Source organism: Methylobacterium sp. 13MFTsu3.1M2, assembly GCF_900112625.1.
Lineage (GTDB): Bacteria > Pseudomonadota > Alphaproteobacteria > Rhizobiales > Beijerinckiaceae > Methylobacterium.
Map to the genome: position 1 here is coordinate 166274 of NZ_FOMM01000007.1, position 87080 is coordinate 253353.

Annotated in this window: 83 protein-coding genes, 1 tRNA gene and 1 other RNA gene (1 of these 85 cut by a window edge); 40 read left to right on the forward strand and 45 right to left on the reverse strand. The window is 72.4% G+C overall.

Annotation, left to right across the window (positions count from 1 at the left end; genetic code table 11):
- Positions 1 to 275, forward strand: the 3' portion of a protein-coding gene (locus BM314_RS07885) for a hypothetical protein (protein WP_020090673.1). 115 nt of this gene lie to the left of the window's left edge; the window shows 275 of its 390 coding nt (coding positions 116-390); its start codon lies off the left edge, out of view; the stop codon is at positions 273 to 275.
- Between the two features lie 30 nt (positions 276 to 305).
- Here the strand turns inward: BM314_RS07885 and BM314_RS07890 are convergent, their stop codons facing one another.
- Positions 306 to 509: a hypothetical protein gene (locus BM314_RS07890; protein WP_012322267.1), complete on the reverse strand. Its 204-nt coding sequence runs from the start codon at positions 507 to 509 to the stop codon at positions 306 to 308.
- Positions 510 to 676: 167 nt separating this feature from the next.
- On the opposite strand from BM314_RS07890, the gene BM314_RS07895 reads away from it, so the two are divergent.
- Positions 677 to 1255, forward strand: coding sequence for a type 1 glutamine amidotransferase domain-containing protein (locus BM314_RS07895; protein WP_091977762.1), 579 nt, complete (start codon positions 677 to 679; stop codon positions 1253 to 1255).
- A gap of 33 nt (positions 1256 to 1288) precedes the next feature.
- Here the strand turns inward: BM314_RS07895 and BM314_RS07900 are convergent, their stop codons facing one another.
- Both BM314_RS07900 and BM314_RS07905 read right to left on the reverse strand, forming a co-directional pair.
- Positions 1289 to 2962 (reverse strand): calcineurin-like phosphoesterase C-terminal domain-containing protein, encoded by a 1674-nt coding sequence (locus tag BM314_RS07900; protein ID WP_091977763.1) that lies wholly within the window; start codon positions 2960 to 2962, stop codon positions 1289 to 1291.
- Positions 2963 to 3177: 215 nt separating this feature from the next.
- The gene (locus BM314_RS07905) at positions 3178 to 4476 is read right to left on the reverse strand and encodes a L,D-transpeptidase family protein (RefSeq protein WP_020090677.1); all 1299 of its coding nucleotides are present in this window, start codon (positions 4474 to 4476) and stop codon (positions 3178 to 3180) included.
- A 229-nt stretch (positions 4477 to 4705) separates the two neighbouring features.
- On the opposite strand from BM314_RS07905, the gene BM314_RS07910 reads away from it, so the two are divergent.
- The 5 genes from BM314_RS07910 (at position 4706) to BM314_RS07930 (ending at position 9471) form a co-directional block, all read left to right on the forward strand.
- Positions 4706 to 5083 (forward strand): hypothetical protein, encoded by a 378-nt coding sequence (locus tag BM314_RS07910; RefSeq protein WP_091977764.1) that lies wholly within the window; start codon positions 4706 to 4708, stop codon positions 5081 to 5083.
- Positions 5084 to 5125: 42 nt separating this feature from the next.
- A complete protein-coding gene (locus BM314_RS07915; protein ID WP_091977765.1) occupies positions 5126 to 6100 on the forward strand; it encodes a copper chaperone PCu(A)C domain-containing protein in 975 nt (324 codons plus the stop codon).
- 145 nt (positions 6101 to 6245) lie between these two features.
- Positions 6246 to 6581 carry a hypothetical protein gene (locus BM314_RS07920; RefSeq protein WP_244539884.1) on the forward strand — a complete coding sequence of 112 codons (336 nt, stop codon included), beginning with the start codon at positions 6246 to 6248 and terminating at the stop codon, positions 6579 to 6581.
- A gap of 44 nt (positions 6582 to 6625) precedes the next feature.
- Entirely contained in the window at positions 6626 to 8761 is a 2136-nt protein-coding gene (locus tag BM314_RS07925) for a TonB-dependent receptor family protein (RefSeq protein WP_091977766.1), read from the forward strand.
- Positions 8762 to 8940: 179 nt separating this feature from the next.
- On the forward strand, positions 8941 to 9471 hold the full coding sequence (locus BM314_RS07930; protein WP_020090682.1) for a protease adaptor protein RcdA: 531 nt from the start codon (positions 8941 to 8943) through the stop codon (positions 9469 to 9471).
- A gap of 63 nt (positions 9472 to 9534) precedes the next feature.
- Here BM314_RS07930 and BM314_RS07935 read toward each other — a convergent pair whose 3' ends face one another.
- Together BM314_RS07935 and rpmE are read right to left on the reverse strand one after the other, a co-directional pair.
- Complete coding sequence (locus BM314_RS07935) at positions 9535 to 10317, reverse strand: MetQ/NlpA family ABC transporter substrate-binding protein (RefSeq protein WP_091977767.1); 783 nt, start codon at positions 10315 to 10317, stop codon at positions 9535 to 9537.
- Positions 10318 to 10672: 355 nt separating this feature from the next.
- Positions 10673 to 10921, reverse strand: a complete 249-nt coding sequence (gene rpmE / locus BM314_RS07940; protein ID WP_012322259.1) for a 50S ribosomal protein L31 — start codon at positions 10919 to 10921, stop codon at positions 10673 to 10675.
- 240 nt (positions 10922 to 11161) lie between these two features.
- On the opposite strand from rpmE, the gene BM314_RS07945 reads away from it, so the two are divergent.
- Positions 11162 to 13006 (forward strand): ABC transporter transmembrane domain-containing protein, encoded by a 1845-nt coding sequence (locus tag BM314_RS07945; protein ID WP_020090684.1) that lies wholly within the window; start codon positions 11162 to 11164, stop codon positions 13004 to 13006.
- Positions 13007 to 13078: 72 nt separating this feature from the next.
- On the opposite strand, the gene BM314_RS31255 is transcribed toward BM314_RS07945, so the two are convergent.
- From BM314_RS31255 to BM314_RS07980, 7 genes are all read right to left on the reverse strand, one after another.
- Complete coding sequence (locus tag BM314_RS31255; protein WP_091977768.1) at positions 13079 to 13525, reverse strand: methyl-accepting chemotaxis protein; 447 nt, start codon at positions 13523 to 13525, stop codon at positions 13079 to 13081.
- Between the two features lie 279 nt (positions 13526 to 13804).
- Complete coding sequence (locus BM314_RS07955; RefSeq protein WP_020090686.1) at positions 13805 to 14818, reverse strand: peptidoglycan -binding protein; 1014 nt, start codon at positions 14816 to 14818, stop codon at positions 13805 to 13807.
- The gene (locus BM314_RS07960) at positions 14818 to 15807 is read right to left on the reverse strand and encodes a MotA/TolQ/ExbB proton channel family protein (protein ID WP_020090687.1); all 990 of its coding nucleotides are present in this window, start codon (positions 15805 to 15807) and stop codon (positions 14818 to 14820) included. Before BM314_RS07960 ends, BM314_RS07955 begins: the two co-directional genes overlap by 1 nt.
- A 207-nt stretch (positions 15808 to 16014) precedes the next feature.
- Positions 16015 to 16833 (reverse strand): TIGR00282 family metallophosphoesterase, encoded by an 819-nt coding sequence (locus BM314_RS07965; protein ID WP_012322254.1) that lies wholly within the window; start codon positions 16831 to 16833, stop codon positions 16015 to 16017.
- Between the two features lie 3 nt (positions 16834 to 16836).
- The gene (locus BM314_RS07970; protein ID WP_091977769.1) at positions 16837 to 17454 is read right to left on the reverse strand and encodes a 5-formyltetrahydrofolate cyclo-ligase; all 618 of its coding nucleotides are present in this window, start codon (positions 17452 to 17454) and stop codon (positions 16837 to 16839) included.
- A non-coding RNA gene (gene ssrS / locus BM314_RS07975) (6S RNA) lies at positions 17444 to 17600 on the reverse strand. The genes BM314_RS07970 and ssrS overlap by 11 nt, the downstream gene beginning before the upstream one ends.
- 69 nt (positions 17601 to 17669) lie before the next feature.
- Positions 17670 to 17924, reverse strand: a complete 255-nt coding sequence (locus tag BM314_RS07980; RefSeq protein ID WP_091977770.1) for a hypothetical protein — start codon at positions 17922 to 17924, stop codon at positions 17670 to 17672.
- 434 nt (positions 17925 to 18358) lie between these two features.
- Between BM314_RS07980 and BM314_RS07985 the strand changes: the two genes are divergently transcribed.
- Positions 18359 to 20464 (forward strand): GumC family protein, encoded by a 2106-nt coding sequence (locus BM314_RS07985; protein WP_091977771.1) that lies wholly within the window; start codon positions 18359 to 18361, stop codon positions 20462 to 20464.
- Positions 20461 to 21759 carry a VpsF family polysaccharide biosynthesis protein gene (locus BM314_RS07990; RefSeq protein ID WP_056531666.1) on the forward strand — a complete coding sequence of 433 codons (1299 nt, stop codon included), beginning with the start codon at positions 20461 to 20463 and terminating at the stop codon, positions 21757 to 21759. Before BM314_RS07985 ends, BM314_RS07990 begins: the two co-directional genes overlap by 4 nt.
- A gap of 34 nt (positions 21760 to 21793) precedes the next feature.
- On the opposite strand, the gene BM314_RS07995 is transcribed toward BM314_RS07990, so the two are convergent.
- Together BM314_RS07995 and BM314_RS08000 are read right to left on the reverse strand one after the other, a co-directional pair.
- Entirely contained in the window at positions 21794 to 23038 is a 1245-nt protein-coding gene (locus tag BM314_RS07995; RefSeq protein ID WP_091977772.1) for a glycoside hydrolase family 5 protein, read from the reverse strand.
- The gene (locus BM314_RS08000) at positions 23032 to 24216 is read right to left on the reverse strand and encodes a DUF1972 domain-containing protein (RefSeq protein WP_091977773.1); all 1185 of its coding nucleotides are present in this window, start codon (positions 24214 to 24216) and stop codon (positions 23032 to 23034) included. The genes BM314_RS07995 and BM314_RS08000 overlap by 7 nt, the downstream gene beginning before the upstream one ends.
- Positions 24217 to 24322: 106 nt before the next feature.
- On the opposite strand from BM314_RS08000, the gene BM314_RS08005 reads away from it, so the two are divergent.
- On the forward strand, positions 24323 to 25582 hold the full coding sequence (locus BM314_RS08005) for a glycosyltransferase family 4 protein (RefSeq protein WP_091977774.1): 1260 nt from the start codon (positions 24323 to 24325) through the stop codon (positions 25580 to 25582).
- 359 nt (positions 25583 to 25941) lie between these two features.
- Positions 25942 to 26940 (forward strand): lipid II:glycine glycyltransferase FemX, encoded by a 999-nt coding sequence (locus BM314_RS08010; protein WP_091977775.1) that lies wholly within the window; start codon positions 25942 to 25944, stop codon positions 26938 to 26940.
- Between the two features lie 12 nt (positions 26941 to 26952).
- On the opposite strand, the gene BM314_RS08015 is transcribed toward BM314_RS08010, so the two are convergent.
- Both BM314_RS08015 and BM314_RS08020 read right to left on the reverse strand, forming a co-directional pair.
- Positions 26953 to 28290, reverse strand: a complete 1338-nt coding sequence (locus BM314_RS08015) for an MATE family efflux transporter (protein ID WP_244539885.1) — start codon at positions 28288 to 28290, stop codon at positions 26953 to 26955.
- 132 nt (positions 28291 to 28422) lie between these two features.
- Entirely contained in the window at positions 28423 to 29565 is a 1143-nt protein-coding gene (locus BM314_RS08020; RefSeq protein WP_091977776.1) for an aminotransferase class V-fold PLP-dependent enzyme, read from the reverse strand.
- 345 nt (positions 29566 to 29910) lie between these two features.
- On the opposite strand from BM314_RS08020, the gene BM314_RS08025 reads away from it, so the two are divergent.
- Positions 29911 to 30783 carry a 4-(cytidine 5'-diphospho)-2-C-methyl-D-erythritol kinase gene (locus BM314_RS08025; RefSeq protein WP_091977777.1) on the forward strand — a complete coding sequence of 291 codons (873 nt, stop codon included), beginning with the start codon at positions 29911 to 29913 and terminating at the stop codon, positions 30781 to 30783.
- Between the two features lie 19 nt (positions 30784 to 30802).
- Here the strand turns inward: BM314_RS08025 and BM314_RS08030 are convergent, their stop codons facing one another.
- On the reverse strand, positions 30803 to 31282 hold the full coding sequence (locus BM314_RS08030; RefSeq protein ID WP_091977778.1) for a hypothetical protein: 480 nt from the start codon (positions 31280 to 31282) through the stop codon (positions 30803 to 30805).
- A complete protein-coding gene (locus BM314_RS08035) occupies positions 31279 to 33096 on the reverse strand; it encodes a chloride channel protein (protein WP_091977779.1) in 1818 nt (605 codons plus the stop codon). The genes BM314_RS08030 and BM314_RS08035 overlap by 4 nt, the downstream gene beginning before the upstream one ends.
- 136 nt (positions 33097 to 33232) lie before the next feature.
- Here BM314_RS08035 and BM314_RS08040 point away from each other — a divergent pair, with 136 nt between their 5' ends.
- Positions 33233 to 33661, forward strand: a complete 429-nt coding sequence (locus tag BM314_RS08040) for a MarR family winged helix-turn-helix transcriptional regulator (protein ID WP_091977780.1) — start codon at positions 33233 to 33235, stop codon at positions 33659 to 33661.
- Positions 33662 to 33729: 68 nt separating this feature from the next.
- Here the strand turns inward: BM314_RS08040 and BM314_RS08045 are convergent, their stop codons facing one another.
- Positions 33730 to 34749: a polyprenyl synthetase family protein gene (locus tag BM314_RS08045; RefSeq protein ID WP_091679233.1), complete on the reverse strand. Its 1020-nt coding sequence runs from the start codon at positions 34747 to 34749 to the stop codon at positions 33730 to 33732.
- A gap of 168 nt (positions 34750 to 34917) precedes the next feature.
- Here BM314_RS08045 and BM314_RS08050 point away from each other — a divergent pair, with 168 nt between their 5' ends.
- Together BM314_RS08050 and BM314_RS08055 are read left to right on the forward strand one after the other, a co-directional pair.
- Positions 34918 to 35142, forward strand: coding sequence for a putative signal transducing protein (locus BM314_RS08050; RefSeq protein ID WP_026604550.1), 225 nt, complete (start codon positions 34918 to 34920; stop codon positions 35140 to 35142).
- On the forward strand, positions 35139 to 35897 hold the full coding sequence (locus BM314_RS08055) for a tRNA1(Val) (adenine(37)-N6)-methyltransferase (RefSeq protein WP_056531640.1): 759 nt from the start codon (positions 35139 to 35141) through the stop codon (positions 35895 to 35897). The genes BM314_RS08050 and BM314_RS08055 overlap by 4 nt, the downstream gene beginning before the upstream one ends.
- A 9-nt stretch (positions 35898 to 35906) precedes the next feature.
- On the opposite strand, the gene BM314_RS08060 is transcribed toward BM314_RS08055, so the two are convergent.
- Both BM314_RS08060 and BM314_RS08065 read right to left on the reverse strand, forming a co-directional pair.
- On the reverse strand, positions 35907 to 36218 hold the full coding sequence (locus BM314_RS08060; protein ID WP_020090705.1) for a hypothetical protein: 312 nt from the start codon (positions 36216 to 36218) through the stop codon (positions 35907 to 35909).
- A gap of 32 nt (positions 36219 to 36250) precedes the next feature.
- Positions 36251 to 36925, reverse strand: a complete 675-nt coding sequence (locus BM314_RS08065) for a trna delta -isopentenylpyrophosphate transferase (RefSeq protein ID WP_091977781.1) — start codon at positions 36923 to 36925, stop codon at positions 36251 to 36253.
- A 405-nt stretch (positions 36926 to 37330) separates the two neighbouring features.
- Between BM314_RS08065 and BM314_RS08070 the strand changes: the two genes are divergently transcribed.
- Genes BM314_RS08070 through BM314_RS08080 form a run of 3 tightly spaced genes read left to right on the forward strand, consistent with a single transcriptional unit; the run spans position 37331 to position 38893 of the window.
- Entirely contained in the window at positions 37331 to 38128 is a 798-nt protein-coding gene (locus BM314_RS08070) for a heme ABC transporter permease (RefSeq protein WP_026604551.1), read from the forward strand.
- A gap of 10 nt (positions 38129 to 38138) precedes the next feature.
- Positions 38139 to 38282 carry a heme exporter protein CcmD gene (ccmD, locus tag BM314_RS08075; protein WP_020090708.1) on the forward strand — a complete coding sequence of 48 codons (144 nt, stop codon included), beginning with the start codon at positions 38139 to 38141 and terminating at the stop codon, positions 38280 to 38282.
- Positions 38279 to 38893: a DsbE family thiol:disulfide interchange protein gene (locus BM314_RS08080; protein WP_042674898.1), complete on the forward strand. Its 615-nt coding sequence runs from the start codon at positions 38279 to 38281 to the stop codon at positions 38891 to 38893. The genes ccmD and BM314_RS08080 overlap by 4 nt, the downstream gene beginning before the upstream one ends.
- A gap of 3 nt (positions 38894 to 38896) precedes the next feature.
- Here the strand turns inward: BM314_RS08080 and BM314_RS08085 are convergent, their stop codons facing one another.
- Both BM314_RS08085 and ftsY read right to left on the reverse strand, forming a co-directional pair.
- Entirely contained in the window at positions 38897 to 39511 is a 615-nt protein-coding gene (locus tag BM314_RS08085; RefSeq protein WP_091679240.1) for a septation protein A, read from the reverse strand.
- Positions 39512 to 39642: 131 nt separating this feature from the next.
- Complete coding sequence (gene ftsY, locus BM314_RS08090; protein WP_091977782.1) at positions 39643 to 41043, reverse strand: signal recognition particle-docking protein FtsY; 1401 nt, start codon at positions 41041 to 41043, stop codon at positions 39643 to 39645.
- A gap of 57 nt (positions 41044 to 41100) precedes the next feature.
- On the opposite strand from ftsY, the gene BM314_RS08095 reads away from it, so the two are divergent.
- Complete coding sequence (locus BM314_RS08095) at positions 41101 to 41775, forward strand: RluA family pseudouridine synthase (RefSeq protein ID WP_091977783.1); 675 nt, start codon at positions 41101 to 41103, stop codon at positions 41773 to 41775.
- A 182-nt stretch (positions 41776 to 41957) separates the two neighbouring features.
- Here the strand turns inward: BM314_RS08095 and mtaB are convergent, their stop codons facing one another.
- Both mtaB and dapF read right to left on the reverse strand, forming a co-directional pair.
- Complete coding sequence (gene mtaB, locus BM314_RS08100; protein ID WP_091977784.1) at positions 41958 to 43184, reverse strand: tRNA (N(6)-L-threonylcarbamoyladenosine(37)-C(2))-methylthiotransferase MtaB; 1227 nt, start codon at positions 43182 to 43184, stop codon at positions 41958 to 41960.
- Positions 43184 to 44071: a diaminopimelate epimerase gene (gene dapF / locus BM314_RS08105; protein ID WP_091977785.1), complete on the reverse strand. Its 888-nt coding sequence runs from the start codon at positions 44069 to 44071 to the stop codon at positions 43184 to 43186. The genes mtaB and dapF overlap by 1 nt, the downstream gene beginning before the upstream one ends.
- A 195-nt stretch (positions 44072 to 44266) precedes the next feature.
- On the opposite strand from dapF, the gene BM314_RS08110 reads away from it, so the two are divergent.
- From BM314_RS08110 to tam, 5 genes are all read left to right on the forward strand, one after another.
- Entirely contained in the window at positions 44267 to 45034 is a 768-nt protein-coding gene (locus BM314_RS08110; protein ID WP_091977786.1) for a GyrI-like domain-containing protein, read from the forward strand.
- Between the two features lie 161 nt (positions 45035 to 45195).
- The gene (locus BM314_RS08115; protein WP_091925525.1) at positions 45196 to 45957 is read left to right on the forward strand and encodes an endonuclease III domain-containing protein; all 762 of its coding nucleotides are present in this window, start codon (positions 45196 to 45198) and stop codon (positions 45955 to 45957) included.
- Between the two features lie 93 nt (positions 45958 to 46050).
- Positions 46051 to 47115 carry a tryptophan--tRNA ligase gene (trpS, locus tag BM314_RS08120; RefSeq protein WP_091977787.1) on the forward strand — a complete coding sequence of 355 codons (1065 nt, stop codon included), beginning with the start codon at positions 46051 to 46053 and terminating at the stop codon, positions 47113 to 47115.
- On the forward strand, positions 47112 to 47813 hold the full coding sequence (locus BM314_RS08125) for a haloacid dehalogenase type II (RefSeq protein WP_091925528.1): 702 nt from the start codon (positions 47112 to 47114) through the stop codon (positions 47811 to 47813). The genes trpS and BM314_RS08125 overlap by 4 nt, the downstream gene beginning before the upstream one ends.
- 22 nt (positions 47814 to 47835) lie before the next feature.
- On the forward strand, positions 47836 to 48618 hold the full coding sequence (gene tam, locus BM314_RS08130) for a trans-aconitate 2-methyltransferase (RefSeq protein ID WP_091977788.1): 783 nt from the start codon (positions 47836 to 47838) through the stop codon (positions 48616 to 48618).
- Between the two features lie 21 nt (positions 48619 to 48639).
- On the opposite strand, the gene BM314_RS08135 is transcribed toward tam, so the two are convergent.
- The 11 genes from BM314_RS08135 to aroQ all read right to left on the reverse strand — a co-directional run bounded on the left by BM314_RS08135 (position 48640) and on the right by aroQ (position 61169).
- On the reverse strand, positions 48640 to 50715 hold the full coding sequence (locus BM314_RS08135; protein ID WP_091977789.1) for a methyl-accepting chemotaxis protein: 2076 nt from the start codon (positions 50713 to 50715) through the stop codon (positions 48640 to 48642).
- 223 nt (positions 50716 to 50938) lie between these two features.
- Entirely contained in the window at positions 50939 to 51592 is a 654-nt protein-coding gene (locus tag BM314_RS08140) for a pyridoxamine 5'-phosphate oxidase family protein (protein WP_091977790.1), read from the reverse strand.
- 166 nt (positions 51593 to 51758) lie between these two features.
- Complete coding sequence (gene ilvC / locus BM314_RS08145) at positions 51759 to 52778, reverse strand: ketol-acid reductoisomerase (protein WP_012322218.1); 1020 nt, start codon at positions 52776 to 52778, stop codon at positions 51759 to 51761.
- 12 nt (positions 52779 to 52790) lie between these two features.
- The gene (locus BM314_RS08150; protein WP_091977791.1) at positions 52791 to 53447 is read right to left on the reverse strand and encodes a TetR/AcrR family transcriptional regulator C-terminal domain-containing protein; all 657 of its coding nucleotides are present in this window, start codon (positions 53445 to 53447) and stop codon (positions 52791 to 52793) included.
- 82 nt (positions 53448 to 53529) lie between these two features.
- Positions 53530 to 54174, reverse strand: coding sequence for a glutathione S-transferase family protein (locus BM314_RS08155; protein WP_091977792.1), 645 nt, complete (start codon positions 54172 to 54174; stop codon positions 53530 to 53532).
- A gap of 124 nt (positions 54175 to 54298) precedes the next feature.
- Positions 54299 to 54841 (reverse strand): acetolactate synthase small subunit, encoded by a 543-nt coding sequence (gene ilvN, locus BM314_RS08160; protein WP_020090724.1) that lies wholly within the window; start codon positions 54839 to 54841, stop codon positions 54299 to 54301.
- A gap of 82 nt (positions 54842 to 54923) precedes the next feature.
- The gene (locus tag BM314_RS08165) at positions 54924 to 56699 is read right to left on the reverse strand and encodes an acetolactate synthase 3 large subunit (protein WP_091977793.1); all 1776 of its coding nucleotides are present in this window, start codon (positions 56697 to 56699) and stop codon (positions 54924 to 54926) included.
- Between the two features lie 435 nt (positions 56700 to 57134).
- On the reverse strand, positions 57135 to 58580 hold the full coding sequence (locus BM314_RS08170; RefSeq protein WP_091977794.1) for an amidase: 1446 nt from the start codon (positions 58578 to 58580) through the stop codon (positions 57135 to 57137).
- A 203-nt stretch (positions 58581 to 58783) separates the two neighbouring features.
- The gene (pyrC, locus tag BM314_RS08175; RefSeq protein WP_091977795.1) at positions 58784 to 59863 is read right to left on the reverse strand and encodes a dihydroorotase; all 1080 of its coding nucleotides are present in this window, start codon (positions 59861 to 59863) and stop codon (positions 58784 to 58786) included.
- An 11-nt stretch (positions 59864 to 59874) separates the two neighbouring features.
- On the reverse strand, positions 59875 to 60576 hold the full coding sequence (locus tag BM314_RS08180; RefSeq protein ID WP_091977796.1) for an orotate phosphoribosyltransferase: 702 nt from the start codon (positions 60574 to 60576) through the stop codon (positions 59875 to 59877).
- A gap of 143 nt (positions 60577 to 60719) precedes the next feature.
- Positions 60720 to 61169 carry a type II 3-dehydroquinate dehydratase gene (gene aroQ / locus BM314_RS08185; RefSeq protein ID WP_091977797.1) on the reverse strand — a complete coding sequence of 150 codons (450 nt, stop codon included), beginning with the start codon at positions 61167 to 61169 and terminating at the stop codon, positions 60720 to 60722.
- Between the two features lie 175 nt (positions 61170 to 61344).
- Here aroQ and BM314_RS08190 point away from each other — a divergent pair, with 175 nt between their 5' ends.
- The 3 genes from BM314_RS08190 to BM314_RS08200 all read left to right on the forward strand — a co-directional run bounded on the left by BM314_RS08190 (position 61345) and on the right by BM314_RS08200 (position 62930).
- Positions 61345 to 62187: a 3-oxoadipate:acetyl-CoA acetyltransferase gene (locus BM314_RS08190; RefSeq protein ID WP_091977798.1), complete on the forward strand. Its 843-nt coding sequence runs from the start codon at positions 61345 to 61347 to the stop codon at positions 62185 to 62187.
- A gap of 49 nt (positions 62188 to 62236) precedes the next feature.
- A complete protein-coding gene (locus tag BM314_RS08195) occupies positions 62237 to 62758 on the forward strand; it encodes a hypothetical protein (RefSeq protein ID WP_091977799.1) in 522 nt (173 codons plus the stop codon).
- 98 nt (positions 62759 to 62856) lie between these two features.
- A tRNA-Gly gene (locus BM314_RS08200) sits at positions 62857 to 62930 on the forward strand.
- A gap of 45 nt (positions 62931 to 62975) precedes the next feature.
- Here the strand turns inward: BM314_RS08200 and BM314_RS08205 are convergent.
- The 3 genes from BM314_RS08205 to BM314_RS08215 form a co-directional block, all read right to left on the reverse strand.
- On the reverse strand, positions 62976 to 63728 hold the full coding sequence (locus BM314_RS08205; protein WP_091679297.1) for a helix-turn-helix domain-containing protein: 753 nt from the start codon (positions 63726 to 63728) through the stop codon (positions 62976 to 62978).
- 92 nt (positions 63729 to 63820) lie between these two features.
- Positions 63821 to 64411, reverse strand: a complete 591-nt coding sequence (locus BM314_RS08210; RefSeq protein WP_091977800.1) for a class GN sortase — start codon at positions 64409 to 64411, stop codon at positions 63821 to 63823.
- Positions 64408 to 66597, reverse strand: a complete 2190-nt coding sequence (locus tag BM314_RS08215) for a marine proteobacterial sortase target protein (RefSeq protein ID WP_091977821.1) — start codon at positions 66595 to 66597, stop codon at positions 64408 to 64410. Before BM314_RS08215 ends, BM314_RS08210 begins: the two co-directional genes overlap by 4 nt.
- A gap of 250 nt (positions 66598 to 66847) precedes the next feature.
- On the opposite strand from BM314_RS08215, the gene BM314_RS08220 reads away from it, so the two are divergent.
- From BM314_RS08220 to BM314_RS08250, 7 genes are all read left to right on the forward strand, one after another.
- Positions 66848 to 67579 carry an NUDIX hydrolase gene (locus BM314_RS08220; protein WP_091977801.1) on the forward strand — a complete coding sequence of 244 codons (732 nt, stop codon included), beginning with the start codon at positions 66848 to 66850 and terminating at the stop codon, positions 67577 to 67579.
- A 73-nt stretch (positions 67580 to 67652) separates the two neighbouring features.
- Positions 67653 to 68639 carry an SPFH domain-containing protein gene (locus BM314_RS08225; RefSeq protein WP_091977802.1) on the forward strand — a complete coding sequence of 329 codons (987 nt, stop codon included), beginning with the start codon at positions 67653 to 67655 and terminating at the stop codon, positions 68637 to 68639.
- Between the two features lie 11 nt (positions 68640 to 68650).
- Positions 68651 to 69544 (forward strand): NAD(+)/NADH kinase, encoded by an 894-nt coding sequence (locus BM314_RS08230; RefSeq protein ID WP_091977803.1) that lies wholly within the window; start codon positions 68651 to 68653, stop codon positions 69542 to 69544.
- A gap of 535 nt (positions 69545 to 70079) precedes the next feature.
- Entirely contained in the window at positions 70080 to 71132 is a 1053-nt protein-coding gene (locus BM314_RS08235) for an ABC transporter substrate-binding protein (protein ID WP_091977804.1), read from the forward strand.
- 4 nt (positions 71133 to 71136) lie between these two features.
- The gene (locus BM314_RS08240; protein ID WP_091977805.1) at positions 71137 to 72066 is read left to right on the forward strand and encodes an ABC transporter permease; all 930 of its coding nucleotides are present in this window, start codon (positions 71137 to 71139) and stop codon (positions 72064 to 72066) included.
- Entirely contained in the window at positions 72056 to 72862 is an 807-nt protein-coding gene (locus tag BM314_RS08245; protein ID WP_091977806.1) for an ABC transporter ATP-binding protein, read from the forward strand. The genes BM314_RS08240 and BM314_RS08245 overlap by 11 nt, the downstream gene beginning before the upstream one ends.
- Before the next feature lie 26 nt (positions 72863 to 72888).
- Positions 72889 to 74430 carry an amidohydrolase family protein gene (locus BM314_RS08250; protein WP_091977807.1) on the forward strand — a complete coding sequence of 514 codons (1542 nt, stop codon included), beginning with the start codon at positions 72889 to 72891 and terminating at the stop codon, positions 74428 to 74430.
- Between the two features lie 22 nt (positions 74431 to 74452).
- Here the strand turns inward: BM314_RS08250 and gudD are convergent, their stop codons facing one another.
- The 3 genes from gudD to kdgD form a co-directional block, all read right to left on the reverse strand.
- Positions 74453 to 75802, reverse strand: a complete 1350-nt coding sequence (gudD, locus tag BM314_RS08255; protein WP_091977808.1) for a glucarate dehydratase — start codon at positions 75800 to 75802, stop codon at positions 74453 to 74455.
- Between the two features lie 94 nt (positions 75803 to 75896).
- On the reverse strand, positions 75897 to 77252 hold the full coding sequence (locus BM314_RS08260; protein WP_091977809.1) for an MFS transporter: 1356 nt from the start codon (positions 77250 to 77252) through the stop codon (positions 75897 to 75899).
- Positions 77253 to 77350: 98 nt separating this feature from the next.
- Positions 77351 to 78265: a 5-dehydro-4-deoxyglucarate dehydratase gene (gene kdgD, locus BM314_RS08265; protein ID WP_091977810.1), complete on the reverse strand. Its 915-nt coding sequence runs from the start codon at positions 78263 to 78265 to the stop codon at positions 77351 to 77353.
- Positions 78266 to 78372: 107 nt separating this feature from the next.
- On the opposite strand from kdgD, the gene BM314_RS08270 reads away from it, so the two are divergent.
- Positions 78373 to 79275: a LysR family transcriptional regulator gene (locus tag BM314_RS08270; RefSeq protein WP_091977811.1), complete on the forward strand. Its 903-nt coding sequence runs from the start codon at positions 78373 to 78375 to the stop codon at positions 79273 to 79275.
- A 110-nt stretch (positions 79276 to 79385) separates the two neighbouring features.
- Positions 79386 to 79673 (forward strand): MTH1187 family thiamine-binding protein, encoded by a 288-nt coding sequence (locus tag BM314_RS08275; protein WP_012322049.1) that lies wholly within the window; start codon positions 79386 to 79388, stop codon positions 79671 to 79673.
- Between the two features lie 153 nt (positions 79674 to 79826).
- Here BM314_RS08275 and BM314_RS08280 read toward each other — a convergent pair whose 3' ends face one another.
- Positions 79827 to 80000: a metallothionein gene (locus tag BM314_RS08280; protein ID WP_020090747.1), complete on the reverse strand. Its 174-nt coding sequence runs from the start codon at positions 79998 to 80000 to the stop codon at positions 79827 to 79829.
- Positions 80001 to 80156: 156 nt separating this feature from the next.
- Between BM314_RS08280 and BM314_RS08285 the strand changes: the two genes are divergently transcribed.
- Both BM314_RS08285 and BM314_RS08290 read left to right on the forward strand, forming a co-directional pair.
- Complete coding sequence (locus tag BM314_RS08285) at positions 80157 to 82475, forward strand: FdhF/YdeP family oxidoreductase (protein WP_091977812.1); 2319 nt, start codon at positions 80157 to 80159, stop codon at positions 82473 to 82475.
- A 45-nt stretch (positions 82476 to 82520) separates the two neighbouring features.
- A complete protein-coding gene (locus tag BM314_RS08290) occupies positions 82521 to 83891 on the forward strand; it encodes a pentapeptide repeat-containing protein (protein ID WP_091977813.1) in 1371 nt (456 codons plus the stop codon).
- 21 nt (positions 83892 to 83912) lie between these two features.
- Here the strand turns inward: BM314_RS08290 and BM314_RS08295 are convergent, their stop codons facing one another.
- Positions 83913 to 84383 (reverse strand): MarR family winged helix-turn-helix transcriptional regulator, encoded by a 471-nt coding sequence (locus BM314_RS08295; RefSeq protein WP_020090750.1) that lies wholly within the window; start codon positions 84381 to 84383, stop codon positions 83913 to 83915.
- 123 nt (positions 84384 to 84506) lie between these two features.
- The gene (selA, locus tag BM314_RS08300; RefSeq protein WP_091977814.1) at positions 84507 to 85961 is read right to left on the reverse strand and encodes an L-seryl-tRNA(Sec) selenium transferase; all 1455 of its coding nucleotides are present in this window, start codon (positions 85959 to 85961) and stop codon (positions 84507 to 84509) included.
- Positions 85962 to 86151: 190 nt separating this feature from the next.
- Between selA and BM314_RS08305 the strand changes: the two genes are divergently transcribed.
- Positions 86152 to 87080, forward strand: a 929-nt coding sequence (locus tag BM314_RS08305; RefSeq protein ID WP_244539886.1) for a mannose-1-phosphate guanylyltransferase, incomplete at its 3' end; no start/stop codon positions are given.

An 87080-nucleotide genomic window follows, 5' to 3' on the forward strand; every position in this document is an offset into this window, starting at 1 on the left:
CCGTCGGGCAACTCCTTACGGCGATCGACGATACGGACGAGCCCGACATGGCCGACGAGATGGGCGACGAGGAGGTCGCCATGCTCGACGTGACGTCGTCGGCCATCGAGGTCGGTACCGACGACGAGGGCCAGGCGGTGGTCGCCCTGCAGGCCGGCGCCCTGCCGCCGTTCCAGCTCCGCCTGACGGACGAAGAGGCCCGCCACGTCGTGACGAGCCTCTCCGAGATCCTCAATGCCCCGCGCGACGTGCGGACCTCGCACGGCGGTCACTGACGGCCGGGCGCTCGGCCGTCGCGGGCGCCGTCACATGCGCGTCCCGGGATCCGTCGGCGTGCCGGGGAAGATGTCCGGCTCGGAGCCCGGACCGCCGGGTTCGCCGATCCCCGGATCGTTCACCGGATAGGGCGTGCGCGGGCCGGTCGGGCCGATATCGGGCTCCTCTTCGGGCGTCGGCGGGGGCGGCGGCAGGTCGCCGGGCGTGGGCTCGGGAAGGCCGGGATTGGCCATGACGCGACTCCTGATGGTTGGGATGGGGACCAACGGGCCGCCTTCCCCGGGGGTTCCGATCACCGGTCCGGGGTCCGCTCCCGGACGCGGCCGGGCGGCGGAGGGCCGCGGGAACGGGCCGGACGACCCTCGGTTAGCCGGGCAGATCCCCGAACCGGAGACCCGCCATGCCCGACATCCGCCACGCCAAGATCCTGATCCTCGCCACCGACGGTTTCGAGGAGAGCGAGCTGACCGTCCCGCAGGCCAAGCTGGCCGAGGCCGGCGCCGCGGTGACCGTCGCCGCCCCGCAATCGCGCCAGAGCAAGGGCACGATCCGCGGCTGGGACAAGACCGACTGGGGCCGGGAGGTCGCGGTCGACACCGACCTGGAGCAGGTCGACCCGGCATCCTACGACGCCCTCGTCCTCCCGGGCGGCCAGATCAACCCGGACAAGCTCCGGCTCGAGCCCCAGGCCCTCGCCCTGATCAGGAGCTTCCTGACGTCCGGCAAGGTCGTGGCCGCGATCTGCCACGCCCCGTGGCTGCTGATCGAGACCGGCGCGGCCAAGGGCCGCGACCTGACCTCGTTCAGCTCGATCCGGACCGACGTGATCAATGCCGGCGGCCGCTGGCACGACAAGGACGTCGTGACCGACCACGGCATCGTCACGAGCCGCAACCCGGGCGACCTCGACGCCTTCTGCGCGAAGATCGTCGAGGAGATCCAAGAGGGCGGCCACGGCGCCCGCCAGCTGGCGGCGTGACCCGCGCGGGCGCCGGACGACCGGCGCCCGTGCTCAGCCGCGGCCGCGCTCGCCGGTGACTTCCAGCACCGTGCAGCCGCGGATCGGGCGGCCGTACTCGTCCGCGCCCTCCACGGTCACCCGGTGGGCGCCGGGGGCGAGGTCGTCCGGGAGCCGCGCCGTCCAGATATGGGTCGAGGGCACCGCCTTTACCCAGCTCTTCTTCGTCTCCGGGTAGCGCTCGTAGAGCTCGGTGACGAACGGGTCGGGGCGGCGGGTGCGCGCCATCGGCCGGGGCGGTGCGTCCCCGACCCGGAACGCGAGGCGCGTGCGCGGGCCGCCGTCGAACACGTTCACCACCAGAGTCGTGTCGGCGAGCGCGTCCTGCGGCACCGGCGGCCGCAGCCCCTGTACCGGCCGGGTCAAGCGCACCACCTCGGGCGCGCCGGCCCGCAGCTCGCTCTCGAACAGGATCCGCATGGTCTCGTCCGGCTGCCCCTGCGCGGCGACGTAGCGCGTCGTGTAGTCGGCGCCGCGGATCGACAGGACGTGGAACCCGTTCGGCGTGCCGTCGCGGCTGTCGGCCGAGGGGATGCCCGTGCGGGTGTCGGGACCGCTCCACCACGAGCCCGAGACGGCGGTGAGCACGTGATGGTGGTGCCCGTCGGCGAGGTAGTGGTGCTCGGTCGTGTGGGTGTGGCCGGCGAGGCTCAGCACCTTGCGGCCGGCGAGCAGGTCGAGGAGCGCGGCGCGGTCCGTGGTGTGGGTGCGGGGCTCTTCGGGGCCGGTCTCGGTGTGCAGGGGGATATGCATAGCCAGCACGATCAGGTCGTCCCGCGGGATCTCGGCCAGGAGGTTGCGCAGGAAGGCCAGGCCGCGGTCGCCGATTCGGCCCCGGTAGGTGTTGGCGCCCACCGGCACCGGCGGCCCGAGCCACTCGACGTTGTCGAGCATCACGAACCACGCCCGGCCGTGCCGGAACGCGCAGGTCGGCGCGCCGAACACCCGCTTCCAGGTCTCGCGGCTGTAGCGCGCGTCCGGCGCCTGCATGTTGAGGTCGTGGTTGCCCGGCAGGCTGTACCAGGGCAGGCCGATCCGCCCGACGATCCGGTTGGACCGGCCGTAGAGCGAGAGATCGTCGAACAGCACGTCGCCTGTGGTCAGGCCGAAGGCGGCCGGGATCGCCATGGCGCGGGTGACCGCGGTGTCGCGCACGTGGTCGAGTTCGAACCGGCTCTCGGGCTGGGGATCGGTGAACAGCACGACGTCGAAGTCGTCCGGCTCGTCCGCCCGGGTCAGGGTGAAGTCGATCGAGGCCGGGAGCGGCCCGGTGGGCGCGAGGCCGCGATAGCGCAGGCCCAGCTCGGCGGGCGTGCCCCCGGGCTGGTGGATGTAGGAGTGGCGCGGCACGTTGTCGGCGTCGCGCGGCAGGGCGTAGCCCGGCGGCTTGATGACGAAGACCGCGCCGTCGCCCGGCATCGGCAGGCGGTATCGGCCCCGCTCGTCGGTCCGCGCGATCTCGCGACCGTTGGACACCAGCACGCCCGGCAGCGGGACCGGCTCCCCGCCGGCCGCGTCGCGCGCGGAGACGATCCCGGTGGCCTCGGCGGCCTCGGTGGCCTCGGCGGCTTCCTGCGCGCCGGCCCGGCCCGCGACGAGGCCGAGGGCGGCGGCGCCCGCCATGGTGCTCCGGCGGGTCAGGCCTCCGGGCTGGGTGTCGCGCGACATCGATGGCTCCTGCACGGCTTCGCGGCGCGGCGTCCCGCGGGAGGCCGGCAACCGGCATCCGGGACGCTGCCTGCGCGGCCAATCAGACGCGTTTGACCTCCGGATGACAGGCGCGGCCCCGAACGCGCGAGGCCCGCGCCTCGGCAGAGGTGCGGGCCTCGGATCGGGTTCGACGGGCGGGCGTCGCCGGGAGCGGCCGGCGCCCGCGGGTCCGACTACTCCTCGTCGCCGGGCTCGAAGGTCTGCGGCATCGGCTCGGCGCTGGCGACCGGGGTCGGCGCGCCGATGGTCGAGGGCACGTTCACGCCGTCACGCTTGTAGATGTCGTCGCGGAACTGGACGATGCCGTCCGGGGTCGACCAGGCGGTGATGTAGGTCCAGTAGACCGGCACCGGCTGGGAGATGTTGGCGTCGATGCGCTTGCCGCTCTCGATCGCCTCCTCGACCTTCTGTCGGTCCCAGCCGGGCGTGTCCTTCAGCAGCCACGTGATGTACTCGCGCACGTTCTGCACGCGCACGCAGCCCGAGGAGATGAAGCGGAAATCGTCGCCGAACACGCCCTTGGTGTTCGTGTCGTGCATGAACACGCCGTAGGGATTCGGGATGTTGATGCGGACGATGCCCATCGAGTTGAAGTCGGCGCCCGAATCCTGCCGGTAGGTGTAGCGGGTGCCCTCGTCCGAGAACCAGTTCACCGACTTCGGCGAGACCTCAGAGCCGTTCGACAGGATCCGGATCTTGTTGTCCGTGAGGTAGTTCGGATCCTTCTGCATCTTCGGGATCAGGTCCTTCTTCACGATGGAAGCCGGGACCGTCCAGGTCGGGTTGAAATTGATCTGCGTCGCCTTGGTATTCATGATCGGCGACTGGCGGTCGATCTTGCCCACGCCGGCGGCGTGGAGCGTGACGACCTGACCGTTCTCGACCGTCTCGACGAGCGCGGCCGGGATGTTGGTGATCACGAAGCGCCGGCCGAGATCGCCCGAGTAGGAGCGCAGGCGCACGACGTTGATCTCGAGCTGGCGCAGGCGCACGTCGGCGGGCACGTTCATGGCCTGCTGGGTGGCCATCGTCATCGCGCCGGTCTGGCTGAGGCCGTGCCGGGCCTGGAACCGCTTCACGCCCGCGGCGACGTACGAATCGTACACGCCCGAGCCGCCCGCGGCCGGATCGAGGTCGCCGGTGACGATCAGGCGCTGGCGGATGGCCGCCACGGCCGGGCCGCGCGAGCCGATCCGCAGGTGGTCGGCGCCGGAAACCTGCCGCCAGCCACCGCGGGCGACGATGTCCTTGTAGCGCTCCACCATCTGCTCGGTGGACGTCACGGTCTGGGGCGAGAGGATCGGCACCGTCTCGCGCTGCACCTGCATGCCGGCGGGTGAGGCGTAGTCCTGCGCCCACTCGGCCTGGGCATAGTTGCCCTGATCGCGGGCTTGGGCGCCGCCGATGCCGAGCGCGCCGAGGGCGGCGACGCCGAGGATCGCGGGGAACCGGTTTTGTGCCTTCTTGCGCATCGGTCGCTGGCTCTGGTCCGGGGTTCGTCAGGTCGTGACGGGAGCGGATTGTCTCGGGCGCCACGGTGTCGGGATGGCGTTAAGACTCCCTATCGAAGGGGCCGGAATGTGGCATCGCCGTGCGCCAGCGCACGCGGCGTCCCTCTGCGGCACCCTGGCAACAGCCATCGCCGCGCCGGTGTGGCAGGGATGCCATAGCGGTCCGGTTCGGACGGCGCGCGGGAGCAGCATGGATTCGGGCGAGGCCCTTTCGGATCGACGTGTCGGGCCGGCCCTGCGGGCCGTCGTCGCCCTGCTGGCGCTCTACGCCCTGCTGCTCCAGGCCTTTCTCGGCGGCCTGATGCCGGTGCCGGCGGCGACCGACGGCCTCTGCGCGCAGCATGCCGACGCGTCCGCTCCACCGGGCGCGCCCGTCCCCCACGACCACGGCGATTGCTGCACGGCGGCCCAGTCCACCGGCCCGGCGCTCCCGCCGCGCCCCTCATCCGTCGGTCTCCGATGGGTCGCGACCGCGGACCTGCGGCCGGCCTGGCCCCTCAACCGGAGCGTCGGCGCCCGCGCGCCGCCCGGCACCATCGCGTCCCCGAGGGGGCCGCCGACCGCCTGAGCGATCACCACCTCTCGGATCCCTCAGGACGGATGTATTCCCATGAAGACCCTTGTCTCGGCCGCCCTCGGCCTCGCACTGCTCGCCTCCGCGGCGCAGGCCCACGCGGTGCTGGAACGCAAGCAGGCAGCCCCCGGCGCCTCGTATCGCGGCGTCGTCCAGATCATGCACGGCTGCAACGGCAAGCCGACGACCCGCGTGAGCGTCACCATCCCGGAGGGCCTGATCGGCGCCAAGCCGATGCCGAAACCCGGCTGGACCCTCGCGACGACGCGCGGCCCCTACGCCAAGACCTACGCGACCCATCACGGCACGGCCGCAGAGGGCGTGACATCGATCACGTGGAGCGGCGGCTCCCTTCCGGACGATCAGGTCGACGAGTTCACCTTCCTGGCGCAGGTCGCCGGCACCTTCGAGCCCGGCGCGACCGTCTACGTCCCGGTCCAGCAGGATTGCGCGGAGGGCAGCTATTCCTGGTCGGAGATCCCCAAGGCCGGTCAGGACGCCCACGACCTGAAGGCGGTCGCGCCGTCCTTCCGGATCGTCCAGGTCGCTCAGGCGGGCGGCGCGCCGGCCGCGGGGACGGCCGCGGCCGCGACGACCGTGAAGGCCGGTGACCTGACGATCGAGACGCCGTGGCTGCGCGCCACGCCGAACGGCGCCAAGGTCGCCGGCGGGTACGTGCGCATCACCAACACGGGGAGCGCGCCGGACACGCTCACGGGCGCCACGGTGCCGTTCGCCAAGAGCAGCGACATCCACTCCATGTCGATGGAGGGCGGCGTCATGAAGATGGCGCCGGTCACGAACGGCCTGACCATCAAGCCCGGCGAGACCGTGGAGCTGAAGCCCGGCGGCTATCACCTCATGTTCGAGGACCTGACCGGCGCGCCGAAGGCGGGCGAGACCGTCGCGGGGACGCTCACCTTCCAGCGCGCCGGCGCCGTGCCGGTGACCTTCACGGTGGCGCCGATCGGCGCGGGCGCACCGGGCGGCCAGCACCAGCACCAGCACTAGCCGCCCGGGACCGAGCTTCGGCCGCCGGGCGACAGCCGTGACGCGAGCAGATCCACGAGGCCGGGCCGCCGCGGCGCCCGGCCGTCGCGGCCGCGCGGACCCTCGGGTCGCCCTTGCGCGGCCGGCGCGCGCGCTCGCCCGGATCGTGGCGCTCCTCGCCCTCTACGCCCTGGCGCTCCAGGGCGTCCTCGGCGGCCTGGCCTCCGCCGCCGCCGCGGGGCCGGACCACGTCCTCTGCCTCGCCGACGGCGGCCCGACCGATCCGGCACCGGCCGGCAAACAGCTGCCGGCCCCTCATCGCGGGGATTGCTGCGTCGCCTGCCACGCGGCCGGCCCCGCCACCCTGCCCGCGCCGTCGACCGTCGCCGCCGTCCCGGTCGCCCGACCCGTCGCGGCCGCCGCCCCCCGGCCGCGGCGCGTCGCCCTCCCGCGGGCGCCCCCGCGTCCCGGCCTCGGAGCCCGCGCCCCGCCCGTCGTCTGACCGATCGCCCCGCCTTCCCGATCGCCAGACACGGATCCCGCCCCATGCCCCGCCAGTTCCGGGCCGGCCGCCGCGCCGCGCTCCTGCTGTTCACCTGCGCGACGCCAGCCGCGGCCCAGGCACCGTCCGCCGCCTCGGTCACCCTGTCCGAACTCAGCGTCGTCGGCGCCGCCGCGACGGACGCGCCGTCGGACGAGACCCGCGGCTCGCTCTCGGTGCCGAGCGTCGACCGCCAGAGGGCCGCCCTCGCGGGGACCGTCGGCTCCGTGGCCTTCGTCGACGCCGCGGCGCTCCAGGACCGCTACACCAACACGCTCCGCGACGTGCTCAAGGACGTGCCCGGCGTCTACGTGCAGGAGCGCTACGGGCAGGAGCTGCGCCTGTCGGTCCGCGGCTCCGGCATCGCCCGCGCCTTCCACCTGCGCGGGCTCGAGCTGCTGCAGGACGGGATCCCGCTCAACCTCGCGGACGGGAGCGGCGACTTCTATCAGGTCGACCCGCTCGCCCTGCGCTCGGTGGCGGTCTACAAGGGCGGCAACGCCCTGACCTTCGGGGCGACGACGCTCGGCGGCGCCGTCAACGCCGTCACGCCCACGGCCTACACCGCGCTGGCGCCCAACATCCTGCGGGTCGACGGCGGCAGCTTCGGCACGATCCGCGAGCAGGCGCAGATGTCCCGCATCGACGGGCCGCTCGACGGGCTGGTCAACGCGACGCTGACCAATTCCGACGGGTTCCGCGCCCACGAGGCCCAGGCCACGAAGAACTTCAACGCCAATATCGGCTACCGGATCGCGCCCGACATCGAGACCCGCTTCTATCTCGGCACCTACCTCACCGATCAGAAGCTGCCGGGCACCCTGACTCTCGGCCAGAGCCTCTCGACCCCGACGCTGGCCAACCCCACGGCGATCACCGGCAACCAGTCCCGCAAGGTCGAGACGGAGCGGATCGCGAACCGCACCTCGTTCCTGCTCGACGTGGGCAAGCTCGACGTCGACACCTGGGCGATCCACAAGAGCCTGTACCACCCGATCTTCCAGGCGATCGACCAGGACGGCTGGACCTACGGGATCAGCCCGCACTGGGCCGGGACCTTCGATCTCGGCGGCTTCCGCGACGACGTGGTGCTGGGCCTGCGCGCCTTCGCGGGCCAGAACTCCGCGCTGCAATTCGTCAACGTCCGCGGGCAGCGGGGGGCGCAGACGCTCAACGCCCTCCAGAGCGCCTCGAGCCTCGAGGCCTACGGCGAGAACCGCTTCTGGTTCCTGCCGGACGTGGCGCTGATGACCGGCGCGAAGGCGTTCTCGTCGAACCGGACCTTCAGCGACAAGGGCGGGCTGCCGGGCAACCCGAACCCGCGCTTCGCCGACGTGACCTACGCGGGCGTCAACCCGAAGGTCGGCCTGCTGTGGCAGCCGCGGCCCGACATCCAGATCTTCGGCGACGTCGTCCGGTCCCGGGACGTGCCGGACTTCTCCGACCTCGTGCAGCAGAACCTGCTGAGCACCACCTTCGTGCCCCTGCGGGCGCAGCGCGCCTGGACCTACGAGGCCGGCGCCCGCGGCCGCGTCGACCGCCTCGCCTTCGACGTGACGCTCTACCGGTCGGACCTGCGCGACGAGCTGATCAACTTCGCGACCAATCCCGGCCTCAACATCCCGGCCGCCACCTTCAACACCCCCCGCTCCGTCCACCAGGGCGTCGAGGCGGCGCTCACCCTGGACCTCGCCCGCGACCTCGCGGCGGCGGGCGACGGGCTTAGCGTGACCCAGATCTGGACCCACAACGACTTCCGGTTCGTCGGCGACCCGGTCTTCGGCAACAACCGCATCGCCGGGATCCCGGCCGACGTGCTGCGCACCGTCCTGAGCTACCGGCACCCGCGCGGCTTCCACGTCGCGCCGTCGCTCGACTGGGTGCCACAGGGCGCCTTCGCCGATCACGCCAACACCCTGCGGGTGCCCGGCTACGCCCTGCTCGGCGTCGAGGCCGGCCTCGATCTCGCCGACGGCGTCGCCCTGTTCGTGGATGCCCGCAACCTCACGAACGCCCGCTACGTCTCGGACATCGCCGTGGTGGCGAACGCCGCCGCGACGGCGGGCGGCCCGGCCACGCTGGCCGCCTTCTATCCCGGGAGCGGCCGCAGCGTCTTCGGCGGTATCCGCGCCTCGTTCTGAGCGCGGGTGCCGCCATCCGCGGCACTTCTCCAGATCCCGGGCGGCGGGTTAAGGTTAAAAAAACATGAACCCTGCTGTCCGGGCCAATCGGCGCTAGGATTGCGGCGTCGTCCGAAAGCCACGGACGGAGCGTCCCGGATCGGAACGAGCCGGGCCGTCGGACGGCACAGGAGAGGCAGATGAACGGCTTCGATGTCACGTTCCGGGACGATCAGGACTGGGTCGATTTCGGCAGGTCCTACGTCAACTCGGAAGCCTTCAAGGCGCTGTTCCGCGACGGGATGACACTGGTCGAGGAGACGGCCGCCTATCTCGACGGCGAGGGCCGCGACGAGTCGCGCCTCGTGTCCCGGGACGCGACGCTCAGCTACGCGGCCGAGAGCATGCGCCTGACCACGCTGCTGATGCAGATCGCCTCGTGGCTCCTGGTGCAGCGCGCCGTCGCCGAGGGCGAGATGACCCCGGCCGAGGCCCTCCTAGAGAAGCACCGGGTCAAGCTCGGCACCGCCGAGCCGCCGAAGCAGCAGGATTTCAACCTGCTGCCGATGCGCCTGCAGCAGCTGATCCTCCGGGCCCGGCGCCTGCACAGCCGCATCCTGCACCTCGACGCGCTGATCGCCGAGGACCGGCCGACGCCCCAGCCGGTGGAGAGCCCCGTCGCCGCGCAGCAGGGCCTGCTGCGGATGGCCTTCCGCATGAGCGAGGGCTGAGCGGGGGCCGGGCGACGCTCCGGAGAGCGCCGCCGCGCGAGGCCGGCGTTCCGGCCCCGACGCTCAGAACGCCGGGAACTGGCCCGGGAACTGCTCCTTCAGGATCTGGCGGATCGCGTCGTTCTGGAACGCGTGGACCAGCTTCGGCACCCAGGGCTTCCCCGTGTCCGCCTCGCGGACCACGATGACGTTGTTGTAGGGGTTGTCGACCTTGGACTCGATCGCGATGGAGTCCTTGCCGGGGATCAGGCCGGCATCGACGGCGTAGTTGGTGTTGATCACCGCGGCGTCGAGATCCTCGAGGCTGCGGGGCAGCTGCGCGGCGTCGACCTCCTGGAACTTCAGGCGCTTGGGATTGTCGACGACGTCGAAGACCGTCGGCAGCAGGCCGACCCCGTCCTTCAGGCGGATCAGCTTCTCGGCCTGCAGCAGCAGGAGCGCCCGACCGCCGTTCGACGGGTCGTTCGGGATGCCGATCTGCGCGCCGTCCTTCAGGTCGCCGACAGCCTTGATTCGCTTCGAATACAGGCCGATCGGCGTCACGATCGTCTCGCCGACGGGGACGATCTTGTAGCCGCGCGCCTTGACCTGGTTGGCGAGAAACGGCTTGTGCTGGAAGGCGTTGGCGTCGAGGTCGCCGGACTGGAGCGCCTCGTTCGGCAGCAGGTAGTCGGAGAACACCACCAGGTTGATGTCGAGCCCGTCGCGGGCCGCGATCTCCTTGGCCTTCGCCCAGAGGACTTCGGCATCCCCGCCCATGATGCCGACCTTGATCTTGTCCGCGGCCATGGCCGGCGCGACGGCCAGACCGACCAGGGCGAGGAACAGCAGCAGAAGACGTCTCATCGGATCTCGATCCTAGCAGTGCGTCCGGAGAGCCTCGGCCCCCGGACAGGCGGGCCGCCCGCGCGGCGGCGTTCCGGCGAACCGCGGGTGACCGGGGAAGGATACGACGGCCCGGCCGCGCTTTGAATGCGCCGGCGGCGGCCGGACCCGGCCGCGGAGGCCGCGGGTGCGCCCCGACCGAGAAGAAGCGTTTCCGTCCCCGCATCCGGACGCGCGGTTCGCGCCAAGGTCCGAGCGATCTTCGCAAACCCGTCCTGTGGATAACGCGCGCGGCCGCGCGACGCCGCGCACGAAAACGGGCGGCCCCGCCAGGGACCGCCCGTCTCGAACAGCGTCGCCGTGACGGCTGCGGCGCTCAGCGCTTGCCGAGGTTGCCGAAGCGCGAGTTGAAGCGCGACACGCGGCCGCCGCGGTCGAGCATCTTCTGCTCACCGCCGGTCCAGGCCGGATGGGTCAGCGGATCGATGTCGAGATTGAGGGTGTCGCCCTCCTTCCCGTAGGTCGAACGGGTCTGGTACTCGGTACCGTCCGTCATCACGACCTTGATGAAGTGGTAATCGGGGTGCTCGGTCCCCTTGGCCTTCGCGGCCGCGTCCTTCGCCATGACCTTGGTCCCTGTCTGGCACGCCGGCGGGAAGCGCAGGAGGCGCCGCCCGGCCCGGAATGCGGAAGATGTCACCGGTTGCACCGAACCATGGGTTCGTGGCAACGGCACGTCCAAGCCGACCGTGGTGGCGGCCCGCGGCCATTGAACACACGCAATCGGATGAGCGGCGGCCTATACCGCAGCCGCTCCCCGGTCACAAGCGCCGCGGACCGGGAGAACGACAACACGTGAGGCGTGATGGCCCGTAAGACCAAGGCGGCCGCGGCCGGCCGACCCAGAGCCCCGCTGAGCGCCCTCCGGCCGCTCCTCCCCTTCGCGCTGCGCTACCGCGCGCGGATCGCCGCGGGGCTCGTCGCCCTCATCTGCGCGTCGGCCTCGACGCTGGTCGTCCCGATCGCCATGCGCCGGGTCATCGACCACGGCTTCACCGCCGACGGCTCGAACGTGATCGACGCCTATTTCCTCGCCCTGCTCGGGGTCGTCGCGGCCTTCGCGCTGTCGAGCGCGGCCCGCGTCTACACGGTGGTGACGCTGGGCGAGCGGGTCGTCGCCGACCTCCGCAGCGCCGTCTTCGCGCGGCTGACCCAGCTCGATCCGGCGTTCTTCGACCGGGCGCAGTCCGGCGAGATCGTCTCGCGGCTCACCGCGGACGCGACGCAGATCAAGTCGGCCTTCGGCGTCTCGGTCTCGATCCTGCTGCGCAACCTGTTCCTGTTCGTGGGCGCCACCGCCATGATGGTGGTGACGAGCCCGCGCCTGTCGGTGATGGTGCTGGCCGCGATCCCGATCATCGTCTTCCCGCTGATCGTGTCGGGCCGCGGCGTGCGCCGGCGCTCCCGGGCGGCCCAGGACCGGCTCGCCGAGGCCTCGGCCTACGCCGCCGAGGCGGTCGGGGCGGTGCGGACGATGCAGGCCTTCGGCCGCTCCGACTCGACGGCGGCCCGGTTCGCGGCGGCCTCCGAGGAGGCCTACGGCGCCGCCCAGGCCTCGATCCGGGCCCGCGCGCTGCTCACCGGCGTCGCGATCTTCCTGATCTCGGCCTCGGTGGTCGGGGTGATGTGGTACGGCGCCCAGGGCGTCCTGAACCACACGATGACGGGCGGCGAGCTCTCGCAGTTCGTGCTCTACGCCGTGTTCGGCGCCGGCGCCCTCGGGCAGCTCTCCGAGGTCTACGGCGACCTCGCCATGTCGGCCGGCGCGGCCGAGCGGCTCACCGAGATCCTCGCCGCGGAGCCGGCGATCCGCGCGCCGTCCCCGGCCCTCCCGCTGCCCGAGCCGGCGCGGGGCGCGGTGGCCTTCGAGGACGTGCGCTTCGCCTACCCCACCCGCCCGGAACACGCCGCCCTCGGCGGGCTGAGCTTCGCGGCCGCGCCCGGCGAGCGCATCGCCATCGTGGGGCCCTCCGGGGCTGGGAAGTCGACGGTGTTCCAGCTGCTGCTGCGCTTCTACGACCCGCAGGGCGGCCGGATCCTGGTCGACGGCGCCGACATCGCCCAGGTCGATCCCGAGCGCCTGCGCGCCCGCATCGCCCTGGTGCCCCAGGACCCCGTCGTGTTCTCCGGCACCGTCACCGAGAACATCCGCTACGGCCGCCCGGAGGCCGGCGAGGCGGAGGTCCGGCGCGCGGCCGAACTCGCCAACGCGCACGGCTTCGTCTCGGCCCTGCCGCAGGGCTACGCGACCCAGGTGGGCGAGCGCGGCGTGACCCTCTCGGGCGGCCAGCGGCAGCGCATCGCCATCGCCCGGGCGATCCTCAAGGACGCGCCGATCCTGCTCCTCGACGAGGCCACCTCGGCCCTGGACGCCGAGTCCGAGCGCGCCGTCCAGGCCGCCCTCGCCACGCTGATGCAGGGCCGGACCACGCTGGTGATCGCCCACCGGCTCGCCACGATCCGCGCCGCGGACCGCATCCTGGTCCTCGACGACGGCCGCATCGTCGAGACCGGAACCCACGAGAGCCTGCTGGCTCAGGGCGCGCTCTACGCCCAGCTCGCGAACCTGCAGTTCACCGACGCGCTGGACGAGACGGCGCGGGGCAAGGAGCCCCGCAGCCGGGGCGAGCGCCTGCCGGTCGCCGAGTAGCCGGGCCGCGCCCGGAGCCGCCCGGGGCGGCGCCCGTCCGCGCGACGGATCGCCGGTGCGGGGTGCGCGGCCTCAGTGCGCGGACGCGGCCTGGCGCTGCCCCCGGGTCGCGGTATCCTGTGCCCGCTCCGCCGCGGCCTGGATCTGGCCGACCTGGGCCACGATCGTGTCGGTCGCTCGCACCATCTGCCCGGCCAGGTCCCTGACCTCCGCGGCCGCGGCCGCGAAGCCCCGGCCCTCTCCGCCGTCGCGGGCCGCCTCGATCGCGGCCCGGAGCGCCATCAGGCTGGTCTGACCGGCGATGCCGGCCAGGAGGCCGGTCGCCGCGTCGGCCGCCGCCGCGGCGGACGCGGCGTCGTCCGCGGCCGGCACGCCCGCGCGCAGGTCCGTCAGCCCGTCCTCGAAGACCCGCACGGCCGCGGCGATCGCGCTGGCCTCGTCCCGCAGGGCGACGTGCGGCCGGGGGTGATTGTCGGCTCCGGGCCGAACCGCGTTCAGGGACAGGCTGAGCTTCGACATCGATACGGTCTCCCTGGATCGGCCGCACCATGGGATGTCAAGGATAACGATGCGTTAATCCAGCAGAGCTGCGGCGCGCACAGGAGAAATCGGCGCCCGCCGGAACAACTACCGCCTATCTCTTCCGGCTTCTGGTGTTCGAAGCTCTCGTAAGACGATCGGATGCTGGCTTGATCGGCACATGCACCTCGGAACGCGGAGCGAGATCGCCGCGAAACTGGTCACCGGACGCGGGCCGCGCGCCGACATCCCCTGCGGCGCCGCGGCGGTCCGACAGCGCTAGCGCTCGGTGAGCTTCATCTCGATCCGGCGGTTGCGGGCGTAGGCTTCCTCGGTCGCCCCGGCTTCGAGGGGCTGGAACTCGCCGAAGGCGCCCGCCAGGAGGTGCTGCGGCGGGATCCCCTTGCCGGCGAGGAACTGCACCACCGCGATGGCGCGCGCCGCCGAGAGCGACCAGTTCGACGGGAACTGCGACGTGCTGATCGGGCGCGCGTCGGTGTGCCCGTCGACGCGGAGCACCCAGGGCAGGTCCGCCGGGATCTGCTTGGCGAGTTCCGAGACCGCGCCGGCGATGCGGTCGAGCTCCGGCCCGGCCTCGGGCTTGAGGGTCGCGGAGCCGGCTGGGAACAGCACCTCGGATTGCAGCACGAAGCGGTCGCCGACCACGCGGATGTCGGGCCGGTTGCCGAGGATCTGCCGGAGGCGGCCGAAGAAGTCGGACCGGTAGCGGGCCAGCTCCTGGACCTTCTGCGCGAGGGCGACGTTCAGCCGGCTGCCCAGCTCGGCGATCCGGGCCTGGGATTCCTTGTCGCGGCTCTCGGAGGCCGCGAGGGCGTCCTCCAGGGCTGCGAGCTGGCGGCGCATGGCGCTGATCTGCTCGTTGAGCAGGTCGATCTGGGACTGCGCCCGCCGGGTCGCGCCGCGCTCGGTCTCCAGCTGCTTGTCGAGGGTGCCCGCCGCGCCCTGGCTGACCGTCGCGGCCTCGGCCTGCACCTTGGCCCGGTCGCGCTCGGCCTCGACGCCGGCGAGCGTCGTGCGGAGATTGCGGGCCTCCTCCTCCTGGTTGCGGCGGTTCGTCCGCTCCAGGGCGAGGAGGTCGGTGAGGTCGGCGATCTGGCGGTTGAGCCTGGCCAGGGTCTCGTCCCGTCCGGTCAGCTCCTGCGACAGGAAGAACTGCCCGACCACGAAGACCGTGAGCAGGAAGACCACCGACAGCAGCAGCGTGGCCAGCGCGTCGACGTAGCCGGGCCAGACGTTGAGCGTCCGCCGGGTCCGGGTCGCCGTGGAGGCCACTAGACGCGCTCCCGGCCCAGCCGGTCCAGCACCTGCTTCAGCTCGCGCTCGCGGCTCGCCTGCGCCTCGACCCAGTCGCGGATCATCTGCTGCTCCGCGCGCATGTGCTGGACGAGCCCCTGGATGCCCTCGGCGAGGTTGGTCATCGCCTGGGTCGCCGCGCGGCTGCCGCCGCCCTCGGCCACCAGGGCGCTCAGGCGGTCGACCGCCTCCTTCAGCTCCTGCGTGCCGGCGGCCGGCCGCGCCGCGGTCGCCGCCGCCGCGACCGGCGCCGTCTCCGGGGCTGCCGCGCCGGACATCAGCCAGTCCTGCAACTCGTTGTGGAACCGGGCATGGGCCTGGCCCGCCTGCAGTTCCAGGAAGCCGGTGATCAGCGACGAGGCGAGGCCGAACAGCGAGGCCGAGAAGGCCAGACCGATGCCGGAGAGGGGCACCGCGAGGCCCGATTTCAGCTCGTCGAACATCACGCCGGCATCGCCGCCGCCGCGCATGCCCTTGATGACGCCGCCGACCGCCGACAGCGTGTCGATGAGGCCCCAGAAGGTGCCGAGGAGGCCGAGCAGGATCAGGATGCCGGAGATGTAGCGCAGGATCTCGCGGCCCTCGTCGAGGCGCACCGCGATCGTGTCGAGGTAGCCGGTCGTCCCCGGCAGGGTGGCTCCGCCGGCCCGCGCGGCGATCATCGGCGCCATCGGCGCCAGCAGGGCGGGCGGCTTCTTGACCTGCGCGCCGCCCGCGACGGCGTTGACGTAGGCGGTCTCGCGGAACAGCCGGACGACCTGCCCGAAGGCGATCAGGACGGCGATCAGCAGCACACCGAGGATGAGCCCGTTGAGCCCGGGATTGGCCAGGAAGGCCGGCGTGATCTGCCGGAACAGAATGAAGGCCAGGAAGCCTACAAGGATCAGGAAGATGACCATCCGCCCGAGATAGATCCCGGGCTGTGCCAGCGGCCCATTCTTGTCGTCGCCGGTTTCTCGGGCGGCCATCGATCGTTCTAGCCTGATCTCACCACGCGGCAGCCGGCCATCGGCGCCCCTCGGGGGGCACTGTGGGGGTAGGCCCGCACGCGATCAAGTCTCGGGAAGGTCATCGCGGAGCTATGCCCAGGCCGATCGAGACCAGTCCCGCACAAAAGGCTTAGCGGCCCGCGACCGCCTTACGCCAAACCGGCATCCACCGGGCCGGACAGGGCGCTAATCCCAGAAATGCGGCGCGGTCTCCTCGAGATTCGGCCCAAGGCGGAGGGCCGCGACCCGCGTGGCGAGGCCGCGCGCGTCCGTCTCCACCGCGATGCCGCACAGCGTGCCCTCGCCGACGGCGACCTCCCAGCGGGAGCCGGGCGTCTTCTGGATCATGCGGCGGATCGGCTCGTCCTTCTGCATGCCGATCACCGAATCGTAATCGCCGCACATGCCCGCATCCGACATGTAGGCCGTGCCGCCGGGCAGGATCCGGTGATCCGCCGTGGGCGTGTGCGTGTGCGTCCCGACGACGAGGCTCGCCCGGCCGTCGAGGTAGTGACCGAAGGCCTGCTTCTCGCTCGTCGCCTCGGCGTGGACGTCGACGATCACCGCGTCCGCCGCCGCGCCGAGGGGGCAGGCGGTGAGCTCGCGCTCCACCGCCGCGAAGGGGTCGTCCATCGCGTCGAGGAAGACCCGGCCCATCACGTTGACCACGAGGACGCGGGCGCCGCCCTGGGTCTCCACGACCGTGGCGCCGCGGCCCGGGGTGCCGGGCGGATAGTTCGCCGGCCGCACCAGGCGCGGCTGGCGGGCGATGAACACCATCGCCTCGCGCTGGTCGAAACTGTGGTTGCCGAGGGTGACCGCGTCGGCGCCCGCCTGGATCAGCTCGTCGCAGATCGTCTCGGAGATGCCGAAGCCGCCGGCCGCGTTCTCGCCGTTGACCACCACGCAGTCGAGGCGCCAGCGCTCCCGGAGCCGCGGCAGGTGCTCGCACACCACGGTGCGGCCCGAACGCCCGACGACGTCGCCGAGGAAGAGCAGGCGCATGGGTCAGGCGGTCCTGTCGCAGCGGATCACGCCGACTTCGGTGATCACGAACTGGAGGGGGCGGTCGTGAGGCTCGGCCGGCACCCGCGCCACCTCCTGGGCGGCGAAGCCGATGCCGACGGTCAGGACGGGGTTCGTCCGGGACAGGCGCGCGATCGCGCCGTCGTAGTAGCCGCGGCCGTACCCGATGCGCTGCCCGGTCCGGTCGAAGGCCGCGAGCGGCACGATCAGCGCGTCGGGCTCCACCGGCGGCAGCGATGGGTCGGGCTCGCTGAGGCCGAACCGGCCGGCGACGAGGGCGTCGCCGGCGCGCCATTCCCGGAACACCAGGCCGTCCGGCGTGACGTGCGGCAGGGCCACGGCCTGCCCGCGGGCGCGCAGGCCCTCGGCGGCGGGCCGGGGATCGACCTCGCTGCGGATCGGCCAGAAGGCGCCCACGAGACGGGCCTGGGCGAGCTCGGGCAGCGCGAGGAGCGCGTTCCTGATCGCCGCCGAGGCCGCCTGCCGGGTCGCGGGATCGAGGGCGTCGCGGGCGGCGAGGGCCGCGGCGCGGAGTTCCGCCTTGCGGGCGGCGTCCGGAGCCTCGGTGCCGGTTCTGGGAGAGGTCGGGTGCGGAGCCACGTGAGCCGTTGGAGGATCGATCCCGGGAAACCTACAGCGTAGGTGGGCGCCGTGTTGGCCAAGTCCAGGGACGAGGCCAGGGACAGCTCCCGAGGGAGTCGATAAGGCCCCGGGGATAGTGCTCCTGACGAACTCTGCAGCCCCGCTCCCATCATGTAGCGGTCCCGGCGCGTTCCCGCCAGGGCCGGGCGCCGCAAAATCCGCGGGCCGATCCGTCAGGCCGGCCCGCCCGCCCCGTCCTTCGTCCCGGCGGCCCGCGCCCGGGCCACCGCCAGGATCGCGTTGCGGCCCTCTTGGTCGGCGATCGACTGCCACAGGCCGATCAGCTCGCTGAGCTCGGCCAGCGGGCGCGGCGCCGGCGCCCCGAAGAAGGCGGCGATCGGGACGCCGGTGGCGGCCGCGATCCGACGCAGGCGGGCGCTGGCGTCGCGCCGGCCGCCGCCCCGGTCCTCGACGCCGATCGCTTCCATGGCAGAGCACCTGAATTAGAGTACAGACCGCAGCTTGAAGCGATTGTTGCGTCTCGGAAGAGCCAATACAATTTATCCGATCGGGGAATAGAGCAGCCCGAAGGCGTTATCCACGCCGATGTCTGAACGCATGGGTCTGGGTCGGCGGGCGCTGCGGCACCGCGGCGTGCGGGATATCCGGACGGTCCCTCGGCGGCCCGCCGCGATGCGACGCCGCGTCCGCGCTGCCGACACGCTGCAGCAACACCGGGACCGCGATGAACGAGGCGGGCGCGGGAGCGCGCCGCGCGGATTTGATTTACCACGCTCCCAGTCATCCGGGCCGCTCCGGCGCGGATCGCGGTCCCGATCCATTGTCAGGAGGCTGCGCGACTCTTGCAGTGGGGAAGGCACCCGCGAGGGACCGACCAGGTTTGAGACGACGGTGACCGATCGTGGCACAGATCGACCATAACATCGCTGTCGCGACGTGGCTCACCCCCGTGCAGCCGGCCCATCCCGAGCGTCCGGGCCCGAACCGCCCCGACACCACCGCCGAGCTGGGCGACCTGTGGCGGATCCTGTGGCGGCGCAAGCGGCTGGTCTTCGGGACGGCGCTGCTGCTCGGCCTGCTCGCCCTCGCCTACGCGCTGATCACGCCCTCCCTCTACACCGCCACCGCGCAGATCCTGATCGATCCCCGCGACCGCCAGGTCGTCTCGAACGACGTCAACCCCGCCGGGCTGTCGCCGGACGGCGGCATCGCCCAGGTCGAGAGCCAGGTGAAGGTGATCGAGTCGGACGCCGTGCTGGGCCGGGCGGTCGATCAGGTCGGGCTCGCGACCGCGCCGGGCTTCGGCGCGCCGCAGGACGGCGTCGTCACGCGGGTCCTCGGCGAGCTCCGCGCGCTGGTGGCCGGGCCGAGGGCGGAGCGGCCGGTCGACGCCCGCGGCCGGGCGCTGGACCAGCTGCGGCGGCGGCTCGCGGTCAAGCGCGCCGACAAGGTCTTCGTCATCGATCTCGTGGTCACCACGACGGACCCCGACCTCTCGGCGCGGATCGTCAACGCCATCGCGAGCGCCTACCTGACGGACCAGACCGACGCCCGCTCGGACGCCGCCAAGCGCGCCGCGGGCGAGCTGCGCGGCCGCCTCGACGAGCTGCGCAACGCGGTCAACGTCGCCGACAAGAAGCTCGAGGATTACAAGGCGCGCAACGGCCTGATCGCGTCGAGCGGCCGGCTCGTCAACGAGCAGCAGCTCACCGACCTGAACGCGCGGCTGGTCGCCGCGCGCGCGCGGACCGCCGACGCCAAAGCGCGGCTCCAGGGGATCCGGGAGGCGCGCGGGCAGGCGATCGGGTCCGGGGCGATGCCGGAGGCGGTCCAGTCCTCGGTGATCGAGCGCCTGCGCGGGCAGTACGCGGAGCTCGCCGCCAAGGAGGCGGACCTGCGCACCAATCTCGGCGAGCGCCACCCGTTCATCGCCGCGGTGCGCGCCCAGATGCAGGACGTCCGCCGGCTGATCGACGCCGAGCTGAACCGCATCGCGGGCGCGGCGGAGACCGAGGCCCAGCGCGCCCAGGCCAACGAGCGGACCCTCGCGGCGGAGCTGGAGCGCCTGCAGCGGCAGTCGGCAGTGAACGCCCAGTCGTCGGTGCAGCAGCGCGAGCTCGAGCGCGAGGTCGACGCGGCGCGCTCGGTCTACAACGCCTTCCTGGTGCGCGCCCGGGAGATCAAGGAGCAGACCAGCATCGACAGCTCGAACGCCCGGATCATCACCGCGGCGCGACCGCCGCAGGATCCGAGCTGGCCGCCGCGGCTGATCCTGGTCGCCGCCGCCCTCGCGGGCGGCCTCGGCCTCGGCGCGGGCCTCGCGCTGACGCGGGAATATCTGGCGCCGACCGTGCTCTCGCCGCGGCAGCTGGAGCGGCTGTCGAACGCCCCGGTGGTGGCCGTGCTGCCCGGCCTGCGGCCGCGGGGCGCGAGCGCGAGCGCCGCGAGCCTCACCCTCGACCACCTGGCCGCAACCTCCGGCAAGAGCGGCCACGCGCTGGCTCTGCTCGTCACCTCGGGCGAATCCGACGAGGCCGAGCGCCAGGCGGTGATCGGGCTGCTCGCCGCGGTGGCCGTCGCGCGCGGCGACCGCGTCCTGCGCATCGACGCCGATCTGCGGGCGGACGGCTCCGGCACCGGCGGCCTCCTCGACGTGCTCCGCGGCGAGCAGAGCCTCAACGCCGTGACCCGGACGGACCCGGCCTCCGGCGCCCGCCGGGTCGGGCTCGGCGACACCGAGAAGCCCCTGCGCGATGCCCTGACCCCCGCCAATGTCGAGCGCTTCATCGCGGGCGTGAAGGGACGCTTCGACCTCGTGCTCGTCGACGGCGGCGTGCTGACCGAGAACCTGCGGCTCGGTCCCCTGGCGGCCGCCGCCGACCGGCTGCTCCTCGTCGCCTGCAACGGCGCGACGCGCCAGCGCGACCTGATCGACCTCGTCGACACGTCGGAGGCGCTGGGCCGGCCGATCTCGGGCTCCCTGCTCCTGACCCGGCGCAAGGCGTGAGGACCCTCCGGCAGACCGGCTTCGCGCGCCGCCACGATCCGGCGGCGCGCACGGGCCCGGTTTTGCGCGCCCTCCTGCGGGCGGAATCGGTGGCCCTGTCGGTCTGGGCCCTGCTCCTCGTCGGGGTCTCGGGCGGCCTCCTGTGGGTGCTCGGCCTCAATTACGAGGGGATCACCGGCTCGGCCGCCTCGAAGATCCACCCCGCCACCTACCTGGCGGTCGTCCTGATCGGCTGGACCCTGATGCGCGCGGGCAATCCTGTGATCCCGGTGGCCGGGGCTCTGAACCGGCGGCCGGCCAGCGTGCTCCTGGCCGCCTGCGGCGTGCTGCTCCTCGCGCTGATCGCGGCCCGGGGCGGCGCGGGCCTCGCCGGCTCCATCGACACCTTCGTGCTCGCCGGCCTCGTCCCGATCCTCCTGATGGACCGGGACGCCGAAACGCTCGGGCGGCTGGAGACGATCTTCCACCTCGTGATGCTCGCCAACGCCCTGCTCGGCCTGTTCGAGCTCGCGAGCGGCCAGCGCTTCTTCCCCTACCGGTTCGACGGCGTGGCGTTCGAGTCCGACACCCGCTCGGCGGCCCTCCAGGGCCACCCGCTGGCCAACGCGACCATGACGGCGTGCTACATCCTGGCGCTGGCGAAGGGCGGCGGCCGCCTGGCGCCGATGCCGCGCGCCGCCATGATCGTCCTCCAGCTCGTCGCCCTGGTCACGTTCGGGGGCCGCTCGGCCACCGTCACGACGCTGATCCTCGGCGGCGCTGTCGGGCTCGTGTCCCTGAACCGCACCCTGCGCACCGGCCGCGTCCCGCTGGCGGCGGCGGCCTGCGCGTGCTTCGCCCTGACGCTGCTGCCCGTGCTGGTCGCGGTCCTCGCCTCGGCCGGGTTCTTCGACACCCTGCTGGACCGGTTCGTCTCGGACGGCGGCAGCGCGCAGGCCCGGGTCGACATGCTCACGGTGTTCGACGCGATCCCGTTCCGGCAGCTCCTGCTCGCCCCCGACTTCCTGCAGGTGAACACGCTGCGCCGGATCTACGGCCTGGAATGGGGCATCGAGAACTCGATCATCTCGGCCGTGCTCTACCACGGCATCCTGGTCACGGGGGTGCTGGTGATCGCGGTGGGTCTCTACCTCGCGGAGATCGCGCGGGATTGCCGGCGCGGCGTCTGGCTGCCGATCCTGGCCTTCGTGATCCTCGTCAACACGTTCGAGGGCCTGGCCGGCAAGACGACCCTGCTCGCCAAGTTCGCCCTGATGCTCATCGTCCTGTTCCCGCCCCTTCCGCGCCGCGGCTGAGAGGGCCCGAGCCGCGGATCGGTTGGGGACCGCTTCAGGGCCGGGTCCGCAGCCCGAGCGCCGCGATCAGGGCGGGATCGGCGACGTGCGCGTCGTCCATGAGGCCGAGGCCGTCGAACAGGTTCCAGAACGACCACGCGAACCCGTTCGCCTCCGCCGCCAGCCGCACGTCCCGGATGTAGGCGGCCCGGTCCGGCGCCCGGGACGCCGTGAAACGGGCGTCGGTGCGCAGGGCGCCGAACTCGCCCATCAGCACCTGCCCGCGCGGGATCCCGTAGAGGTCCGCCCAGGTCGCGACCGGCGCCATCGCGTCGGCGATGTAGGCCGGGCCGGGCGCGGCCTCGAAATACGCGTGCAGTTTCGCCTCGATCACCGCGCGGTCGCGCGCCTTCTCGGCCTGCGGCACCGTGCGGTCCGTCTCCATGCGCGCCTGCACCGCCGCGAGCGTCCCGCGCAGCGTGCCGCGGCTCCCGGGCCAGGGAACGGCGGTGAGCCAGCGGTAGAACGGCTCCTCGGTGAGCCAGGTCGCCCCCTGGTGGGAGAACAGGTACGGCTCGTAGAAGTGGAAGGTGTAGAGGAGCGGCGCGAACCGCGCGAGCGCGGCCGGATCCAGACCCGTCAGGCCGGCGACGAGGCTGCCGCAGGAGCCGGTCGCCACCAGGGTGAGCGCCGGCGCGGCCGCGCGGGCCGCGGCCAGGAGTTCGTCCTGCACCCGGTTCCAGGCGCCGGCGCCGCAGGGCTGCGGCGGCTCGTTCACCGGCTCCAGGGCCACGCGGTCCGTGCCCTTCCGTGCGCACAGGCGCGCGAGGTCTCCGACGAGGTCGCGATAGGCCGCGAAGAGCGGCGCCCGGTCCGAGCCGTAGAACGCGTCGGGCGTGTAGTGGTGGGTCGCGGCGTTCGCCTGGACATTGACCAGGACGCGCAGCCCGGCCGCCAGCGCCGCGTCGACGGCCTCCGACAAGGTGCCGAGGAGTTCGGCGCGCCGCGGCCCCGTGAAGGCCACGAACGGCCCGGGATCGAGGGGCAGGCGCACGAAGTCGAAGCCGAACCCGGCGATCCGGGCGAGGTCGTCGCGGGTCGGCACCGGCCGCCCGGCCTGGAAGGGCGGCCACGCGTAGTCGGTCCGCGGGGGCGGGTACTCGGCGGTCAGCGAGAACCAGGGCCAGAGGGCGATGCCGCGGCGCAGGGTGACCGGCGCGGGACTACCCTGGACAGGCCGGACACCCGCACCCGCCGCGAGGGCGCCGGCGAGCACCGACCGCCGGCTGGGGCCTACCATCTCGGACCGGCCGGAGCGGCGACGGGCTCGGCCGCGGTGGCGCGCGCCGCGCGGTCCGGGGCCGGCGGGTAGCCGCCGACACGGCGCAGCGCGTCCTCGTAGGCGGCCAGCACGGCGTCCCAGCGGAACTGCTCGGCGCGCGCCCGCGCGGCCGCGCGGGGCGCCGCGACCGCGGCCCCGTCGGAGAGCACGCGCTCGATGGCCGCGGCGCAGCTGTCCGGATCCGAGAAATAGAATTGCGCGTCCCCGGCCGTGCCCCGGTTGAACGGATTGTCGTGGGCGACCACGGCGTTGCCCGCCCAGAGCGCCTCGACCAGCGACGGGTTGGTGCCGCCCACCGTGTGTCCGTGGAGATAGGCCCGCGCGTGGACCCGCAGGGCCTGGACCTGCTCGGGCTCGTAGATGGCGCCGGGAAACAGCACCTCCGGCGAAGCGGCTGCCTCCACAGCGCGATGGTACGGGTTGCCGACCCTCAGCGTGCCGAGCACCACCAGCCGCACGCCGCGGGCACGGCGCGAGAAGGCCTCGACGAGCGTCAGGATGTTGTTGTCCGGTTCGATGCGGGCGATCGAGACGAGGTAGCGGTCGGGCTCGAGGCCGAGGGGCGGCGGTCCGACATTGGCCGCCGGGGGATCGCCGCCGTACGGGATGGTCGCGATGGCGCCGCGCGGCCTGCGACGGGCGAGGTGGTCGGCGATGACGGGATGGTCCGCCACCAGCCGCTGCGAGGACCACGCGGCGATCCACTCGCTGACGTAGAAGAAGGCGCGCACGGGCAGCGACCATTTCGGACGGCGCCACTCGATCCCGTCCATGTTGGTCAGGATACGCCCGCCCCGCGCCCGCAGGTAGGGCAGGAACGCGGCGCCGTTGTAGCCGAGCACGAGGCAGACGCCCCCGCGGGTCGCGGCATCGTGGGCGCAGATCGCGTCGAAGACGAGTGTCGCCGCGGGGCCGCGCAGGCCGATCTCCACGGTGATCAGCTCGACGCCGTTCCAGGTGCTGCACGCGATGCGCTCCCGCACCGTCTCGACATCCCTCTGGCAGTACACGCCGACCTGCCAGCCGCGTTCGACCAAGTAGAGCGCGAGACGTTCCGCGAAAGTCTCGAAACCACCGTGGGCGGCCGGGATACCGCGCGTGCCGAGAATAAGTAGTTTCGGTGCGCGGTCAGGCATGAAACTTCCTTTCCAATGTGTCGGCCCTATTGTAGATCCGAAGGATACAATCCCGACGACCGGCTTCTACAACTGCTAGTTGTTTATTCAATACAGAAATCATCTTATGGTAGATAACTTCGGACTGAGAGCGGCGCGCGACAGCGATCGTGCTGCCGCCCCCGCGCTGCGGGCCGTCGGCAACGCCGCTGCGGAGCTTCGGATCACGTGCGTCCACCAGGGATTCGAGCTGTACGGCTCGGATCGCTGCTTCATCGAGACCGTCCGCACGATCCGGGCCGCCCATCCGGGTGCGCGGATCGACGTGGTGCTGCCGCGACGCGGGCCGATCGTGGCCGCGCTGGAGCCCTTCGCCAGCGAGATCGTGATCGCCCCGCTCTGGATCCTGCGGCGCAAGAACTTGGCGCGCCTCGTAACCCTGGGTCTGATGGCTCTGCCCATCGCGATGATCCGTGCGTGGCGCCGCATCCGCGCGAGCGACCTCGTCTACATCAACACCACCGTGGTGGCCGACTACCTGCTGGCCGCCCGGCTGGTCCCCGGCCGGAGCGTCGTCCACGTCCACGAGATCCCCGAAGGCGCCGTGCTGAAGGTCCTACGCGGGCTGATCCGCTGGAGCGGCGCCAACGTGGTGTTCAACTCGCGCGCCACCGAGCGGGCCTACGCCCTGCCCCGCGGGGCGACCGCCCGGGTCGTCTACAACGGGATCGCGGGTCCCGCCGAGCCGAATCGGAGCGCCTACGACGGCGCCCGCCCGCTCCGCGTGCTGATGCTCGGCCGGATCAGCCGGATCAAGGGCCAGGACGTCCTCGTGGAGGCGCTGGCCTCCCTGCCGGAGCCCGTGCGTCGGCGGATCGCGCTGCGCATCGTCGGCAGCGCCTTCGAGGACGAGGCCCGCGAGCGGGCCCTGGTCGGGCGGATCGCCGAGGCGGGGCTCGCCGCGCAGGTCACGCTCGAGCCGTTCGTGGCCGATCCCGCCGCCCTCTACCGCTGGGCCGACGTGGTCACGATGCCGTCGCAGCGGCCCGAATCCCTCGGCCGCGTGGCGATCGAGGCGATGTCCTACGGCGTGCCGCCGCTCGTCACGGCGATCGGCGGCCTGCCCGAGGTGGTGGAGGACGGGAAGACCGGCTGGATCGTCCCGCCGGGCGGCCCGGAGCCGATCGCCGCCGTGCTGGCGGATCTGGTCGCCGACCCGGCGCGCTGGCGCGACTTCGGCCGGGCGGCCCAGGCGCGCTACCTGAGCCTGTTCTCGGAGGCCTCGGCGGCGGAGGGCATCGAGGCCATGGTCCGGACGACGCTGCGCCGCCCGACGGCGACGGATCCGTCCCGCGCCGCGGACGCGCCGGCGCGACCGGCCGCCTAGGATCCCCGCGCGTCCCCGCAGGACCGGCTTCGGTCCGGAACAGGCGTCCGCCCTGAGCGCGGGCGCCCTCGGCGTTACCGGGACGACCTCCTGCTCGCCCCCGGTCCGTGGCCAAGCGCCGCGGCCGGCCCTGCTGCCGGCGCCGCGCAACGACCGGCCCGGGCGCGTCCCCTCACCGGCCCCGGCCGCCCGGGCACCGGAGGCCCGCTCGCGACGCAGCGGAAACCGACCCGCGCGGCCGCCGTCACCCTGTGGACGATCGGCCGCGCGAGGATGCAATGCGGTGGCGCCTGACCGATGAGGCGTGCGGCGCGGGAACCCCTGCCCGGCCGCGACGGGGCGCGAGGACGAGGAGCGACATGGCGGCCAAGCTCGCGGTTCAGGAGATTGCGGATGCCCTGGACTGGGACCGGCGGGTCTGGGCCTGCCCGGGCGCCAACATCTATTGCGGCAGCCCCTGGGGCACCTACAAGGCGCGGCGCGGCCTGGAGGTGCGGCGGGCGGTCGTGTCCGGCGACGGCGCGGACCTCGCCTTCGTCCAGTGGCAGACGCGCCGGAAGGGGCCGGCGCGGTTCATCCACGTCCAGGGCGGCCCGCTGCTGACCGCCGCGGGCGCGCACCGCGCGGAGGCGGTGTTCGCCGCGTTCATCGACCACCTCGCGCTCGGCCGGCTCGACGTCCTCGCCGTCGACTACGAGCAGTTCGAGACCCGCGACGCGACGCTGGCGCTGCTGATGCACGGCTTCGCCCCGGTGATCGGCGCGCCCGACCACACCCTCGAGCTCGACCTGACCCAGGACCTCGACGCCATCCAGGCCGGCATGGAGCCGCGCTGGCGCAAGGCCCTGCGCAAGGCCGAGCGGAACGCCGAGGTGACGACGCACTTCCTCGAGGACAGGGCCGAGCGCCTCGAAGCCTTCGACGATTTCACCGCGATGTTCGCGGCCCTGCGCGAGCGCAAGGGCTTCGCCACGACGCTGCAGCCGCAGGCCTACCGCGACATCGCGGCCGAGGACGCGCACCTGCTGTTCCTCGACGTCCGCGAGAACGGACGGCGCGTCCTCGTGCGGATCGCGCACCTGTCGGACAGCCGCTGCACGGATTTCTACACGGCCTCGAACGAGCGGGCCCGCGCGACGGGCGCCGCGACCCTCGCGGTCTGGCGCTTCGTAGAGCGGGCGAAGGCGGAGGGCTGCCGGGTCTTCGATTTCGGCGGCATCGATCCGGCGGCGAATCGCCCCGTCTTCGAGTTCAAGCGCGGCCTGTGCACCGACGTGGTCCAGCACAACCCGCTCTGGGTCTACAGCCGGACGTCGGCGCTGCGGAGACTGGCGCCGGCCCTGCTCGCGCTGCGCTGAGCGGCGGGCCGGTCACGCGGCGCCGAGGGGTCGCGCCGGTCCCGGGCGCCGCGCCAGGGTCCGGAAGGCCGAGACCGACCAGACCAGCGTCGCAACCTCGGAGGCCAGCAGGCCGGCGAGCGCGGTGGCGGGCGGCAGCAGCAGCAGCGCCGGCACCATCACGGCCATCCCGAGGGCGGCGCTCGCCACCGCGCCCGCCGTGATGGTCCGGAACGCCGCCGAGGCCTCGAGATAGGCCCGCGGGATCGCGTAGAGCAGCGACACGGTCACCACCGCCCAGACACCGAGCCCGATCCAGCCCATCGGCTGCGCGGCGAACCGGCCCTTGAACAGGATGTCCTCGACCAGCGGCAGGGCGGCCGCCATCACCGCCCCGTAGGCGAGACAGGCGCTGCCGAGCAGGATTCCGTTGCGGACGACGAGCCGGCGGGCGGCGTCGACCTGCCCGGCCGCGAGCAACCGGCTGATCTCGGGCAGGATCATGTTCAGCAGCGCGCTCGCGGGGATGCGCAGCGGCGCGTAGAGCACGATCGTGGCGGCGATCGGCGCGTAGGCGGCGGGTCCGGCCAGGAGCGCCAGCAGCAGGGTCAGCCCCTGACCCTGGACCGTCAGGCTGGTGACGCCGGCGAGCGACCACGCCAGGGTCCGCCAGATGGCCCGGTAGCGGGCGCGCGCCCGCGCGTGCAGCGAGAAGCGGATCCGCTCGCGCAGCGCCGCGTAGGCCACCGCGATCGCGACCGCGTGCGCGAGCGCGATCGCCGTGAAGGCCCGATCGAGAAGGGCCGTGCCCTCCCCGTTCAGCCAGCGCGCGACGAGGAGACCGCCGCAGACCGCGTAGACCAGGTCGCTCAGGCCGGCGATCCGGGGCCGGCCGCGGGCGAGGAGCACGATCCGCAGGTAGCTGCGGAAGGCGTAGAGGCCCACGAAGGCCCCGGCCGCCAGGGCACCGAGGCCGATCACCGGGATCAGCACGAGGCCGACGGCGGCCGCCATGAGGCCGGAGACCAGCACCGCGCCCGAGCCGAACATCACGTCGTAGCCGAGCGCCGCCGGACGCCCCAGGCTCCGGGCGACGTGGATCGTCGCCGGGACCGCCACCAGGGCCCGGATGTAGGTGATGCCGACCGCCCCGACCGCGAAGACGATGGCGAACAGGCCGTAATCGTGCGCGCCGAGCGCGCGCACCAGCAGGATGTTGAGGAGGAAGTGGAACAGGCTCTGGGTCAGCTCGCCCGACAGGATCACGGCGAACCGCCCCGACAGGACGGCACGCATCGGTCCGGGCAGGCGGAGGCGGCCGGCGACCGGGAGCCGGAGCCGATCACCGGGACGCGGCATCGAATCGGTCATGTGGGGGTGGACGGTCTCCGTGTGGGCGCGCGGGCCGGGCGCCGGCGCCGGGAAGCGGTCGGCGGCGCGCAATCGTCTCGCGACTCTCTCCCGGCCCGGCGCTCATGCCGGAGCGTCCGTTTCCGGACCGTCTCAGGTGATCCCCCGGAAGGCCCCGGACAGTGCGGCAAGGCAGCGCGCGAGGTCGTCCTCGTCCGCCCAGACGTGCGGGCTGATGCGCAGCGCGCCGGAGCGCTCGCTCACGTAGACCCGGTCCCGCTGCAGGCGATCGACGAGGCCCGTCGGCAGACCCGCGGGCGGCCGCAGACCGAGGATGTGCGGCGCCCGCAGGGAAGCCGGCAACGGCGCCAGGCCGAGGCCGGCGGCCCCGTCCGCCAAGCGGTCCGTCAGCCGGCGCAGCCGGGCGGCGACGGCCGGCACGCCCCATTCGGCGATCTGCTCCAGCCCGGTCACGGCCATGAACAGCGCGACCGGATCGTTGAGCTCGCCCCGGTCGTAGCGGCGGGCACCGGCGGCCGGCGGGCGGTTCCCGATATTCTCCTCGATGGCCGCCCCGTCCTGCCGGTGCGGCGCTGCGTACAGGAAGGTGAGACCGTACGGTCCGAGAGCCCACTTGTAGGTGGGGAAGGCCAGGAAGTCCGGGCGCCACCGGGCGACGTCGACCGGCACGGCGCCCACGGCCTGCGTGGCGTCGATCACCAGGGCCGCGCCGGCGGCGTGGACCGAGGGAGCGAGCCGGTCGAGGTCGATCAGGCTGCCGTCGGTCCAGTGCAGCGGGGTCAGGGTGGCGAGGACGAGCGGCGGGGCGCCCGGCCGGTCGATCGCGGCCGCGACCGCCGCGGTCCAGTCGCCGTCCGGGGGGCGCGGCACCTCCTCCACCACCAGACCCTGCCGGTCGGCCAGCCGATCGAAGGCGAAGCGCAGGGACGGGAACTCGTCGGCTACGCGGAGCAGGCGCCCGCCCGGCCTCAGGGTCAGGTTGCGGGCGACCACCGCCATGGCGTGACTGACCGCGCCGACGATCGCGATCTCGTCCGCGCCGGCGCCGATCAGCCGGGCGGCCGCAGCGCGCGCCCGCTCGGCCCATGGCGGGACCGCCGTGCGGGGATGGTCCCAGGGACGGCTCTTGACCAGGATCCCCGCCTCGCCCGCCGCGCGCACGGCCCGCGGCAGCGGCGACCAGGCGGCGGCGTCGAGGTAGCTGACGTCGGCGGGCATCTCGAAGAGATGGCGCTGGCACGGGAGCGCCGCGGCGACGGATTCGGTGAACGCCATGATGCGCGACAGCCTAGAGGATCGGATCCGCCGGCACCACGGCCCGGACTCCATCGCGCGGCGCCCAGGCCGCAGGCCGGCGCGTCCCGGTCCGCGCGGATCGGCGGCGGCGTGCCCCCTGGCGAACCACCGCATCCTGGGGCTCCGACGCTCCGGCGCCCTGTCGAGCCTCGCGGGACGCGACGGGCTGGTGGACTCGCCGAGGATCTGACCGTGATCCGCCCGAACGACGCCCGGCCCGACCGGCCGCGCCGGGTGTTCGGCGGGGGCGGCAGCTGAGCTGTTGTTCCGGGCCGCGAGCCTGTAGAGCCTCGGGACACATCGCCACGACCCGACCGAGACCCCGTGACCCTGCTCGCCGATCGCGCCCCCGCCAAGGTCAACCTGACGCTCCTCGTCCTCGGCCGCCGCGTCGGTGACGGCTACCACGTGCTCGAGAGCCTCGTCGCCTTCGCGGGCACGGCCGACCGCCTGACGCTGGATCCCGCGGCACCGCTCAGCCTGACCGTCAGCGGCCCCACCGCCGGCCCCGCCGGCCCGACGGACGACAACCTCGTCCTGCGGGCCGCCCGGGGGCTCGCCGCCCGGGTGCCGAACCTGCGCCTGGGCGCCTTCCACTTGGTGAAGCGCCTGCCGGTCGCGGCGGGGATCGGCGGCGGCTCCTCCGACGCCGCCGCGGCCCTGCGCCTGCTGGCGCGCCTCAACGGGCTGCCCCTCGACCACGAGGCCGTCGGCGCGGTGGCACGGGAGACCGGCGCCGACGTGCCGGTCTGCCTCGACCCGCGGGCCCGGATGATGCGCGGTGCGGGCGAGGCGATCGGGCCGGTCCTCGGCCTCGCACCGCTGCCCGCGGTGCTGATCAATCCCGGCGTTCCGGTGCCCACCGCCCCGGTCTTCAAGGCGCTGGGCCTGAGCGTCGGCCAGGATCTCGCGGGCGCGCCGCACCCGACGATCCCGCGGGCCATGGCGAGCGAGCCGCTGCTCCGGGCCCTGGCCGGGGCCCGCAACGATCTGGAGGCGCCGGCCCTGACTGTGGCGCCGGTGATCGGCGACGCGCTGGCGGCCCTCCGCGCCCAGGGCTGCCGCCTCGCGCGGATGTCGGGCTCCGGCGCGACCGTTTTCGCGCTGTTCGCCGACCGGCGCGCGGCCGTCCGGGCCGCCGCCGCCCTGCGCGCCGCCCATCCGGGATGGTGGGTGGCGCCGACCTTCCTGCGCTGACCCGGCCCGCGGGCGGCGTTCAGCCGGGCTCCGCCTCGTACACCGTCACGACGCCGCGGCCCTCGGGCACCATCACGCGCCAGCCGCGCGCCCACGGCAGGTCGCCGGGATCGATCGCGCTGGCCCGACCGGTCCCGACATCGTAGGTCGCGAGCCGGCCGTCCGAGATGCGTCCGCGCAGATACGCCCGGCCGTCGCCGAGGTGGAGCGCGGCCGGAGCGGCGGTGACGCCGTGGGCGACGTCCGCGAGGGCGCCGCTCGGCGCCAGGACGGCCCCCGGCAGCGCCAGCACGTCGGCCTCGGGAGCGATCTCGGACGCGACCCGCAGGTGGCCATCGACCGCGTGACGGCGGTTCAGCAGCAGGGCCTCCCGACGTCCCTCACGCTGCACGACGAGGGCGAGATCCGGCCCGTCCCGGCCGGCGATCAGGTAGACGCTGCCCGGCGCGAGCCGATCGAGGCGGGTGGTCCGGCCGGGACGGTGCAGGTCCAGGATCATGCTTCTATCCGCGCGCGCCGCTCACCCCGCCCCTTCCGGTAGAACGCGCGACGCTCGGCTTCGGCCCGAACCACGGTGGCGCGCACCTGGAGCAGGTCCTTTCGGGTCAGGAGCCCGACGAGGCCGCCGGTGCGCGGATCGGTGACCGGCAGGCGCCCCTGCCCGGCCGACAGCATCACGTCGAGGGCGTGCGAGACCACGTCGCCCGGATGGACGACGGCGAGATCGGCGTCCGAGACGCGCTCGCCGAGGGTGCCCGCCTCGTCCCCGCCGTCGCGCTCCTCCAGGGTCCAGCGCAGGGCGTCGCTGCGCGAGACGAGACCCACGGGCCGGCCCGCGCCGTCGACCACCGGATAGGCGTGGTGGGCACCGATCTCGATCGCCGCGAGGGCGTCGGCCAGGGGCAGGTTCGCGTCGAGGGTCTCGACCGTGCGGGTCATCACCGCCTCGACCCGGGCGAGTTCGTAGGGATCGATCCCGTATTCCCGGGTCACGTGCTGCCCGCGCCGGGCGATCTTCTCGGTCAGGATCGAGCGCTTGAGGAGGAGGACGGTCACCGCGTAGGCCGCCATGGTGGCGGCGAGCAGCGGCGCCAGGGCGGCGACGTCGCCGGTCACCTCGACGGCGAAGACGACGCCGGTCAGCGGCGCCGGCAGGGTGCCGCCGAGCATCGCCGCCATGCCGATGAGCGCCCAGAAGCCGTGGGCGCCCGGCAAGAGGATGCCGATCAGCCAGCCGACGGCGCCACCGAGGATCAGCAGCGGCGCGAGCACGCCTCCGGACGTGCCCGACGACAGGGCGGCGAGCCAGATCACCGCCTTCACCACGAGGATCAGCACGACGGCGTTCGCCAGCATGTGGCCGGAGAGCAGGTCGTGGATGACGTCGTAGCCGACGCCGAGCGCCCGGGGCTCCACGAGGCCGCCCAGCCCGACCACGACGGCGCCGAGGGCGGGCCACCACATCCAGTGGAGGGGAAGCCGCCCGAAACCGTCCTCCAGCGCGTAGAGCGCCCGGGTCAGCGCCCCCGAGATCAGGCCGCAGGCGACCCCGAGCAGCGCGCAGGCGGGCAGCCCCCACCAGGGCAGGGCCGGATTGTCGGCGAAGGGGAAGAGCGGGCCGGCGCCGAACAGGGCCGGCCGCCAGCAGGCCGCGGTGACCGCCCCGACGGTCACCGGGACGAGGCTGCGCGGCCGCCACTCGAACAGCAGGACCTCCACGGCGAGCAGCACGGCCGCCACGGGCGTCCCGAAGATGGCGGTCATGCCGGCCGCCGCGCCCGCCACCAGCAGGGTCTTCCGCTCGGCGGCGCTGAGATGGAAGAACTGGGCGAAGAGCGAGCCGACCGCGCCGCCCGTCACGATGATCGGCCCCTCGGCGCCGAACGGGCCGCCGGTGCCGATCGCCACCGCCGAGGAGAGCGGCTTGAGCACGGCGACCTTGGGCGACATCCGGCTGCCGCCGATCAGGATCGCCTCCATCGCCTCCGGGATCCCGTGGCCGCGGATCTTCTCCGAGCCGTAGCGCGCCATGGCGCCGACGATCAGCGCCCCGATCACCGGGATCGCCACCATCCAGGGCCCCGGCGCCGCGCCGGCCAGGGAGGTCAGGTCGGCGTCGAGCCGGCCGTACCAAGCGAGGTTGGTCACGAGGCCGATCAGCGTGAGCAGGATCCAGGCGGTGCCGCTGGCGGCGGTCCCGGTGACGACCGCCATGCCGGCCAGCGTCAGGACCCGCCAGTCCGCGCTGAAATCTCCCAGCGCCCGCCGCGACGGCCTACCGTCCCCGCTCCCGCTCCCAGTCCCGCCGATCATCAGGGCCTCCCTTCCTCGCGGCGGCACTTATGTCGTGATCCGATATATTCGACAATGGCTCGACCGTTGCAGCCGGGACAGGACTGCCGATACGACGCAGCATCGGCGGCTCGGACGATTCACCACGGAGGCGATCATGGAGGCCGATGCCCCCGGAACGGCGGCACTGTCGCGGGAGCAGTACGCGGCGCTGGCGGATTTCCGATTCCGTCTCCGCCGCTTCCTGGCGTTCAGCGAGGCCGCGGCGGCCCGGGCGGGGCTGCCGCCGCAGCAGCATCAGGCGCTGCTGACGCTCGCGGGCCACGTCGGGCGCGCGCCCGCCACGGTCGGCCTGCTGGCCGAGCAGCTGCTCATCGCCCCCCACAGCGCGGCCGAGCTGGTGTCCCGCATGGTCGAGGCCGGCCTGCTGACCAAGACCCGCGCCGTCGAGGACAGGCGGCGCAGCGAGCTGTCGCTGACGCCGCGCGCCGAGGCCCTGCTGCGCACCTTGACGGACGCGCATCTCGCGGAGCTGCGGGACCTCGCCCCCGCCCTCGCCGAGGCCCTCGGGCCCGCGACGCGGTGAGGCCGACGTGCGCCGTCAAGCTAGCGGAGGTCGGTGGCCGTCGACGCGGGAGCCGAGGGCGCCCGCCCTCAGCGCGCCCGCGCCACGCAGAACTCGACGGCCCCGAGGAGCGCCGCCTTGACGGGCCCGTCCGGGAAAATGTCGAGGGCGGCCCGGGCCTCGGCGCCGTAATGGTGGGCGCGGGCCACGGTCTCCTCCAGGGCACCGTGGCGCTGCAGGAGGTCGAGGGCGGTCTCCAGGTCGGTCTCGCCGATCTCGCCCTGCTGCAGGGTGCGCCGCCAGAAGCCGCGCTCGCCCTCGCTGGCCCGGCGATAGGCCAGCACGATCGGCAGGGTGATCTTGCCCTCGCGGAAATCGTCGCCGACGTTCTTGCCGAGCTCCGCGGAGGTGCCGCCGTAGTCGAGCACGTCGTCGATCAGCTGGAAGGCGATGCCGAGATTCATCCCGTAGGACCGGGCGGCCGCCTGCTCGGCCTCGGGCCGGCCGGCGAGCACCGGCCCGACCTCGCAGGCGGCGGCGAAGAGCTCGGCGGTCTTGCCGCGGATCACCGCGAGGTAGGCGGCCTCGTCGGTCTCCAGGTTCTTGGCGTTGGTGAGCTGCATCACCTCGCCCTCGGCGATCACCGTGGCGGCGGCCGAGAGGATGTCGAGCGCCTTGAGCGAGCCGACCTCGACCATCATCCGGAAGGCCTGGCCGAGCAGGAAGTCGCCGACCAGCACGGAGGCCTCGTTGCCCCACTTGATCCGGGCCGCGACGCGGCCGCGCCGCATGTCGCTCTCGTCGACCACGTCGTCGTGGAGGAGCGTGGCGGTGTGCATGAATTCGACGCTGGCGGCGAGCTTCACGTCGCCGTCGGCGGCGCCCGCGTAGCCGCAGAGCCGGGCGCAGGCCAGCGTCAGGATCGGGCGCAGGCGCTTGCCGCCGGAGGCGATCAGGTGATTGGCGACCTCGGGGATCATCGCCACGTCCGACCCCGTCCGCGACAGGATCGTGGTGTTGACCCGCGCCATGCCGTCGGCCACCAGCGCGACGAGGTCGTTGAGCCCCGCCTCCGCCTCGGGCTTCGGATTCTCGATGGAGAGGGCCATACCCAAGATCCGTGACCTCCAGACCGGTCGCCCCGCAGGGGGCGGGCGATCCCTTCGCACGCGCCCCGCGGCGCCGCAACATCGTCGCCGGCCGGATATGGGGTGTCGCCAGCGCGGATCTCACGCGACGAAACCGCCGATCCCCGCCCGTTCCGGAGCCGCGCCGCGATGATCGAGCTGATCCGGGCCAATGACGTCGTGCTGATCGGGTTCGCCCGCTCGGTCCTCGAGGCGGCCGAGATCCCGGTCCTCGTGGCCGACAGTCACATGAGCCTGATGGAGGGGTCGATCGGCGTCTTCGGTCAGCGCCTCCTCGTGCCGCGCGACCACGAGGCCCAGGCCCGCCGCCTGCTGACCGATGCCGGCATCGCCCACGAGCTGCGCCAGCCGTGACCGCCGAGGCCGACAGCGGCGCCGATCCCTTCCTCGGCGGCCGCCTGCGGCTGCACCAGCCGCCGCGGGGCGCGCACCGCGCCGGGACCGACGCGGTGCTGCTCGCCCGGCTGCTCGCGCCGCGGGCCGGGGACCGGCTCTGCGACGTCGGCGCCGGGACCGGCGCCGTCGGCCTCGCCTGCGCGGCCCTGGCGCCGGGGCTCCGGCCGACCCTGGTCGAGCGCGACCCGGCACTCGCCGATCTGGCCCGCGCCAACGCGGCCCTCAACGGCATCGACGCGCGGATCGTGGTCGCCGACGTGCTGGCACCCGCGGCGGAACGCCGCGCCGCCGGTCTGCTGCCGGACAGTTTCGACGTCGTGCTCACCAACCCGCCGTTCTTCGCGGCTGGCGATCACCGCGCCTCGCCGCATCCGGGCCGCGCCGCCGCCCACACCTTCGCGGGCGGCGATCTCGACGCCTGGATCCGCGCCTGCACGGCGATCCTGCGGCCCGGCGGGCGCCTGGGCTTGATCCACCGGGCGGACGCCCTCCCGGCCTGCCTCGACGCGCTCCGGGGCCGCTACGGCGGGCTGGCGATCCGCCCGGTCCATCCCCGCGGCGACGTGCCCGCGATCCGCGTGCTGATCGCGGCGACCCGCGGCAGCCGCGCCTTGCTGAGCCTGCTGCCGCCCCTCGTCCTGCACAGCCCCGACGGCACCTTCACCGACGAGGCCGAGGCGCTCCATCGCGGCGCGCCGTGGCCGGCGCCCTGATCGCCCGCGTCACGCCGCGAGGGCGGCGGGCTCGGCGTCGCGGATGCCGAGGAACCGCTCGACCTCCGGAAGGTCCGGGAAGGCGAGGAATTCCGGGCGCAGCGGCTCGGGCAGCCCCTCGAAGTTGAGCCCCGGGAACGTGTCGGGATGCGGGTAGAGCTGCCAGGCCGCGCCGGGCTCGACCGGGGGGAACAGGATCGCGACCTTCTCGGCGCCGAGGCGGACGATCCGCGTCGGGCTGTACGACAGCGTCTCGATGCTCCAGCCGTGGTGGGAATCCCGGCGGGCCTTCATGGTGCGGCGGCTCGTCGCGCGATGCATGGCGGTCTCCTTCGGTGGGGGTGGAAGCGGGATCAGGCGGCGCTGCGGCGTCCGGCGCGCTTCGGCCAGCCCAGCGCCACGAGGCGGGCCTTGGCGTAGTCGCGCACCTCGTCGCGGGTGCCGGGCGGCATCGTCGCCAGGACGGCCTGGGTGGCGCCGTCCAGCATCAGGTCGGTGACGGCGTTGATGGTCTCGGCCTCGTCGATGCGGCGCTTGAGGTCGCCCTCGGCCTCGGTCACCTCGTCGAAGGCGGGCGCCTCCTCGAAATCCTCGTCGACGGCCCGGACCGGGACCTGATGGGCCCGGAACTCGTCGGCCTCCTCCTCGGAGTAGACGAGGCCGTGCAGCTCGATGAGCTTGAGGATGACGCGGTCCTTCCCGCGCTTCTCGGCCATGGCGTAGACGTAGGCCGCCTGCTTGCCCGAGACGCGGTAGTTCACGTTGACCAGCGCCTCGCCCATGGACCACTCGACCCGCTCGCTGCCGGGCTTCGCGCCGGGCAGCCGGCCGGTCACCAGAATCACGGCCTCGTCGCGCTCGGCCCGGATGACGGTCGGCGGCTCGAACACGATGCCGGCCTGGGCGGCGATGCGCTCCAGGGTCTTGTGGTAGATGACGGCGGTCCCCTGGACGCGCCAGACGTTGCCCCCGAAGGGCTCGCCGTAGCGGACGAGGATGTCGGCGATCTGCTTGTCGGCGGTTCGCATGGGGCGCTCGGTCCGTCAGGGTGAGGTCGCGTCGTCCACAGCTTTTATCGGGGACGCTCTTTCGTTCTCTTTTTGTTCACATCTATATGCGCAATCCGCCCGCGATGCGCAAGGCTCGGACGCGAAAACCTGCGGCCGCGGACGTGCGTCATCGTCGGACACGCGCGGGCTTGGCGCGGGTCCCAACTCCCGTGCGGGAGAGCGGGCGCGTCGCGGATGTCTCAGGAAGACGGCTGGTCGTCGGCGCAGTCGTACAGCAGCTTTTCGGATCCGAAGGCCCGACGGGGTCCGGCCCGGCGCACGATGCCATTGCGGCACCCCCGCCGCCTGCGCCGCCGACCCGCATTGTTGCTGCACCGCACCCTAGGCTAGACCGCTTCCACGATGTCCGAGACAGCTGCCGCGATGACGCCTTCCCTCTGGACCCGCCTGTCGAACCCCAGCCACTTCATGCGGTGGTCGGGGGCGCTCGTGCCGTGGCTGACGGCCCTGTCCCTCGGCGTGCTGGCCCTGGGCCTGTACCAGACCTTCTTCGTGGTGCCGCCCGACTACCAGCAGGGCGAGACGGTGCGGATCATGTACATCCACGTCCCGGCGGCGTGGCTCGGCGTGTTCTTCTACGGCGCGATGAGCGTGTCGGCGATCGGAACCCTGGTCTGGCGCCACCCGCTGGCCGACGTCGCCCAGCGGGCGGCCGCGCCGATCGGGGCCGCCTTCACGCTGATCTGCCTCGTGACCGGCTCGCTGTGGGGCAAGCCCATGTGGGGTACCTACTGGGTCTGGGACGCGCGCCTGACCTCCATGCTGATCCTGCTGCTGATCTACTGCGGCATCATCGCCCTGTGGCGGACCCTGGAGGATCCGAACCGCGCCGCCCGCGCGGTCGCGATCCTGACGCTGGTCGGTGCCGTGAACCTGCCGATCATCAAGTTCTCGGTGAACTGGTGGTCGACCCTTCACCAGCCGGCCTCGATCCTGCGCATGGGTGGCTCCACCATCGATCCCTCGATGCTCCACCCGCTGCTGGTCATGATCGCCGCCGCGACCCTCGGCGGGACGACCCTGCACCTCTACGCGATGCGCACCGAGATCATGCGCCGCCGGGTGCGGACGCTGACGATCCGCGAGGCCGAGCGCCTCGACCGCGCCCAGCCGCGCCTCACCCCGACACCGGCCGCGATGCCGGTCGGGCAGCCGGTCTAGGAGGACCGCGATGGATCTCGGGTCTCACGGCGGCTTCATCCTGGCCGCCTACGCGTTCACGGCGGTGGTGATGGTCGCCCTCGTGGGCAACGCCCTGCGCGACCGACGGGCGCAGCGGCGCGCCCTCAGGGGCTTCGGCGAGGACCGGCGATGAGCGTGCCCCTCGACGACACCGCCGGCCGGACACCGCCGGTCCGCCGCTCGCTGCTGCTGATCCTGCCGGCGCTCGTCTTCGCGGCGCTCGCCGCCGTGCTGTTCCTGCGCCTGCGCTCCGGCGCCGACCCGGCCGCCCTCCCCTCCGCGATGATCGGCAAGCCGGTCCCGCGCTTCGACCTGCCCGCCGTGCCGGGGCTGACCGCCAACGGCGCACCCGTGCCCGGCCTGTCGAGCGCGGACCTCAAGGGCCAGATCACCGTGCTCAACGTCTTCGCCTCGTGGTGCGCGCCCTGCCAGGTGGAGCACCCGATGCTGATGCGGCTGGCGAAGGAGCCCGGCATCCGGCTCGTGGGGATCGACTACAAGGAGCCGAACCCCGAGGCCGGCCAGCGCTTCCTGACCCGGCACGGCGTGCCGTTCAGTGCGGTGGGAGCCGATGCCGGCGGCCGCGCGGCGATCGATTTCGGCGTCTACGGCGTGCCCGAGACCTTCATCATCGGGCCCGACGGCGTGATCCGCGACAAGCTGGTCGGCATCCTCACGCCGGAGAATTTTTCCAGCGTGCTCGCCCGCATCCGCGCGGCCGGCAAGGTCGCGGCGGCGCAGTAGGCGTCACGCCTCCGGCTGCGCCTTCTTGCGCTCGTAGCGGGTGAGCAGCGGCGTCTGCGCGAGGGCGAACAGCACGGTGATCGGCATGATGCCGAACACCTTGAAGTTGACCCAGAAATCCTCCGTCTGGGTCCGCCAGACCAGCTCGTTGAGCGCCGCCAGCACGAAGAAGAACACGCCCCAGCGGAAGGTGAGCTTCCGCCAGCCCTCGTCGGTCAGGCTGAACATCGAGTCGAGCACCACCGACAGCAGCGAGCGCCCGAACACGAGGCCGCCGAGCAGCACGGTGCCGAACAGGGCGTTCACGATGGTCGGCTTGACCATGATGAAGGTCTTGTCCTGCAGCGCCAGGGTCAGGCCGCCGAACACCACCACCACCACGCCGGACACGAGCGGCATGATCGGCAGGCGGCGCACCATCACGTAGTGGATCGCCAGAGCCACCACGGTCGCCGCGATGAACACGCCCGTGGCCACGAACAGCTTCTGGTCCGGGGCGACGCCGAACTTCTCGGAATAGGCGTTGCCGAGGAAGAACAGCACCAGCGGCCCGAGTTCCAGCGCCAGCTTCACGAGCGGCGGCAGATGGCGGTGCGGGGGGACGGATTCGATCTGCATACGCTCGGTTGGCTCGGCTGCGGCGCTCACGGTCGGCTGAGAGCGTCGGACGGGATTCGCCGGGGTGTGTGGAACGCGAAGCGCGCGATGTCCATGACATCGCGCACCTGAGACCTTCGAGCGGCCGCCGCCTAATCCTTCTCCAGCCCGGCGATCGCCCGGGCGAAGTCGCGGGCCGCGAAGGGCTCCAGATCCTCCACGCCCTCGCCGACGCCGATGAAGTGCACCGGCAGGCCGAACTTCGCCGCCAGTGCCACCAGGATGCCGCCCCGGGCGGTGCCGTCGAGCTTGGTCATCACCAGGCCCGAGACCGGCGCGGCCTGCGAGAACAGCTCCACTTGGCTGAGCGCGTTCTGGCCGACCGTGGCGTCGAGGACGAGGAGCGTGGCGTGCGGCGCCTCCGGGTCCTGCTTGCGCAGGACGCGGACGACCTTCTCCAGCTCGGCCATCAGGCCGGCCTTGTTCTGGAGCCGGCCGGCGGTGTCGATCAGCAGCACGTCGGTGCCGGCGGCGCCCGCCTGCTTCAGGGCGTCGAAGGCGAGGCCCGCCGCGTCCGCCCCCTGCGCGCCGCTCACCACCGGCGTGCCGGTGCGCGCACCCCAGACCTTGAGCTGGTCGATCGCCGCCGCGCGGAAGGTGTCGCCGGCCGCGAGCATCACGGTGCGCCCCTCCGCCCGGAGCTTCGAGGCGAGCTTGCCGAGCGTCGTGGTCTTGCCGGCGCCGTTCACGCCGACCGTCAGGATCACGAAGGGCCTCCGGGCGGCGTCGATCGTCAGCGGCACCGCCACGGGCTCCAGCGCCCGCTCCACCTCCGCGGCCAGGATCGCCCGGACCTCGTCGGGCGAGATGCCCTTCTCGTAGCGGCCCTTGCCGACGGCCTCCGAGACCCGCATCGCGGTCTCCAGGCCGAAATCGGCCTGGATCAGGGCGTCCTCCAAGTCCTCAAGGGTCGTGGCGTCGAGCTTGCGCTTGGTGAACAGGCCCGTGACCCGGTCGGACAGCGCCGACGAGGTCCGCTTCATCCCGGAGGTGAGGCGGCTCCACCAGCCCTTGGCCTCCGGCTCGCGGTCCGGTCCGGCGCCGGCGTCGTGCGCGAGGGCCGCGGCGCTGTCGACCGGCTGGATGTCGGGTTGGGAATCGGGTTGAATCTCGGGCTGCACGTCGGCAGCCGGCTCCACCACCGGCTCGCGGTTCATATCACCCGTATCGACCGGGTCGGCGCCGTGCGCGGGATCGTCACCGGCGGTGCCGGCCGGCGGACGCTCCGGCTCGCCCTCCACGGGCAGCAGGTCCGCACCCTCGACCGCGTCCGGGACCGGCTCCCCGGTCTCCTCGGGCGGCAGCGGGACGTGGGTGACATCTTCCGCGGCGGTGGCGAAGTCCGGCTCCCCCTCGGAGGGCGAGGCCGCCCCGGCCGGAAGCTCGGCCTCGGGCTTGTCCTCGGCCTGATCCTCGGCTCTGTCCTCGGGCGCGGGCTGGCCTTTGCGCCCGAACAGGCGTCCGAACCAGCCGGGCTTCTCCTCGCTCGCCATGAAATCGCGTCCTCGCCCCACCTTGCCCCGCCGACACCGACCCTCTAGCCGATCCGGATGTCCAACGCCTTCGACATAGGCGCGCGCCTCCTCTACCGCGATGCCCTGCTGCTCGTCATCGACAAGCCGGCGGGTTTGCCGGTCCATCCGGGCCCCCGCGGCGGCGAGACGCTCACCGACCACCTCGACGCGCTCCGGTTCGGCCTGCCCCGCCGGCCGGAGGCCGCGCACCGGCTCGACCGCGACACCTCCGGCTGCCTCGCGCTGGGCCGCCACGCCAAGGCTCTGGCGCGGCTCGGGAAGCTCTTCTCCGGCAGCGCCGTCGACAAGACCTACTGGGCGATCGTGGCGGGCGGTCCCGCCGAGGAGGAAGGCAGCATCGACCTGGCGCTGGCCCGCCGCTCGGACGATCCGCGCTCGTGGTGGATGAAGGCCGACCCCGCGGGGGACCCGTCGCTGACGCACTGGCGGGTGCTCGGCCGCGCCGGGGGGCGGACGTGGCTGGAGCTGAAGCCGGTCACCGGGCGGACCCACCAGCTCCGGGTCCACTGCGCCGCCTCCGGCTGGCCGATCCTGGGCGACGCGGTCTACGGCGGCGCCCCCCGCGGGAGCGCGCTGCACCTCCACGCGCGGGCGCTGTCGATCCCGCTCTACCCGAAGCGCGACGCCATCGCGGTGACGGCGCCGCCGCCGCCGCACGTCGCCGAGGCCGTGGCGACGATGGGCGCGTGAGCCTCGCATCATCGCGAGCGCAGCGAAGCGACCCAGGGCAGCGCGACATCGGGAGACTTGGCGCCGCTGGATTGCTTCGCTCCGCTCGCAAAGACGGCGGCGGGCACGATTGAACATGCGCCTGGACCGCATCCGTCCTTTCGGGGCCGGCACGGAGCGTCACAGGCCAGGAAGACCGGGCGCTAGGCGCCGATCAGCCGCGCCCCGTCGTGCCCCGCGATGGCGATGCTGTGGAACGTCCCGGGCGCCTCATCGGCCGCCAGCCGCACGGCCGTGAAATCCACACTCCGCCCGACGCCGCCGCGCTCCGCCAGCACCGTGAGGCGGCGGCCGACCTGGGCGTCGAGGTGCCGCCGCAGGGCACCCGCACCCGCCTCGCGCAGCCGCGCCGCCCGCGCACGGATCACGTCTGGCGCAACCGGCGGCATGCGCGCGGCCGGCGTGCCGGGACGTGGGGAATAGGGGAAGACGTGGAGGTGCGTCAGGCCGCACTCCGCCACGAGATCGAGCGAGCGGGCGAACTGCGCCTCCGTCTCGGTCGGGAAGCCCGCGATGAGATCGGCGCCGAGCACGATGTCGGGCCGCAGCCGCCGCACCGTCTCGCAGAAGCGGATCGCGTCGGCGCGCAGGTGCCGGCGCTTCATGCGCTTGAGGATCAGGTCGTCGCCGGCCTGCAGCGACAGGTGCAGGTGCGGCATGAGCCGCTCCTCCTCGGCGATCGCCGCCAGCAGGGCGTCGTCGGCCTCGACGGAATCGATCGAGGAGAGGCGCAGGCGCGCGAGGTCGGGCACCGCCCGGAGGATCGCCCGCACGAGGCCGCCGAGGGACGGGGCCGGGCCGGCGAGGTCGCGGCCGTAGGCGGTGAGGTCGACGCCGGTCAGCACCACCTCGCGCCCACCCCGGGCCACGAGGGTCTCGACCTGCGCGATCACGTCCGCCTCCGGCACCGAGCGGGAGACGCCCCGCCCGAACGGGATCACGCAGAAGGTGCAGCGGTGGTCGCAGCCGTTCTGCACGGGCACGAAGGCGCGGGTGTGCCCGGCCACGGCCTCGACCCGCGTCGGCTCGGCCGTTCGCGCCGCCATGACGGCGCCCGGACCGGTCGCGGCCGCAGACCAGCCCTCCGGCCGCAGCTTCTCGGCGTTGCCGACGAGGCGCGCGACCTCCGGCATGGCCGCGTAGGCCTCCGTCTCGACCTCGGCGCCGCAGCCGGTGACGACGATCTCGGCGCCGGGCCGCTCCCGGGCGATGCGCCGGATCGCCTTGCGGGCCTGCCGCCCGGCCTCGGCGGTCACCGCGCAGGTGTTCACCACCACCCGGTCGCGCCCGTCCGCGGCCGCGTGGGCCCGCAGGGCCTCGGACTCGACGGTGTTGAGGCGGCAGCCGAAGGTGAGGGTCTCGACCGCCATCAGGCCGCGCTGTCGAACAGCTCCGGCGCCAGGGTCCCCTCGGCGACGAGCGCGACCGGACCGGTCATCAGGACGTGGTCGTCGGCACGCCACTCGACGAACAGCTCGCCGCCCGGCAGCGCGACGCTGGCCTGCCGGCCGATCATCCGCAGGCGCGAGGCGGCCACCACGGTGGCGCAGGCGGCGGTGCCGCAGGCGAGCGTCAGCCCGGCCCCCCGCTCCCAGACGCGGAGCTTGATCGCCTCGCGGCCCGTCACCTGCGCCACCGAGATGTTGGCGCGCTCCGGGAACAGCGGGTGGTTCTCCAGCATCGGGCCGATCCGGGCGAGGTCGAAGCTGTCCGGATCCTGCTCCACGAAGAACACCGCGTGCGGGTTGCCCATGTTCACGGCGCCCGGCGAGTGCAGGATCGGGTCGTCGATCGGGCCGATCTGCAGCTCGACCCGCCGGGTGTCGGGGAACGGCTCGGACAGGGGGATCTCGTCCCAGGCGAGCCGCGGCCGGCCCATATCGACCGTGAAGGCGCGTTCCGAGACGCGGCGCACTCCGAGCAGACCGGCCTTGGTCTCCAGGGTGAGCCGGCCGCCCTCGGCCGGCCGCGCCATGGCCGGGTCGTCGAGCATCGCGTAGGCGACGCAGCGCGTACCGTTGCCGCAGGCGCCCGATTCCGAACCGTCGGTGTTGTAGATGCGCATGAACGCGTCGGTGCCCGGACTCACGGGATCGTGCAGGACCATCAGCTGATCGAAGGTCGAGCCGGGATCCTGGGCGATCGCCCGCGCCTCCTCGGGCCGGACTTTCGCCGCGGAGCCGCGCAGATCCAGCACCACGATCGCGTTGCCGGCGCCGTGCATCTTCAGGAAGCGTCTGTGGGCGAGTGCGCTCATGCGGTCCCGCGGTTGGAGGAAAGCGCGGGCTATATCGCAAAAGCCGCTGCCCGGCGCGAGGGGTGCCACGGCGTGGCAGATGCGCCGCACCCGCGGCTCTCGTCCGCGGCGCCCTCGCGGGCCGTCCCGTTCGCCACTAGGTTACGCCGCGGGAGCCCGCGCGATCATCCGCGGGCCTCGACCGGAGCGCCCTACGTGATCCGCCTTCGTCCGCTCGTCGCCCTCTCGACCGCCCTCCTGCTCGCGTCGGCCGGCCCGATCGCCGCCCAGCAGCAGCCCGCGCCGCCGCCCTCCACGGCGCCCGCGCCGGCCCAGACGAACCCGCTGCCGACCACGACCGCGCCGAACCCGGTCGCCGATCCCGACAAGAGTGCGGCCCCGGCCCCGCAGCAATCGGTGGCGCCCCCGCCCGCGGGCCAGTCTGCGGCGGGAACGCCCCCGGCCACGAGCACGGGGACACCCGGCCGGCCCACGCTCATCGAGAAGGCCGGGGAGCCCGGCGACGTCGACGAGGTCACCCTCCCGACCAAGCCCGCCGCGATCCTGTCCGGCAAGACCAAGTGGGAGGAGGCCGTGCCGAACCTGAAGCAGGCCTTCGCGCGGATCGAGGCCGACCTCGCCAAGCTCGGCGTCGCGCAGGCCGGCCGGCCGCTCGCGGTCTTCACCCGCACGGACGACGACGGCTTCGAGTTCGAGGCGATGGTCCCGGTGGCGGCCGCGCCGAGCCCGGCACCGGCCGAGACCGACGGCCTGCGCTTCGGCACGACGCCCTCCGGCAAGGCGCTGCGCTTCGCTCACAAGGGCTCCTACGAGTCGATCGACAGCACCTACGAGACGCTGACCGCCTACCTCGATGCCAAGGACATCGTCGTGCAGGACCGGTTCGTGGAGGAGTACGCCACCGACCTCAAGGACAGCACCGACGACAGTCTCGACGTGAACATCTACGCGCTGGTGAAGTAGGCGAGCGCGGGCCGGCGGCGGCGCCCTTCGGTCGCGACGACCGCCTCGGAATCGAGCGCGCCCTGCTCTCCGCTGGAAGCGCGCGGACCCGACGATGCGGACAGATCGCCGCTGCCCCGTACCGGCAGGAACAGGGGCGGCGGCTGGCGGATTCGCCCGACATGCCCGCCGCCGACCTCAGATCCGCGACCGTCCCGCGTTCACGCCGCAAGGCGGTCCCCGCCGTCGCGGATCCGGCGCTGGCCGAGAAGGCGCTCGCCGTCCACGCGCGGCTCTGCCCGGTCTACGGCTGCCCGATCCCGTACTTCCACAGCCTCGATCCGGTCAGCGAGCTCGTCTCGTCGCTCCTGTCGCACCGGACCCGCAATGCCGAATCCGGCCGGGCCTTCAAGGCGCTGCGGGCGCGCTTCCCCGACTGGGACGCGATGCTCGACGCGGACGTGCCGGAGATCGAGGCCGCCATCGCGGGCGTGACTTGGCCGGAGCTGAAGGCGCCGCGTATCCGCGACGTGCTCCGCGCCCTGCGCGACCGGCACGGCAGCCTCGACCTCGCCTTCCTGGCCGACATGGAGGTCGAGGCGGCGCGGGAATGGCTGCAGGCGATCCCGGGCGTCGGGCCGAAGACCAGCGCGGCGGTCCTGTCCTTCTCCACCCTGCGGATGCCGGCGCTGCCGGTCGACAGCCACCATCATCGGGTCGCCCAGCGCCTCGGGCTGATCGGCAGGCGGGTCGATGTCGGCCCGTCGCACCCGATCCTGCGGGCGCAGCTCCCCGCGGACTGGAGCGCGCAGGATCTCTACGACAATCACGAGATCCTGATGCTGCACGGGCAGAAGGTCTGCCATCATCATCGCCCGGCCTGCGGGCGCTGCGTCCTGGTCGACCTCTGCCCCAGCGCGAAGCTGCCCACGCGGGAGCCGTGAGCGCGTCCTTGACCATTCCGGCCTACGGGTGCGAGTAACCGCGCGCCCGGACGGCGCGGAGCCCCGGTCTTCCCTCGCTCAGGATCGGCGCCGATGGCCGCGTTTACCGAATTGGTCTTCTCGGGCGTCCAGCCCACCGGCAACCTGCACCTCGGCAACTATCTCGGGGCGGTGAAGCGCTTCGTGGAGATGCAGGACCGCGACGCGCAGTGCCTGTACTGCGTGGTCGACCTGCACGCGATCACCGTCTGGCAGGATCCCGAGGCCCTGCGCGGCCAGATCCGCGAGGTCACGGCCGCCTTCCTCGCCGCCGGCATCGATCCGAAGCGCTCGATCGTGTTCAACCAGAGCCAGGTGCCGCAGCACGCCGAGCTCGCCTGGGTGTTCAACTGCGTCGCCCGTCTCGGCTGGCTGAACCGCATGACCCAGTTCAAGGAGAAGGCCGGCAAGGACCGGGAGAACGCCTCGATCGGCCTCTACGACTACCCGGTGCTGATGGCGGCCGACATCCTGGCCTACCGGGCGACCCATGTGCCGGTCGGCGAGGACCAGAAGCAGCACCTGGAGCTGACCCGGGACATCGCCCAGAAGTTCAACACCGACTTCTCGAAGTCGATCACGGCGCACGGCCACGGCGACGCGTTCTTCCCGATCACCGAGCCGCTGATCGGCGGCCCGGCCGCCCGGGTCATGTCGCTGCGCGACGGCACCAAGAAGATGTCGAAGTCGGACCCGTCCGACAACGCCCGCATCAACCTCACGGACGACGCGGACGCCATCGCTCAGAAGATCCGCCGGGCCAAGACCGATCCCGAGCCCCTGCCCTCCGAGGTGGCGGGCCTGAAGGAGCGGCCGGAGGCCGACAACCTCGTGGGGATCTACGCGGCGCTCGCCGGGATCACCCGCGAGGACGTGCTGCGCGATTTCGGCGGGGCGCAGTTCTCGACCTTCAAGCCGGCGCTCGCCGACCTCGCGGTGACGAGTCTCGCGCCGATCGCCGAGGAGATGCGCCGCCTCACCGCCGATCCGGGCCATATCGACGCCGTGCTGGCCGACGGCGGCGCCCGGGCCGAGACCATCGCGGCGCAGACCCTCGACGCGGTCAAGGACATCGTCGGCTTCGTCCGGCGCGGTCCCAGCCTGCAGGCGGTGCGGTGACCGTCCGGGCGCTGGTCTTCGACGTCTTCGGGACGCTGGTCGACTGGCGCTCCGGCGTCGCCCGCGAGGCGGCGCGGCTGCTCGCGCCCGTCGCGCCGGACCTCGATGCCGGCGCCTTCGCGGACGCGTGGCGGGCCCGCTACAACCCGTCGATGGAGACGGTGCGCTCCGGCGCCCGACCCTACGTCGACCTCGACACGCTCCAGGCCGAGTCGCTGCCCGGCGTGCTGGCGCAGTTCGGCATCGCGGGCGTCTCCGAGGCCGTGCGGGGCGAGCTTGTCCAGGCATGGCACCGGCTCGACGCGTGGCCCGAGGTGCCGGACGCGCTGCGACGCCTGCGCGAGAAGCACCTCCTGGCACCGAACTCAAACGGGCATGTCCGGCTGATGGCCGACCTCGCCCGCCGCAACGGCCTGATCTTCGACGCGGTGCTCGGCGCCGGCTATTCCCGCGACTACAAGCCGAAGCCGGCGCTCTACCGCGACGCGGTCGCGGCCTTCGGCTTCGCGGCCGGCGAGACCATGATGGTCGCCGCCCACTCGAACGATCTCGCGGCGGCCGCCAGCCACGGGCTCGCCACCGCCCACATCGCCCGCCCGCACGAGCACGGCCCGGCCGGCGGCGAGACCGCGCCGACGGTGCCGGTCACCCACGCGGCGCGGGATCTCGCGGATCTCGCCGACCGGCTCGGCTGCTGACGGATCGATACGGGAGGGTGTGATGGCCGACTGGAACCCCGCCCTCTACACCCGCTTCGAGGACGAGCGGACCCGCCCCGCCGCCGAGCTCCTCGCCCGCGTCCCCCTTGACGCACCGCGGCTTGCCGTCGATCTCGGCTGCGGGCCGGGCAATTCCACCGCGCTGATCGCGGCGCGCTTCCCCGACGCGGAGGTGATCGGCCTCGACACCTCCCCGGCGATGCTGGAGAGCGCCCGCGCCCGCCTGCCGGGCCTGTCCTTCGCGCTGGCCGACGCCGCCACCTGGGTACCCGAGCGGGCCCCGGACCTGATCTACGCCAACGCCGTGCTGCAATGGCTGCCGGACCACGCGACCCTGCTGCCGCGGCTGTTCGGTCTCCTCGCCCCGGGCGGCATGCTCGCCGTGCAGATGCCCGACAACCTCGCGGAGCACACCCATCGCCTGATGCGCGCGGTCGCGGCGGACGGCCCCTGGGCGGCCGCGATCGGCGATCCCGCCGTGGCCGGCCGCCTCGGGCGGATGCTGGAACCCGCCGCCTACTACGACCTGCTGGCGCCGCGCGCCGCCGAGGTCGATGTCTGGCGCACCGCCTACCACCACCGCATGGCGGACGCGGCCGCCATCGTGGACTGGGTCAGCGCGACCGGGCTCCGGCCGTTCCTCGGCCCGCTGGATCCGGAGGAGCGGGCCGGCTTCCTGGCGGCCTACACCCGCGCGATCGACGCCGCCTACCCGCCGCGCAGCGACGGGCGGCGCCTGCTCGCCTTCCCGCGCGTGTTCATCGTCGCCCGCAAGGCGCCGTAGCGCGGGCCGGCACGGCGACCATCAGGCCGCGCGCACCGTTCCGAGGAAGCGGCCGACCTCCGCCCGGAGATGCGCGGATTGCCGCGACAGGTCCGCGGACGATTCCAGCACCTGACCGGCGGCAGAGCCGGTCATGTCGGCGGCTTCGGCCACGCGGGCGATGTTCGTCGTCACCTCGCCCGTGCCGGCGGCGGCCTGGGTCACATTGCGGACGATTTCCTGGGTTGCCGTGCCCTGCTGCTCGACCGCGGCCGCGATCGTCGTGGCCGCCCCGCTGATCTCGTCGACGCGCGTCGTGATGCTGCCGATCGCCGAGGCCGCCTGCTCGGTCGAGGCCTGGACGCGGGCGATCTGGCCCGCGATCTCCTCGGTGGCCCGTGCGGTCTGCTCGGCCAGCGCCTTCACCTCGGCGGCCACGACCGCGAAGCCCCGGCCGGCCTCGCCGGCGCGGGCCGCCTCGATGGTGGCGTTCAGGGCCAGCAGGTTGGTCTGGCCGGCGATGCCGCTGATCAGCGCCACAACATCACCGATCTTCATCACCGCAGCGCTCAGATCCTCCACCAGCCGCACCGTGCGCCCGGCCTCGTCGGCCGCGGCCCGCGCGAGTTGCGCGGATCCCTGGACCTGACGCCCGATCTCCTGCACCGAGCTGCCGAGCTCCTCGGCCGCCGAGGCCGCGGCCCGGACGTTGGCGGCGGCCTCCTCGGCCCCGGCCGCGACGGTGGTCGACTGGCCGGCGGTCTCCGACGCCGTGGCGGCCAGCGCCCCGGCCGTGGCCTGCAGCGCGGTGGCCGCGTCCGTGACCGTCGCGACGATGCCGCCGATGGCCTGCTCGAAGCTGTTCGCCAGGTCCGCGGTCACCCGCTTGCGGTCCCGGTCGGCCGCCGCCTGAGCCTCCGCCCGCGCCCGCGCGTCGGCCTCCGCCTGCGCCCGCAGGCCGTCGCGCAGCTTCAGCACGGCACGCCCGACCAGTCCGACCTCGTCGCGGCGCCGCGCCTCGCGCACATCCGCCCCGTAATCGCCCGCGGCCATGTCGCCGATGGTCCGGCCGAGGCCGCGGATCGGCGCCCCGACGAGACGGTGCAGCGCGCCGAAGACGGCCGCGCACCCGATCAGCACGCAGAGGACCGAGATGCCGATCAGCGTCGCGCGCGCCCGATCGGCGGCGGCCGTGAGCGTCGCCACCGGCACCGCGACGACGATCGCCCAGCGGTCGGGCGTCTCGCCCGCCTGGATATGCTGCGCCATGTAGCGCCACGGCGCCCCGTCCGGACCCGGCGCGTCGGTCACCACCACGGCTCCCGCCGCGATCGCCTGCCGGGCCGCGTCGGCCGCCGACGCGTCGAAGCCGTGCATCGGCTTCCCGGCCGCCGCGCCGGTCGGATGCGCGACGGTCGTTCCGTTCGCCGAGACCACGGCGAGGTAGCCGGTCCCGAACGGCCTCACCGCTCCGAGGGCGGCATTCAGGGACCCGAGATCGATGTCGACGCCGGCGGTGCCGCGATACGTGCCGTCCACGCTGATCGGCGCACCGAAGGACATCATGACGACGTCCTTTCCGGCCACCGGGTAGATGTAGGGTTCGATGGCGACCAAGCGGTTCAGCCGCTTCGGCCGGAGGTAATAGGCGCCATCCGGCTCGGCCTCGTAGCCCGTGAGGACCTCGCGCTTGATCGTGCCGCTCCCGCGGTTCCAGTAAGGCATGAAGCGGCCGCTCGCATCCGAGGAGGCCGTGCCGGCGAACGCGCGGTCGCGCCCGTCCAGGGCGTCCGGCTCCCAGCCCGTCCAGGTCGCGATCAGCTCGGGGTTGGCGCGCAGAAGCTCGCGCAGCAGCGCGTCGTAGATGTCCCGGTCCTGGATGCGGCCGGCGCGCAGGGCCGACGCGGAGGCCGCGATGCTCTCGGCAGTCTTGGCCGCTACCGCGAGGCGGAAGCGGACCTCGCGCGCCTCGTTCGACAGCGTCTCCGACTGTATCTCTGCGGCCTGCTCATCGAAGGAAGCGTCGATTCGGCGGGCGAGAAAAGTCGTCCCACCCGCGAACACCGCAGCGATCAGGATGCTGCAGATCAATGCGACGCGCAGCGGGAGCGAAACCATGGTCTTAACGGTCCGAGCAAAGATGCGATCGGCAAAATCTGCACGAAATTTATGGCTCGGCCCTCACATCGTCAAGAATTTTTTAGACCATCAAACTATAGAACACAAAAATTTTGCTTTATTAATATTTGGTGCGGCAGATTTATACTCGGAAAAATCTAATTTGACGTAATTTGAGTTCCGCACCGGCCGCCCGGGACTGCGGGGCGGCCGGAATGGACGATCAGGCCTCGCCGCGGGCCATCAGCGCCTCGTACTCCGCGACTTCCAGCCGGCCCTCCTGGGCGACGCGGGCCTTGTCGGCATCGCTGATCACGTCGCCCGCGAGGTCGAGGCGCTTCCAGGCGGCGAGCGGGGTCTTGCGGCCGGGACGCGGCACGTACTTGTTCTGCTCGAGCTTCTGGTACTTGTGGATGTAGCGCGGGCAGTTGATCCAGATCTTCGTCACCGCGATCTTCACCAGGTACTTGGCCTCGGTGTACGCGGCCAAGAGGGCGTCGTCGCGCAGCAGCGTCGCGTGGCCCTGGACGCGGATCCGGTGGGGCGTCTCGAAGTCGATGAACAGCAGGCCGACCTTGGCCTGCCCCTCGATGTTGCCCATCGAGTAGAACATGCCGTTGCCGTCGAAGCCCGGGAAGACGAGCGTCTTGTCGTCGAGCACCTTCACGAAGCCCGTGGGACCGCCCTTGTAGGAGACCGTCGGCATCCCGTCCGGGTCGACGGTCGAGAGGAAGAACATGTCGCGGGAGCCGATGAAGGCGGCCTCGTCCGGCTGGACGGTCTCGTGGACCCAGTCCTCGTCGAGACGCACGGCGAGCTTGGTGGTGCCGAACTCCTCCTGCAGCGCCCGGTGCGCGTCGGAATAGAGCGATGCCATGCGTGTCCTCTCCGCTTGCCGGTCCTCGTACGCGCGGGACCGCTGGCGGGCTTATGGCCGGGACACCCTGTGTCGGGCAACCCGGAACGCCAAGGGCCGGCCACGCCTCCGCGTGACCGGCCCCGCGCGTGCGCGGCCGGGCCGGGCCCGACCGCGCGGATGCGGATCAGTTGCGGGTCTTGTCGACCAGCGCCTTCTCGGAGATCCACGGCATCATGCCGCGGAGCTTGGCGCCGACCTCCTCGATCGGGTGGGCGGCGAGCTTGGCGCGGGTCGCCTTGAACGAGGTCTGGTTGACCTTGTTCTCCAGCATCCAGTTGCGGGTGAAGGTGCCCGACTGGATGTCGTTGAGCACGCGCTTCATCTCGGCCTTGGTCTCGGGCGTCACGATGCGCGGGCCGGTGACGTACTCGCCGTACTCGGCCGTGTTGGAGATCGAGTAGTTCATGTTGGCGATGCCGCCCTCGTAGATGAGGTCGACGATCAGCTTCACCTCGTGGAGGCACTCGAAATAGGCCATCTCGGGGGCGTAGCCCGCCTCGACCAGCGTCTCGAAGCCGGCCTTGATCAGCTCGACGAGGCCGCCGCAGAGCACGGCCTGCTCGCCGAACAGGTCGGTCTCGCACTCCTCCTTGAAGGTCGTCTCGATGATGCCGGCGCGGCCGCCGCCGTTCGCCGAGGCGTACGACAGGCCGAGGTCGTGGGCGTTGCCGGACGCGTCCTGCGCGATGGCGATCAGGGTCGGCACGCCGCCGCCGCGGAGGTACTCGGAGCGCACGGTGTGGCCGGGGCCCTTCGGGGCGACCATCAGGACGTCGAGGTCCTTGCGCGGCTCGATCAGGTTGAAGTGGACGTTGAGGCCGTGGGCGAACAGGAGCGCGGCGCCCTGCTTCATGTTGCCCTCGAGGGACTCGCGGTAGATGTCGCCCTGCAGCTCGTCGGGGGTCAGCATCATCACCACGTCGGCCCACTTGGCGGCCTCGGCGACCGACAGGACCTTGAAGCCCTCGTGCTCGGCCTTCTTGGCGGTGGCGGAGCCCTCGCGCAGCGCGATGACGATGTCCTTCACGCCGGAATCGCGCAGGTTGAGCGCGTGGGCGTGGCCCTGGCTGCCGTAGCCGACGATGGCGACCTTCTTGCCCTTGATCAGGTTCAGGTCGGCGTCGCGATCGTAATACACCCGCATGTCTGTCTCCTCTTAGACTTGGTGTTTCGGGTCGGGTTTGGCCCGGCCGTACAGGGCCAGGAACTGCTCGACGGCGCGGCCCGCGTCGCGCCGGATCTCGGCCCCGTCGAGGTCGAGGGTCTCGCCGAGCAGAAGGCGGATCTGGATATCCCGGCCGACGAGGCCGAAGAAGGTGCGGAAGGCGGCCTCGCTGTCGGCGAAGCTCAGCAGGCCGGCGGCGCGGCCGGCCTCCAGCACGGGCTTCACCCGCTCGCCGATCGCGAAGCGCCCGTTCGCCAGGACGATGCCGCCGAGATTGCTCTTGCGCGAGCCCGCATGCGCGATGGCGATGCGGTTCAGCGCCACCGAGGTCGGGCCGGTGATGACCTCCAGCCACGTCACGGCGAAGTCCTGCAGGCGCTCCCGCAGGGTCGCGCCGTCGAGCACCTGAGCGCTGTCGTTCCCGGCATGGACCCGGGAGGCCTGCCAGCGCACCGTCGCGGTCAGCAAGCCGTCCCGGTCGCCGAACCACTTGTAGAGCGTCTCCTTCGAGCAGCTCGCCCGGCGCGCGACGGCGTCCATGGTGAGCTGCTCGCCGTCCTCGACCATGAGGCCGAGCACGGCGTTCAGCACCGCTTGCTGGCGTGCCGACGGCTCTTCCCGCTCTGCTGTCGCGCTGGCCTGCATCATCTCGAATGGCGTACCGTACCGTACGGTACGCGCTTTAGGCCGATTCGTAGGGCGCGGCAAGGGGGTGCCGTGCCCGCACCTGCTAGCGGGGGAGCGGCAGCCCTTCGCGGGCGAAGACGGCCTGGACAGCCGGGCGCTCGGCGACCCGGCGCGCATGGGCGGTCCAGGCCGGGAAGCGCCCGGCCATGTCGAACCGGAGCACCGGGCCGTTGGCCCAGAACCAGAAGACCGTCAGGTAGGCGTCGACGACGCTGAACCGGTCGCCCACCGCCCATCCGCCGTGCGACAGGCGCACCTCGGTCATGGTGGCGAGGTCCGCGTAGGTGTTGGCCGCCTTCGCCTTGATGCCCTCGAAGGCGCTCTCGTCCTCGGTGTAGCGCTCGGGCCGGCGGACATGGGCGTAGGTCACGTGGTGGTTGCAGGCGAGCCAGCCGAGCCACTCGTCGGCGGCGGCCTGCTCGCGGAGATCCGTGGGCCAGAGCCCCTTCTCCGGCACCTGACGGGCGACGTGGCGCATGATGGCCGCGCACTCGGTGAGCACCCAGCCGTCCTCGGTCAGCGCCGGGACACGGCCGCGATCGTTGATCGCGAGGTATTCCGGCCGGCGCTGGTCGCCCGCGGCGAGATCGAGCTTGAGGCCCTCGTAGGGCAGCCCGGATTCCTCCAGGATGATGTGGGCGGCGAGCGAGCAGGCGCCGGGGGCGTAGTAGAGGGTGCGGGCGGTCATGGGGGGTCCTTGATCGACGAACACGGGCGCGGCGTTTTCAGCGACAACGGCCAGCCGGCTGTCGCCTTCAGAGCCGGTAACGTCTTCCGGCTCCCCGAGCACCGACTGGCCGCGCGCCAGAAGCTCAGAGCGGCTCCGCCCCGCGCCCCATGGCGGAGATGCCCGTCCGGCAGATCTCCACCAGCCCGATCACGCTCATCAGGCGCACGAACCGGTCGACATCCTCGGTAGCGCCGGTCAGCTCGAACACGAAGGAGTTGAGCGTGGCGTCCAGCGTCTTGGCGCCGAAGGCGGCGGCCAGCCGCAGGGCCTCGCTGCGGTGCTCGCCCTCGCCCTTCACCTTCACGAGGCAGATCTCGCGCTCGATGGCGTTGCCCTGGAGCGTGAGGTCCACGACCCGATGCACCGGCACCAGCCGGTCAAGCTGCGCCTTGATCTGCTCGATCACGGCGTTCGTCCCGGTGGTCACGATGGTGATGCGCGAGATGTGGCGCGCCTCCTCGGTCTCGGAGACGGTCAGGCTCTCGATGTTGTAGCCGCGGCCGGAGAACAGGCCCGAGATGCGGGCGAGCACGCCGGGCTCGTTGTCGACGATCACCGCCAGCGTGTGCCGGTTCACCGGCTCGACGCGGACGGCATCGGGGTAGTGGGTGTTCATCGCGTTCATCGCCGGCCTCGTCCTCGTCGTTCGACCCATCGCCGCCGCAGCGGCGGATCGCGGCCCGGCGGTGACGCCGGGCCGCCCGCCCTCACACCAGCATCTTGCCTTCCTCGGAGATCACGTCGCCGAGCTCGACGCCGGTCTCGCCGAGGTAATCGGACAGGAGCATCTCGTTGTGCGCCTTGCCCGACGGGATCATCGGGAAGCAGTTCTCGGTCTTGTCGACGATGCAGTCGAAGATCACCGGGCCGTCATGGGCGAGCATCTCCGCGATGGCGCCGTCGAGGTCGCCCGGCTTCTCGCAGCGCATACCCTTGGCCCCGTATGCCTCCGCGAGCTTCACGAAGTCCGGCAGGCTCTCCGAGTAGCTCTGCGAGTAGCGCGAGCCGTGCAGCAGCTCCTGCCACTGGCGGACCATGCCCATGTACTCGTTGTTCAGGATGAACACCTTGATCGGCAGGCGGTACTGCACCGCCGTCGACATCTCCTGCATGTTCATCAGGATCGAGGCCTCGCCCGCGATGTCGATCACGAGCCCGTTCGGGTGCGCGAGCTGGGTGCCGATCGCCGCCGGCAGGCCGTAGCCCATCGTGCCGAGGCCGCCCGACGTCATCCAGCGGTTCGGCTCGTCGTACTTGAAGTACTGGGCGGCCCACATCTGGTGCTGACCGACCTCGGTGGTGATGTAGGTCTCGCGGTCCTTGCAGGCCTCGTAGAGGCGCTGCACGGCGTATTGCGGCTTGATGATCGTGCCCGACGGCCAGTAGGCGAGGCAGTCCCGCGCCTTCCAGGCGCTGATCTTCTGGAACCACGGATCGAGGTTCAACTTGTCGGGCCGCGACGGCAGGGCGCGCCACGCCTCCAGCATGTCGCCGAGCACCGAGGCGCAGTCGCCGACGATCCCGACATCGACCTTCACGACCTTGTTGATCGAGGAGGCGTCGACGTCGATGTGGATCTTCTTGGAGAAGGGCGAGAACGCGTCGAGCCGGCCGGTGATCCGGTCGTCGAACCGCGCGCCGACGCAGATCATCACGTCGCACTCGTGCATCGCGAGATTGGCCTCGTAGGTCCCGTGCATGCCGAGCATGCCCAGGAACTTCTCGTCCGTGCCCGGATAGGCGCCGAGCCCCATCAGGGTCGAGGTGATCGGGAAGCCGGTCTCGCGGACGAGCTCGCGCAGCAGCCGCGAGGCCTCCGGGCCCGAGTTGATCACGCCGCCGCCGGTGTAGAAGACCGGCCGCCGTGCGGTCGCCATCAGCTCGACGGCCGCGCGGATCCGGTCGGCGTCGCCCTTCACGGCCGGGCGGTACGTCTTGTGGCTCGCGATCTCCGGACGCTCGTAGAGGCCGGAGGCGAACTGGATGTCCTTGGGCAGGTCGACGACGACCGGGCCCGGCCGGCCGTTCGCCGCGACGTAGAACGCCTCGTGCAGGATGCGCGGCAGGTCGTCGATCGATTTGACCAGGTAATTGTGCTTCGTGCAGTGGCGCGTGATGCCGACCGTGTCGCATTCCTGGAACGCGTCGGTGCCGATCAGGTGCGTCGGAACCTGGCCGGTGATGCAGACCAGCGGGATCGAATCCAGCATCGCGTCGGTGAGCCCGGTGACGATGTTGGTCGCGCCGGGGCCCGAGGTGACGAGGACGCAGCCGACCTTGCCGGAGGAGCGGGCATAGCCCTCCGCGGCGTGGACGGCGCCCTGCTCGTGGCGGACGAGGATGTGCTTCACGGCGTTCTGATGGAACAGCGCGTCGTAGATCGGAAGTACGGCGCCGCCCGGATACCCGAACAGCGTATCGACACCCTGATCCTGGAAGGCCCGGATGACCATCTCGGCCCCGGTCATGACCTCGCCGCCCATGCTCGTCTCCTCGCGCTCTCCGAGGCCACCGCGATCCCATGATCGCCGCCCTGCCCCGTCCTCTCTCCCGGCACCCCCGTCACGCGGGGCGGTCTCCGCCTCGCCCGAAGGTGCCTCTCGCCTCGGTCACCCGTCTGCGCCGATCCCATGCCGCCCTGAAGCGGGCAACAAAAAAGGGCCCCGAGGGACCCTGCATGCGCCACCGCTCGGATCGCGACCCTCGTTCAGGGCCGCCCCGTCGGTGACGCTACCGCTACAATAAGGACCGTCGTCATCGGAAACCCGAAACTGCCCCGCGGCGGCCCCATGATCCGGAACTGGCTCATAGTCGGCGCGCGAAGTGTCGGGCCTCTTAGCGGAGAGCGCGGAGCCGGTCAACGCGTCCGTGCGTGCAATCGCGCTGGTTCCGCGCCGGTTGAGTGCCGGAGCCGCGGCTCACTGCAGCGGCGGCGGGTAGCGGCGCACCCAGCCGCTCGCAGCGTCGTAGGCGGCGCCGAGCTGCAGGCAGGCGAGCTCGCCGTGGTTCGGACCGACGATCTGGATGCCAGTGGGCAGACCGGCCTCGCCGAAGCCCGCCGGCACGGCGAGCGACGGGAGGCCCGACATCGTCGCGGGGATCGTGATCTGCATCCAGCGGTGGTAGGTGTCCATCGCCCGTCCGCCCACCGTCTCGGGCCAGCGCAGGCCCTTGTCGAACGGGAAGACCTGGGCGCTGGGCATGACCACGTAGTCGTAGGTCTCCATGAAGCGGCGCAGGGTCTCGTACCAGCGGGTGCGCCCCTCCAGCGCCGCGATGATCCGGTCGGCGCCGAGCGCCAGCCCCCGCTCGACCTCCCAGGCCGCCTCCGGCTTCAGCAGGGCCCGGTGGCGGGGCTCGTCGTAGAACGGGCGGAGGTTCGCCGCGACGGTGAAGGCCCGCAGCACCAGCCAGTCCTGCCAGAGGGTCTCCATGTCGTAGCGCGGCATCGCCTCCTCGACGGTGCAGCCGATCTCCGCGAAGGTGGCGAGCGCCGAACGCCCGACGTCGAGCACGCCGGGATCGAACGGGATCTGGCCGCCGCAATCCCCGAGCCACGCGATCCGGGTCCCGCGGAAGTCGCGGGCGAGCGGGCTCGCGAAGGCGGACGGGTCCTGCCGAATGGCGTTCGGGCAGCGCGGGTCGTAGCCCGCCAGCACCGAGAGCATCAGGCCGATATCGCCGGGCGTGCGCCCGATCGCCCCGAGCACGCCGAGGTTCGGGCTGAACACGTCCTTGGCCTCGGCGGGGATCCGGCCCCAGCTCGGGCGCAGGCCGTAGCAGTTGTTGAAGGCCGGCGGGTTGCGCAGGGAGCCGGCATGGTCGCTGCCGTCGGCGACCGGCTGCATCCGCAAGGCGACTGCGACCGCGGCGCCGCCGCTCGAGCCGCCCCCGGTCTTGGCCGGATCGTAGGCGTTGCCGGTGGCGCCGTAGACCGGGTTGAAGCTGTGCGAGCCCAGGCCGAACTCGGGGATGTTGGTCTTGCCGATGAAGATCGCCCCGGCGGCGCGCAGGCGCGTCACCATGATCGAGTCGGTGTCGGCGACCCGGTCGGCGAAGATCGGGGAGCCCTGCGTGAACCGCAGGCCGCGGACCGGATCGAGATCCTTCACGGCCAGCGGGAAGCCGTGCAGCGGCCCGACGGCGTCCCCCCGCGCCAGCGCGGCGTCGGCGGCCTCGGCCTCCCGCAGGAGCGCGGCATCGTCGGCGAGGCCCACGAGGGCGTTCACCTGCGGGTTGATCCGATGGATCCGCTCCAGATAGGCGCGCATCACCTCCGCGCAGGAGACGACCCGACCGCGAATGGCGGCCGCGAGGTCCACCGCGCCCATGGCGGTGATGCCGTCCTGTCGCGCGTCCTGCATCTTGCCCTCCTCCGGATCGACGGAAGATCGGTAACCGGAGGTTGGATCCAGGCAAAGATGGCTTCAGCGGAAAGGATGGGTTGCCGAGGTCCGTCTTTGCGAGCGCAGCGAAGCAATCCAGTGTCGCCCGACGATCACCGATGTCGCGCTGCCCTGGGTCGCTTCGCTGCGCTCGCGATGACGGCTTGCAGCCACGGAGGCCGTCACGCCACCGACCAGGGCAGCGTCTCCTCGCCCCGGAACACCACCACCGCGGTGTCGTCGACCGCGACCGCCTCTGCGACCCGGCCCGGCCGCCGCTCCAGGGTCACGGTCCCGGCATTCGGCTCCAGCCCGTGGAAGCGGGCGCCGTTGAGCGACGCGAAGGCCTCGAACCGGTCGAGCGCGCCCTCCTCGTCGAAGACCTGCACGTAGGTCTGGAGCGCGGAAGGCCCGCAGAACACGCCGGCGCAGCCGCAGGACGCCTCCTTGGCGCCGCGGACATGCGGGGCCGTGTCGGTGCCGAGGTAGAAGCAGGCCTCGCCCGAGGTCGCGGCCTCGCGCAGGGCGAGCCGGTGCCGCTCGCGCTTGGCCACCGGCAGGCAGTACAGGTGCGGGCGCAGGCCCCCCTGGAAGATGTGCGTCCGGTTGATCACGAGGTGGTGCGGCGTGATCGTCGCCGCGCACCGGCCGCGATGCTCCCGGACCACGTCGAGGATCTCGGCCGTGGTGGCGTGCTCCACGGTGACCTTCAGCCCCTGGTGCCGGCCGAGCAGTGGGATCAGGCTGCCCTCCATGAAGGCGGCCTCCCGGTCGAAGATGTCGATCTCCGGGTCGGTCGCCTCGCCGTGGATCAGCAGCGGCATGCCGATCCGCTCCATCCGCTCCAGCACGGGCGCGACCCCGTTGAGGTCGGTGACGCCCGCGTGCGAGTTCGTGGTCGCACCCGCCGGATAGAGCTTGGCGGCGACCCAGACCTTCTCCCGGAAGCCCCGCTCGATCTCGTCCGGATCGGTGTCGTCCCGGAGGTAGCAGGTCATCAGGGGCGTGAAGTCCATGCCGTCCGGCAGGGCGGCGAGGATGCGCTCGCGATAGGCGCTGGCGGCCGCGACCGTTGTCACCGGCGGCACGAGGTTCGGCATGATGATGCCGCGGGCGAACTGCGCCGCGGTGTAGGGCAGCACCGCCTTCAGCATCGCGCCGTCGCGCAGGTGGATGTGCCAGTCGTCCGGCCGGCGGATCGTGATCCGGTCGACCGGCTTCGACTCATGGCGCTCGGCGGGAAACAGGTCGGCAATGCCCATCGCGATCCCCCTCAGGCCTGCCCGAACGAAGAAATGCCGCCGTGGGCCGCCGACCACTCCGCCGGCGCGTTGAGGAAGCGCTCGACCTCGGCCAGCGTCTTCGGGTCGAAGGTGCCCATCTCCTTGGCCACCGCCAGCACGTCCCACCACGTGGTGAGATAGTGGAGCTTGATGCCGATCTCCTCCATCAGCGCGGCGCTGTCGGGAAAGATGTCGTAGTAGAACAGCACGAAGCAGTGATCGACCTGGGCGCCCGAATCGCGGAGGGCCTTGCAGAAATTGACCTTGCTGCGCCCGTCGGTGGCGAGGTCCTCGACGAGCAGCGTCCGGGCGCCCTCGACGATCTCGCCCTCGATCTGGGCGTTGCGGCCGAACCCCTTGGGCTTCTTCCGGATGTACTGCATCGGCAGCATCATCCGGTCGGCGATCCAGGCCGCGAAGGGGATGCCGGCGGTCTCGCCGCCGGCGATGTGGGTCAGCTTCTCGTAGCCGATCTCGCGGACGATGGTGGCGGTGGCGAAATCCATCAGCGTCGAGCGCAGGCGCGGGAACGAGATGATCTTCCGGCTGTCGGTGTAGACCGGGCTCGCCCAGCCCGAGGTGAACTTGAACGGCTCGTCCTTGTAGAAGAGCACCGCCTCGATCTCGAGGAACATCTTGGCCGCCTCGCGGGCGATCACTTTCCGGTCGAGGGGCAGGAAGGGGCTGGTCATGCGGCGTGCGCGCTCCGCTTGGGGCGCTCTCCGGGGCCTTGAGAACCGGTCCGGCCAGAGAGATCGCGTGGGAATAGGGCCTGACCGCCCTCCTCCGCCCTGTCTCCGTCAGCGTCAACCCTGATCGCGGCGCTATCCGCGCCTCAAGCAGGTCTGCCGGCCCGCAGATGCGCGAGGTGCCGGATCGCCAGCGCGTAGCCGTGTGTGCCGAATCCCGCCAGCACGGCCGTGGCCGCGAGCGAGATGTAGGAATGGTGGCGGAAGGCCTCGCGGCGGTGGACATTCGAGATGTGGCACTCGATCACCGGCACCTCGCAGGTGTTCAGCGCGTCGAGGATGGCGACCGAGGTGTGGGTGTAGGCGCCCGCATTGATGACGATGCCGGCCGAGCCGACGCGGTACTCGTGGATCGCGTCGATCAGCACATGTTCGGCGTTGCTCTGGCGGAAATCGACCGCGAGGCCGAGGCCGGCGGCCGTCTCGCGGCACAGGGCCTCGACGTCGGCCAGCGTCTCGCGGCCGTAGATCTCCGGCTGGCGCTTGCCGAGCAGGTTCAGATTCGGCCCGTTCAGGACCAGGACGGTGTCGTTCATCGTGTGCCTCGCGGGTCGAGAGGTGCGGCAAGCGCCCGCAAGACTCAAGTCCGGGCTGTCATCCGGCCGGAGATGTCCCGCACACGGAGCTGCCGCCCGCGCCGGGCGGTTCAGATCCGGATCCCGCGGCGCTATCCCGGTCGCGGAAGCCCGATGCGGCAGGGAGGACAGGCGAATGGCAGGATCCCGGAGCGACGCGCCCGTAGTGATCGCGGTGGCGATCACCGGCTCGGTGCCGCGCAAGACCGACAACCCGGCCGTTCCGGTCACCGTGTCCGAGCAGGTCGAGTCGACGCAGCAGGCCTTCGAGGCCGGCGCCACGCTCTGCCACATCCACGTGCGCAACGACGACGAGTCGCCCTCCTCCGATCCGGACAGGTTCGCCGCCGTGCAGGAGGGGCTGCGCCGGCACTGCCCGGGGATGATCGTGCAGTTCTCGACGGGCGGGCGCGGGCGCGACCCGGCCGCCCGCGGCCTCTCGCTCAAGCACCGGCCCGACATGGCCTCCCTGTCCACCGGCTCGGTGAACTTCCCGACGATCGTCTACGAGAATTCCGCGAGCCTCGTGACCGACCTCGCCGGCCAGATGAAGCAGTACGGCGTCCGTCCCGAGATCGAGATCTTCGACCTCTCGCACCTGCACGGCGCCAAGCGGCTGGTGGAGGCGGGCCTGATCGACGCGCGCCCGCACGTGCAGTTCGTCATGGGCGTCCAGAACGCGATGCCGGCCGAGGAGCACCTCCTCGACATCCTGCTCGCCGAGACCCGGCGGATCCTGCCGGAGGCGACCTGGACGGCGGCCGGGATCGGACGCAACCAGGCGATCGTGATGGACTGGGCGCTCGCCCGCGGGGCGGACGCGGTCCGCACCGGCCTGGAGGACAACATCCGGGTGACGAAGGACCGCTTGGCGGCGAGCAACGCCGAACTCGTCGGCCTCGCCGCCGAGGCGGTGGCGCGCCACGGCCGCCGCGTCGCCACGCCCGCGGAGGCCCGCGCCGCCCTGGGCCTGGGTTGAGCGCGCGCGGATGTTACCGCGGTCGCGCAGTGGAGACGGCGCCGGATCCATGCGCCTCACGACACGCACGCCGTCCCGACCGCGATCCCTGATCGTCGGCTGCGCCGCCGCGGCCTGCGCGTTCCTAGTCGTGTCCTCGGAGGCTCCCGGTCAGGCCGGACCGGGATCGGCGGAGGCGCTCGTGAACGGGATCCAGACCATTCGGCGCGGCGACACCGTCACGAAGGTCGACCGGACCGGCAAGGGTGCGGTGCTGTGCATGCGCGGCATCCTGCAGGCGATGCGCGCCGTCGGACAGGCGTGCCACGCCGGCGCCGACCCGGACTTCCAGCAGGAATTGCGCGCCGCGCTCGCGCGCATCGATCGGTTCATCGCCGACAACGCCCCGGACAGGGCCGGCCCGCCGCGCGACGGGACGACGGAACCGGAGCAGCGGCCCGGCGCGGTCTGCGGCCGCGACGCAGAGGCCATGTACGAGGCCCTGCGGACCGGCGGCGCCGCGGGCCTGCGCGCCCAGGTCGACGACCTGCTCTCGATCCCGCGCGAGCCGGTCATGAATCCGTGTCTGTGAGCCGGCCGTCGCTGCCGGGAATGCGGGACGGCGCCCGCGCGGCAGCGATCCTGCCCCACCTTCTCACGGCCATCCCGGCGTGCTAACGATCCGCCCGCGCGGGTGTAGCTCAATGGTAGAGCAGCAGCCTTCCAAGCTGAATACCCGGGTTCGATTCCCGGTACCCGCTCCAAGCCCGCCGCGCGCCGCGCCTTCGCGGCTCATCCGTCAGATCCCGTCAGGCGACGCCCGTGAAGAAGGTGGCGTAGCCGTCGTCGTTCACCCGGGCGAGATAGGCCCGGTACGGCGCGTAGCCCGGCTCCTCCGGCCCGATCCGCCCGTACCCGTGCGCGCCCGCCTGCTCGGGCAGCAGCGCCAGGGGCGCCGCGGCCGGGGTCAGCTGCGTGCCGCGCCCGGCGTGGAGCGTCGTCAGGACCCCGTACATCTCGCCCTGGATGTTGGGGCGGCACAGCACCGCGAGGCGGTGCTGCCCGTGCCAGTTGGTCACGAGGTAGATCATGCCCGACTGGCTCGGCACGGCGACGCTGCCGGACTGCGCGAAGGGGGCGTCGAGCCGCTCGGCCTCGCGGAACACGAGGCGGGCCGCGTCCGCGTCCCAGGCGATCTCGGTGCGGTAGGCGAAGATCGCGCCCGCCGACCCGAACGAGGGCCGCAGGGTGAGGTAGCGCCCCTCGATCCAGGCGACGCTCTCCCGCGAGTAGGAGCCGAGCTCGTCGGGCGCGTGACGGGCCGCCTCCGGGGCCGGGCGCGCCGTCTCCTGGCGCAGGGACTGGCCCAAGGCTTCCTCCAGGCGGATCGTCGTCGCCAGGGTGAAGGGCCTGCGGCCGGCGAGCGCCTTCTCCAGGGTCGAGATGCTGATCCGGGCCTCCTCGGCCAGCGTCTGCCGCGAGATGCGCCGGCGGGCCAGCGCCTCGCGCACGGTCTGGGCAATGGCGCGGCTCTGCGCCTCGGACAGTTCGATCTCGCTCACAGGCACGGCTCGCACGGGCTTGACCCGCACAGATCCGCACGAAACCGCACATTCACGCAAGCGCGGCCAAGCTGGCCGTCCACGCCGAGCCGTCAGGAACGCTCCGGCTCCGGGGCCAGCTCGGTCTCGACGATCAGCCGGAGCGGGCCAGCCTGCAGCGCCTCCAGGGGCCAGCAGGTGACGAGGTCGAGATGCCGCCCCGGGGCCTGCGGGTCGATGCCCGAGGCGTCCCAGCGGGCCACCCGCGTGCCGGTGACGCGGAAGCGCAGAATCCGGCCGTCGCGGCCGGTCACCGTGACGGGATCGCCGGGCCCGAGCTGTCCCAGCACCGCGAACTGCGTGTCGCGGTGGGCGGCGATGACCGCGGTGCCGGGCGCGCCGACCTCCGGGGTGCCGTCCAGGTGGCCGGGGCCGAAGGCCAGGGCCTGGCCGCTCCCGCCCCGCAGCACCACGAAGCTGCGGCCCGCGACGGTGAGCCGGGCGACCGGCTCGGTGTCGGCCCAGGGCCAGGGCCGGGCGGGCCGACCCTCGGCCAGGGTGCGGGCGAAGGCGCGCTCCAGCAGCAGCTGGGCCAGGGCGGCCTTGGCGGGGATCCAGGCGGCCTGCGCCGCGAGCCCGAGCCCCGCGAGGGTGAGGAGGGCCGCGAGGGCCCTCCCCAGTCCGGTCACCGTGCGCCGGCTCATCGCGCGTCCCCGGTCCGCCGGCCGCCGATCGTCAGGCCGGTGCCGAGCAGGAGACCCAGCAGGGCGAGGAGCAGGCCCAGGCCGAGCTGCGCCACGATGCCGGCCCCGGTCCGCGGCAGGTCGACCGCCGCGCCCTCGGCCCGGATCGGCACGATCCGCGCTGCCCCGTCGTCGGCGGGCGTGGCGCCCGGCCGGTCCGTGCCGAACACCTTGGCGAAGTCCCAGCCCGCCGGCAGGTTCAGCGGCAGGTCGGCGGCGACGAGGGGCGTGCCGGGCGCGCGGCGCGGCGTGGCGTCGACGGCCACGAGGCTGGTCAGCCGCGTCGTCAGGCCGTGCTCCAGGGCCAGCGCCAGGATGGCGGCGTCGGCCGCGTCCGCACCGAGGCGCCCCGTGATGCGCGCCGTCTCGGTCTCGCCGATCCGGGACCGCGCCCAGACCTTGGAGATGCCGGCGCCCGCACCCGCCTCGGCGAGGGGGAGCGTCCGGGTCCAGGTCCGGCCGCCCACCCGGCCCGAGACGGTCACGGTCCCGCGGGCCGTGTCCTCGGCCGCCCCCGGCAGCCGCGCGGCGAAGACCAGCGGCTCGCCGCGATACAGGTCGGGCAGCGCGCCCGGCGTGACCTCGACGCCCGAGACCGAGAAGGTCGCGGTCAGGTCGGTGACGGCGGGGGATTCCAGCTTCTCGTAGAGCGCGCGGGTCCGCTCGCCGACCTGCGCGAGGTCGCGGATCTCGGTGAAGCTGCCGCGTCCGATCTCGGCGGCGTGGCGCATCAGGTGGCCGTTGGGCGCCGAGCCGATGCCGACCATGAACAGGCGCGTGCGCCCGAGATTGGCGTGGATCGCCGCGAAGATCCGCTCCTCGTCGCCGACGGCGCCGTCGGTGAGGAACACGACCTGCCGGACGTGCCCGTCCTCGGGGTGCGGGTCGGCGAGGGCCGCCTTGAGCGGCGCCAGCATCTCGGTGCCGCCGCGGGCTTCCAGAGCGGCGACGAAGGCCTGGGCCTGCGCCAGGGCCTCCGGCGTCGCCGGGACGGGCGCGGGATGAAGCGCGTCCCAGGTGTCGTCGAAGCGGATGACGTTGAAGCGGTCCGACGGGGTCAGGCGGGCGAGACCGGCGAGCAGCCCGGCCTTGGCCTGCCGCATCGAGGCGCCCGACATCGAGCCGGAATTGTCGATGACGAAGGTGACGTCGCGCGCCGGCCGGGCGGCCGTGTCGGTCTCGATCGCCGGCGGGCTCACGGCGGCCAGCAGGTAGGTCCGGCCCGCCACGGTCTCGCGGAACAGGCCTAGGCCGGGCACCCGGCTCGGGACCGGCGCCCAGGTCAGCTCGAGGTCGCGGTCGGCAGGGACGACGCCGTCGGTGAGCGTGACGGTCCGCGCCTCCGGGCCGGTCTCGGTCACGCGGATCGGGTGGGTCGCGCTGCGGACGTCACCGACGGGGAAGCCCGCCTTCAGCCGCACGGTGACGGCGACCGGGTTGGTCGGCGACGACAGGGCCGGGTCGAGCACCGGCGGGCTGATCCGAGCACGATCCGGAACCGGGTCGCGGGCCTCTCCGGCCACGCCGTCGAGGGAGACCGCGTCCACCGGGGCGGGGGCGGGATTGTAGCGGGGCGCGACCACCAGGGGCAGGCGCAGCGTCCGCGTCTCGCCCGAGACGGGGATCGTCTGCTGATAGGTGATCTGGACCACCACCGTCTCGCCGGGGCCAATATTGGCGACCGCGTTGGTGAAGACGTTGGGCCGCTCCTGCGCGGTCAGCGCCGCCGACTGCCCGGCCGCCTTCGCGGCCTCGTAGGCGCGCTTGGCCGCCTCCCGCTCGCGGATGTCGGCGACGATCACGCGGGAGCCGACGACGAGCTTCATCCCGTCGACGGCCGCGTCCTCCGGCAGGGGGTACACGTAGGTGCCCTCGACCCAGTCCGCCGTGACGTTGCGGAAGGCCTGGGTGACGGTGGCCCGGGCGGTCGGACCGCTGACGTCGACGCTGATGTCGGTCGCCAACTGGACGGCCTCGACCGGCGCGGTGCCGGCCGGCCCGCGCAGGGTGAGGCCGCCCCGGTCTCGGCCCGGCGCCGCGTGGGCCGAGGCCAGCATGATGAGCAGCGCCAGCAGCGCGAGGAAGAGCGGTGACAGCGCGGCGTTGCGGGGGGGCTCGACCGCGGATCGTGGAGCGAAGAACGGCATCGCGGAAACCTCCTGCGCCGGCGGATCGATGCCGGCTCGCCGCTGAAGCTCCCGCGCCAGCCCCTCCGTCGCCACGAGAAGCTTCGCCCTTTTCCAGGCTCGGACCGCACCGGCCGGCCGTGCCCGGGCGGATCTGTGCGGAGCCGGTGCAGAGCTGTGCGTTCCGCGGCGCTTCCCGGCGAATCCGCTCTCGGCTTGACATATGCGCAATCTGCGTCTTAGTTATGCTCAACTTGAGCAGAAAAGACCGATGACCGAGTCCGAGTTCCTGGCAGGCTACGATCCTGCGGCCTACGAGCGGCCCGCCCTGGCGGTCGATCTCGTCCTGCTGGGGATCCGGGCGGGCCGGCTCGCCGCCCTCCTGCTGCGGCGGAGCCAGCAGCCGCAGGCGGGCCTCTGGGCCCTGCCGGGCGGGTTCGTGGGCATCGCCGAGACCCTCGACGCCGCCGCGGAGCGCGTCCTGCGCGACAAGGCCGGGATCGGGCGGGCGCGGCTCGAGCAGCTCTACACCTTCGGTGCCGTGGACCGGGATCCGCGGATGCGGATCGTCTCGGTGGCCTACCTCGCGCTGCTGCCGGAGGCGGCCTTCGCCGAGGCCCTGGCGGGCCGCGCCGGGCTCGCGGCGGCGGCGCTGGTCGTGCCCTGGGCGGGCGAGTCCGGCGGCCCGGTCTCGGCCGAGGCGGAGGACGGCGCGCCCCTCGCCCTCGCCTTCGACCACGCCGACATCCTCGCGCTCGCCGTGAAGCGGCTGCGCGGCAAGCTCGACTACACGGATGTCGGCTTCGCGCTGCTCCCGGAGCACTTCACCCTCCGGCAGCTTCAGGACGTGCACGCGGCGATCCGCGGCGCGCCCCTCAACAAATCCGCCTTCCGGCGCCGCATGCGCGACCGGGGCTGGATCGCGCCGACGGGCGCCCGCGAGGCCGGGACGGCGTTCCGCCCCGCCGAACTCTTCCGCTTCGACAGGTCAGGCCAGTTCTAAGCCTTTGTTTTAGCGCGCTCTCTTGAGCCGAACCGGTATCCACTTCGGCGGAGAGCGCTTTGAGGAGCCCATCATGGCCACGGTCCGCAACATCGGTGTCATCGCCCAGCTTCGGAGCGAGGCGAGCAGCCACATCATCCGCTTCCGCAACGGCCGTGTCCGGCAGAGCGGGCGGGGTCTGGTCTTCTGGTTCCGGCCCGAGACCGCCAGCATCAGCGAGGTGCCGGTCGACGACCGCGAGATGACCCTGTTCGTCCGCGGCCGCAGTCGGGACTTCCAGACCGTCGTGGTCCAGGGGACGATCGGCTGGCACGTCGTCGATCCGGAGCTGCTGGCGAGCCGGGTCGACTTCTCGATCGACCTCCGAACCGGGCGCCTGCAGGGCGAGCCGATCGAGCGGATCGAGGCGCGCCTCGGCGGCATCGCCAGCCAGGCGGCGCTCCAGTATCTCGGGGCGAGCCCGATAGGCGCCCTCCTCGACGCGGGTCCGGAGCCGCTGCGCGCCGTGCTGGAACGGGTGCTGTCCGACGCCCCGGCGCTGGCCGAGATCGGCGTCGCGGCGGTGTCGGTGCGGCTCACCAACCTCGCGCCGACCAGCGAGCTGGAGCGCGCCCTCCAGACCCCGACCTTCGAGGCCCTGCAGCAGAAGGCCGACGAGGCGACCTTCGCGCGGCGCGCCCTGGCGGTCGAGAAGGAGCGCGCCATCGCGGAGAACGAGCTCGCCACGAAGACCGAGCTGGCCCGGCGCGAGACCGTGCTGATCGCGCAGGAGGCCGAGAACGCCCGCGACCGCGCCGCCGGCGTCGCGGAGGCGCGGGGCCTGGAGGCGGCCGCGGAGGCCGAGCGGATCCGCCTCGTCGAGGGCGCCCGGGCCGACGCGGAGCAGCGCCGCGCCGCCGTCTACCGGGACATGCCGCCCGCCGTCCTGCTCGGGCTGGCGGCCCGGGAACTCGCCGGCAAGCTGGAGACGATCGAGCACGTCAACGTCACGCCGGAACTGCTGGCGGCCGTCCTCGGCGAGTTCCGGGGCGCGCTGTCCCCGCGGCTCGCACCGCGCTGAGGAGGTCCGCCGTGCCGGCCATCACACCCCGCGTGGTCTTCGTCATCCGCGACACGGACTACGAGTTGCTCATCGCCCGGCACGCGACCCGCGGCCAGGTCCGGTTCTTCCTGGAGAGCCGGGGCCAGACGCTCGCCGAGGTCGAGGCACGCCACGCGCAGTTCCAGGCCGTGCTCGCCGAGGCCCGGTCCGCCGTGCCGCTGGACTGGCGGCAGGCCCTGGTGAAGCGCCCCGACCTCGACCGCTTCCTGTTCGCCCCCGAGGACGTGGTCGTGGCGGTGGGACAGGACGGGCTCGTGGCCAACGTCGCCAAGTACCTCGACGGGCAGCCGGTGGTCGGCGTCAACCCGGCGCCCGACCTCTACGACGGCGTGCTGGCCCGGGCGCGGGTCGAGGCCCTGCGCGCACTCCTGCCCGCCAGCGCGGCCGGCGCCGCGCCTCTCCAGCGGCGCACCATGGTGCAGGCGACCTTCGACGGCGGCGAGCGGCTGCTCGCCCTGAACGAGATCTTCGTCGGCCACCGCAGCCACCAATCGGCGCGCTACCGCATCGACGACGGGGCGCGGGCGGAGGACCACTCGTCGAGCGGTCTGATCGTGGCCTCGGGCACCGGCCTGACCGGCTGGGCGCGCTCGATCAGCGAGGCGACGCACCTCACCGTGGAGGTCGGCATCGAGGAGGCGGCCTTCGGCTACTGGGTGCGCGAGCCGTTCCCGAGCGTCGCCACCGGCACCGACCTGCGCGGCGGCAAGTTCGCCGGCTCGCCCCTCACCGTGGTGTCGCGGATGAACGAGGGCGGCGTGGTGTTCTCGGACGGGATTGAGCAGGATTTCGTCGCCTTCGACTGGGGGCGGCGGGTGAGCCTCGCGCCGGCCGACCGCACCTTCAACCTCGTGGCCGCGTAGCGCGGCGCCGACCGGGCGCCCGACGACCGCCTGTGCGCGAGGCTCGGGATGCTGCCCGAGGGCCCGCTCCGCGCGTTCTTCGCCCGCGCGGGACCGGCATTGGTCGAAGAGCCCGGCTGAACACGCCGGCGGCAGACAGCCGCTTTCGCGGGCGTCGAACCGGTCGGTGCGACACCTCCGTCATCACGAGCGCAGCGAAGTGACCCAGGGCAGCGCCATGTCCGGAGGCCTGGCGCGGCTGGATTGCTTCGCTCCGCTCGCAATGACGGCGGTGCCGTTCCTCGACAGCGCCGACGGGCGAGGTGCGCCGCCAACACCGCAGATTCCCGCGTCTGGCACGCTTCTTGGTTCGTATTCACCAGCGCAGCGTCGCCCCGGCGGCGGCTAGAGGTTGGCGTGCCGTCGATGTGGTGAGGTGCCGGGCGACCGGATCTCCGCGACTGCCTTGAGCCTGTCCCGAGCTCCGATCCCTCCGTTTCAGCACCGGCACGCGCCGTCCGGCGGATGCGCGATCCGCCCTCTGAGGAGAGTCGATATGTGCGACCGTCACGGCGATTATCGCGTCCCGGATCTCACGCGGTTCAAGCCCAGTCGCAGGCGCTTCCTCGGCGGGACCGCCGCCGCGCTGACCCTGGCGGTGGGCCCGGGCCTGACCGGCCCGGCCGTGGCGGCCACCGGCATCCGCGCGACCCACGGCACCGGGTTCTGCAACCTCAACTTCTTCCTGGCCGAGGCGATGCAGCTCGCCAAGGATGACGGGCTGACGATCGACTTCGTCAACACGCCGACCTTCTCGGATCAGGTCACCTTCCTCGGCATGGGCCAGGTCGATGCCGGCGTGATGCCCTACACGAGCTTCATGGCCCTCTACGACGCGGGTGCCCCGGTGAAGATCGTGGCCGGCGGCGGCATCGAGGGCTGCGTGCTCGTGGCCCAGCCCGGCCTCGACAGCCCGGAGAAGCTCAAGGGCAAGACGCTCGGGACCTTCCAGCTCGATACGCTCGAGGTCCTGCCCTACGACTGGCTGAAGAAGAACGGCGTCGCCTTCAAGGACATCACCGTCCGCTACATGGGCTCGACCCCGGAGGCCGTGGAGGCGTTCCGCGCCGGGGCGCTGGACATCATCTCGACCATCGAGCCCTACGGCACGGCGCTGCTCACCGACGTGAAGGGCGCGGTGAAGCTCTCCGACGGGACCGACATCTACGGCAAGGGCTACACCGACTGCGTGCTGGCGGTCCGCAACGAGTTGATCGCCAAGAACCCGGCCGCCGTGAAGGCCCTGATCAAGGGCATGATGAAGGCCCAGGCGCTGGCGGAGGGCGACCCCCAGGCCGCCCTGAACAAGCTCGTCGGCTCCTACTACAAGACCTCGATGAGCAACGCCCAGCTCGCCATGGGCCGGCAGCCCTCGGTGGTCGACGCCCGCAACCAGACGCAGTTCATCCTCGACCGGACCGATTCCGTCGCCGAGATGGGCTACATCAAGAAGAAGCCCGGCCGCGACGCGATCGACTGGACCCTGCTGGAACAGGTCATCGCCGAGAACCCGGACCTCTACGGCAAGCTCAAGCTGAAGTCGGCCTGAGCGGATGGCCACCTTCCTCGCCCGCGCCGCCGCCGTCCCGCAGGACCGGCCGCGCCTCCCGCTCGGTCAGCGCCTCGCGCTGCCCGAAGGGTTCGTCCCCCTGCTCCGCCGGATCGGCTGGATGCTGGTCTCGGTCGGCTGCTTCGCCGGCCTCTGGGAGCTGCTCTGGGCGCTCGGCATCGCCGACGCCAAGCTCCTGCCGCCGCCGCACATCTTCCTCGGCAACCTCGCCGAGCAGGCGCGCTTCTTCAACACCGCGCAACGCTGGCAGATCGGCACCGGGATGAATACCGGCCCGAGCCCCGCCATGGCGGTGCTGATCACCGTGCTCGCCTCGACCGGCCGGGTGCTGGCGGGCCTCGCCCTGGCCGCCTCCCTGTCGATCCTGGTCGGGGTGGCGATCCGCTACTTCAAGCTGTTCGAGCGGCTGACCCTGCCGACCATCACGCTCCTGGCGCCGGTCTCGCCGATCGCGTGGCTGCCGGTGGCGATCTTCATGTTCGGGATCGGCAACGCCCCGGCGATCTTCATGGTGTTCATCGCCCTGTTCTTCACGATGGTGCTCTCGACCATCCAGCAGATCGACGGAGTCAACCGCAACTACATCAACGTCGCCCGGACCATGGGGGCGTCCAAGCGCCAGATCTACGCGCGGGTGATCGTGCCGGCGATCCTGCCGGGGCTGCTCGCGGTGCTGCGCCTCAACCTGTTCGGCGCCTGGATGGTGGTGCTCGTCGCCGAGGCGACCGGTGTCGGCTACGGGCTCGGGCAGGTGATCATGCTGGCGCGCAACACCTTCAACCCGTCGCTGGTGTTCTTCACCATCACGCTGATCGGCCTGCTCGGCTTCGCCTTCGACCTGCTGTTCCGGCTGGTCCAGCGGCGGCTGCTGTACTGGCTGCCGCGCGACGCGGGGTCCTCCCTTGGCCTCTGATCCCGCATCCGAGGACGCCGTCTCGTGCCGCGGCGTCGCCAAGGTCTGGGCGGCCGGCACCGCCCGCGCCCACGAGGCCCTGCGCGACATCGACCTGACCGTGCGGCCCGGCGAGTTCGTGGTGTTCCTCGGCCCCTCGGGCTGCGGGAAGAGCACGCTGCTCTACCTGATCGCCGGGCTCGAACCCGCCTCCGGGGGCGAGCTCCTGGCCTTCGGCGAGGCCGTCACCGGCCCGTCGCCGGAGCGCAGCCTGATCTTCCAGGAGACCTCGCTGCTGCCCTGGCTCAGCGTCTGGCAGAACGTCAGCTTCGGCCTGTCGCTGAAGGGCGTGCCGGAGGCCGAGCGGCGGAGCGTCGCCCGGGCCGCGCTCCAGCGCGTCGGCCTCGCCGAGGCCTTCGACAAGCGGCCGGACGAGCTGTCCGGCGGCATGCGCCAGCGCGTGGCGGTGGCGCGGGCACTGGCCATGCGCCCGAAGGTGCTGCTGATGGACGAGCCCTTCGCGGCGCTCGACGTCCAGACCCGCCAGAAGATGCAGGACTTCCTGCTCGACGTCTGGCGCGACAGCGGCGCCTCGGTGCTGTTCGTGACCCACCACATCGACGAGGCGGTGGCGCTCGCCGACCGGGTGGTGGTGTTCACCGCCCGCCCCGGGCGGATCAAGACGATCGTCCGCAACGATCTCGCCCGCCCGCGCGACCCGTTCTCGCCCGAGGCGGAGGCCTTGCGGCGGCACCTCACCGAGCTCCTGCGCGACGAGGTCGACCGGGCCTTCGCCGAGCAGGAAGCGCTCGTCTGACCCCCTCCCCCAACACGGACACGACCATGGCCACATCGCTGATCCGCAGCCGGCGGATGATCACCCGTACCCTCGACCACGATCGCTGGGAGGAGATCGCCGACGGCGCGGTCCTCCAGAAGGACGGGATCATCGCGGCGGTCGGCACCTACGCGGACCTGCACGCCCGCTATCCCGACGCCCCGGTGATCGGCTCGGGCCGCGAGATCCTGCTGCCGGGCTTCGTCAACGGCCACCATCATGTCGGCCTGACGCCAGTGCAGCTCGGCTCCCCCGACATGCCCCTGGAGCTGTGGTTCGTCACCCGCATGGTGGCACGCAACCTGAACCTCTACCTCGACACCCTGTACTCGGCCTTCGAGATGGTCGGCTCCGGGATCACCACGGTCCAGCACATCCACGGCTGGATGCCCGGCAGCCTGGAGGAGGTCGAGGCGCGCTCCAACGAGGTGCTGCGCGCCTATCGCGACATCGGCATGCGGGTCTCGTACTGCTTCGCGGTCCGCGATCAGAACCGCCTCGTCTACCAGGCCGACATGGACTTCGTGGCGAGCCTGCCAGCGCCGCTGCAGGACCCGATGAAGCGCTGGTTCGAGCGCTTCCAGATGTCCCTGGAGGACAATTTCTCGCTCTTCCGCAGCCTGCATGCCGGTCAGGAGGGCGCGTCGCGGGCGAAGATCCAGCTCGCACCCGCCAACCTGCACTGGTGCTCGGACGCGGCCCTCGAGGGCCTCGCCGGCCTATCCGATTCCTACGACGTGCCGATGCACATGCACCTCGTCGAGACCGCCTACCAGAAGGCCTACGCGGAGAAGCGCGGCGGCGGGACCGCGGTCGAGTACCTCGACCGGTTCGGCATGCTGGGGCCCCGCCTGACGCTCGGCCACGGGGTCTGGCTCAACGAGTCCGACATCGACCGGGTGGCGGCGACCGGCACCTGCATCTGCCACAACTGTTCCTCAAACTTCCGGCTGCGCTCCGGCGTGGCGGCGCTCAACCGCTTCGAGGCGAAGGGGATCAACACGGCGATCGGCCTCGACGAGGCCGGCATCAACGACGACCGCGACATGCTGCAGGAGATGCGCCTCGTGCTGCGCGCCCACCGGGTGCCCGGCATGGACGAGGCCGACGTGCCGAGCATGGCGCAGGTGCTGCGCATGGCCACCGTCGGCGGCGCCCGCACCACGCCCTACGGCGACAGCCTCGGCACGATCGAGGTCGGCAAGGGCGCCGACATGGTCCTGATCGACTGGGACCAGATCGCCTACCCGTATCTCGACCCGGAGACGCCGCTCCTCGACGCGGTGATCCAGCGGGCCAAGACCGGCGGCGTCACCGCGGTTCTGTGCGAGGGTGAGGTGCTCTACGCGGACGGCCGCTTCACCCGGGTCGACCGCGACGCCGCCCTGAAGGCGCTCCACGACGACCTGTCGCGGGCGCTCTCGGACGACGAGGTCGAGCGGCGCCAGCTGTCGAAGGCGCTGCTTCCCCACGCGCGGCGCTTCTACGCCGACTACATCGACCCGTCGCGGCACGAGCCGTTCTACCGCCCGAGCTCGCGCGTCTGACGGCGCGGGCCCGGGCCGGGCCTCAGCGGACCAGGCAGGGCTTCTTGTTGTCGAAGGTCCAGCCGGGGATCAGGAACTGCATGGCGGCCGCGTCGTCGCGGGCGCCGAGGCCGTGGTCGCGGTAGAGGGCGTGGGCCTCCTCCACCGCCGACATGTCGAGCTCGATGCCGAGGCCCGGCCGCTCCGGCACCCGCACGAGGCCGCCGCGGATCGCCAGCGGCTCCCTGGTCAGGCGCTCGCCGTCCTGCCAGATCCAGTGGGTGTCGATCGCCGTGACGTTGCCGGGCGCCGCCGCGGCCACGTGGGTGAACATCGCGAGCGACACGTCGAAATGGTTGTTCGAGTGCGAGCCCCAGGTCAGGCCGTGGTCGCGGCACAGCTGGGCCACCCGGACCGAGCCGGCGAGCGTCCAGAAATGCGGGTCGGCCAGCGGGATATCGACGGCGCCGAGCTGGATCGCGTGGTTCATCTGGCGCCAGTCGGTGGCGATCATGTTGGTGGCGGTGGGCAGGCCGGTGGCGCGGCGGAACTCGGCCATGATCTCGCGGCCCGAGAAGCCGCCCTCGGCGCCGCAGGGGTCCTCAGCGTAGGCGAGGACGTGGCCCTGGCCCTTGCAGAGGCGGATCGCCTCCGCGAGGGACCACGCGCCGTTCGGGTCGAGCGTCACGCGGGCCTTGGGGAAGCGCTCGTGGATCGCGGTGACGGCGGCGATCTCCTCCTCGCCGCGCAGGACGCCGCCCTTCAGCTTGAAGTCGTTGAAGCCGTACTGGTCGTAGGCGGCCTCGGCGAGCCGGGCCACGGCCTCGGGGGTCAGCGCCTCCTCGTCGCGCAGGCGGAACCAGCCGTCGCGGGCGATCGGGGCGCGGTAGCCGAGATCGGTGCGGGTGCGGTCGCCGACGTAGAACAGGTAGCCCAGCATCTCGACGGCGTCGCGCTGCTGGCCCTCGCCCAGGAGCGCGGCCACCGGGACGTCGAGGTACTGGCCGAGCAGGTCGAGGAAGGCGGATTCGACGGCCGTGACCGCGTGGATGGTGATGCGCAGGTCGAAGGTCTGCAGGCCGCGCCCGCCGACGTCGCGGTCGGCGAAGCGCGTGCGCATGGCGTTGAGCACCGCGTTCCAGGCGCCGAGCGGCTGCCCGACGACGAGGTCCCGGGCATCCTCCAGGGTCTTGCGGATGCCCTCGCCGCCGGGGACCTCGCCGAGGCCAGTGGCGCCGGTGGAGTCGGTCAGGATCACGAGGTTGCGGGTGAAGTACGGGCCGTGCGCGCCCGAGAGGTTGAGCAGCATGCTGTCGTGGCCGGCCACCGGCACCACCGTCATGGCGGTCACGGTCGGCGTGTGGCGGGCGGCGTGGCGGCTCTCGTTCAGCATGGCGTCCTCCTCGGGGGCCCCCGGCCGGTCTGCGCCGGGCGCGAGGCGGGATCGATGCGGGGCCGGACCGGCCGGGGCCGGTCCGGCGTGCGGGTCAGTGGGCCTTGAGTTCGACGCGGCGGATCTCGCCGACCACCACGAGGTAGCAGAAGCAGGCGACGAGGGCGTTCAGCCCGACGAAGACCAGGGCGCCGTTGAACGAGCCCGTGCTCTGGACGATGTAGCCGATCGCGATCGGCGTGGTGATGCCGGCGGTGTTGCCGAAGGTGTTGAACAGGCCGCCCGAGAGGCCGCCGCTCTCCCGCGGGGAGGTATCGGCGACGACCGCCCAGCCGAGCGCGCCGATGCCCTTGCCGAAGAAGGCGAGCGCCATCAGGCCGACCACCAGGACGTCCGCCTGGACGTAGTTGCAGCCGATGATGCTCATCGACAGCAGCATGCCGCCGACGATCGGGATCTTGCGGGCCGCCGTCAGCGAGAAGCCGCGGCGCAGGAGCAGGTCGGAGATCACGCCCCCGAGGATGCCGCCGATGAAGCCGCAGAGCGCCGGCAGCACCGCCGCGAAACCGGCCTGCAGGATCGACAGGCCGCGCTCCTTGACGAGGTAGACCGGGAACCACGTCAGGAAGAAGTAGGTCAGCACGGTGATGCAGTACTGGCCGATATAGATGCCGAGCAGCATCCGGTTGGCGAGCAGCTGGCGCAGCGTCCGGCCGGCATCGCCCTGCTTGCTCCGGCTCTGGCCGTCCATGTCGAGCAGGGCGCCGCCGGCCTCGATGTAGTCCCGCTCCGCCTGGTTCATCGACGGGTGGTTCTTCGGGCTGTCGACCACGCGCAGCCAGAGGACCGCGAAGGCGATGCCGAGCAGGCCCATGCTGGTGAAGACGTGGTGCCAGCCGAAGTTGTGGACGATCCACGCCATCAGCGGCGTGAACAGCACCGTGGCGAAGTACTGCGCCGAGTTGAAGAACGCCGAGGCCATGCCGCGCTCGCGGGTCGGGAACCACGCGGCGACGATCCGGGCGTTGGCGGGGAAGACCGGCGCCTCGGTGAGGCCGACGGCGAGCCGCAGGGCGAAGAGCAGCACCACGGCGGTCAGGCCGGTGAAGAAGCCGACGGCGCCCTGGACCAGCGTGAAGGCCGACCAGAGGGCGACGGCGGCGGCGTAGACCCACTTGACGCTGTAGCGGTCGAGGAGCCAGCCGCCCGGGATCTGGGCGAGGACGTAGGACCACGCGAAGGCCGAGAAGACGTAGCCCATCTGAACCGGCGAGAGGCCGAGTTCCTTGGCCATGTCGGGGCCGGCGATCGAGATGGTCGCGCGGTCGGCGTAGTTGATGGTGGTCGCGGCGAACAGCATCGCGACGATCAGCAGGCGGACGCGGGTGCGGCGACCCGCGTCGGCGGCGGCGAGCAGGGTGCTCGGCGCGCCGGTCGAACTGGCACTCATGGACGTTCTCCCAGGCTCGTCGCCGCCCGGTTGATCCGGGAGGCGGGTCGTGGCCGCCGTTGGCTCGGCGGGTCTATCTTGGGTGTCGAGGCGGGGGCTCAGCGGCGGTCGCCGATCAGGGTCGTCAGCTCGGCGCGCTCGGCCGCGTCGAGCTCGGTCAGCGGCGGCCGGACCGGGCCGGCGTGGCGGCCGACGGCGCTCATGCCCGCCTTGACGATCGAGACCGCGTAGCCGCGCTTGCGGTTGCGGATCGCGATGTAGGGGAGGACGAAGTCGCGCAGCTCCCGGTAGACCGCGTCGCGGTCCCGGCGACGGACGCTGTCGTAGAAGGACAGCGCCCATTCGGGCAGGAAGTTGAAGATTGCCGAGGAGTAGGTGGTGACGCCCATCTCCAGGTACGGCAGCGCGAAGGTCTCGGCGGTGGGCAGGCCGCCCACATAGGTCAGGCGGTCGCCCAGAGCGGCGTAGACCCGGGTCATCAGCTCGACGTCGCCGACGCCGTCCTTGAAGCCGACGAGGTTCGGGCAGCGCTCGCACAGGCCGGCGAGCGTCTGCTCGTTGAGCTGGGCGTTGGCGCGGTTGTAGACGATGACGCCGAGCGAGGTCGCGCGGCAGACCGCCTCGATATGGGCGGCGAGACCGGCCTGCTCGGAGCCGACGAGGTAGGGCGGCAGCAGCAGGATCCCGTCCGCGCCGGCGGCCTCGGCGGCCCGGGCCATCTCGACCGCCAGGGCGGTACCCTGGCCGGCGGGGGCGATGACCGGGGTCCGGCCGCGGGTCTCCTCGACGGCGGCGCGCAGGACGCGGTCGATCTCGGCGGGCGTCAGCGAGAAGAACTCGCCGGTGCCGCCGGCGGCGAACAGGCCCGAAACCCTGTAGTCGGCCAGCCGCCCGAGATTGTCCCGGTAGGCGGTCTCGTCGAAGCTGAGATCGTCGCGGAAATGCGTGACCGGGAAGGACAGCAGGCCGGAGCCCAGCACGCGCGCCATCTCGGCCGGGGTCATGCTCGCCATCGATTCTCTCCCTGGAACGCACCGTTCGGTGTCGCGTCCGGGGTTAGGCGCCGGCGTTAAATGCGTCCAACGTTGATTTTGGCTGGATTATCCCAGATCCTGCATCAATGTTCGATCTCGGCCATGCCCGCAGCTTCGTCGCCGTCGCCGAGGAGATGCATTTCGGCCGGGCCGCGGCCCGGCTGCACCTGACCCAGTCGCCCCTGTCGCGGCAGATCCAGATGCTGGAGCAGACCCTCGGCGTGACGCTGCTGGAGCGGACCACGCGCGCGGTGCGCCTGACCCCGGCGGGCCGCACCTTCCTGGCCGAGGCCTACCGGGTGCTGGCGGCGGCCGAGAACGCCGCGCGCATCACGCGCCGCGCCGCGCGGGGCGAGAGCGGGGTGCTGCGCCTCAGCTTCACCGCCGCCTCGGCCTACCGGACGCTGCCGCAGGTCGTGGCCCATGTCCGCCGGACGCTGCCCGAGGTCGACCTCGTGCTGGAGGAGATGGTCTCGGACGAGCAGATCCTGGCGCTGGGCGAGAACCGCACCGATCTCGCGATCCTGCGGCCGGCCCCGGTCCTGCAGGATCCGAAATCCGCGATCGCCACCGCGCCGCTGGCGCGCGAGCGGCTCCTGCTCGCGGTCCCGCGCGGGCACCGCCTCGCGGCGGCGCGCGCCCCGACCCTGCGGGAGCTCGACGGCGAGGCCTTCGTGACGTGGTCACCCCGGGGCGGGCGCTACTTCATCGACCTGCTCGACCGGCTGTTCGAGGCCGGGGGCGTGCAGCCGCGGATCGTGCAGCGGGTGAACCAGGTCCACGCGATGCTGGCCCTCGTCGGCGCCGGCATCGGCGTCGCCCTTGTGCCAGGCAGCGCCCGGGGCAACAGCATGGCCGACATCCGGCTCCGGCCAATCGCCCTGCCAGCCACGACCGGGCCGGAGCTGTGGCTCGCGTGGCGCAGCGACAATGCCAATCCCTGCCTGCCCTCGGTGAGGGCGGCGGCGCTGGAGACCGGCGAGGCGTGACCGCCGGCGCCGGCCTGGAAAGTCGGTGCGGCCGGCGATAGGCTGCGCGCTCGCCCCGCTTCCGGTCGCGCAGCCGGCCGGGGCCGCCCCTCCCGGATCAGGCAGGCACCATGAGAGTTTCGGCCGACCTCTGCATCGTGCCGATGGGCGTCGGCCCGTCGGTCTCGCCCTACGTCCGCGAGATCAAGGGGATCATCGAGTCGAGCGGGCTCACCGCCACGATGCATCCCAACGGGACGAACATCGAGGGCGAGCTGTCGGAGATCTGCGCGCTGGCGGAGCGGTGCGAGGCGAGGCTCGCCGAGCTCGGCGTCCAGCGGACCTTCTTCACGCTGATCTTCTCGACGCGCCGCGACAAGGACCAGTCGATGGCCGACAAGCTCGCCGCGGTCTCCTGACCGCGACCGCCGCGGCGCGTCATCCCGGGGTCGTTCTCCGGGCCCGCGCCGAATGAGGTGCGGGTCCCTGCTCGTGCAGGAGAGGGGGCGCGTCGCGGCTGGCTCGACCGGTGACGCGTCCTCCGGACCGTCGCGACGCGAACGAGAAAAGCCCTAGCCGTGGCAGGCGCAGCCGGCGTGCTCGCAGCCAGCGTGATCCTTGTGGCCGTTCGCGCAGTCGTCGCAGCAATAGGCCTTGCCGTCCCGCGACACGGCCTTGGCGACCGGGATCACGCAGACGCAGTCCTGGCAGGCGCACTTCACCATCTCGACGTCGACGCTGGCCATGATTTCCTCCTCCGGCGGGACAGTCCGCATGTCGACGTTAGAGCCGCTGCGGCGGCGAGGAAACCCTTCTCCGGGCGCGGTGACGCGCCCGTGATCCCATTCGCCCGCTCGCGCGTTCCCCAGGTCCGGTGCTCGCTGCGCCGGGTGGAGGGCGCCATGGCCGATCAGAACACCGACGACGTCCGGATCGAGCCCTATGACGGGCCTGCGGGCGGCTGGGGCTCGGCCCGCTCCCTCGTCGAGATCCTGACCCGCGAGGGCGTACCGGTCACCGGGTCGGCGATGCTGCTCAAGCAGAACAAGCCGGACGGCTACATGTGCACCTCCTGCGCCTGGGCGAAGCCCGCCAAGCCGCTGGCGTTCGAGTATTGCGAGAACGGCGCCAAGGCGACGGCCTGGGAGCAGACGCGCCGCCGCGCGACGCCGGACTTCTTCGCCGCGCACACGGTGACGGAGCTTCTCGGCTGGAGCGACTACGCCCTGGAGGAGCAGGGCCGCCTGACCCACCCGATGCGCTACGACCCGGCGACGGACCGCTACCGGCCCGTCGCCTGGGCGGAGGCCCTGGCCGAGATCGGCCGGGAGCTGAAGGAGCTGCGCGCGCAGGACCCGCGGTCGGTGGTGTTCTACGCCTCCGGCCGGGCGTCGCTGGAGACGAGCTACATGTGGGCCCTGCTCGCCCGGCTCTACGGCAACAACAACCTGCCCGACTCCTCCAACATGTGCCACGAGCCGACCTCGGTGGCGCTGCCGCAGTCGATCGGCGCGCCGGTCGGCACGGTGCTGCTGGAGGATTTCGAGACCACCGACCTGATCTTCTTCTTCGGACAGAACGTCGGGTCGAACTCGCCGCGGATGCTGCACCCGCTCCAGGAGGCGCGGCGCCGGGGCGCGCAGATCATCACCTTCAACCCGCTGCGCGAGCGCGGGCTGGAGCGCTTCACCGACCCGCAATCGCCGGTCGAGATGCTCACCCGCTCGTCCACGAAGATCTCGACGCAGTATCATCAGGTGAAGGCCGGCGGCGACCTCGCGGCGCTCACCGGGCTGTGCAAGGCGCTGATCGCCCTCGACCGGGCCGCGGAGGCCGCCGGCCGGCCGCGGGTGCTCGACCACGCCTTCATCGCAGAGCACACCCACGGCTTCGAGACCTTCGTCGCCTTCTGTGACGGTCAGGACTGGGCCGCGCTGGAGCGGCGTTCCGGCCTCACCCGGACTGCCCTGGAGGCCGCCGCCGGGGTCTACGCCCGCGCGAAGGCGGTGATCGGCATCTACGGGATGGGCCTGACCCAGCACCGCAAGGGCACCGAGACCGTCCGGATGCTCGTGAACCTGCTGCTGCTGCGCGGCAATATCGGGAAGCCCGGAGCCGGGATCTGCCCGGTGCGGGGCCACTCGAACGTGCAGGGCCAGCGCACCGTCGGCATCACCGAGAAGCCGGAGCTGGCGCCGCTGGACAAGCTGCGGGAACTCTACGGCTTCGAGCCGCCGCGGGAGAAGGGCCTCAACACCGTCGAGACCTGCGAGGGCGTCCTCGACGGGCGTGTGAAGGCGTTCATCGGGCTCGGCGGCAACTTCCTGCGGGCCGTGCCCGACACCGCCCGGATGGAACCGGCCTGGCGGCGGCAGCGGCTCACCGTGCAGATCTCGACCAAGCTCAACCGCTCGCACCTGGTGACCGGCGCCGTCGCCTACATCCTGCCCTGCCTCGGCCGGATCGAGATCGACCGGCAGGCGAGCGGCCCGCAGGCCGTATCGATGGAGAGCTCCACCGCCCAGTTCCACGGCTCGCGGGGCGTGGCCGACCCGGTCGGACCGCACCTGCGCTCCGAGCCCTGGATCGTGGCGGAGATCGCCAAGGCGACCCTGCCGCCCAATCCCCGCATCGACTGGGATGCCTGGGTCGCCGACTACGCCCGTGTGCGCGACGCGATCGAGGCGACCTATCCGAGCGTGTTCCACGACCTGAACGGCCGCATGTTCCACCCGGGCGGCCTGCTGAAGCCGCTGGGCGCCCGCGACCGCAAGTGGGAGACCGAGACTGGCAAGGCGAATTTCGCGGTCCCCGAGGGCCTTGAGGCCGATCCAGACCTTCCTGACCGCGGGCCGGAGGTGCTCGACCTGATCACGCTGCGGTCGAACGACCAATTCAACACCACGGTCTACGGCTACGACGACCGCTTCCGCGGGGTGAAGGGCACCCGGGACGTGCTGTTCATGAACCGCCGGGACATCGCGCGGCTGGGGCTGAGGGACGGGATCAGCGTCGACGTGGCGACCGAGGCGGACGACCAAGTGACACGGCGCGTGGGCGGGCTGCGGGTGATCGCCTACGACATCCCGGAGGGCAACTGCGCCGGGTACTATCCTGAGCTGAACGTCCTGCTGCCGCTCTGGCACCACGACGAGCAGTCCAAGACTCCCGCCGCCAAGGCGATCACCGTGCGGGTGACGGCCGCGACCGCCGCACCCTGAGCGGAGCGTCTGGCGTCCGGTCGCGCGTTCCGGCAAGGAACGGCCATGGACCAGGCGACTCCCTCCGACGCGCGACCGGACGCTCCGCCGGACTCGCGGCTGCGCGCGCTCGTCGGCCGGATCGCCGCCGGAGCGCCCCTGCGCGAGCCGGGCGCGGACCTGTCGCAGCTGAGCGCCGGGCCGGGCGCCCTCGCGGATGTGCCGGATGCCGGCCTCGTCACCGACGGTGAATCCGGCGGCCTGGCGCTCGCCGGCGCGGACCTGTCCCGCGCCCGCATGGAGGAGGCCGATCTCTCCGGCGCAAACCTGCGCGGGGCGAGCCTGTCCGGCGCGGTGGGGCGCTCGACCCGTTTCACCGGGGCGATCCTGGAGGCGGCCGACCTGTCGGAGGCCGATCTCTCGGGGGCGGACTTCACCGGCATCGTCGCCGGGCAGGTGAAGTTCGCCGGGGCGATGCTGGAGGATGCCCGGTTCGGCCAGGCCGCGATGCGCTTCGCCGACCTGTCCGGCGCCCTGCTCGACGGGACCGACTTCGCCGGCGCCGATCTGTGGGGCGCGGATTTCTCCGGGGCGGACGCGGATGACACGGTCTTCCGCGGGGCGCGGCTCGACGAGGCCAAGCTCGCCGACGCCAACCTGACCCACGCGGATTTCGCCGAGGCCAGCCTGACCAAGGCGAGCCTCGCCGGCTCGCGGCTGCGGGGCGCGCACTTTACCGGCGCGAAGCTCGACGGCGCCGATCTCTCGGGGGCGGATCTCTCCGACACCGACCTCGTGCGGCTCAACCTCGCCACCTGCCGGCTGCGGCACGCGCGCTTCGCCGGCGCGTGGCTGAACGGCACGCGGATGAGCGTCGAGCAGCTCGGCGGCGCGGTCGGCGAGGAGGTGGCCGGCGCCTACGACGCCGCCCAGGCGAGCTACCTCGCCCTAGAGCAGAACTGGAAGAGCATCGGCAGCCACGACGCGGCGAGCTGGGCCTACAAGCGCGGCCGCCGGATGGGCCGGTTCCATGCCGGGCAGCAGGCCCGCGCCGCCTGGTCCGACCGGGACTGGTCCGGATTCCTGCGGCACGGCTATCGCTGGACCGCCGACCGCTTCGTCGAGTGGCTGTGCGATTACGGCGAGAGCCTGTCGCGCATCGCCCGCGCCTTCGCGCTGCTGATCGTGCTGTTCGGCGGCCTCTTCGGCCTGACGGGCGGCCTGTTCATCGTGGAGGGACCGGAGGCCGGGCCGACCTACAATCCCCTCGATCTCCTGAGCTACAGCGCGCTCAACATGATGACCGCGAACCCGCCCGAGATCGGCCTGAAGCCCACCGGCCGCGTCACCAACCTGCTGGTCGGCATCGAGGGCGGCGTCGGCATCATCCTGATGGGGCTGTACGGCTTCGTCCTCGGCAACCGCCTGCGGCGGTGACCCCGATCGTGTCCGGGCCGCTCAGTCGTTCACGCTGAGCCGCTCGATGACGAGGCTCAGATCCTTGCGCAGGGCGCGGATCTCCGGCTCGCTGAGTTCGAGCTGGCACATCACGCTCTCGCGGACCGAGACCGCGTCGGCGCGCAGGGCGGCGCCCTCCGGCGTCAGGGCGATCTCGACCTCGCGCTCGTCCGACTGGCGCCGGGTCCGGAGCAGGAAGCCCGCGCTCTCCAGGCGCTTGAGCACCGGTGTCAGCGTGCCGGAATCGAGGCGCAGGCGCCGGCCGATCTCCGAGACCGTGACGCCGTCCTGTTCCCAGAGCACCAGCAGGACCAGATATTGCGGATAGGTCAGTCCGAGCCGCTCGAGCAGCGGCCGGTACGACTTGGTCATCCGATGCGCGGCAGCATAGAGCGCGTAGCAGAGCTGATTATCGAGAAGCAGCGGATCCGTCTCCGGCTGCGCCTCAGCCGTATCGGCAATATACGCCATATCGTTTGCCCATCGCGGTCCACGCACCGCCATTCTCGACCGCGACCGCGGGTTCGTCACCATACCATAACACGGGATACCGGCGCGCAAGCTCCGGTCGTCCGGCCCGTTCTCTTAACAACCCTATGGGGTTCGTCTCGGTGTTCGTCCCCCGCCCGCGACGGGCGGGAGCGCTGCCAGGCTGTCGAGGAAGCCGGCCTCGTCCTCGAGCGTCCGGAGATCGAGGCGGACGGCGTCGTCGCTGATCCGGCCGATCACCGGCACGGGGAGCCGGCGCAACTCCTCGGCGAGCCGCCGGCACCGCCCGCCCGCCCCGCGGCTGTCCGCCGAGGCCGGCGTCAGGACCAGGGCGGCGCTGGGCAGCGTCTCCACCGGCAGTGCGCCGGATCCGATCTGGCTGATGCACTCGGCGACCGTGACCGCGGCGCGGCCGGCGAGCCGCTCCGCCACTGCGGGGGCGAGGCGCTCGGCCTGGGCGGCGATGCTGTCGCGGTCGCGGGTGAGGAGCCGCAGGGTCGGGAGGTCCGCGCGCAGCCGCTCCGGGTGCAGGTAGAGCCGCAGCACGGCCTCGAGGGCCGCGTAGGTCATCTTGTCGACGCGCAGGGCCCGCTTCAGCGGATTCTTTCGCACGCGGGCGATCAGGTCCTTCCGGCCGGCCACGATGCCGCACTGGACCGCGCCGAGCAGCTTGTCGCCGCTGAAGGTGACGACGTCGGCCCGCTCCAGGGCGGCGCGGATCGTGGGCTCGGGGGGCAGCCCGTAGGCCGCGAGGTCGACGAGGCTGCCGCTGCCGAGATCGTCCGCCAGCGGCACGCCGCGCTCCCGGCAGAGGGCGTGGAGGGCCACGGGATCGGCCGCCGCGGTGAAGCCCGCGATGGCGTAGTTGCTCGGGTGCACCTTCATCACGAGGCCGGTGCGGGGTCCGAGGGCCTCCGCGTAGTCGCGCAGGTGGGTGCGGTTGGTGGTGCCGACCTCGCGCAGGCGGCAGCCGGCCCGCACCATCACGTCCGGCACCCGGAACGAGCCGCCGATTTCCACGAGCTCGCCGCGAGAGACCACCACCTCCTTGCGCATGGCGAGCGCGTTCAGCACCAGCAGCACCGCGGCCGCGTTGTTGTTGACGACCACCGCGGCCTCGGCGCCGGTCAGGCGGCAGATCAGGCCCTCGACATGGTCGTCCCGCTCACCCCGGGCGCCGGTCTCGAGATCGAACTCGAGGTTGCTCGCCTGCACCATCACGGCGGCCACGGCCTCCGCGGCCGAGCGGGGCAGCAGGGCGCGGCCGAGATTGGTGTGCAGCACCGTCCCGGTCAGGTTGAAGACCGGCCGCAGCGACGGGCGCCGCTCGGCAGCGAGCCGCGCCGACGCCGCGGCCCGGATCGACTCCGCGTCCGGGACGGGGCCGCCCCCGGCCCGGATCTCGGCCAGCACCGCCCGGATCGCGTCCGTGAAGGCCGTCCGCCCGTAGGTCTCGAGCTCCGCCGGCGGCGCGCCGCCGACGAGGCGCTCCACCGCGGGAATCCGGCGCGGGGACGGCGCCGGGTCGTCGGCCTGCGGGGTGGGGACGGGCGCGTTCATGGCAGGCCAGAGATAACCATCCCGGTGCACGGAGCCAGCCCGTCGACGCGCGGATAATGCGCGCAGGTTGTTCCGGTCCCGGCCCGACGGTAAGGGCAGATCCTGAAATCGGCGCCCGAGAGTCCATCGCACCCGCGCGGGGCGGGCTCGGCCGCGCCGACCCCGCTGAGCCCTCTCGGGAGACGTCACCATGTCCCGACCTTCGATCCAGATCCACCCGATGATCCTCTGCGGGGGGACGGGGACGCGGCTGTGGCCGGCCTCGCGGGAGAGCATGCCCAAGCAGTTCGCCCGGCTGGTCGACGCCGAGCGCTCCACCTTCCAGGCGACGCTGGCGCGGGTGTCGGACGCCACCGTCTTCGCCACGCCCACCGTCATCGCCTCGGCCGAGGCCCGCTTCATCGTCGCCGAGCAGCGCGACCAGCTCGGTCTCTCCGCCGACATCCTGCTCGAGCCGCAGGGCCGCGACTCCGCCGCCGCCGTGGCGGTCGCGGCGCTGCACGCCGCCGCCAGCGACCCGCAAGCCGTGGTGCTGATCATGGCCGCCGACCACGTCGTGCCCGACACGGCGGCCTTCGTCGACGCCGTGCGGCGCGCGGCCGCCGGCGCCCAGGCCGGCTACACGATGACGCTCGGCATCGAGCCCGACCGGCCGGCCACCGATTACGGCTACATCCGCCGCGGCGAGCCGATCGCCGAGGCCCCGGGCGCGGCCCGCGTCGCCCGCTTCGTCGAGAAACCCGACCGGGCCGGCGCCGAAGCGCTGATCACCGACGGCGCCCTGTGGAACTCGGGCTACTTCCTGTTCCGCGCCGACCTGATGCTGGCCGAGCTGGAGGCGTTCGTCCCCGAGGTGCTGGCGGCCGCGCGCGCGGCCCTGGAGGCGGCGGTGACCGACCTCGACTTCGTGCGCCTCGACGCGGCGGCCTTCGCCCAGGCGCCCAAGATCTCGATCGACTACGCGGTGATGGAGCGGACCGCCCGGGCCGGCGTGCTGCCGGTGTCGTTCGCGTGGTCGGATGTCGGCACCTGGGACGCGGTCTGGCAGGTGCTGGACCACGACGAGGCCGGCAACGCCGTGCGCGGCCGGGTGTCGCTGATCGGGACCAAGAACAGCCT

Excerpts from the sequence above, each read along its gene's own strand:
- BM314_RS07890 (WP_012322267.1), bottom strand. The coding sequence starts at position 509 with ATGGCCAATCCCGGCCTTCCCGAGCCCACGCCCGGCGACCTGCCGCCG.
- BM314_RS07895 (WP_091977762.1), top strand. The coding sequence starts at position 677 with ATGCCCGACATCCGCCACGCCAAGATCCTGATCCTCGCCACCGACGGT.
- BM314_RS07900 (WP_091977763.1), bottom strand. The coding sequence starts at position 2,962 with ATGTCGCGCGACACCCAGCCCGGAGGCCTGACCCGCCGGAGCACCATG.
- BM314_RS07905 (WP_020090677.1), bottom strand. The coding sequence starts at position 4,476 with ATGCGCAAGAAGGCACAAAACCGGTTCCCCGCGATCCTCGGCGTCGCC.
- BM314_RS07910 (WP_091977764.1), top strand. The coding sequence starts at position 4,706 with ATGGATTCGGGCGAGGCCCTTTCGGATCGACGTGTCGGGCCGGCCCTG.
- BM314_RS07915 (WP_091977765.1), top strand. The coding sequence starts at position 5,126 with ATGAAGACCCTTGTCTCGGCCGCCCTCGGCCTCGCACTGCTCGCCTCC.
- BM314_RS07925 (WP_091977766.1), top strand. The coding sequence starts at position 6,626 with ATGCCCCGCCAGTTCCGGGCCGGCCGCCGCGCCGCGCTCCTGCTGTTC.
- BM314_RS07930 (WP_020090682.1), top strand. The coding sequence starts at position 8,941 with ATGAACGGCTTCGATGTCACGTTCCGGGACGATCAGGACTGGGTCGAT.
- BM314_RS07935 (WP_091977767.1), bottom strand. The coding sequence starts at position 10,317 with ATGAGACGTCTTCTGCTGCTGTTCCTCGCCCTGGTCGGTCTGGCCGTC.
- rpmE (WP_012322259.1), bottom strand. The coding sequence starts at position 10,921 with ATGGCGAAGGACGCGGCCGCGAAGGCCAAGGGGACCGAGCACCCCGAT.
- BM314_RS07945 (WP_020090684.1), top strand. The coding sequence starts at position 11,162 with ATGGCCCGTAAGACCAAGGCGGCCGCGGCCGGCCGACCCAGAGCCCCG.
- BM314_RS31255 (WP_091977768.1), bottom strand. The coding sequence starts at position 13,525 with ATGTCGAAGCTCAGCCTGTCCCTGAACGCGGTTCGGCCCGGAGCCGAC.
- BM314_RS07960 (WP_020090687.1), bottom strand. The coding sequence starts at position 15,807 with ATGGCCGCCCGAGAAACCGGCGACGACAAGAATGGGCCGCTGGCACAG.
- BM314_RS07965 (WP_012322254.1), bottom strand. The coding sequence starts at position 16,833 with ATGCGCCTGCTCTTCCTCGGCGACGTCGTCGGGCGTTCGGGCCGCACC.
- BM314_RS07980 (WP_091977770.1), bottom strand. The coding sequence starts at position 17,924 with ATGGAAGCGATCGGCGTCGAGGACCGGGGCGGCGGCCGGCGCGACGCC.
- BM314_RS07995 (WP_091977772.1), bottom strand. The coding sequence starts at position 23,038 with ATGGTAGGCCCCAGCCGGCGGTCGGTGCTCGCCGGCGCCCTCGCGGCG.
- BM314_RS08000 (WP_091977773.1), bottom strand. The coding sequence starts at position 24,216 with ATGCCTGACCGCGCACCGAAACTACTTATTCTCGGCACGCGCGGTATC.
- BM314_RS08005 (WP_091977774.1), top strand. The coding sequence starts at position 24,323 with ATGGTAGATAACTTCGGACTGAGAGCGGCGCGCGACAGCGATCGTGCT.
- BM314_RS08010 (WP_091977775.1), top strand. The coding sequence starts at position 25,942 with ATGGCGGCCAAGCTCGCGGTTCAGGAGATTGCGGATGCCCTGGACTGG.
- BM314_RS08015 (WP_244539885.1), bottom strand. The coding sequence starts at position 28,290 with ATGACCGATTCGATGCCGCGTCCCGGTGATCGGCTCCGGCTCCCGGTC.
- BM314_RS08020 (WP_091977776.1), bottom strand. The coding sequence starts at position 29,565 with ATGGCGTTCACCGAATCCGTCGCCGCGGCGCTCCCGTGCCAGCGCCAT.
- BM314_RS08030 (WP_091977778.1), bottom strand. The coding sequence starts at position 31,282 with ATGATCCTGGACCTGCACCGTCCCGGCCGGACCACCCGCCTCGATCGG.
- BM314_RS08035 (WP_091977779.1), bottom strand. The coding sequence starts at position 33,096 with ATGATCGGCGGGACTGGGAGCGGGAGCGGGGACGGTAGGCCGTCGCGG.
- BM314_RS08040 (WP_091977780.1), top strand. The coding sequence starts at position 33,233 with ATGGAGGCCGATGCCCCCGGAACGGCGGCACTGTCGCGGGAGCAGTAC.
- BM314_RS08045 (WP_091679233.1), bottom strand. The coding sequence starts at position 34,749 with ATGGCCCTCTCCATCGAGAATCCGAAGCCCGAGGCGGAGGCGGGGCTC.
- BM314_RS08050 (WP_026604550.1), top strand. The coding sequence starts at position 34,918 with ATGATCGAGCTGATCCGGGCCAATGACGTCGTGCTGATCGGGTTCGCC.
- BM314_RS08060 (WP_020090705.1), bottom strand. The coding sequence starts at position 36,218 with ATGCATCGCGCGACGAGCCGCCGCACCATGAAGGCCCGCCGGGATTCC.
- BM314_RS08065 (WP_091977781.1), bottom strand. The coding sequence starts at position 36,925 with ATGCGAACCGCCGACAAGCAGATCGCCGACATCCTCGTCCGCTACGGC.
- BM314_RS08070 (WP_026604551.1), top strand. The coding sequence starts at position 37,331 with ATGACGCCTTCCCTCTGGACCCGCCTGTCGAACCCCAGCCACTTCATG.
- ccmD (WP_020090708.1), top strand. The coding sequence starts at position 38,139 with ATGGATCTCGGGTCTCACGGCGGCTTCATCCTGGCCGCCTACGCGTTC.
- BM314_RS08080 (WP_042674898.1), top strand. The coding sequence starts at position 38,279 with ATGAGCGTGCCCCTCGACGACACCGCCGGCCGGACACCGCCGGTCCGC.
- BM314_RS08085 (WP_091679240.1), bottom strand. The coding sequence starts at position 39,511 with ATGCAGATCGAATCCGTCCCCCCGCACCGCCATCTGCCGCCGCTCGTG.
- ftsY (WP_091977782.1), bottom strand. The coding sequence starts at position 41,043 with ATGGCGAGCGAGGAGAAGCCCGGCTGGTTCGGACGCCTGTTCGGGCGC.
- BM314_RS08095 (WP_091977783.1), top strand. The coding sequence starts at position 41,101 with ATGTCCAACGCCTTCGACATAGGCGCGCGCCTCCTCTACCGCGATGCC.
- mtaB (WP_091977784.1), bottom strand. The coding sequence starts at position 43,184 with ATGGCGGTCGAGACCCTCACCTTCGGCTGCCGCCTCAACACCGTCGAG.
- dapF (WP_091977785.1), bottom strand. The coding sequence starts at position 44,071 with ATGAGCGCACTCGCCCACAGACGCTTCCTGAAGATGCACGGCGCCGGC.
- BM314_RS08115 (WP_091925525.1), top strand. The coding sequence starts at position 45,196 with ATGCCCGCCGCCGACCTCAGATCCGCGACCGTCCCGCGTTCACGCCGC.
- trpS (WP_091977787.1), top strand. The coding sequence starts at position 46,051 with ATGGCCGCGTTTACCGAATTGGTCTTCTCGGGCGTCCAGCCCACCGGC.
- tam (WP_091977788.1), top strand. The coding sequence starts at position 47,836 with ATGGCCGACTGGAACCCCGCCCTCTACACCCGCTTCGAGGACGAGCGG.
- BM314_RS08135 (WP_091977789.1), bottom strand. The coding sequence starts at position 50,715 with ATGGTTTCGCTCCCGCTGCGCGTCGCATTGATCTGCAGCATCCTGATC.
- BM314_RS08140 (WP_091977790.1), bottom strand. The coding sequence starts at position 51,592 with ATGGCATCGCTCTATTCCGACGCGCACCGGGCGCTGCAGGAGGAGTTC.
- ilvC (WP_012322218.1), bottom strand. The coding sequence starts at position 52,778 with ATGCGGGTGTATTACGATCGCGACGCCGACCTGAACCTGATCAAGGGC.
- BM314_RS08150 (WP_091977791.1), bottom strand. The coding sequence starts at position 53,447 with ATGATGCAGGCCAGCGCGACAGCAGAGCGGGAAGAGCCGTCGGCACGC.
- BM314_RS08155 (WP_091977792.1), bottom strand. The coding sequence starts at position 54,174 with ATGACCGCCCGCACCCTCTACTACGCCCCCGGCGCCTGCTCGCTCGCC.
- ilvN (WP_020090724.1), bottom strand. The coding sequence starts at position 54,841 with ATGAACGCGATGAACACCCACTACCCCGATGCCGTCCGCGTCGAGCCG.
- BM314_RS08165 (WP_091977793.1), bottom strand. The coding sequence starts at position 56,699 with ATGGGCGGCGAGGTCATGACCGGGGCCGAGATGGTCATCCGGGCCTTC.
- BM314_RS08170 (WP_091977794.1), bottom strand. The coding sequence starts at position 58,580 with ATGCAGGACGCGCGACAGGACGGCATCACCGCCATGGGCGCGGTGGAC.
- pyrC (WP_091977795.1), bottom strand. The coding sequence starts at position 59,863 with ATGGGCATTGCCGACCTGTTTCCCGCCGAGCGCCATGAGTCGAAGCCG.
- BM314_RS08180 (WP_091977796.1), bottom strand. The coding sequence starts at position 60,576 with ATGACCAGCCCCTTCCTGCCCCTCGACCGGAAAGTGATCGCCCGCGAG.
- aroQ (WP_091977797.1), bottom strand. The coding sequence starts at position 61,169 with ATGAACGACACCGTCCTGGTCCTGAACGGGCCGAATCTGAACCTGCTC.
- BM314_RS08190 (WP_091977798.1), top strand. The coding sequence starts at position 61,345 with ATGGCAGGATCCCGGAGCGACGCGCCCGTAGTGATCGCGGTGGCGATC.
- BM314_RS08195 (WP_091977799.1), top strand. The coding sequence starts at position 62,237 with ATGCGCCTCACGACACGCACGCCGTCCCGACCGCGATCCCTGATCGTC.
- BM314_RS08210 (WP_091977800.1), bottom strand. The coding sequence starts at position 64,411 with ATGAGCCGGCGCACGGTGACCGGACTGGGGAGGGCCCTCGCGGCCCTC.
- BM314_RS08215 (WP_091977821.1), bottom strand. The coding sequence starts at position 66,597 with ATGCCGTTCTTCGCTCCACGATCCGCGGTCGAGCCCCCCCGCAACGCC.
- BM314_RS08220 (WP_091977801.1), top strand. The coding sequence starts at position 66,848 with ATGACCGAGTCCGAGTTCCTGGCAGGCTACGATCCTGCGGCCTACGAG.
- BM314_RS08225 (WP_091977802.1), top strand. The coding sequence starts at position 67,653 with ATGGCCACGGTCCGCAACATCGGTGTCATCGCCCAGCTTCGGAGCGAG.
- BM314_RS08235 (WP_091977804.1), top strand. The coding sequence starts at position 70,080 with ATGTGCGACCGTCACGGCGATTATCGCGTCCCGGATCTCACGCGGTTC.
- BM314_RS08240 (WP_091977805.1), top strand. The coding sequence starts at position 71,137 with ATGGCCACCTTCCTCGCCCGCGCCGCCGCCGTCCCGCAGGACCGGCCG.
- BM314_RS08250 (WP_091977807.1), top strand. The coding sequence starts at position 72,889 with ATGGCCACATCGCTGATCCGCAGCCGGCGGATGATCACCCGTACCCTC.
- gudD (WP_091977808.1), bottom strand. The coding sequence starts at position 75,802 with ATGCTGAACGAGAGCCGCCACGCCGCCCGCCACACGCCGACCGTGACC.
- BM314_RS08260 (WP_091977809.1), bottom strand. The coding sequence starts at position 77,252 with ATGAGTGCCAGTTCGACCGGCGCGCCGAGCACCCTGCTCGCCGCCGCC.
- kdgD (WP_091977810.1), bottom strand. The coding sequence starts at position 78,265 with ATGGCGAGCATGACCCCGGCCGAGATGGCGCGCGTGCTGGGCTCCGGC.
- BM314_RS08270 (WP_091977811.1), top strand. The coding sequence starts at position 78,373 with ATGTTCGATCTCGGCCATGCCCGCAGCTTCGTCGCCGTCGCCGAGGAG.
- BM314_RS08275 (WP_012322049.1), top strand. The coding sequence starts at position 79,386 with ATGAGAGTTTCGGCCGACCTCTGCATCGTGCCGATGGGCGTCGGCCCG.
- BM314_RS08280 (WP_020090747.1), bottom strand. The coding sequence starts at position 80,000 with ATGGCCAGCGTCGACGTCGAGATGGTGAAGTGCGCCTGCCAGGACTGC.
- BM314_RS08285 (WP_091977812.1), top strand. The coding sequence starts at position 80,157 with ATGGCCGATCAGAACACCGACGACGTCCGGATCGAGCCCTATGACGGG.
- BM314_RS08290 (WP_091977813.1), top strand. The coding sequence starts at position 82,521 with ATGGACCAGGCGACTCCCTCCGACGCGCGACCGGACGCTCCGCCGGAC.
- BM314_RS08295 (WP_020090750.1), bottom strand. The coding sequence starts at position 84,383 with ATGGCGTATATTGCCGATACGGCTGAGGCGCAGCCGGAGACGGATCCG.
- selA (WP_091977814.1), bottom strand. The coding sequence starts at position 85,961 with ATGAACGCGCCCGTCCCCACCCCGCAGGCCGACGACCCGGCGCCGTCC.